A 93,806-nucleotide genomic window follows, 5' to 3' on the forward strand; every position below is an offset into this window, starting at 1 on the left:
TGGTGCACGAGGTATTTCCCCAATAGCTCTTGCGCGACCTCCAGTGTCGGCCGAGCATAAAAAGCGCGCGGCAATTTTCGCCCTTGTGGGCTCATTCCGCTCACGAACGTCGCCGCCGGGGACATCCGATCTCGATCCGGGCTCATTGTTCGAGCAATTGCAATTGATATCGTCCCTTCCCCTCCCGCCGCACGCTGTTGACGCGAATGAAATAGCGTCCCGGATGAGCGAGCGTGCAGCGAATGTGCGCGTGCCCGTGCTCGCCACTATGGCTGAGGATCTCCACGCCGTTCTCGTCCATGAGGGTCAAATATGGCTGGAATTCCTTCGAGCGAAGATGAATGACAATGCGCTGCCCGCGATGTCCTCGGAAGACATAGAGATCGTAGTACGAGCCATCGGCCATCTTGCGATCTCCCTCTTCGAGCGCTCCTTCGACGGTCTGTCCCAGACGAATCGGGGTTTGCGCTCGGCCCTCGTTCATGAAAGCCACCAGCATAAGCCCGAGCGCGATGAACGTTCGCGACCATCCCGGGCAGAAGCGTCGTTCCGACTGGAATCTTCGCCCATTCGATTTCCCATCGGGGCCCTCGCGCGTCATCGGAATGCTCTCCACGCTGATCTTCGGTTCACAACCCGCCCGACTTTCGCCCTCCTCCACCTGAGCGCTGCACTTCTCGTTCGATCCACCGCATGAGTCGCTCCGCCCGATGCCGCACCATGAGGAGCAAATCCTCATCTTGCTCCAGGTCCCGCAGCAACGGCAATAACTTCTCCGGCTCCCCGAGCCATCCATTCTTCAACTCGGATTCCAACCCACGCAATTGCTTATCGAGATCGAGCGGCCCATGCTGCCGAGCGAGGGAGATCAAGAAGACACGATATTCCTGCATGGCGATGCCTCGGAGCCGCTGCGCCAACTCCCGCATCTTCTCGTGACGCGTGAGCGTGAACCGCACACTGCGCTGGCGATCCCCGTGACGAACCCGAAGGATGACCGTTCCCAAAGACGGCATCTCGCGCTCCGCTCGATAGTCTTCCGTGCTCTCCAAAAAGCGCAGAGCTTCCAAATCCCTCTTCACCCGCTCCACCGTGCTCGCCAGGAGTTGGAGAGGCAGGACGATTGGTTCCTCGGCTTCTTGTCGCCAGAAGGAGAAAGTCCCGCGTCCGGTGTCATCGAAGTGAAGCTCGAAACGCATGGGATCGAGCTGCGGGTGCTCAAACGTATACGTGCAGGACCATGACGATCGCGACTCAGCGCTCTGTCCGAGTCCCACTGTTACACCGAGCCCCAACAGGCCACACGCTATGACCACGCGCCAACGCGCGCATTCTCTCCTCTTCCGGCCTGACCGCATCTCTGCCTCTCTCCTCCCCCGCGATGCCCCAGACGAGCCATCGGCTATTGTAATCGAACGGAGACGACCTTGGAAACACCCGGCTCTTCCATCGTCACGCCGTAGAGGACATCGGCGATCTCCATCGTCCCCTTGTTGTGCGTGATGAGGATGAATTGCGTGCGATGGCTCATTTGAACAATCTGACGCGCGAAGCGGGCGATGTTCATATCATCCAGCGGCGCGTCCACTTCATCGAGCACGCAGAAGGGGCTCGGCCGATAACGGAAGATCGCCAGGAGCAGCGCCAACGCCGTGAGCGCTTTTTCCCCTCCGGAGAGGAGCTGAAGATTCTGAAGGCGCTTGCCCGGAGGTTGGGCAAGGATGTCGATGCCGCTCTCCAACACGTTCTCCGCATCGAGCAGCAGCATCTCGGCACGTCCTCCGCCGAAGAGTTCGCGAAAGACTTCGTCGAAGTGCTCATTGATCGCCTCGAAAGCCGCAAGGAAACGGTGGCGCGCGCGCCGTCGGATCTCGCGAAGCGCCTCTTCGGTCGAGGCGATCGAGCGCTCGACATCCTCGCGTTGCGCGCGAAGGAAGGCGAGTCGTTCCTCGGCTTGCTGCAGCTCCTCCACGGCCATGAGATTAATCGGCCCCAGCTCTTCGAGTTTTCGCCGCACCTCGGCAATTCGCGCGCGCACGGCGTGCGCATCACCGGTCGGTCCCGATTCCTCTCCGATGGAGAGCACTTCGTCCAAGCTTTGCCCGAGTTCGATCTGACAGCTCTCGCTCACGTGGCGGCGCTCCGCCACGAGTTGAGCGCGCGCGATCTCCTCTTGCTGCAAGCGATCCCGCAGTCGCGATTCTTGCTCGCGCTGTTGCGCCAGGCGCGCTGCCAAAGCATCCACGGCCACGTGCGCTCCGCTCAAGTGCTCCATCGCGTGGCGCACTTCCGCCTCCGCCCGTTCTCGGGCTTCCTCCAGCTCCCGTTCACGCTGCGTGAGCGCGCGCTGTCGCTCTGTGCATTGTTCCTGTTCGTGGCGAAGGCTCGCGCGTTCCAGACGTAATTCTTCGAGGCGTCGAAGCAAATGGTGACGTTCTTGCTCCAAGCGCCGCACCTGACCATGTATGGCCTGACGCCGCTCCCCCTTCGCCGCCAGCTGGACGCGCAGCGCTGCCATTCGCTCGGCCAGAGCTTCGTTCTGCCGACGCTGCTCGGCCAACGCCGCTTGGCGAGCGCGGTGCTCCGCTTCGAGGGCGCGAAGGCGCTCTTCGGCCCGCTCTCGCTCAGCGAGCGCATGCGCATATTCCTGCCGCACGCGTTCTCGTTCTCGTTCGGCCTCCGCGTGCTCGAATTCGATCACTGCCAGATGTTGGCGCGCGCGCGCCAGGTCACGCTCCACTTCCGAAAGGTGTTGCTCGTGCTCGCGAAGGACGCGCTCGCACTCCTCGAGCGCCGTCTTCCGCTGCGCGCTTTCCTGGAGCCAATATTGAACAGCGCCCTCCAACTCTTGTTGCTCCCGTCGGACTTCATCAAGTCGCTCGGCCAGCTCCTCGCGGCGGGTGTGGAGGTCGCGAATCTCCCGCTTCACGGCGAGAATGCCCACCGGCTGCTCCCCTCCTCGGCCGCCAACCAAGAGCGTTCCCCCGCGCACCCATGTCCCTTCTCGCGTCAGGAAGATGCGATTCGGATCCTCTGCGGATCGCCGAATGGCCGTTTCGAGATCCTGCGCGATCTCAACCCGTTCGCACTCCGGGAAGGCTCGCACGAGTGCGCGCGCCAGAGCTGGCGTCGCCCCCAAAGCTCGGAAGAAGCCATTGAGCTCCGGAATTTCCTCCATCTCCCCCCGACCATCGGCTGCCTCTCCCTCTTCGAGCACCAGAAAATGCGCCCGTCCAGCTTGAGCAGACTCCAAGATGGTGAGCGCTGCTTGCGCATCGTCGAGCGAAGGAACGAGGATCGCCTGCAACCGTTCGCCCAAAAATCCTTCGACCATGCGTTCGTCCTCTGGGGCAACGCGAAGGATATCGGCTAGCGTTCCCAACAGGCGCACGTGACCGTTCTGCCGATGGAACTCGAAAAGGTATTGCACCGCGCGAGAGGCGTAGGCGAATCGTTCGTCCAATTCAAGGAGCGAGGCCAAGCGATTCTCGACGGCGATCGCTGCCTTCTCAGCCTCGGCTCGTGCCGCGCGCACCTGCTCTTCTTGTTGGCGAACGTTCTCCAAATGATGCTGCGCTTCCTCGTAGGCCGCTCGAAGCATCTCACCTTCGCGACGCTGCGATTCGAGCGCGCGAAGCAGAGACTCTCGATCCGTGAGAAGCTGCGCCTCTCGCGCGGCGGCGCGCTCCCGTTCCGTCTCCAGGCGACGAAGCTGCGCCTCCAAACGTCGCGAGGTCTCCAAAAGCTGCTGGCCGACGTTGTGCCAATGCGCAGCCGTTGCGATGGCCTGCACATGGTGGGCGCGCATTTGCTCTAGCTCTCGCTCGTGCTCGGCCACAAACGCTAAGGCGCGTTCGTACTGCGCCTGCTCGCCGCGCATCTCCTCCTCATGCGTGGCGATCTCGCGAATGACCTTCTCCATCTCCTCCGTGAGCCGGGCGATCTCAGCGACAACGATCCCCAGACGCTGCTGGACCTCTTCCTCTTCGCGTTCCAAGGCGCGCTCGCGCACGCGAAGGTCTTCCAACTGCGTCTCGCACTGCGCCGCTTGTCCCCTCACGCGCTCCAACTCAACCTCGATTTGCGCCAAGCGCTCGCGGGTGGAAGCGATCCGCGCTTCGCGAGCGCGCTCTTCCTGAACGAGCCGTTGCTGCTCGGCTTCCAAGGTCGCGATCTCCGCCATCACGTCCGCCCGCGCGCGCTCGAGCGCTGCGATCCGCTCATCCGCAGCGGCCAGATCCGCGTCCAGGCGCTGCGCCTCGAATCGAAAGAGCTGCCGCAAGAGCGCCCGCAGCTCCTCGCGGAGCCGCCGATACCGACGTGCGCGCGCTGCTTGTCGCTTCAAGGTCCCCACCTGACGTTCGACCTCCGCGATGAGATCGTTCAAGCGCACCAGGTTCTGTCGCGCCGATTCCAACCGCAGCTCGGTCGTGCGCTCTCGCAACTTGAGTCGCGTGATTCCTGCCGCTTCTTCGATTACTGCCCGACGCTCTGAAGGCTTGGCTTGGATAAGTGCCGTCACCCGATCCTGACCGATCAACGCATAATGTCCAGGCCCTAGTCCCGTTCCAGCGAACAGATCGTAGATATCGCGCAAACGGACCGGTTGACCATCAATCAAGTATTCGCTCTCGCCGGAACGATACAGGCGTCGGCTGATCGTCACCACCGTGCCCGCCGGAATGATCGCTACTGGCCAGGACCGGCGTGACGCCTGTGGCGCTTTGTCCTCCGAGGCTTCTTCCCCCGCCTCCTCTTCCCGAAGCCGGACTTCCTCCGTCGCCACGAGCGTGAGGGTGACCTCCGCCATCCCCAGAGGAGGGCGTGCGCGCGTGCCTTGAAAAATCACGTCCTCCATGCGCGTCCCGCGGAGAGATCGCGCGCTCTGCTCCCCGAGTACCCACGCGATGGCATCGGCGATGTTACTCTTGCCGCATCCGTTTGGTCCCACGATCGCCGTGATCGCGTTCGGGAAGGTCAGCTCCGTCAAATCGCAGAAGGACTTGAACCCATGCAGTTCGATCCGTTCCAATCTCCACATCGTCCCGGCCAGATGCACAAGATGTGCGATACCATCTCCTGCGAGCCACAATATAGTGGAGTCAAAGGGGATTGTCAAAAGGTTCTCCCGATCGAGCGACCAAGGACTCTCCAGGCGATGGGGAGGAATCCGGCCGCCAGGAGGATCTTCAGCAGATCGCCGAGCAGAAAGGGCCAAACTCCAAGCGCCAAAGCGCGCTCCGGAGACGCGAATCGGAGGAGCCCCAAAAGTCCGGTGAGATAAATGACCATTTGCCCGATCGCCATCGCGGCTACCGCCGTCGCCCATCGGCGATCCCAGCCGCGTTCAGCTAGGGCACCCGTCACATAGGCGGCGAGGACGAATCCCAAGAGATACCCTCCCGTCGGTCCCATGAGGTGAGCCAGGCCGCCGCGTCCTCCGGCGAAAACGGGCCACCCCATAGCCCCCTCTCCCAGATAGAGGAGTATCGCCAACGCGCCCAGACGACGTCCGAGCACCATCCCCCCTAACAGGACGATCGCCGTCTGCGCCGTGATCGGCACGGGCGTGAACGGCAGCGGAATCGCCCATTGCGCCGAGAGCGCGACCAAGAAGCTGAAGCCCACGACGGCGAGAATCCGGCTGAGCCAAGCGCTTTCGGCCACGAGATATTCCAACAACGTCCGTCTCTGGACGAGCGCTTTCATCGTCATTCTCCCCCTCCTTCATTCCATCGCGAATCGGACAACCGCTCGCTGAGCGCGCGCAGTTGCATAATGATAAGGACAGCGATCGGCGGAAGCAAGATCAGATTGATGAGCCCATAGCTCAGCAGCAACCGTCCGTTGACTTGCACGAGAGCGTATCGGATGAGTGATCCGAGCACCAGCGCCAGAAGATACCCCCCGGCGAGGAACGCCAGTGCTGCCGTGCGCGAGAACGGCTTCCCCCGCGTCTCTTCCTCGATGCGCCAAAACGACGGCGTCATATCGTCCGGATAGGTGTAGTAGTCTAAACACACCATGACGTCGCGCACCAATTCCCACATTCCCATGCCAAACAGGCCAAGACAGATTGCCTTTCCCACCGGGCCGAGCATCTCGAAGATCGGCGGTCGGAACAGGGCCACGAGAAATGCGGAAGCGAAAAGGGAGACGACGAGCATCACCGCCGTCTGACGAACCGCCGTCTCCTCGTGTTCGCGTCGAAGCAGCTCCTCAACGATGACCTTCAAGCGCTCGTGCAGGACAGCCGCACGCTCTCGCTGACGCAAATATTCCTCGTAATCTGCGAGCAATCCCCGATCGTAGAGGTCGCGCAGCCGCCGATTGCTCAAGACCTTGTACGCTTCCGTGATCCGCGCGAAATCTTCCGCCGCCGTCGGCGAGGGGTTCACATCCGGGTGATAGCGCTTGGCCAAGCGACGGTACGCGGCCTTGATCTCCCGTTCGCTCGCTTGACGCGAGACGCCCAAGATCTCATAGAGATCGGCCATCGGTTTAACTCCGCGACATTACGCCGCGCGGATCGCTTCCACCAACTCATGAGGCGAGAAGCGACTGCTCGGAACGGATTCGCCACCGGCGTCCTGACGTTCGTCAAATACGCATGCATGGCCCTGCCCCCCTCACTCATACGGCTGTCATCCGTCGCCAACGTTCGATAAGCTGCAGCTCTTCGGCCCGATGAAAATAATTCTCTGGTGGCGGTCCCTGATACTCGCGCTCAAACCATTCGATGCTCGCGCGCATCCACTCGCGCCACGGGGTGGACCGCCACCCCAGCTCCCATTGCGCTTTCGAGATGTCCAGGATCCACGAGCGGGAAGCCGAATACGGAGAGAACGCGGGAGCGATCCCCTGCGCGCGCAGCCATTGGAGAGGAATGTCTACCGTCTCGACCCTGGTCTCCAAAATCTCGGCCGAGAGTTTGACGAACTCGCGCACCGAGACGATCTCCTCCTGAGCGAAGTTATACACGTGTCCGATGCTCCGCTCCTCCTCCAGGAGTCGAAGGAATGCCCGCACGACGTCTCCCGAAAAGATGAAGCGACAATCCGTGCGCCCGCCATCGGGAAGGATGAGCGGCGCGTGATCCTTCAGGCGCACCCAGTAGCTGTACGCTCGCAACGTATGATCGCGAGGGCCGATGACAACGGGCAGGCGGAGGATCGTGACGGGGAATCCCTGCTCTCGATACGCCCGCTGCAGGACCCGCTCGGCCTCCAATTTCCCGAATCCATAGGCCAATCGCGGATCCCCGCGAGCTTGTGCTCGCTCGGGAAGCCGCTCCGTATCGTCCTCGCGATAGGGATTCATTACCCCCTCGAGACAGGAATATACGGCCGCCGTACTCGTGAAGAGGAAGCGCCTTGTCCGCCCAGCGAAGACTTCGATGGCGAGACGACTGTCTTCGGCCGTGAAGCCGATGTTATCTATGACGACATCCCAGGTCCTCGTGCCTACGGCCTCTCGGAGCGCAGTGGCCTGTTGCCGATCTCCCGCGAGTCGCTCGACCGAAGGCGGCAATGACGCTGGCGTGCGCCCGCGCGTCAATATCGTCACCTGATGGCCTTCCTCCACCAGCCGATGAACCAGTTGCAGACCGAAAAATCGCGTTCCGCCGAGGACCAAAATTCGCATGGACCTTCCCTCACGAGAGCATTCTTCGGAGGCGCGACGAGACCACTTCCTCAGGCGCTCAGCTCTTCTTCGCCGCTTTCAACCGCTTGATCCGCTCAGCCGCTTTCGGATCGGCGTAGATGAGGATGGCTCGAAACTGGCTGTTGGTGATCGGTCCAAGGGCATAATAGATGCCTGCCTTCCCATACTGCTTCATGAATTCCTCGACCATGGCATGGGGATTCTGCCCATTTCGGAAGCGCAAGCGCGCGACGAGCACCTTCCCCTCGCGCTGTTCCGGAGAGACGAGCAAGCGCCCGCTGGCCAGCCGCTCGCGACGACGCTGTCGCCATCGCCGCTTCTGCTCTTGATACTTCTCTGGATTCGCTCGAATCCACGCCTTCTTCATCTCGCGCCTCGTTTTCGCCACCGTCGCCATACCTCCTCTCCTCCCACGCTCCTAATTATTGCCCAAGGGAACCCGTTCGTCACGAACGCTCGGACGACTCCCTCTCGGCCTCTTGGCAGACGAAGTGCGCGAGCGTCCGCACGCCCATGCCCGTCGGTCCGCTCGCCAAATAGGGCTTGTTCTCCTCAAGCCACGCCGTTCCCGCAATATCCAAGTGCGCCCACGGCGTTTCCTCGGCGAACTCCTTCAAGAAATACGCCGCCGTGATGGCCCCGGCCTTGCGCCCGCCGACGTTCTTGATATCGGCGATCTGGCTCTTGAGCTGTTCCCGATATTCGGGATCCAGTGGCAGAGGCCAGAGTTTCTCGCCCGCCTCGCGTCCGGCCGCGATCACCCGATCGACGAGCGACTGATCGTTGCCAAAGATAGCCGCGTAGACGGAGCCCAGAGCGACGATGCACGCGCCCGTGAGCGTCGCCAGATCAACGATCGTCTGCGCGCCGAGCTGACGCGCGTAAGTAATGGCGTCGGCTAAGATGAGCCGCCCCTCCGCATCGGTGTCGATCACCTCGACCGTCTTGCCGCTCATCGTGCGAACGACGTCGCCCGGCTTCTGCGCGCGTCCGCTGGGCATGTTCTCGGTAGCGGGCACAAGTCCCAGCACTTTGATCTTCGGCCGCAATTGCGCGATCGCTCGCAACGCGCCGAGCACGGCCGCGCCGCCGGCCATATCGTATTTCATCTGCTCCATCCCGGCGGCTGGTTTGAGCGAGATGCCTCCGGAATCGAACGTGATCCCCTTGCCGAGCAGAGCGATCGTCGGCAAGCGACTCAAGAACGCCTCATCCCCCTCAGGGATGTAGCGCAGCACGATCAAGCGCGCCGGTTCATCGCTCCCCCGCGCGACGCCCAGGAACGCTCCCATGCCCAGCTCTTTTATCCGCGCTTCATCGAGCACTTCAATATCCAATCCGTACCGCGCGGCCATATCTTCGGCCCGGCGCGCCATCTCCACGGGAGTGAGGACACTCGCTGGCTCATTGACGAGATTCCGCGCGAAATTCGTCGCTTTGGCCAGGATCATGCCGCGCTCGATCCCGCGTTGGATCTCGATCTCCGATTCTCCCTCGGCCACCAGACGCACTTCCTCGATCGTTCGCTCCTCCTTCTCCTGCGTCTTGTAAGTGCCCGGATCGAAGAGGCCCAACAGGACGCCTTCGACGGCCGCCTGCGCGCTCTTACTCAGATCGAGCGTGGATCGGCGCAGCAGCGCCATGGAGCGTATACCCCGCTGGCGCAAGAAACGGGCGGCTGTGCCGGCCACCTGGCGAATCGTATCGAAGGTGAACTCGGAACGTTTCCCTGCGCCGACGAAGAGGACGCGCGAGGCCGCCAGTGCACCCATCGTCGGCACGTAGAGCGTCTCGCCGAATTTCCCCTTCACTTCGCCAGCGGTCAAAGCGGCGGCGAGTACACCGCGTAATCGTTGATCCAGCTCGCGAAGGAGCGCCTCTTCAAGACCTTCTCCCTCAAAGAGGCTGATGCACAATGCCTCTACGTCCACCTCGTGGAATTTCCGAAAGTCCGGCTTGATGCGCATATCACCTCCTGAACGCTTTCAAAATCACCTCCGTCTCGCGCTCAATGGCCTTACGACGTGCGGCTTCGCGCTTATCGTGCAGTTTGCGCCCGCGCGCCAACGCGATCTCGAACTTCACCCGTCCATTCTTCAGGTAACAGCGCGTCGGGATGAGCGTGAGCCCTTTCTCCTGCACCTTCCCCATCAAGCGCAAGATCTCCGACTTATGCAAAAGCAGCTTGCGCGTGCGCGTCGGCTCATGGTTGAGCCGTCCGCCGTGTGGATACGGACTGATGTGCGCATTCACCAGCCACGCTTCGCCATTGCGGATTATAGCATAGGCGTCCTTCAGGTTGATCCGCCCCTCGCGAATGGATTTCACCTCCGTGCCAGTGAGCACGACACCGCACTCGTAGGTCTCCAAGAGATCGTAGTTGTGATAGGCCTGACGATTCGTCGCGATGGTCTTCTCCATGACTCCTCTCTCAGATCTCCCGCTTGAGGGGGCGCTCCATGAGCGCAGCAGCGACGTCGCGGGGATCGCGCCCCTCATAGAGCAGGGCGTAAATGCTCGCCGTGATGGGCATCTCCACGCCGAGCCGTTGACTGAGGCGATAGACGGCGCGCGTCGTTCGCACGCCTTCGGCCACTTGTCGCATGTTCGCGAGAATGTCCGACAATTTCCGTCCACGTCCCAATTCGATGCCGACCTGCCGATTCCGCGAGAGCTGTCCTGTACACGTGAGCACCAAATCGCCTACACCCGCCAGGCCAGCCATCGTCTCGGCGCGCCCGCCGAGCGCCACAACCAAGCGCGTCATCTCCGCTAACCCCCGCGTGATGAGAGCCGCAATGCTATTGTTTCCCCATCCCAAGCCCGCGACCACACCGGCGCCGATCGCGATGACGTTCTTCACAGCACCCCCGATTTCCACCCCGACGACATCGGGGCTCGCGTAGATTCGAAACGACGGTCCCGAGAGCAATCGCTGCACCAATTGACTGTACTCCAACGGATAGGAAGCGGCGACGACAGCCGTCGGATCGCCGCGCGCGACCTCTTGTGCGAAGCTCGGACCGGAGAGCACTACCACACGCGGCTCGAACTGATCGCGCAAGACTTCGCGCAGGACCTCCGACATCCGCATTTGCGTCTCCACTTCGAGCCCCTTGGTCGCACTCACGAAGATGAGCTGCGGATGCAACCACGGACGCATGCGCTCATAGATCGAGCGACACACGTGCGAAGGAATAGCGGAGATCACCACGTCCGCGCTCTCCAGCGCCTCTTCCAGCGACGTCGTCACCCGCACCTGCGAGGGGACGAGCGCTCCCGGCAAATACACCGGATTCTCCCGCCGTTCGCGGATCGCCGCAGCAACTTCCGGTTCGTGGCTCCAGAGCGTGACAATGTGCCCCCGCCTCGCCGCTAAGATCGAGAGGGCCGTCCCCCAACTTCCGGCGCCGATGATCGCCACGCGGTGAACGGTTTCGTTCATGACACGCGGGCTCCAAGCTTACGCTCCGTGCCGGCCAGCAGCCGCCGAATGTTCTCCCGATGCCGGAAGATGATCAATGCTCCGGTTAAGGCGGCGGTCACGACCAGGGGTTGAATCTCTTGCTGCGGATGGCGCAAGACCTTCTCCCCCCAAAACCAGATCCAAAAGGGGATCGAGGCCGTCGCGAAGATGGAGCCGAGCGAGACGTATCGCTTCGCATACACGATCACCGCCCAGAGCACGAGCCCCGAGAGCACGGCCAGTGGAGAGAGGAGCAGATACCCCCCTGCTCCCGTCGCTACGCCCTTTCCCCCTCGAAACCCGATCCACACCGGAAAGATATGCCCGGTGACGGCCAACACCACCGCCATCCCCATCCACCAGGGATCGTTCGCCGTCAGCTTCCCCGCGAACACAACAGCCGCCATCCCCTTCCCAATGTCCAGCAGTCCCGTAAGGATCCCCCCTTTCGCTCCTGCGATCCGACTCACGTTCGTCGCCCCGATGCTCCGACTCCCGATCGTCCGCACGTCAACGCGATCCGTGAAGACGTACTTGACCAGCAAATATCCGAAGGGGATCGAGCCGAGAAGATACGCGCCAATCATGCCGAACATGGAACGCATGAGCATCGCTTCCCCCCCTTTCCGCGAAAGCAGAATCATAGCGAATCCTCCTCGCGCTGATCAAGAAGCTGCGAATGCTCCTTGATCGCCAGGGAGTGCGTGCGCCATACTTCCTCAGCGCATGAAGGTACGGCCGTATCTCTCCATCGTCATCCCGGCCTTCGACGAGGCCCGTCGGATCGAGCGCTCGCTGCAGGAGATCGTGCAGTATTTGGAGCAGCGACCATTCCCGAGCGAGGTCATCGTCGTAGACGACGGCTCGCGCGATGCCACGGCGGCAATCGTCCGCGCGTTCGCCGACACCTGGTCGAGCGAGCACGTGTGCGTGCGTCTGCTGCGCAACGAGCGAAATTTCGGGAAAGGCTATAGCGTCCGCCGCGGTTTTCTACACGCGCGCGGCGAGATCGTCCTTTTCACCGATGCCGATCTCTCGACACCGATCGCGGAAGCCGAACGCCTTCTTCGGATAATCGAGACCGAGGGCGCAGATGTCGCGTTCGGCTCGCGCGGTCTCGATCAGCGATTCATCCTGAAGCCACAATCGCTCCTGCGACGATGGGCCGGACGAATCTTCAACCTTCTAATGCGCGCGCTCACTGGGCTCCCCTTCAAGGACACGCAGTGCGGCTTCAAGGCCTACCGGCGCGAATCCATGCTTCCGATCTTCCGAAGCCAACGAATCTTCGGATTCGGGTTCGACGTCGAGATCCTCTACCTGGCACGAAAACGCGGCCTGCGTCTTCGAGAGACACCTGTGCTCTGGGCCAACGCCGAAGGGACGAAAGTTCGCCTGGGACGCGATGCCTGGCGCACGGCGTTCGATCTCCTTCGCATTCGGATGAACGATTGGCGGGGACGATATGCCTCGCTGGAGGCTGAGAGGGGAATGACTCGGAAGGGATCTGAGACGCTCCCCCCTTCGACCCCCTCCGTTGACGGAGCGTCCTGATGTGCCATAGTATGAATCGTTCCTCATCCACGAGGAGAACGAGATGGCTGAGACCGAACGCATTCGATTGACGCAATTCAGCCACGGAGCCGGTTGAGCGTGTAAGTTGAGTCAGAAGGACCTGGTCGAGGTCCTGAGCGCATGGGCTCCGATGGAGGATCCGCGCGTGCTCATCGGCGCCAAGGACGCCGATGATGCGGGCGTTTACTTGCTCGATGAGCAAACGGCCCTCGTCTTCACAACAGACTTCTTCACGCCCGTCGTGGACGATCCGTATGCCTTCGGACAGATCGCCGTTGCCAATGCACTCAGCGATCTCTACGCTAAGGGTGTTGATCCGCTCCTGGCGCTTAATCTCGTGGGATTCCCGGCGAAGAAGCTGCCTCTTCATCTCTTGAGCGAGATCCTGCGCGGGGGTGCCGATAAGGCTCGCGAGGCTGGCGTCGTGATCCTGGGCGGACATACCGTGGATGACCTCGAACCGAAATACGGTTTGGCCGTGCTCGGATTCGCCCGTCCGGAAGAGATCATCCCGAATTCAAGCGCGCGTCCGGGCGATCGTCTGATCTTGACGAAACCGCTCGGCCTGGGAATCATCACAACGGGGATCAAGCGCGAGCGGGTCTCTCCCGAAATCGAAGCCGAAGCCGTCCGCGTCATGACGACGCTCAATCGCGCTGCCGCGCACGCCATGCGTCGAATCGGCGTGCGCGCCGCCACCGATGTCACCGGATATGGATTGCTCGGTCACTTGCGCACCATGCTCGCGGCCAGCGGCGTGAGCGCGACGATCTGGCTCTCGCGCGTTCCCGTGCTCGCAGCCGCGTGGGAACTCGTCGCCGAGCGCATCGTGCCCGGAGGCACGCTCGCCAATCACGCGTATCTCGCCCAATTTGTGGACTGGGACCCGGAGATCTCCGAAGAGGCGCAACTGGTCCTCTGCGATGCGCAAACGTCCGGTGGGATCTTGATCGCTGTCCCTCCGGAGAAAGTGGAAGCACTCTGCGCAGCGCTGGAGGAGAGTCACACGCTCGCTGCCGCCATTGGAGAAGTCACTACCGGAGCTGCCGGGCGAATCCGCGTTCTCCCCTGAGTCACGCCTCCATCAATCCCGCCTTCACCAATTCCTCATCCGGCACTCGCACGAGCAGGACAGGACATTTCGCGTGATCGAGGACCTTGCGACTGACGCTCCCCATCAGGAATCGAAAGATCCCCGTTCGCCCGCGCGCGCCCATGACGATCAAGTCCGCCTGGATCTGATCGGCGAGCTTGAGAATTTCTTCGGCAGGATCGCCCAACACCATCAATTGGCGGTGAGAGATCAACCCCTGTCGCGCTAACTCAGCATTGGCCTCGGCGAAGATGCGCTCGGCTTCCAACTGGTGCGCAGCCCGCCATTCAGCCTCTCTCTCCGGACTGACATACGTGCTGCGTTCGACTCGAGAGAGCGGAGCGACATACAGCAGGGTGATCTCCGCTCGCGCAGCGTCAAGCAACTGACTCACCCGTTGGACGGCCAAGCGAGCATTGGGCGATCCATCCACGGGAATGAGGATGCGTCGTGGCCGCGGCAAACGCTCCGGTTGCTCCCGCTCGCTCAACGCCACGACCGCCGGCAGCGGCATCCCCGCCAAGTACTTCAGCGCCGATTCTCCTCCAGTGCTCAAATGACGGATCCGCTCGATCGGAAGACCGAACTGCCGAAGGGCTTGCGTCAGACTATCGCCGCAGATGATGACGTCCTTCCGCTCGGCCGGAACGCGCCCGGTCACATACTCCGCCATCGCCCGCGTCCCCTCAGCGAAGGGAGCCCATTCCCATCGCCCGAGCGGGCCATTCCAAAAGACCGTGCGCGCCCAATCGAACAATTCCACGAGATGGCTGATCGTCATCGGCCCGATGTCCACGGCCACCGCATAAGCCGGGATCTCCGAGGCCACAACGACATGACGCGGAAGAGCCGCGATCTTCTCCGGATCGCCGTGCGCGTGCTCCAGCGCTTCCGCTTCGACGACGACGAAATCCGAAGGAAAGACGAGTCCCGTCGGATAGATCTCCCCTCGGCTCCCGAGCGCCTGCTCCGCCCGCTTGAGGAAATCTTCAGCGAGCTTAAGAAAGGCCGTGTTCACTGGAGACCGGCCGACTTCATACCCCTGCGCCTTGAGGAAGGTGAAACAAAGCGCCCCCCCGATGAAGAGCCGATCCACGCGGGGCAAGAGATTCTCCAAAACGGGCAACTTTTCTTCCAGGCGCGAGCCAGCGACAACAGCCAGAAATGGCTTCTGCGGATTCTTCAAGACGGCCTCCAACATCAACAGCTCGCGTTCCATGAGCAAGCCCGCGGCTGCCGGCGTCACGTAGCGCGTGATGCCGACCGTAGAGGCCTGTCCGCGATGGGCCAGTCCAAACGCATCATTGCAATACACGTCGGCCAGATCGGCCAACTGACGCGCGAAGGCCGCGTCATCCAAGTCCTCCTCCGCATAGAAGCGCAGATTCTCCACCATCAGGATATCGCCCGGCTTCAACTCGTCCACGAGACGTTCGACGTCCCGCCCCACGCAATCGTTCGCCTTGCGAACAGATCGCCCCAAGAGCTGGCTCAAGCGCTCGGCGAGCGCGTCCACGCGCCATTCCTCGACCACGCTCCCGCCCGGCTGCCCCCAATGCGTACCGATCACCACACGGGCCCCTGCCTGAATCAGGAATTGAAGCGTCGGCACCACTTGCTGGAGTTTGAAATCATCCGCGATCTCTCCAGTCCCCTCTCGTCGAGGGACATCACCATCTATTCGGACGAAGACCCGCTGCCCCGAAAGCTTCTCGCGAAGGTGACCGATCGTCAATTTCTCCATAGGTGTCCCTCCCGACCGCGCCCCTCCCTCTCAGCACACTCAGCTTGACGTCTGAGCTTTTGCCGCCAACCGATTGACCACGATCGTCAGACGCGATTTATATCGAGCGGCGGCGTTGCGATGAATGACGCCCTTCTGGATGGATTTGTCAATGATGGAGATCGTCTGCGGTAGAAGCTCTTGCGCCGCGCGCGCATCGCCCGCTTCGATGGCGCGACGCAATTTCTTGATGTACGTGCGCAGGCGCGAGAGATTTCGCCGATTGATCTCGCGCCGCTTCAAGTTCTTCCGCAATTGTTTCATCGCCGACTTCGTGCGCGGCATATCCTCCCTTCTCCCATGATGCTTTCGACAGAATTCCCGTCACCCCTCCAAAAGGAAGTCAAGTATAGGGACCCCTCCGGTGCCTGTCAATCGCGGGGCTTCTCCCCTCCCCGATGCGAAGGCGCCGAGGATTTCACGACTTCGAACTCGAAGAGGATCTCTTTCCCCCGAATGACGAAGCTCAAATAGTGCTCCCAGAAACGGCGCAGAAAGCGCAATGCCGGCCATCGCTCGTCCAAATTGATGAGCCATTCCCATCCCAGGTACTTCCACAATCGGAGCACCGTCACATGGATGCGTCGCGGCTTGAGCCGCACGTCCGTATAAAAGGGGAAGAGCGGCTCCTCATCCGTGAAGCAGCGGAAGGAGAAGCTGTTCAGGTGGATGCGATGCGTGGGATCGGTCGGCCAATCCGGGTTCGTGTAATGCGGAGCGAGCAGGCGAATGATTCCTCCTGGCCGCGTGATCCGATGCAGTTCCGCCATGACGCCGAGCACGTTCTCGACATGCTCGATCACGTGACGCCCGACCACCTCGTCGAAGGCGTCGCTCACAAAGGGATACGGGACGCGGTTCAAATCGTAGAGCACATCGGCGGCCGTACGGGGATTCACGTCCATGCCGATTGCGCCCTCGATCTTGTGGAGCCCGCAGCCGATGTCAAGGATGCGCGGCACGGCGAATCCCACTCACATGGGCGAAGGCCTCCCAACCGGGATAGCGAGCGCTCTCTCCCAACTCTTCCTCGATGCGGAGGAGCTGATTGTACTTCGCCACGCGATCGGTGCGACTGAGCGAGCCCGTCTTGATCTGCCCGAGATTGGCCGCCACGGCAAGATCAGCGATGAATGTGTCCTCGGTCTCTCCCGAACGATGCGAGATGATCCCCCCGTAGCCGTGTCGGCGCGCCAGTTCGATCGCCTCCCACGTCTCCGTGAGCGTGCCGATTTGATTCACCTTGAGGAGAATCGCATTGGCGACCCCTTCTTCGATCCCCCGGCGCAAAAACGCCACGTTGGTGACGAAGAGATCATCGCCGACGAGCTGCACGCGCTCGCCGAGTGCCTCGGTCAATGCCCGCCATCCCGCCCAATCATTCTCGGCCAAACCATCCTCGAGAGAGAGGATGGGGTACTGGCGAACGAGATCCTCATAAAGCCGAATCATCTGCTCCGACGTGCGGCGCGAACCATCCGATTTTTTGAAGACGTAGACGCCCTCTTCGTACAATTCGCTGGCGGCCACATCCAAGGCGAGGGCGATGTGCGTTCGCGGCTCGTAGCCCGCCCGCACAATCGCCTCCAGGATCAGCTCGATCGCCTCCTCCGTGGATCGCGCGTTCGGAGCGAATCCCCCCTCGTCGCCGACCGCCGTGCTGTAACCACGCGCTCGCAAAACGGCTTTGAGCGCATGAAAGACTTCAGCTCCCCATCGCAAGGCCTCGGCGAACGTTGGCGCGCCGACGGGGACGATCATGAACTCCTGAATATCCAAGTTGTTGTCCGCATGCACGCCGCCATTGAGGATGTTCATCAACGGCACGGGCAACGTACGAGCGCCGATGCCCCCAAGATACCGATAGAGCGGAAGCCCGAGCGCCATCGCCGCCGCACGCGCCGTCGCCAGGGAGACGGCCAAGATCGCGTTCGCGCCTAATTGACTCTTATTCGGCGTCCCGTCCAACTGCTGCATCGCTCGATCCACAGCGGCTTGGTCGAGCGCGTCCATGTTGAGCAGCGTCCGCGCGATCGGCCCGTTGATGTTCGCCACGGCCTTGAGCACCCCTTTGCCCTGATACCGCGCCCGATCGCCGTCGCGCAATTCAAGCGCTTCGTGCTCGCCGGTCGAGGCTCCCGAAGGAACGGCAGCGACGCCCACGGCGCCCCCCGCCAATCCGACTTCCGCTTCCACCGTCGGATTTCCTCGCGAATCCAGGATCTCGCGCCCGCGCACATGCACGATCGTGGTCACATCGCTCACGGCTTCCTCCTATGCTCAAATGCTCGCCGAGCAATTGTGACCGATCTCCATCGAGCGCGCAAGCAAGGATTCGCCCGCCATTGCGTTTGAATGCGAAGCCAACCTACACTCTCGCTCTTGCTGAGCAATAGAGATCGCATCGAGGAGAGAACAATGTCACGAGAATGGGGGATCAACACGATCGCTGTTCACGCCGGACGCGAGGTGAATCCCACGCGCGCGGTCGCACCGCCGATCTTTCAAACGGCCGTGTTCGAACTGGAGGACGCGGCTGCCGGGGCTCGCTTCGCGCAAGAGATCGCACCGACGGAGTACTACACGCGTTGGGGCAATCCCACGACGCGACAAGCTGAAACTCTCATCGCCGCTTTGGAGGGAGGTGAGCGCGCGCTCGCCCTCTCCTCGGGAATGGCGGCCGTCGCGACAGCCGTCTTCGCATGCGTCACAAGCGGCGAGCATATCGTGGCCGGACGCTCGCTCTATGCCGCGACGATGGAGCTTTTCCGAAACATGCTCCCGCGACTGGGCATCGAGGTCACGTTCGTCCCGCCAACCGATCCGGAGAATTTCCGCCGCGCGATTCGCCCGAACACGAAGCTCATCTACGTGGAGACACCTTCGAATCCTCGATTGGATGTGACGGATCTGAGCGCGGTCGCCCATCTGGCGCGCGAACATGGGATCTTCACCATCGCCGACAATACGTTCGCGACACCTTATAATCAGCGCCCATTGCAACTGGGTATTGACGCGGTCGTCCATAGCGCGACGAAGTACCTCGGCGGCCATCACGATCTGACGGCGGGCGCGATCGTCGGCTCCGCGGTGTTCATCGAGCGCTGCTGGCAGCATGCTAAGCTCTTCGGTCCCACCCTCAGTCCCTTCGAGGCCTGGCTACTCATCCGCGGGATGAAGACCTTCGGCTTGCGCTTGGAGCGGCAGAATGCCAACGCACAGCGGATCGCGGAGTTCTTGGAGACGCATCCGCAGATCGAGCGCGTCTTCTACCCGGGATTGCCCTCGCACCCGCAGCACGATGTGGCCCGGCGACAGATGCGCGGCTTCGGCGGCATGGTCGCCTTCGAGGTGAAGGGAGGACGAGAAGCCGGACGACGATTGGTCGAATCCGTGCGCGTGATCACGCTTGCTGTCAGCCTCGGCGGCGTCACCTCACTCATCCAGCATCCGGCCTCGATGTCCCACGGGCCCATCCCGGAAGAAGAGCGTCGGGCGACGGGCATCACCGAAGGCCTCATTCGCCTCTCGGTCGGGATCGAGGACGTGGAGGATTTGATCGCCGATCTAGATCAAGCTCTGGCGCGCCTCGCCTGAAGGAGCGTTCACGCCGATGGCTCGCGCACCGTCAGGACCGGACAGCGCGCCAAGCGCACGATCTTCTCGGCGATGGAGCCGAAGACCAGATGCCGCCATCCCGTGCGCCCGTGCGTCGCGATGACGATCAGGTCCACGTTTTTCTCGTCCGCCGTTCGCAGGATCTGCTCGGCCACATCGCCATGCGCGATGATCGGATGGACGGCGACGCGCGTCTGCAGATCGTTCACGAGTGCGGTCATCTGTCGCTCAGCATCTTCATGGAGCAGCCGCTCGTATTCGGGCACGTCGAAGTGATACGTCGGCCGCGGCTCCAGATACGGGATCGCGGGAACGACATGAACGATGTATAACTCGGCATTGAACGCCTCGGCTAACGGAATGGCCAGATCGAAAGCTCGTCGAGCGGCTTCGCTGAAGTCCGTTGGACACAGGATGCGTTTGAATTGCAACATGCGTCCCTCCATTTGGGGATCTCCCACACGATCCACCGCAGATCGCGTGAGGCATAAAGCGTCTCGCCCTGAGCGCCTCTTCACAAGAGGCTCGGCTCTGTCGCTCCAGGACGAAAGCCCACACCTTCGACAGAGATCATCCCCGGCTTCCCCACTTCTCCCTGCACTTCGAACTTCACGGGCAAGAATTGCTCGATGACCCACACATTGGTCAACAGGTGATGGGTGAGCTCAGAGACGGTGATCGTCGAACGCCCCTCGGCCAAAGCCATGTAGAGGACGAGTTGATCGGCCAGATGCCGATCCACCACTTTCCCAGAACGGTGATGTGCCATCAGCGCACGGTGCACTTCATCGGCGACCATCTCAGCGCGCTTCCCGATCTCGCCCAGCGCTCCGAATCCCGCGACGACCTCTCCATAGTGAGCGAAGACGAAGAGGCCCGTCCCTCTTCCGAGAGCTGGAGCTTGCACCAGCTCCACCTCGGCCACAAGCTCATATTGAGCCAGCCGTTGAATCAATCGCCGACCAAGACGTTCGGCGATCGAGAGGGGAAGATTGGAGACGACCGCCAAGCCTTCGATTTTGATCAACTCTTCCCGCTTGATCAGCTCAATCGCCGAGAGCCGTTCCACCGGCTCGATGTCCGCTTCGACGATTCCTCCGCCCTGAGGATACCATCCCCAGCGAATCGTCCTCGCGCTCGCGCGTCCTCCCATGCGCTGGAGCGCAGGCAAAAAGACCTTCTCCACATACGTCGTGGGGGGACTGAAGGGCACGTGCGTGCCGCCTTTGAGGACCAAATGCGTGGGACGCGGCGCAAAGAGTAAGGCAGGCAGAACAGCTTGGAAGATCAGGCTCACGGATCCAGCGCTCGCCCGAATCTTGCTCACATCGAATTCGTAGACGCCTCCCTCGCACTTCCCCGGCATGAAGATAAGTAGCTCCGAGCCCAATTCGTCCCCGAGCACACGCCCCCGCGTGATGTCTCGGATCGCGCGCACGGCCGTCAGGTGCTGCGGTTGTAGCCCCGGAACCTTCCGCCCGCGACGGATGTTGACGATCTCCACCTCGCGCGCGAGCAAGGCCGCGAGCGCCAAGCTCGTCCGCAGGATTTGCCCTCCTCCCTCGCCAACCGATCCGTCTATGCGCACGACCATGGCCCGACTCCCCGAAAAACGTCACAAGCGACGAGGACGAGATGCCCCGCCTTCGCCACTTGCGCTCACACGGGCGCCAACCACCATTTATTTTAGCGGGCGCGCGGCAGGGCCTCCAACGGCGCTGGTCGAGCGAATCGAAAGCTCCGCTCACCAGTGAGGAAAATCATCTTTGCGTTCGCGATTCACATCGCATGCGCATCTTCGATTGGATTCGCCTGCGCCTGAACGGCCGTGATCGCAATAGCTCCGATGTCCTCCATCCTACGCTGTGCGAGAGATCGTCCGTTGGTTTCCGTCGCAGAATGGAACCGATGGTCCTAGCTCCGGCTAATCGTTCGGTCGGCTTACAGGCGATGCTGTCAACGCGCGCTCACCGTCCCCTCGGAGGCTGCTTCAAATGCAGATGTTCGGGGGGACGCCGATTCCTCGCAAGCGGAGAGACAGCCTAGGTGGAGAACGAGCGCCCCTTGCCAATTGCTGTGGATCGCTCTGGTAGGGGACGAGAGTTCTTCCGAGACCGGATGGTAAAAATCCAGCCGCCGGCGAGGAGCCATCCTAGTTGGGGGCGAGAATTCTTCCGAGGCCCACCTCGAGGGCTTGAGAGCAAATTCATCCCCGCCACGCCTCAGAAGCGGAGGCCCAGGCCGAGAGAGAATTGAAAGTTATGGCCAATGAAGCGCTCGGACTGAATCGGCCCGGATGTCGATAGGCTCGTTCGACTCCCGAACCGAACGATATGGTCGCCAAACTCGAAGCGAACGACCACGCGACTCCTGTGCGGGGGATAAATCTCGAAGACCCCTCCCACGTCCGCAGCGAAATTTCCCTGCGCCAGCCGCGCGACCACGGGCATGGCCCCATCCGGGCTGATGAGGAAATCCTTGTCAAGATTGAGAGCCCCTATCCTGGCCTTCGTAAACAATCCCACTCTCGTGAAGCGTCGCCCCACCTTCGCTCCCCATAACCATTGGGTTTTCCAGCCATCAGCGATCTTCGGATCTGGAGAAAGGACGTTCACAACCATCTCAAGCGTGACCTGATCGTTCAGGTCATACCCGATGCGTCCCCCAATGCCGATCAGAGTTCTCCTTGGTTGCCCCTTGATGCTGCGCATATGGCCGATCGCCGGCGTTTGCACGCCCACCTCAAATCGAGATTGCGCGAGCGTCATCCGATTTGGGGAAGAGCACGATCCATATACCGAGCACCAACGGGAACGCTTTGATAGGCCTCACAGCTCCCCTCCTATCGGCCTTTGTCAACCACAATGGGCACACCCAACGCCCACTCCGCCAATCGGCGCCAATTATCAGCGAACCGCGAAGGGCTCATCAAGCCTCAACATCTCCGAGCACTCGGGAATGAACATCGCGTCCGCGGTCTCGCGCGTCACGACGAGGGCGTCCCCTTACCAATCCCCGTAGCCCGGACGTGCGAGGTCAAGTATTGGGCCTCCTTTGCCAAAGGAGGCAGGAATAGGATCTCTCTTACAGCGAATGAGCGTAGGCGGTGGGATCAGCGAGACCAGCTTGCGCGAAGGCTTGTTGGCGCTCAGCGCATTTGCTGCAGCGGCCACAATGCTGTTGGCCAACGGGAGCGAGGCAAGAGAACGTCAGCTCCAGCGGCAGATGGCGGCCGCGTTGGATGATCTCCGACTTCGAAAGTCCGCGATACGGTGCCAAGATCGTGAGCTGATGGGCTAACCCCTGGCTCAACGTTCGCTCCATGAGCGAGAGGAAGGCAGGCGTCGCATCTGGAAAGGGATTCCCTTCGAGCAAACCGAGGGCGATCGTCGAAACTCCGCGCAGCGCACAGAAGATGGCCGCTTTCGCCACCAAGATGATGTTGCGTCCAGGCAGATAGACCGAGTCCCACGCCGCCTCATATTCGGGGACTCCATCCCCAGTCACGCTCCAATGCCCTCCATAGACATCGTCCACGGGAAGCTGCATCACAGTGAGCGGATGAAGGCGCTCATCGCGCAGCCGATCTAAGAATTGCCGCAGCCAATACAACTCGACGTCCTCCCACCGAAGTCCGCTTCGGATGTAGACCGGAAAGACGCGCGCGTATTGCGGCAGCACCTCGGCCGTGAGGACAGCACTATCTAACCCTCCGCTCGTGAGAACACAAATGGCCGATGAAGATTCATTCACCGACGACCTCCCTTCCTCTCCATCCGCTGCGGGAGAAGATCACCGCTTGGTGAAGAGCCTTCGACCGGTTCACCCTTTTGGCCCCTCAAATATCGAGATTTCTCACATCGAGGGCATGCTCCTCGATGAACCGGCGTCGCGGCTCAACGGCATCACCCATAAGGATGGTGAAGATCTCGTCCGTCTCGACGGCATCCTCAATGCGCACCTGCACGAGCGTTCGGCGTTCGGGATCCATCGTCGTCTCCCACAGCTGTTCGGGGTTCATCTCCCCCAGTCCCTTGTAGCGCTGGATGGTCAAATCCTTCTTGGCGATGGCGAGCACGCGATCGAGTAATTCCTCTCGCGAAGCGACTTCCACACGGGCCCCGTTCTCGATGATCTCATAGGGGGGCGTCATGAGATCGCCCAACTCGCGATAGAGGTTGAGAGCCTTTTGGAACTCCACATGCGTGGCGAGCTCCCAATCGAGGACAACGCGCCCATTCGGTCCCTCGCCGACCTTCAGGCGGAAGAGTCCGTGCTCTTCATCCTCGGCAAGATCGGTCCAATACCCAGCCTCTTGGAGGCGCGCTTCGACCTCAGCGAGCCGATCTTCGTCGGCGAAGAGATCATGCAGACTCATCCCCGGACGAAGCACGCCGCGCCTGCCGACGAGCGCCATGAGGATTGCTTCGACGAGCTTTCGATCGTGCAACCGACGTTCGAGTTTCTCGAAATACGTCTTGAACTCGATGAGCCGTTCCAACGTGCGGGCCAGCTCGCGCCCTTCGATCTTTCGCTTCCGTCCGACGACGAGCACGATCTCCTCAGCGGCCTTGCGCATGAGATAGCTCATCATCTCCCGCTCATCCCGCACGTACTGCTCGCTCTTGCCCCGCTTGACCTTATAGAGCGGCGGCTGGGCGATGTAGAGATGCCCGCGCTCGATCAGCTCCGGCATTTGACGATAGAAGAACGTCAGCAACAGCGTTCGAATATGACTCCCATCGACATCGGCGTCGGTCATGATGATGACCCGATGGTAGCGAAGCTTCGAGATGTCAAAATCATCTTTGCCGATGCCCGTGCCGAGAGCCGTGATGAGGGCGCGGATCTCACCGTGATTGATCATCTTGTCGAAACGCGCTTTCTCCACGTTGAGGATTTTCCCTTTGATCGGCAAGATGGCTTGGAATCGGCGGTCCCGGCCCATCTTGGCCGATCCTCCGGCGCTGTCCCCTTCGACGATGAACAATTCGCAGAGGGCCGGATCCTTCTCCTGGCAGTCGGCCAATTTCCCCGGCAATCCGCTCTGCGCATCGAGCGCGCTCTTGCGACGGGTGAGGTCGCGAGCGCGCCGCGCCGCTTGCCGAGCGCGAGCTGCCTCCACGGCTTTGGTCAAGATCGCTTTGGCGACTTTCGGATTCCGCTCGAAATAAAGGCTGAGTTGCTCGGAGACGAACGATTGCACGACGCCTGAGATGGGATTGAGCAATTCCCGCTTCTCATTTCCCTTGAACTGCGGCTGTGGGATCTTCACGCTGATGACGGCCACGAGCCCTTCGCGCACGTCCTCGCCGGTCAAATTCTCCCCGAGATCTTTCAACAATCCCATCGCCTGCGCGTACTGATTGAGCGTGCGCGTCAAGGCCGTCCGAAAGCCCGTCAGGTGCGTCCCGCCATCCACCGTATTGATGTTGTTGGCGAAGGAGAAGACCGTCTCCGCGTATGTGTCGTTGTACTGCAGGGCCACCTCGATCGTGAGGTCATCTTTCTGAGTTTGGAAGGCGATGACATCGGGATGGAGGACGTTCTTGTTCTTGTTGAGATGGCGGACGAATTCCGCGATCCCGCCTTCGTAGCGGAATTCGCTGCGCCGCTCGGGCGTCACGCGCTCATCAGTCAACGTGATGAGAACGCCGCTGTTGAGGAATGCTTTCTCGCGGAGCCGCTGGGCGAGCAGCTCGAAGCTGAACTCAGTCGTCTCGAAGATCTCCGGATCGGGCTTGAACGTGATCTTCGTCCCGCGCCGACGTGTGACCCCTGTCTTGCGCAAAGGTCCCTTGGGCACACCGCGCTCGTACTCTTGTTCGTAGACGCCGCCATCGCGCCAGATCTCCAACCGCAGCCATTCCGAGAGGAAGTTCACGCAACTGACACCGACGCCGTGAACGCCGCCGGAGACCTTATAGGCATTGGCATCGAACTTGCCACCGGCATGCAGCTCGGTCATGACGACTTCGGCGGCCGAGCGCCCTTTCTTGTCCGTCGGATGCTTATCCACAGGGATGCCACGCCCGTTGTCAATCACTGTGATCGAGTTGTCCATGTGGATGATGACGTCCACACGATCGCAGTAGCCGACTAACGCTTCATCAATCGAGTTGTCCACGACCTCGAAGACGAGGTGATGAAGCCCAATCTCGTTGGTCGGACCAATATACATGTGGGGCCGCTTACGGACGGCCTCCCGTCCTTCGAGCATCGTGATCGAACGGGCTGTGTACTCGGACCCGTCCGACGCCGAAGGAGGGCCCGCGCCATCGGTCACTTCACGCGCTCGCTCCGTCACTACTTTCGATTTTGGCTCTTTAGTCACGGGTTTCGCCTTCGCCATAGTCTCTGCCTCCTCAACACGAGGTCTCACACTGACTCTCGGCTCGTTCAGTTGATCGGTTCACTTCATCCCCCTGCGCATGAGGTGGAATCGGGATGAGATGTCCGGCCTCGACGCGAAAGCGCATCGTTTGGGGATAGCTCGCTGCGGCGATGTCCGGCTTTGAGGTCGTGAGGAAGCATTGCGCGCGACCCTGCAAGTACTCCAACACCCGCGCAATGCGTCGCCGATCCAGCTCCGCATCCACATCATCCAAGAGAAACACGGCCTCTTCTTCAAAGGCAAAATTATAGACGGAGACTTGCGCTAAATCAAGCACAATCAGGGCGCTACGTTGCTGACCGAGGCTCCCATAGTGGCGCAATTCCCGCCCCTCGAAGGTGATCGCCAGTTCATCTCGATGCGGTCCCACCAACGCGTGTCCAAGGGCCAACTCTGCTGTCAAGCGCACGCGCAATCGTTCGGCCAGCAGCTTCTCGTATTCACTCACATCTCCATGAGCAGCGAGCGAGGAGACATAGCGGATGGCGATTTGCTCCGAGCCAAATAAATCCGCTGGCAGATGACGCTGCAGCAGCTCCACATATCGGGTGCGGGCTCGATGGATGAGCGCCCCATAATGGACCAATTGCTCGTTCCACACTTCGATCTCTTCGAGGAAGCGACGGGGATCATCGCTCTCGGCGGCCAATTTCAGCAACCGATTCTTCTGCTTGAGGACCCGCTGATATTGTTCCAACGTATGCGCGTACTTGGGATCGAGGCTGAGGAGGCCTTCATCCAGGAAACGGCGGCGATGCTCGGGTTCTCCCCGAATGACGTCCATGCGCTCAAGGGAGCAAACGAACACGACGAGATGGCCGAGATACTCCGAAAGCGTCCTCCGCTTTCCGTTGACGAAGAGGGCGCGAGTGCGCGGATTGAGTTGAACGGCTAGCTCCACGCGCGTCCCGCGACGCTCGACAATCCCCCGCACGAAGGCCTGAGGTTGCCCATGCCGGATGACCTCTAGAAGACGCGGCGTGCGAAACGAGCGCGCGTGGCCGAGCACGTAAAGAGCCTCCAGCAGGCTTGTCTTCCCCTGCGCGTTCTCCCCGTAGAGGAAATTCAACCCGGGCCCGGGTTCCCATCGCTCCTCCGCGATGTTTCGGAAGTCCACGACTTCCAGGCGGACGATGCGCATATCTCTGGCCGATCCCTCCGCCGCTCCCCGTTCTCCCCACTCTTCGCTCCAGCCGAGAGGAGGAGGAATCGCCGCGAGGGATCGGAAAGACACTTCTTTACAGATCTCGCGCCATTCGATGTTCTCGTCGAATCGGCGATGCTGCGATCCGGAGGCGTCTTCTCCCCGAACTCGCTCCGTTCAATTGATGATCGAAATACGCTCGCTCAAAGCCGAGCTGCTCCGCCCCGCGCGATCAATCGCCGTGACGCGGAATCGTCCGGTACGCGTGAAGACCGTTCTCGGCACAGCCCACGTGAACTGCCGAGCATCGCCTGGGATATTGTCTCCGACGATATTCCCTTGAGCATCGCGCAGGGGCTCGAACGTGCGCCCATCGTCGAAGGAGAACTCGATCCGATGACGCGCGATCCCGACATCATCGGAAGCCTGCCAAGCGATCGTCAGCGGTCGCCCCGCGACGAAGAAGCGCCCCGGAGTGCCCACGTCGAAGACGACCACTGAACCGATGTCCGGCGGCGCTCCGTCTACGGCGAAATCGCCATCACTGCGATCCTCGCCGATGTTCCCTGCCAAGTCGCGGCAGCGCACGAGCACGCGCCCGCGCGTCGTGGAGAGACCCTCGGGGATGTTCCATGTGAACGAGCGCACATCCGCCGGGATCCGCGCAGCCAGAGGCGTGAAATTCGCGCCCCCATCCGTGGAGACCGAGAGATCGCAATTCGCCACGCTCACGTTATCGCTCGCTTCCCACGTGATCTCAAACGGCTCTCCTGCGCGCGCGACCTCGCCGCCATTGGGACGGATGACGCGCACGACGGGCTCCTCGCGATCGCTGCGCCCGATTTGGAAGTCTCCATCGCTCACATCGGTCGCCGCATTATCGAAGAAGTCGCGCGCGGTGACGCACACCCGCGCTGTGGAAGATAGCAAGCCCTCGGGGACCTCCCACACGAACGACCGTTTATCACCCCCCACGCGCCCAAGCAAGATCGAGCACGTGCGCCCGCTGTCAAGCGAGAGCGCGATCTCATGCAGGAAGATGCCCACATTGTCCGAGGATTCCCATGCGATCGGCAACAAAGTCCCCGCTAAGACGAATTCGCCGCCGTTGGGACTGATCACGCGCACGCTTGGCGGCGTCACGTCCGCCGGAGGCGCAAGGCGAGAGAACTCCGAGGTATTTCCGGCCTCGTCGGTCGTCGTCAGCGTCACCGGGTCTCGTATCGAAATCCCGGCGAGCAAGATTTCGAACGTTCCGTCCGGATTCGGCGTGATCCCCTGCACCAGGCATCGCTTTCCTTCTCCGAACCCCGTCGGATCGGGATCCGCCACGTAGACATCTATTCGCGCAGCCGCCGGGTTGACTGTATCTATTCGTCCTCGAAGGAGGACGCCTGCCGAAACCTCCCACAGCTCGCGGATGACGGGGAAATTCACCAGCGCGTTCGGCCCATCATCGGCGTCGCCCACGTCATTGGGCGTCACGCCATCGCCGCCCAGATCAATGCCTAAACCGCCGTTGGCGAAGAAGGCATTACATCCGATCCGATTCCCACGGCTCGGCGCCTCCTCGCCATCAACGATCATGATGCCTGCGCGAGCGTTATAGGCGATGGTATTGGCCGCGGCGAGCGTCGTCCCCCCGATGGCCGTATTCTGCGCGCCGAGGATGGCGATACCGTGTCCACCATTCGGCAGCCGAGATCTGCCCTCCCGATCCGTCGTGCCAATGAAGTTCCCGACAATCTGATTGCTGTTCGCCCCGCGCGCCAGCGTGATCCCATCCCCCGAATTCCCCGCAATGATGTTACCGCTTGAGGGCTCGAGTCCTCCGATGAGATTCTCGCGCGCGCCAGCCGTCACCAAGATCCCGCTTCCACCATTGGGGATGACGCGTGCCAGCGTTGGATCGAGACCAATGACATTCCCAGCGATTTGGTTGGAAAAGGCATCGGCCATGCGAACACCATTTTGCGCATTGCCGGAGATGACGTTGCGCGCGACTTCCGCGCTTCCCCCGATGAGGTTACTATGTGCTCCGCCGATGAGCGTGACGCCATCCCCTCCATTGGGAAGAGCTCGTCGCCCAGTCGCATCCACGCCGATCCAATTTCCTTGCACCTGATTCCCAAAGACGCCAACGATTTGAACACCGCTCCCCGAATTCCCGGAGATGAGATTCCCAGCCCCCGGCTCGCGCCCTCCGATCACGTTATCCCGCGCTCCACTGATGAAGATCCCCGCCCCGCCGTTAGGCAATGCGCTCAATCCATCGGCCGTCGTCCCGATGTAATTTCCCAAAATGAGGTTCCCGAAAGTCGGGAAGTCCAACTCGATCCCATTGCTGCGATTGCCTGAGATGACGTTCCGATCGGTCGGAGCTGTCCCTCCGATGAGGTTCGCCTGCGTGCGATTTCGCGTGATCAAAACGCCGTAGAGCCCGTTCCCGATGCTTCGCCGTCCGGTCGGATCCGTCCCGATATAGCAGCCGCGCACGATGTTCCCCGTCGCAGCGCCAGACTCCGGTGGATCCACGATGATCTTCACGCCATTGCCCTCAAACCCATTGATCACCAATCCGGCAATGACGTTGAGCGATGATGTGATCACGAGCCCATCGGCCAGACCAGCTCGCCGACCATTCAACACGATGATCGGTGCCCCTCTCCATCCCGGTTGCGTCGTCCCATCAATCGTCGTTCCTCCATCCGCCAATCGCGGCAGAGGTCCTAACACGCCGTCCACTTCGATCGTGAAGACGCCGTCTCGGCGTTCCGACTCCGGAATATTGAACGCGATCACTTCGGGGGCTTTCGATTGCCCTACGACGTCGCGATTGGGCGGCATGCCATTGGCCGCGAGAATGGCCTCTCGCAGTGAGACGCGACCATCTTCGCGAATCGTATCGGCCGTCGTCGTCACGACGATGCGAGAGGCCTCGGTCACGGCGATGAGCCATCCCCCCTGACGCCGCTCCGCGATGAGCAGATCATCCAGAGCGTCGCGATTCACCCGCGCTGCCAGAATCGCCGCCACCGGATCGCTCGTCTCCATATCGAACGCCTCTCCGAATCCCCCTCCTTGATCTCCCATCAACAACACGATCCGATTTCGATGGGCGAGCACGACAGCGACATCCCGATATCCATCGGCATCGAAATGGCCGGCCGCGAGCGCCGATGTGGACCCTCCCACGAACCATTTTCCTCTCTTGGAGAATCCCCCACGCGCCGTTCCGAGGAAGAGCTGCACGTTCCCAGTTCTGTCGCTCAGCGCGATGTCGGCCCGTCCGTCCAAATCGAAATCCTCGAGCACGAGGTCCGTCGGCTCGGAATCCACTGAGAGGGACGTCGGCGTCAGAAACCCTGTCGTCGTCCCATGGGCCCACACGACCCCTTGACGATGAGCGAGGACGAGATCCCCATGCCCGTCTCGATCGAGATCAGCGATCCGAAGAGCAATCGGATCGGCCACTTCCCAGAGCGGGAGGAGGCCCGCGCGCTCGAAACGTCCGTCGCCGCGCCCGACTAGAAGAATCACTCGCGTCGGCGCGGCGAAGGCGAGGACGATGTCCATACGCCCATCGCCAGTGATGTCACCAACGGCGATAGCCTGCGCCGGTTCCTCCAGCATGACTTCCCGCCGATCGGCTACCCCTCCTCGTCCGTCTCCGAGCAAAAGCGCCAAGAGTGGTGCTTCAGTGAACGCCACGACAATATCCGCGCGCCCGTCCTGCGTGACATCTGCCACGACGCCTTCGACGATCTCTCCCGATCCGAGATCGAAGGTGAGGCCCGAGCAGAAGCGACCGTCCGCCCGCCGGGTTTTCACCGTCAGCGTGGCGTGTCCACCCTCGTCGCCGAAGAGCAAAAGATCAGCCAGGCCGTCTCCATTGAAATCCTCGAACGCGAGCTTCTGCGGCCAGGCGCGACGCTCCCCATCAATCCACGCGGCCGCACTAAGAAGCCCAGTCCCCGTGGAGCACTCCACACCCTGGGCGAAAATGGCTTCATCTCCGAGTACACGGAAATTCACCCGAGGCCGAGCGCGAGGATCAAGCCGCACGAGCGATGGGTTCGACGAACTCGAGGACGACACGACATCTGGTCCCATCCAGCTCCCCCGCGAGACGAACACCACAGCGACCCCAACGACGAACGCTCCGGCAGCGACAAACCGCAAGTGCCTCATAGCTCCTCCTGTTCACAGTTCCCACGTAATCCCAAGGATCGCGCGGGACGCCAATGAGCTGAAACCGCTTCGACTTCTTCTCAGCCACGCCGCGTGTTCCTCCATCCCGTGAGTCGCACGGCGAGCGCTCTTCGCACGATGGGGCTATGGTATATCCGAGACCCAACTCTGTCAACGGCAGAGACGATGGCCTCCATACGCGCGGGGTCTCCCAATGTCGCCGAACTGCGCGACGGGCGGCTTTCCGTCTCACCGAGGAGCTGGTAAAATTGCCCCTTTCGATAATCCGAAAATCAAGGAGGAGGAGCGATGACAATCGAACGACCCGGTGCCGTCACACTTCGAGGGAATCCGCTCACGCTCGTGGGACCGGAAATCAAAGTCGGGGACAAGGCGCCTGACTTCACGGTCCTCACGACGGATCTCACCCCGTTCCAGTTCAGCTCGACGCGGGGGAAGGTGCGGATCATCAGCTCGGTGCCGTCGCTTGATACGCCCGTCTGCGATGCGCAGACCCGTCGCTTCAACGAAGAAGCGGCCAAATTGCCGGGCGTCGAGATCCTCACCATCAGTATGGACTTGCCGTTCGCGCAGAAGCGATGGTGCGGCGCTGCCGGTATTGATCGCGTCGCGTGCTATTCCGATTATCGCGATGCGTCGTTCGGCCTCGCCTATGGGACGCTGATCAAGGAGTTGCGCCTGGATACGCGCGCTGTCTTCGTCGTAGACGCCGACGATACAGTGCGCTATGTCGAATACGTCCCGGAGATCGCCAACCACCCCAATTACGAGGCCGTCCTAGAAGCGGCACGAAAGCTCATCGGAAGTTGAAGGGCCTCGTGGGCGAAGCCCGATCGTCGTTGTCGGCCTTTGGGCTTCGCCTCTCCCCAGGGGAACGCGCCGCCGCATCTTCAACGATGATGCGCGCACCGATTTTCTCCTCTGAACCAACGATCTCGATCGGCCTTCTGACCGACGTCGAGCAGGTCCGCTTCACGATCGCGGAAGAGTTCCGGACATCCGATGGGATGCCCATTCCTCCAGGTCGATATCGGGCAACCCCGCATCTTCATGCTTCCGGCATCGAACTCCGAGATGCTCAGGAACGCCTCGTGGGGATTGCGGCGACATTCTCCCTCATTCCGGTGGCCCCCAAGAAGGCGAAATTCATACTCGAGGACGTCCCAGTTGGAACGGGCTTCCATTGGGAGCAAAAGCAGTCGCAAAGCTACGCGGGAACCCTGATGATTCGCATCGCCCCTTCGGCTCCAGAAGCTCCCCCGCGGCTGATGGTCATCAATGAGATTCCCGCCGAGGCATACTTGGAGAGCGTCATCTCTTCGGAGATGAGCGCCCGCGCTCCCGTGGAATTCCTCAAGGCCCACGCCATCATCTCCCGAAGTTGGCTCCTGGCCAGTCTCGCGCATCGCGCCGATGAGGGGGAATCTCCCTCGCCGTCCTCCGAACGCGAACTCTCCAAGACGTCGGATCTGGAGATCCGACGGTGGACGAGTCGGACGGCCCATCGCGCCTTCGACGTTTGCGCCGATGACCATTGCCAACGGTATTATGGCCTTGCTCCTGTAACGAGCGATGTCGTCTCCGCTGCCGTCGCAGCGACGCGAGGACGAGTCCTGACCTTCAACGGGCACATCTGCGATGCTCGTTTCTCCAAATGCTGCGGCGGAGCGACGGAAGCCTATCGAAGCGCGTGGGAAGATCGCGATGTCCCGTACTTGCAGGGAGGACGATTCGATGGGGTGGAATGGCCTGCGAGCTTCCCGCGCCCGCTTACCCTTGAAGCTCATGCCGTCGCATGGATCACGGGATTTCCTCCGGCATATTGTCACACAACGGATCCGCGCGTGCTCGAGGACATTCTCCCAGAGATTGATCGTCCGACGCGCGACTTCTTCCGATGGGAGCGCACGCTCGAACAAGAGGAGTTGCAGGCGTTGGTTGAGGCGCGGCTCGGACTGGAGCTGGGCGCGATTCGACGCTTAGAGCCGCTGGAGCGCGGGGCCTCGAGCCGTATCGTGCGCCTGCGCATTGTCGGAGAACGAGGGAGCGTGATCGTGGGCAAGGAGCTGGAGATCCGGCGTGTGCTCTCGTGGACGCATCTTTACAGCTCCGCCTTCATCGTCCTCCCCGAAGAGGTGCGCCAAGGCATCCCTCGACGTTTTCGGCTGCGCGGCGCCGGATGGGGACACGGCGTCGGCCTTTGCCAAATTGGAGCGGCTGTCATGGCGCGGCAAGGACGAACTCATTGGGAGATCTTGGCCCACTACTATGCCCCGGCTGAAATCGCGCTCGCGTACGAGTGAGCCGTTACGGCTCGCTCGTCGCCGCTTCTTCGAGGATGAGTCTTGCCCGATAGCCGTCCAACGTCGCACAAATACCGAAGGGCAGGACTTGATTCCGGTAATCGCTGTGACCCGAACGCACACCGAAGAGGATCGGGACGTTCAGATCGGCGAGGCGATCTTGGATGACGTCTACGATGGTGTAATCCTGATTCGGATGCTGCACGCACTCCGTCATCTCGCCGAAGACGAAGCCGCGCACGGCCCGAAGTTTCCCAGCATCTCGAAGCTGCGTGAGCATGCGATCGACCTGATAGGGCTTCGAGGCATAATCTTCGAGGAAGAGGATCGCATCAGTGGCGTCGAATTCGTAGGGCGTGCCGAGCGTGCTCACCAGAAGTGGCAAACATCCACCCGTCAGTCGGCCTGTCGCAATTCCGGGTGAGAGGACGGCAACGCCCGAGGTGTCAATCTCTCCGATTGGCTCTGCCCGCATGAGCGTGCGCCGCAATAAGTCTTCGTCATAGTGCTCCGGTCCATCGGCGAACTCCCGCGTGACCATCGGTCCGTGAAAGACGACCCATTGGAATCGCTGCTGAAAATAGACGAGCAGCGTCGTGATGTCGCTATACCCCATGAAGATCTTCGGATGCGCGCGCAATGCCTCCTCATCGAGATATGGCAAGAGACGAACCGAGCCGTATCCTCCGCGCGCGGCGAAAATCGCCCTCACCTCGGGATCGTTGAACATCGCCATCAACTCTTCGGCGCGCCTCCGATCGGAACCGGCCAGATACATCTCCCGCGCGAAGATCGAGGGCGAGAACTTGACGCGAAATCCGAGGCGCTCCAACTCGCGCGCGCCGGCCATGAGCCGCTCCGGTTTGATGTCGCTGGCGGGAGCGACGATCCCGATCACGTCGCCCGGACGCAAGGCCGGAGGTTTAATCACGTGCGCCCCCTTCGCCATGGGATCGCGCGAGCCATCTCTTCGCCTCGCCGACCAGATAGAGCGAACCGGTCACGCAGATCATTCCACTCGGAGGGGTCCGCTCCCGTGCCCGATCGAACGCCACCTCCACAGGCTCCACAGCCTCTGTTGGCCGGCCGAGCTGACATCGCAGATCGGCCGTCTGTTCCAACAGCAGCTCCAAAGGCGCCGCCCGCTCGTCCGGAACGCGCGTCAGGATGAGGAGATCCGCCAAGGGAAACAGTGCGGCGGCCATCTCGGCGATTCGTTTATCGCGCATCGTCCCGAAGACGAGCGTGAGCGGTCGGCGTCCGAACTCCTCCAAATACGCACGCACGACTCGCGCCCCGGCCGTATTATGCGCTCCATCCAGGACCAGCAGAGGACTCGACGGACCGACGACCTCCAATCGCCCTGGCCATTCGACTACTTCGAGCCCACGGCCGATGGCGTCGTCGGGGATCGAATATCCCATGGTGCGCAAGACCTCCGCCGCGCGAATGGCCACAAGCGCATTCTCAATCTGATGCCGCCCACGCAAGCTGAGACGAACGCTCCGGCGCGCGCCCGAAGCCGAGCGATAAGCGAATGCGAATCGTCCGTCGGGCTCGCATTCGAGGATCTCCACTGCTTCCTCTGCCCAAATCGGCGTGACCTGACACTCTTGACATCGCGCGAGCAAAACTTCGCGAGCTTCCGGATGTTGCCGCGAGAGGACCACACGCGAGCCCGGCTTGATGATCATCGCCTTCTCTCGCGCGATGGAGGCGATCGTCGAGCCCAAGTATTGCTCGTGGTCAATATCAATGCTTGTGACCAGCGAGAGGAATGGGGGGACAACGTTGGTCGCATCCAAACGTCCTCCAAGCCCAACTTCGAGGACTGCGATCTCAATTGCCTTCTCGCGAAAGTACTCGAAGCCAATGGCCGTGACGAACTCAAAATAAGTCGGGCGCGCTTCGATTTCTCCGCGCTGAAGAAGCTCCTCCGACACCGCGCGCACGCGCGTCGCAATGGCCGCGAATTCCTCGGGAGCGATCTCACGTCCGAGGACACGAATGCGTTCTTCGACGCGCACAAGATGGGGAGACGTGTAGAGCCCTGTTCGCAACCCAGCCTGTCGCAGAATGGCGTCCACCATGGCTGCCGTAGAGCCCTTTCCATTCGTCCCTGCAATGATGATTGAGGGATAGGCGGTGTGAGGGTCTCCAAGCTCGGCTAAGAGGCGACGAATCTTCTCCAACCCAAATCGGGCTCGCAGCGTCTCATGCCCGAGCCACTCTAGGTACGCGAGCGTCTCCCGGTAGTTCACTGCGATTTCTCTCGCGTCTACTGCTCGGTGCTCACCGAAAGCTGCCGCTGATCGGGCATCATGAAGGCGAGCACTTTGATCAAGAACTCCCGCAGCTGTCGTCGGTCCACAACGGCGTCGAGCATTCCATGCTCCAAGAGGAACTCCGAGCGCTGAAATCCTTCGGGCAGTTTCTGCCGAATTGTTTGTTCGATCACACGGGGTCCCGCGAATCCAATGAGCGCTCCCGGCTCGGCGATGTTTAAATCCCCCAGCATGGCGAAACTCGCAGTCACTCCTCCGGTCGTGGGATCCGTCATCACCGAGATATACGGCACGCCCGCCTCATCCAGACGCGCGAGCGCTGCCGAGATTTTCGCCATCTGCATGAGGCTCAATATCCCTTCCATCATACGCGCCCCTCCTGAAGCCGAGACGATGATGAGCGCCGCACGCGTCTCCAAGGCCCGCTCGATGGCCCGCGTGACTTTCTCCCCCACGACCGAGCCCATGCTCCCCCCGATGAAGCCATACTCCATTGCCTGAATGACCGCCGGATATCCTCCGATCGTCCCCTCCCCCGTGAGGATCGCCTCCAGCACCCCAGTCGCTTTCTGCGCTGAGGCCAGACGATCCTTATAGCTCCGCAGATCGTAGAACTGCAGTGGATCGGCAGAAACCAGATAGGCATCCAGCTCGGTGTAGACCCCGCCATCGAAAAGCAATGCCAGCCGTTGACGGGCCGAGATCTTGAAGTGATAGCCGCACCGGGGGCAGACCATCAGATTTTCCTCGACGTCCTTGCGATAAAGGACCTCTCGACACCCCTCGCACTTGAGGAAGACCCCTTCGGTCTTCACTACCCCCGCGCGCTCGGCCGGTGGCTCCAGTCCTCCTCGTTTCCGACGAAACAGTGGCATAAGCATGCGGAATTCTATGCCCTCCTCCCATAAAGCGTCAAACCTTGGCCGCGGGATTCAGGGACTCTCTAACGAGAGCTTCGCCGATCCATCCTGCCCCACTCAACGCGACGCGGAAGCCGCTCGTCTTCCAGAAGGCGCTCGGGACCTTTTGGCTCTCGACTAGCCCCAATGAAATTCCCCTCCCTCCAGAATTCGCAAGCCCCCCGCTACTGAAGCGCGGGATTCAGGGAGTTTCAGCCATCACGCCAAGGCGGCGTCCTCAATCATCCCGGTCGTCCGCCTCGCCCCGATATACCGAAGGACGCAAACGGGAGGAAAGATTCGCCTTTTAGCGAGAACTGCTCAGACTCAGGAATGCCGTTGGGCGATGGCCGCCATCAGCTCAGAGTGGCGACGATCCATCTCACGAAGATAGGTGAGCAATTCCTCATGCCGCCGTTGCCCATCCTCGTAAATGGCCCGCGTCGTCTCGTGCACGGCCTGAATATCTTGGCGGATGGACTCGATGAGCGCCCGCGTGGCCCGCCCGTTGTAAAACACCCCGTAGATCGTCAACGCTAGCCCCAAGGCCGAAGCCATCACTCCCGCTAACCCCACAAGCTCCATGGCTCGATCCACACCTCCGCCGCCATACTAAAAGGCGGTTCGCCCTGCCGTCAAGACGTCTGTCGGCCCCATGGGGCTCGATGCCCTCCGAAGCCTATTGCCCGGCTCACGACGTTTCTCGCTCTTGGGTTTGCGAAGGCGGAGAGGCGGTTCTCTCCAAGAGTTGTGTTGTCCCTTCGGACGCAGACGCTAGGGACGAAGGCTCTTCCAAGAGTTGTGTTGTCTCCTCAGTTACCGAAAAGGGCATCCCACTCGTTGGAAAGGCTGCTGCGGGAGGGACCTCGATCGCGTGGGGCTCAAGTGGTTCTTCTTCCTCTCCGCGTCGGCCTAGGTTCCGCCGCAACTTGTAAACTCCCCAGAGTAAAGGCCCCCAGCCACTCGCCCCAGCGAGAATTCCCAGACCGGCCAAAAATCTCTCGAGCTTCACCGGAAGGTCAAAAGGAAGCGCCACCAGCCCCAAGGTCGTCACCGCTAAGCACGCGATCCCCCAAAGGATCGCCCGATAGGCCGCTTGGTTCTCCGCTACAAGGCGAAGGACCTCCACCTCAGCCGGTTCTAAGGCTGTCAACGGCGCGCCGCATCGCCGACAAAATCGCGATCCCATGGGATTCTCCGAACCACATCTTCCGCAAAGAGGGGCATGCCTCCCTCGCAGGGCGATCGCAGCCACCGCTTCCGCTTCCCGCATGAGCACCGGCAGATCCCCCTTTGTGATCCATCCGAGTCCCGAGTGTTTGAGCAGATAGCTGAACGTCACCTGCGTGGTTTGTTCCCCTACGGACTTGAATCCCAACTGGAGCGATATCGGATACTTGAGGACATTCAAAGCGAAGTTCACGCCACCACGCCTTGCCTGAAGCGGATCCTCGCTCACGACATGGTAGCCCATTTTTTCAAGTGCCGTCGCGAGTCGGGGCCGCAGACTCTCGATCGTCCCCGGCAACACCACCTTCACGTCGCACTCGACCGAGTCAAAGCCAAACCGACTGCTGATCACCGTGGCCCTGAGCCTCAGATCCACCGCGCTTCCTCCGGCCGGATTATCTCACAGGTCCAAATCTCGAACAAGCCTCTTGAGGGCAGAGCGAAGAGCGAGAAGAGAGAGGCGCACCTCAGATCCGCGGCGCCCAGTAGGCGTCCGCCTTGACGTCGAAGCTGGAGAACGTTTAACGTTAAGTGTCTACCAAGGGTCATGTCGGACGCGCTGGCTGTGCTGATCGAACGGATCCGCGCGCAAGACGCCCGGGCCATCGCTCGGGCGATCTCGCTCGTGGAGAACGATGGAACTCGGGCGCTGACGCTCCTGCAACGGCTTTTCCCCTACACAGGACGAGCCGTCATCTTAGGTGTGACGGGATCGCCAGGGGTTGGCAAGAGCACGCTCGTGGATCGTCTGGCGCAGCATTATCGCGCTCGCGGAGAGACCGTCGGGATCATCGCGGTGGACCCCTCTAGCCCTTTCACCGGCGGAGCGATCCTCGGCGATCGCATTCGGATGCAGACTCTGGGCACTGATCCCGGCGTCTTCATCCGCTCGATGGCCACGCGCGGGAACTTGGGCGGCCTAGCCCGCGCGACCGGCGACGCCGTCCTGATCCTCGACGCCGCGGGGTATGACAAGGTGATCGTCGAGACCGTCGGCGTCGGCCAAGATGAGGTGGACATCGTGAAGATGGCCGATGCGACGCTCGTCGTCTTGGTGCCAGGTCTCGGCGATGACGTTCAAACGATTAAGGCGGGCTTGATGGAAATCGGCGACATCTTCGTCATCAACAAAGCGGATCGGGAAGGGGTCTCGCGCATCGAGAGCGAGTTGAACGCTATGCTCGCGATCGCCGAACGACGGGACGGATGGCGTCCTCTGATCGTCAAGACCATCGCCACCGAAGGCCAGGGGATCGAAGATCTCAGCCACGCCATCGCGCGCTTCCTCGACTTTCGTCAGCACAGTCCTCAAGCGGACGCGCGACGTCAGGAGATGGCTGAGCAACGATTGCGCGCGCTCCTCAAAGAACGGCTCTTCGATGTCGCTCTTCGCACGCTCACGACGAGCGAAGAGCTTCGTCAGTGGGCCGTAGCGATCGCCCGCCGCGAGCGCGATCCGTACTCCATCGTGGAGGAGATCCTGACGCGCTGGAAAGATCATCGGCCTACCTGAAGGAGGAAACATGAGACTCGATCACATCGCCATCGCCGTGCGTTCGCTCGATGAAGCCCTTCCCTTTTATACGGACGCGCTCGGTTTGAGCTGTACGGGACGAGAGACGATTGCCGAGCAGGGCGTTCACCTGGCCATGCTCCCTATCGGGGAAGGTCGCCTTGAATTGCTCGAACCGCTCAGCGAGGACTCGCCCGTTGGGCGATTCTTGGCGCGGCGCGGTGAGGGATTGCACCACATTTGTTTCCAGGTGGCGGACATCGAAGGGACGCTCGCACGTCTGCGGGCACAGGGCGTGCGCCTCATTGACGAAGAGCCTCGCTGTGGAGCGGAAGGCCGAAAGATCGCCTTCCTGCATCCGACGAGCGCGCATGGCGTGCTCATTGAGCTGGTCGAAGTCCCGAAGCAGGAGAGTGGACCGTGAAGCTCCCGACGCGAATCCTTTGGTTCATTGCCTTGGTCGTGGGGATTGGCGCCACGGCTATCTTCGTCCAACGTCGCCTTGTGGATCGTCCCCCGCTGACTCATCTCTCAGCGGCCGATCTGGAGACCCTGCTTGAAGGAATGCCGGAATCGCGGCGCGCCTTCTTCTCCACTCCGGAGGGTCGGCGGCAACTCGCCGATCAAATTCGGCAGGCGCTCGCCATGGCGCAAGAAGCTCGACGGCTTGGGCTACTGGGCCGAACCGAAATCGCCGCTCAAGTGGAGATCCAGAAAATCTCCATCTTGGCTTCGGCTTATCGCGACCGCCATCCCGACGCAGAGGTCTCCGAGGAGGAGATCGAACGTTTCTTCCGCACGAATCCGATGGCCCTCGACTACGTGCTCGCCGCTAATCCTCAGCTCTCTCGCGGCGCCCTCAATGAGCAGGTGCGCCACCAGTATGGCGAACTGGTTCTGCTCGCCGAACGCGCGCGCAAAGAAGGGCTGGATCGAGACCCGCGGATCGCGCTGCAACTCCGCATCTTCCCCGAGTTCATCCTGCAGAGCTATTTGCTCCGCGAGCTGCAACAACGTACTGTCGTGAGTGACGATGAGATTCGCCGCTATTACGAAGCGCACAAGAATGAGTTCGAGCAAGTCCGAGCCCGACACATCCTCTTCAGTACGCGCCCGATCCCGCGGGATGGGAATCCTCCCCCCGACAAAGAGACCGTGCGCCGGAAAGCACAAGAGGTGCTACGCCGAGTGCGCGCGGGAGAAGATTTCGCGACTTTAGCGCGCGAATTCTCCGACGATCCGGGCTCGAAGGACAAGGGCGGCGATCTCGATTTCTTCGGCCGAGGCCGCATGGTGCGCGAGTTCGAGGAAGCGGCCTTCGCCCTGCAGCCGGGACAGATCAGCGATCTCGTCGAGACGAGCTACGGCTTCCACATCATCAAGGTGGAGGCCCGGCGAATCGCCCCACTGGATGAAGAGACGCGCTTGCAAATCGAGCAAACGCTCAGACAGAAGAAGATTCAGGAGCGCATCAATCGCATCCTCACACGGTATCCGATCGTGGTCGAAGGAGCGAGCGCGAAAACGTCCGAGCCATGAAGGAGGCGAATGCCGTGACCGGTCCGATTCCTCTTGGGAAGATGACGTTGGAGGTCGTGAGCGATGGAACGTGGCGGTTAGATGGCGGCATGATGTTTGGCATCGTCCCCAAGGTGCTCTGGGAGCGCGTGGCTCCGGCCGATGAGAGGAATCGCATCCTCATGGGCTTGAATTGCCTGCTCGTGCGCACGGGACGACACACCATCCTCGTGGACACGGGCTTGGGCGATGTGTGGGACGAGAAGTTCCATCAGATTTACGCCCCGGATCGTCCGCGTCCCCTCCTTCAGCAACTCGCCGATCGTGGCCTCAACCCCGAGGACATCGACATCGTCATCAACACGCATCTGCATTTCGATCACTCCGGAAATAACACGCGGCGTCACGGAGAGCAGCTTGTCCCCACAGTCCCTCGCGCTCGCTACATCGTCCAGCGCGGCGAATACGAGCACGCGAATGCTCCGAATGAACGGGATCGCGCCAGCTATCGCCCCGTCACCTGGGAACCTCTTCGAGAGAGCGGACAGCTCGAGTTGATCGAGGGCGATCAGGAGATCGTCCCTGGCGTGCACGTGGTGCGCGTGCGCGGCCACAACCGCGATCTCCAAATCGTCTTCCTCCATTCGGAGGATCGCACGGCGGTCTTCTGGAGTGACCTCATCCCCATGACGCCGCACGTTCAGAAGCCGTGGATCGCGGCGTTGGATCACTATCCCTTGGAGACGCTCGAGCAGAAGAATCGTTTGCTCCCTCAAGCCGTGCGTGAAGGATGGCTCTGCGTCTTCTATCACGATCCGCAGATCCCTATTGGACGCATCGTCGAAGCCGAGGGACGATTTCGAGTCGTCCCTGTCGAGGGAGGATGAGATGGCGGAGGCGAAAATCGGCATCATCGGCGGAAGTGGATTTTATGCGATGGAGGGATTGAGCGACGTCGAGGAGGTCATCGTAGATACCCCCTTCGGCAAACCCTCGGAGGCGTTCCTCCTCGGCACGCTCGAAGGCGTGCGCGTCGCATTCTTGGCGCGGCACGGACGCGGGCACCGCTTGTTGCCGACCGAGCTACCCTTCCGGGCGAACATCTACGCCATGAAGCTGCTCGGCGTCGAGCGGATCATCTCGGTGAGCGCCGTCGGCTCCTTGCAGGAACGATACGCTCCGCTCGATATCGTCATTCCCGATCAGTTCTTCGATCGGACGCGCCAACGCCCCTCCACGTTCTTCGGGGATGGGATCGTCGCGCACATCTCGTTCGCCGATCCCGTCTGTCCGGTCGTCGGCGACGCCCTCGAACGCGCTGCTCGACAAATCGAAGGCCTACGCGTGCATCGCGGGGGGACATATGTCTGCATCGAAGGGCCGGCGTTCTCAACCCGAGCCGAATCGCACGTCTACCGAGCCTGGGGCATGGACGTCATCGGGATGACGAACCTGCAGGAAGCCAAGCTCGCGCGTGAGGCGGAGATCTGTTACGCGACGCTAGCCCTAGTGACGGATTATGACTGCTGGCATCCCGATCACGCTTCGGTCACCGTCGAGATGGTGCTCGATTATCTCAACCGTAATACGGCCAATGCTAAACGCATCGTCCGAGCTGCCGTCGGATTGCTCAAAGAGGCGACCGGCACATGCCGATGCCAATCGGCTTTGCGACACGCCATTCAAACCGATCGCGCGGCGATCCCACCGGAGACCGTCCGGCGACTCTCGGCGATCTTGAGCAAATACTTCCCCATCCAGGAGTGAATCGCCCTATGTGGGGCCGAACACCGACAGACGAACGCCAGATGGCGGACAAATGGCGCTCGCGGAAGCGTTCCTTCAAATGGATAGCGCTGCTTCTGGGCGTAGGACTCGTCGGGCTCTCTCCTCTTCTGACGATGCGGGCCACACCCCAAGGGAATGTCTCGCGCGGCCCGCTGTTCGATCCGCGCAACCCGGAACTGGAGCGCGCGGCGCGACACGATCTGGAAGTCGCGCGCTTCTACATCAAGCGAAAGAAATGGAAGGCTGCCGAAGGTCGTTTGCAAGCCATCGTGCGCGATCATCCGGCCTTCTCGCGCATCGCGGAGGTTTATTTCCTGCTCGGAGAGGTCTATCGCCAGACGGGCCGACGCGATCTCGCCATCGAACTCTACTCTCGCGTGATCGAGGAATTTCCCATGCACGAGCTCGCCGAACAAGCCCGAGAGCGCCTTCGCTCAATGGGCGCTTCTCCTTCCAAGGGAGGATGAGCTTGACGTCGGACAGCGCCTAGAGACCGAGCACAGGACCGAGATCCTCAAGGCGCGCGATGACGTAATCGGGATCAACGACGTCCTCCGGCACCTCGTCCCCGCGCCGATTCAGCCATGCAACATCCATGCCAATGCTCTTAGCTCCGAGGACATCTGCCTCGAAGGTATCCCCGACAAAGAGCGCGTCGCGCGGAGAGACGTCCAGTCGAGCGAGCGCATGAAGGAAGATCTCCCGATGGGGCTTCCGCCAGGAAACCTCCGCCGAGATGACGATCACCGTGAACACATCGTGGATGCCGAAGTCGCGTAGGATCCGATGCGCCGTCGGTGGATGGTCGAAATTCGAGACCAATCCGAGCGGGAAACGCTCGCTCGCGCGGACGAGAAGCTGACGATTCGCCTCCGGCAGCTCGGCGCCGCGCGACCATGTCTCCATGTGCGCGCGCACGAGGCGTTCGACGACGTCCTCCGAGAGCGCCTCCAGGTGAAGCAATTCGAGAAGCCGCCGGAAGCGGACCTGAGAGGGATATTCCCGTAACTCTGCCTTCCGACGCTCCTCCACCTGGCGCCACGACTCGCGAAAGGCTTCGTAAAACGTCTCGAACTCGAGCTGCGGCGCATACTCCCGAAGAACCTCGTATACGGCGCCGCTTGTCGAGAAGAGCGTCTGTTCGCCGAGGCGGATCTGCGGCAACCGATCAACATGAAAGTCCACGACCGTATCGAAGAGATCGAAGAGGACGGCGCGATAGGTCTTCATATTGGCTCCGAGCAGATCATCGTCCGCGTCCTTGAGCGAGCGACTCGAAAGCGAGGGCGACGGCCTCCTCTGGCGTCTCCGCCGTGCGCACGAAGCCTTCGTCGTCTCCGAACGGCGACTCGAATCGCCACGAATGGAGGAGGACGACGGGTTTCCCCACCTTCAGCGCGAGGGCGATCTCCGAGAGCGTACCATATCCTCCGGCGATCGCGATGATGGCTTCCGCAGAGCGGACGTTGATGACGTTTCGAGCTTCGGAGAGTCCCGTGAAGATCGCGATGTGAATGTACGGATTGGGTGGGGATTCGCGCTCGCTTCCTCCGGGGAGGATACCAACGGTGAGTCCTCCCGCTTCAAACGCGCCACGCGCTGCCGCTTCCATCACGCCTCCCAATCCTCCGCAGAGCAAAACCGCTCCACGTTCGGCGATGAGCCGTCCGACCGCGCGCGCTTGCTCGTAAATCGTCGGATCGCACTGGGAACTCCCCATGACGCCGATGATCGGCCGACGTGCGAACGCCATCGTCATACGCAAAGGCTTGATTTTAGCAATGCGTCTACGACTTGGGCAATCGTGCACCATGACGCGCTCGTGACTTCGCGCTATTATAGTTGGCTCAGGAGGGGATGACGCTCGGCGCCCGATGCGGAATCGCATGGGCGCTGGCAATAAGGTCTCGGAGGTTCTCGATGCCGAAGAAGCGCAAACGAGACGTCGAGAAGGAATATCCGAAGCAGCTCTTCATCGCGAAGCTGCGTCGTCTGGCCGACGCTTTGGAAAAGGGGCGCGCTTTTCACATTCGCGTGGCGGGCGAACGCGTGCGCGTTCCTGCGCGGGCCACGATCAGCATCGAGCACGAGCGAGGACGAACGGAGGAGGAGCTGGAGTTTCAACTGAAATGGGTGCCTGCTTCGGCTCGTTCGTCCTCGCGAAAACGATGAACGGATGAGCGCACCCTCGCGCGAGACGCTCGTGAGAGCCTCTTGAACAATTCGGCGAACCTCGCCACAATCTTAGAGCACATGAGGAGGCCGGGCATGACGCGATGGGCGCGAATCAGGTGGGCGATCCTGAGTATGGTCGTGGGCGCGTGCGTCCTTGGCGAAGGGCGTGCGGATATGCGAAGCGGATCCTCGCCAATTTCCAGTCGGGCCATTACCGCACGACTGCTCACGCCATCGGGGATGGACGCGCGATTCCCCGACGCTTACTACGACTATCTCCTCAACGGTCTGCAGGTCATCATCCTGGAGCGCCCTGATGCTTCTGAGGCCTTGCTGAGCCTCATGATCAAAAGTGGAGCGGCCTTCGATCGGGCGGGGAAATCGGGCACGGCGGCACTGACGGCGCGCGCGATCTGGTTGGGCGCCGAGGATCTGAGCGAGGCGACCTTGCGGCAACGTCTCGCGGCGCTTGAAGCCACGATTCGGACGGAAGTCACGTGGGATGCGACGACGATCAGCGTGGAGGCTCCGGCGCGGAGTTTGCCGGAACTCATTCGGCTCATGGCGCGCGTCGTCTCCCGACCGACGTTCCCACCCGAGGCGCTGGCCGCTTTGAAAGCGCGCTTCCTCGATGAGGTGAGAGCCAAGCGGCGCGATCCTTCTGAGATCGCGAACGAAGAATGGTATCGGGCGCTCTACCATCCACATCCCTACGCCCGTCCGGCCGAGGGCGTGCCGGAGGAGATCGAGGCGATCACGCCTATAGACATCGCGCGCCACCACGCTCGCTTCTTCATCGCCAACAATGCGACGCTCATTGTCCTCAGCCCATTCTCCCCGGCTACGCTGATGCCCATCATCCGCCCGAATTTCGGCGCCATGCTCAAGGGGAAGATCGTTCCGCCTACGTTCGTCGCCCCCGCGCCGGCTCAAGGGGTGCGCATCATCCTGCGTGATTTTCCGGACACCGCGCTCGCCCATATTCGCATTGGTTCGTTCGGCCTGGAGCGCTTCTCCGAAGAGTATATCTCGGCCTTGGTGCTCGCCGAGGCGATCTGCCTCCGATACGAGCGAGAGTCCTCAAAGGCGGGCGCTTCTCCGGCGACCGCGCGTTGCCAATTTGACCTGCGCACGCATCGTGGCCCGTTTCTGCTCTCACTCGTAGCTCCGAACGAACAGGTCATGCCGGCGATCGAACGCGCTCTGGAGATCCTGAAGGCGATGCGCGCCGAGGGCCCGACGGCCGAGGAATTCGCCGAGGCACAGCGGCGGTGGGCGGAACGCTTTGCCCCGAGCGCGCTCGCGCCGCGGCAATCGGTCGAGATGCTGCACTTCGTCGAATTGTATGGGTTAGGGCGAGACTACGTATTGCGATTCCCCGCTCGCGTGCAGCGCGCGACGCGCGAAGAGGTCATGCGCGTGGCCGAGAAATATCTCTCCCCGAATGACCTCCTCATCGTCATCGTCGGACGCGCCCAAGGCCTCGCGGAGGCGTTGAAGCCTTTGGGGACCGTGGAAGTGAAGACCGGAGGATGATCCCCCTCCGACTCACGCCTCGTATGCCGCTAAGGCCGCGGAGACGCCCGATCCGCATGGGAAGCCCTCACGACGCAATGCGCTCTCCAAAGCGCTCAGGAAGAGCAAGACATTGCTGCGCGTGCTGCCCGCGCCCATCAGCCCTACGCGCCAGATTTTCCCGCGCAATGGTCCTAAGCCGCCCCCGATCTCGATGTTGAACTCTTCGAGCAATCGGGTGCGCACCCGCGCATCGTCTACACCATCGGGGACACAAATCGTCGTGAGGGTCCAAAGCCGGTATTCGCGCGGGACGAGAAGTCGCAGCCCCATGGCTTCCAATCCCGCCCACAGTGCTCGGGCATTCCGCTCATGTCGCTGCCAACGAGCCTCCAATCCCTCTTCGGCGATGATGCGTAGAGCTTCGCGCAAGGCGTAATTCATGTTGATCGGCGCCGTGTGATGATAAGTGCGCTCGCTCCCCCAATAGCGCTCGATGAGCGAGACATCGAGATACCAGCTCGGCACCGCCGTCTTGCGCCGGCGCACTTTCTCCAAAGCGGTCTCGGAGAACGTGATCGGCGCCAATCCCGGAGGACAACTGAGCGCCTTCTGCGATCCCGAGTAACATACGCCGATGCCCAAGCGATCCACGCCCACAGGATGTCCTCCGAGGCTCGTCACGGCATCCACGATGAGGATCCCCTCGCGCTCGGCGACAAGCTCGGCGATGGGTTCCAGCGGCTGCCGCACGCCGGTCGAGGTCTCCGCATGCACCACGCAGACGACGCGCGCCCGCGAACGATCGAGCGCCGCCCGGATCTCTCGCTCATCGAGCGGACGCCCCCACTCTGCCTCCACGCGGATCGGGCGCGCCCCCAAGCGCGTGGCCATCTCATACATGCGCTCGCCGAAAAATCCATGAATGCCGATGATGACCTCCTCGTCCGGCTCCAAAAGATTTGCCAGCGCCGCCTCCATCCCCGCACTGCCCGTCCCGGAGACCGGGAACGTGACCCGATTCTGCGTCTCGAAGACGTAGCGCAGCAGATGCTGCACATCGTTCATGCACGAGAGGAAGACTGGGTCCAGATGCCCGAGCACAGGGGCACCCATGGCATGCAAGACCCGATCCTCGACGGGACTAGGACCGGGACCAAGCAAGAGGCGATGAGGAGGATGAAACTCGCCAATCATCATGGCACCTCCTTGAGCAGTTGCAAGAGAAAGCGGCTCGGCGTCCCGAGCCCGATCGCGCGAGCGCTCGGATCAATCGGTTCTCCGCGCTCGCCCAATCGCGCCGTCAGGATGCCGATGACTTTCCCCTCGCGATTGAAGATGGGACTACCGCTATAGCCTTGAATCACCGGTGCATCCAATTGCAATAGGGTCGGACTCACCTTGCTGATCGTGCTGCGCGTGAGCGTCGTCGTCGCGCGCTCCTGACCGGTCGTCTGCAGCAAGGCCGAACCGAGCGGAAATCCAATGATCGCGACCTCGTCTCCCTGCCGCACGCGCGAGAGATCCGGTTCGAAGCCCTCGACGATGGGAAGCGGGATCGGCGCGTCCACTTTCAAGAGTGCGATGTCCAGCTCCGGCGAACCACGCACCAGACGCGCCTCCAGAGCCTCATCGGGAGCACGATCGGCGAAGATCACCTTGAGCGATTGCGAGACCGGCGTCGTGGCCTGACCGGCGAAACGCGCGTCGAATTCCCACGGACGCACTAAATGGTAATTGGTGGCGATCACCCCCCGAGGGTCTATGGCGAAGCCTGATCCCTCGCTCACAGCCGTGCTCACCTCCCGCCCCCGAGCATCGAGGATCCGAAAATGATGTTGAATCAGGACGACGGCCGCTTGATTGCGCATCGCAACGCGCACGAGCGGACTCATCCCCTCCACGGATGCGGATCGCTCACGCTCGTCGCGCCAGAGGATCCCGAGGACGATCCCGAGAGCGACGATCGCTCCCGCGGCGACTCCTATCACCCATCGGCGCCAGACGCGCGCGGAGCGACGCATCGCGTGCTCGATCATCAATTGCACGGTCGTGCGCCCGACGCGCCACGCGACCGAAGACGTCGCCGACTCGACGAGCGTCGGAGGGGTCACCGTCGCTGACTGCGGCTCCTCCGCCGGGACGAGGATCTCGACCATCACGCTCGGTCCTCGCCGACCGAACTGCAGGACGTCGCCACTTTGAATTCGAGTCCGATGGACGCGCACGCCGTTCACATACGTGCCATTGGTGCTGTTCAAATCCTCGACGATCACTCCCTCGTCCGAGGCGAACAAGACAGCGTGATGCGCTGAGGCCCGTACGTCCTGTGGATGCAATCGCACGTCATTGTCGGCGGAGCGCCCAAACGTGATGCGGTCCTTCGAAAGGACTTCTTGTCGTCCGGCGTATCCCCCACCGATGTGCGTGAGGCGAATCTCCATCATCGGATCGGACGATCCCCATTCCCCGGTTGTTTCGCGGGATCGGACACAGGGGTCCCTGGTTCCTCCTCGATCAGCTGCACCTGCACCGTTCCGAATCCCCCGCGCACCCGCGCCAGAAGCGGCACGCGGCGCCCGTCTGCACTCAGCCAGATGAACATCTCGCCCTCTCGGCGAATCAAGCGACCAGGGCCGAACACCAAGGGCTCGATCTTGATGGCCGGGACGCGACCCCGTGGCATCTCCACCTCCTCGACCTCGTGCACGCGAATCTCCACGTCGTACGTTTCCCCCTCGTCGCTGATAGGAAAGCGCAAGACGTCTCCTGGTGCGAGCGATTGCGTGCGCACGTAGTAGATGCCAGAGAGAATATCCTGCACCCATGGACGCGCGGTATTCTCCTTCACCTTCGGTGGTTCAGCCGGTCGCGTGAGATCGCGCACGATATAGGTGACCGATGCGCGCTCCCGATCGAAGAGGGCGAGATGAAAACTCCGCTTCGCTCCTTCCGCCAACTGCTTTCGCGTCCGCAGCACGCCGAAATCCTGCGGGTCCACGAAGGACTCGAAGACGTTCTCCACGCGAATCCCCAGCAGCGCCACGAGCGCTCCTTCGGAGACGGCCTCCGCCCGCAGATAGTAGGCATTGAGCAAGGGGCGCTCTTGCGAACGCCCGAAAGTGAACGTGAGCCGCCCGACGACGGCCGAGAGAATGAGCCTCGAATAGCGAGCTTGATACACGAGCCGCTCTCCTTCAGCGAAGGGAAACGTGGGAGCACTCGACGATGCCTCTTGCGTGGGAGCTACCGGGAGACTCCAGTTCACGCGCACCGAGACTGGAGCGAAAAGGAGCCCGCCAATCACAAGCGCGCTCCAGGCCCGCATGAAAGGCGCGCGAAGATCACAGCGCCTTAGCCCACAGAATCGCCAGGACCACCCCATATCCGACCAGCACGCGATATTCTCGGTTCGCCATGTAAAGCGCCCACGCTCCCCGCGCCCCCTCCGTCGCGGTGAAGCGCCGTCCGGGCCTTGGGAAGAAAAGAGGGACTTGCTGCTCATAGGTCTCAAACGCCGCGCCAAATAACCTCCGCAGATGCTCTGCCTCCAAGATCATCGTCGGCACGTACACGATTGCGAAAAAGATGAGGAACCATACCAAAAGCCACCCGCTTCGACAAGCAAGCACGAGCGCCAACCCAAGGAGGAACGAGCCGAGATAGAGCGGATTGCGGGTATAGGCATAGGGCCCCGTCGTCGTGAGGGCGCGATCCTTCCGCAGATGTCGCGAAGCCCACGCACGAAGCCCAAGTCCAGGAAGAGCGAGCGCCGCTCCGCCGAGAACCGACGCCGGCGTGGGCTGCGCTTCGATCAGGAAGAGGATGAACAAGACCGCGCTCGCGGGAATGCGCACTCGACGCACGGCCCGCAGCAATCCGAGATGCGCCAGAAGCCATGCTCTCCATTTCGAGTGCGCCACGGTTCGTTCAGGAATCACCGGAAGTCCTCCTTCCAGCCGGCGCATGCGCTTTCTCCGCCAAAGCGACGCGCCGCTCGATCGCCGCGATGACCTCCTCGACAGGGATGTCCAGGAATCCGACATCGCGCTGCCGTCGGCTATAGTAGCGATAGCCAGAAGCCGGCGTTCGCTCGATGACTTGATCGTCAGGATGAAACGGACCATTGCGTCGCGCCGAGGTCGGCCCATACAGGGCGACAATCGGCGTCCCTCGCGCCGCCGCCAGATGCAACGGTCCCGTGTCTCCCCCAAGGAATAGGCGCGCGCGATCGGCGAGCACCGCCAATTGTGGGAGCGTGCAGGGAAACGGCACCGCTTTTTTCCACCGCGAAGCGCGCGCGACCGCTTGCGCTAATGCTTCCTCAGATGGTCCGAAGGACACCAGTGAGATCCACCCGTAACGTTCCCACAGGAAATCCGCGACCGCCCCATATCGCTCCGGCGGCCAGCGCTTCGCGGCCCATCCCGCTCCCGGATTCAAGAGCGCGAAATCGCGAAGGCCCAATGCCTCCAAGTGTTCCTCGACCGTGCGGCGATCTCGCTCCGAGATCCAAAGGGGAAATTCGTAAGAACTTCGATCGTCGCTTCCCCCAGCCACATATCGTACGAGCGTGAGATTCTGCTCGATCACATGCGCGTCAGTGGGAACAGCGACCTGCTCCGTCAGAAACAAGCGACTCGCCCTCTCTTTGAGCGCCGCCGACTCGAATCCGATGCGTCGTTCAGCTCCGGAGAGCCAGAGCACCAACCCGGATTTCATCAGGCCCTGGAAATCGAAGCCGAGGTCATAGCGATGTCGCCGCAGATGAGTGAGAGCGTCTCTCAACTCCCCCCATGTGGCGCGAGCGAGCCAGTGCTTTCGCCACTTCCGCGTATCCACTTCGATCACGCCCTCGAGCATCGGATGATCTCGCAGCAACTGGGCCATCGTTCGCTCGACGACCCAAAAGATCCGCGCCTGCGGGAAAGCGCGCCGAAGTCGAGCGAGCGCCGGGAGCGTGTGGATGATGTCGCCGAGAGCGCTCAGCTTGACAATGAGGATGTTCATCGCGCGTCCGCCTGGCGAATTCTCGCGATCAGATCACGACTGGAATGGCACTTCTCATCGCCGACGATGGCCACTTGCCCTCCGTAACGGAGGACGACCTCCCGCTCCGGAACCGTCTCCGGCGTATAATCCGTCCCCTTGGCGTGCACATCGGGGCGCAGCGCTTCCAGCAAAGGCACGACCGTCACGTCATCGAAGATGACGACGTAGTCCACGCAGGCCAAAGCCGCGATGATCTCCGCACGCTCGGCGGCCGAGAGCACAGGCCGGCCTTCACCTTTCAATACTCGAACGGCAGCATCGGAATTCACGCCGACGATGAGGAGATCGCCCAATCGCCGCGCGGCCTGCAGGTAGCGGATATGTCCGACGTGCAGGAGGTCGAAGCATCCGTTGGCGAGCACGATGCGCTGACCGCGCGCTCGCGCCGCCGCGACGTCGCGCCGCAGCTCATCGAGAGAACGAATCTTGGCCGCGCTCATCGCGAGACTCCCAAGAGAGAATGGAAGCCCGCAGTTCGGCCTCGCTCACGGTCGCCGTCCCGCGCTTCATGACGACGATCCCGCCGGCGTGATTGGCCAAATGCGCAGCTTCCAGGAAACTGGCTCCTGCCGCGAGCGCGAGCGTATAGGTGGCGATCACCGTATCCCCCGCCCCCGTCACGTCCACGGGCTCGCGACTGCCTACGACGGGCAGGTGGACGACTGGCCGCCCATCCTGGAACAGAGACATGCCCTCTTTCCCGCGCGTGATCAACAGAGCCTGGAGCTGCAAGCGACGGCGCAATTGACGCCCTGCCCTCTCCAAAGCGGAGAGATCATCCAGATGTCGCCCATAGATCTCCTCGACCTCCGATTGATTCGGCGTCGCCGACGTGAACCCGCCTAACTCCCGAAGCCGATGTCGGGAATCCACCGTGACGAGTAGGCCCTGCCGCGCCAAGCGTCGAATCGCCTCCACCAAAAGGGGGTGGACGAGACCGTAATGGTAGTCGGAGAGAATGACCCCATCGGCCGAGGCGGCCAGCTCGCGCACGCGAGGAACGAGGGCGCGAAGGACGGCTTCAGGCGGAGACGACTCGGGCTCTCGATCAATGCGAATCACTTGCTGGCGCGTCGAGTGAACGGATCCGGCGAGGATGCGCGTCTTGGTGGGCGTACGATACTGAGGCACGAGGCTCACAGCCGAGACGTCCACGCCGCGCTGTCGGAGAGCGCGAACGACAGCGCGCCCCTCGATATCTCGGCCCACGAGGCTGACGACGGACACATCGGCACCAAGGGCCGCGAGATTCGCCGCTGCATTTCCGCATCCCCCGGGTTGCGTCTCCTGGTGCTCGAATCGAAGGATCATCACCGGCGCTTCCCGCGAGATGCGCGAGATCTCGCCATAGATGAACTCATCGGCGATGAGATCGCCCACGACCACAATCCGACGGCCGCGGAATCGCGCGATCACGTCAAGGAGCCGCGCTGCGCTCGGCTTCGTCCCCATGGTGCAACACCCATCGAACGGCTTCCCACAAATTCTCGGCCACATGATCGGGAGGACGCCATCCCTCTTTCTGGACGCGCTCCCATTGCTCTCGCCCGTGTCCGGTCAAGACTAAGATCCCGCGCGCACCGACCCGATGCGCGAGCAGGATGTCGGTGTACTTGTCGCCGATGAAGAGGCATCGCCTGAGGTCAAGGGCGAACTCTCGCGCCGCGCGCTCGACGAGCCCTGTCGCCGGTTTCCGACATGCGCACACTTGGCGATAGATGGGCACGCTCCCCTCGGGATGATGCGGACAATAGTAGATGGCATCCCACTGAGCCCCATGCTCTCGCAACTCTCGCTCAAACCGACGATGCACTTCGTGCACCAACGCCTCGGGGAAATATCCTCGCGCGACGCCCGATTGATTCGTGAGGACGATCACCCGATACCCGCTTTGTCGAAGAGCGCGCAGCGCCGGAATCGTCCACGGGAAGAGTCGGTACTGCGCGGCCTCGCGCGCATACCCGACGTCTTCGCTGAGCGTGCCATCGCGATCGAGGAAGACAGCGCGCGCGCGCTCAGAGCCCGATGCTCTCTCGTCGCACTGCGAGTGGAGCTGAGGCGTTCCCTCCATTTGCGCACTCATGCTACAGGCTCCCCCTCGCCTCCATTCGGCACGAGCGTAGGCGAAGTGACGCGCCTCGCGCTTCCCTCCTCCAACAGGCGCAGGGCTGGACGCACCACGTCCTCGACGGTGATCTCGGTCATGCAACGGTGATCAATCGGACACTCGCGCCGCATGCAAGGAGCGCAAGCCACGGGCTTGCGAATCACAAGGGCTCGATCCGAGAAAGGACGCGTAGCGAAATCCTCCGTCGGACCGAAGAGTACGATCACCGGCGTACCGACGGCTGGGGCCACATGCGCGGCCCCCGTGTCATTGGAGATGACCAGGTGCGCGCAACTCACGATGGCCACCATCAATGCCACGTCCGTCTCGCCGGTCACGATCACGGGCGCGCGACGCATATGTCGGCGTACAGCCTCAGAAGTCGCTCGCTCCGCTGGCGTGCCGATGAGCACGACCGACGTGTCGCCGCGCTCCAGCAATGCATCGCCAACAGCCGCGAAGCGTTCGGGCAACCATTGCTTCGCGCGACTATTCACCGCCCCCGGATTCACGACGACGATCTTTCGACTCACATCCACACCGCGCTCGGCCAAGAAGGCCAAGGCTTCGCGCTTTCGCTCCTCCGAGACGGTCAATCGAGGAGATAGATCCGCGAAAGCGCTGTCTTCCGTTCCCAAGAACCGGCGTTCCAGTTCGGTGACAAGATGCAGGTAGAAATAGACCTGGTGCTGCCGTCTCCACCCCGGCGCCAAAGGGATGCGGTGCGTGAGCAGCCAACCGCGTCCATCGGTCGGATAGCCCACGCGAATCGGAATTCTGGCGGCATAGGTCAAGAGCGCCGCCCCAAAGGCATTCGGTAGAAGGACCGCCATCTCGTATCGCCGAGCGCGCAACGCAGCCGCTGCTCGCCAATACTCTCGCACTGAGCGCAGTTCTAACGGGAGCACTTCGTCCACGAAGTCCGCCTCGCGAAAGAGACCGACGAGCGATGGGCGTATCAGCAGCGTCAGATGCGCGCGCGGAAAAATGCGTCGCAACTGACGCAACGCCGGGATCGTCATGACCGAGTCGCCGACCCAGTTCACCCCACGAATCAGGATTCGCTCGATGGCTTCTCCCCGATTCATGGTCATCGCATCCGGCCTTCGCTGTCAGATCGCTTGCTCACTCCGGGACGACGATGAGGCGCGGTTCCGATTTCGGATAGGGTTGAAAGAGAGCGGCGACCCGGAGATACGCTTGAGTCTCGCGCTCATCTTTCATCAAGCGAACCGATTCGGCCAAAACGCGCAGGCAGGCCAATTCATCGCTCTTTCGGATTCGCGTCCCGCGCTTAGCCAAATCGTCCTCCACGCGCTCCAATGCCTTCAAGAGCGATTCCGTCACCGCCTGAACGCGCGGCGATTCGGAACGATACTCGTAGATGATCCCTCGCTCCAGCGTCTCATACGTTCGGATGGCGTTCTCCAATCCCGCGAGGACCTCCTCATCGGCGAGGTCCGGAAAGCGCTGACGCTGCACGTCAACGATGGCTTTCTCCAAAAACGCCAAGAGCGGGCTCATGTGCGCCAGAACTTCCACCAATGATCCCTTCCCCGTCGCAGAGAGATGTGCGAGCAGTTGTCCCAGGCGCCGTTCTCCGATCGTGCGGCGAGCATCCTGAAGATACGGGCATGGCTCCGGACACGCCAGGACGAGCATGCGGAGTTGAGCGCAACACAACGGACAGATGCGCTCACCCAGCGCCGGGCAATCGCGTCGCGCCGCTTGCTTAGAACATTTCGCGCATTTCGCCATTCACTCCTCCTCATCGAATGCGGAACCGTCGTCTCTCCCCCGGGGACATTAAGAACGAGCGCGCCCTCCTCTTCGACCGAGCAGCTCCTTGAAGCGCTCGAAGAGGTTCTTATCCCCAATCTCCTTCTCCTCCAACCGCGCCAGTTCTTCAAAGAGGCGCCGCATCTCGCGGCCCAATCGCGTAGGCGTGACGACGCGGACTTCGACCAGAAGATCCCCTCGACCAGGCCGATCCACACGCGGCATCCCAAGCCCGCGCAACCGGAAGACCTCTCCTGATTGCGTTCCCGGTGGGATTTCTAGCGATTCCTCCCCATCCAAAAGCGTCGGGATTTTCAACTCAGCACCGAGCGCCGCCTGAGAGAACGTGATCGGCACCGTGCAATAGAGGTCATCTCCTTGACGCGTGAAGAACTCGTGGGGGCGGATGTGAATGATGACGTAGAGATCTCCGGGCGGTCCTCCAGCGACTCCTCCTTCCCCTTCTCCTGCCAAACGCAGCCGCGCCCCTTCATCCACACCCGGAGGGATGCGCACGTCCAGAACGCGCTCCCGCTCGACGCGCCCTCGGCCGCGACATTCTTCGCACGGATGCCGAATGATCGTCCCCACCCCCTGACAATGAGCGCACGTGCGCGAGATCGTGAAAAATCCTTGCTGATACCGGACCTGACCACTCCCCCCACAGGTCGGGCATCGCACGGGCGACGTGCCCGGAGCCGTCCCCGCGCCTCGACATATGGGACACACCTCCAATCGAGGGAGACGAATCTGCTTCTCACCCCCTCGAGCCGCCTCCTCCAGCGTGATCTCCACATCATACCGAAGATCGGCGCCGCGCCGCGCTCGCGATCGCCGTCGCGTCGTCGTTCCAAAGAGATCGCTGAACCCGAAGAACTCATCCAGAAGGTCCTCGAATGTCGCGAAGGGATCAAAACCAGCTCCGTAGCCAGCCGCTGCAGCCGAAGAGCTGACGCCGGCATGCCCGTAGCGATCGTAAAGGGCGCGCTTCTCCGGATCCGAGAGGACACTGTAAGCTTCGACGATCTCCTTGAATTTCTCCTCTGCCTCCTTGTCACCCGGATTTCGATCCGGATGGTACTTCAGAGCAAGCTTCCGATAGGCGGATTTGATCTCCTGCTCGCTCGCCGTGCGGCTGACGCCCAGGATCTCGTAATAATCCCGCTTGTTCTCCAAGGCTGCTCGCTCCCCCCACACGAACTCAGTGAGGCGCTCAGCGCCTGTTCATTCCCTGACGGAAAATTTAATTTTGTCCCGGCCATGGGGAATTTGCAACCATTGGCTCACCCCAAGCCCCCTCGTTCACAAGCACGATCCCAAAGGAGAGAGCGTGAGCGTGAACGTGCGCTCCCCAGGTGAAGCCGTTTGCTCGATCTCGAGGTGGATGGGGACGATGGGATTGAGGTCTTCGACGGGCATCGGACGGACCATCGCCGTCACGCCAGTCCCAGAGAAGCGAACGGCATGAGTCCGGATGAGGCCGACGCCGAAGATCACCGCCGTACCAGCCGAAGCAGGAGCGACCTCATTCCCAAGAGAGGACCCAGTGCCGAAAAATGGCACTGCCTGCGAAGCTGCGTCGAGGGATCGAAATCTCTGACGAAGGCTAGCTCGCTCCCCAGAGGCGAGAGCTAATGGAAAACGCTTTGAGACAGTGAGTCGCTCCCGTGAGGCGAGAAAGAGAGGGAGCGTCTCTTCCACACTGAGGCCCACGATCCGCGGTGTGGAGACGACGAAGACAACGGCCTCGCTTGGGACCTCTCCGCGTGGCGTCCGCAGGGAGAACGAGCGAGGTCCGATCACCGCATCGGCGTCAATCGCCAACCACACGCGCAACGGCTCGTTCAAGAGCGGCGCGCTCGAAGTCGTCGGCCTGACGGTCCCGCGAATCCCCCCAGGTACGGAGAACGTGATGTGCGTCGCTTCACGCAACCCCACACCCCGCACTTCTACTTCGCCACAAGCACCAGCGATCGCTTCATTGAACCCACGCCGATCGGCAATGCCATCAATGCGCGGTTCGACGACCGTGAAGGTGACTCCCGTCTCATGACTCTCCACTCGACCTGGCGCCCGTGGAATCGTCACCCGGATTGTTCGCCCTCCCAAGGGAGCATCCGGAGCGATCCGCACATGAACCGTGAGAACCGGATTTAACTCCCGTTGCTGTTCTGGAAATCCGGGCATAAGCCGCGCCTCAATCCCCGAGCCAGAGAAGGTCACCTCCGTTGCCCCTCCCAGCCCGATACCGAAGACGAGCACATGACCGAAGGAATCCCGAGCCCCCTCACCACTCAAACGGAAGCCTTGATCAGGATGGAAATTGTGCCCCTCCCAAATTCCCTCGATACGCGGAGTAACCACTCGAAACCGAACCCGCTCGCTCCTCACGCGCGCGTGTGCTGTCTCCACGAGGAACGAACGCTCCCCTAAGGACGCGTTTTCAGCGATTCGAAGGTCAACCTCCACGATGGGATTCAAAAACTCGAACCCAATCCCCGAAGGGACAATGGTTCCGCTGACGCCGCTTCCCTCGAATTCGATCGCCCGCGCGCGATCGAGTCCAATGCCAAAGACCTCGATCCGCCCGCTCGATCCCGGTGCGCCTTCCCCATCTATGACGGCGAGAATGCGAGGAGGAGTGACAATGAACGCTACCCCTTCACTGCGCACCGGCCCCCGTGGCGTCAACAGCGTGAACGCGCGCGGTCCGAGTTCAGCCGTCGGCTCAATCGTGACGCGAACAAGGATGGAGGGGTTCAGCTCCGCGGACGTCCCCGCGCTCACGATCTCCCCGCGCACTCCGCTTCCATCGAACTCGATACCCGTCGCTCCCGCCAAGCCGATTCCTGAGATGACGATGAGACCGCTGCCCCCAGGCCGTCCGTACCCGTTGGGATCTTCGATCCCTTCGCCGAGGAAAAGCCGACTGCCGTCTTGGATCGAAAGGATTCGCGGCTCGCTGATCCGGAGCACGACATCGCCACTCTCCACGTCGCTCAGGGAGCGCGCCCCAACCCCCGATCCCGAAGGAGCCATCCCCACTCCAAGAAGCAGCGCTACGATCCCGACGCGCCACCCTCGATCTGATCGTCGCCACATTCGTCTCATGAGCCTCCGCCTCCGCGCGAGTTTCGCAAAAAGCCGGACCTAATCTATCGAGCGGATCGCCTTTGGTCAATGCGAAAGGTGCTGGAAGAAGTTTAGAGGACCTTCGGCTGCAGGCTAGTAGCTCACATCGAGCCGGTGCAGGAGCATGACCAACTGTGTGCTCACCGGCTGCTGTCCGGCTCGCTTCGCGGGTTCAAAGCGAACGTCGGAGAATGAAGTCTCCACCTCCGTCAGGTTCACGGGTCGCGAGGGCGCGACAAGATCCACAAACGACGCTCGCCCATCTGGGTGAACAAATGTCACGACCATGAGCTGATCGCTCGCGGCCGCATGAAACAATCTCTCCAAATGCCCTGGAGAACGAAGACGCGGGAACGTGTAGGATCCCGCCCAGTCCTCAATCCTACCGTTAAGCAGGCCGTACTGTTGAGCATCCAGAGCAATCGGCGTGTGATGGTAGGTCAGAGGAATCTCCGGGACAGGTCGAAGCACCGAGAGTAAGGCACCTAGCAGGGGTAGAGTGATGATGAGACTCATCAGGGCCGAAGCCACCTTCGGATGAGCGAACACCTGATGCTTGATCAACCGAAGGAATCCGTGCCCGGCGTAGGCCCTTTGGTGCTCCCCCTCAAGAGCAGTGAGGATTTGATCCGCCAGATCCCGGGGAACCGCCGGACGCGGCAGTCGCCTCAAGCCGTGGGCTAATACCTTCAACTCCTCCAGATGACGCGCACAAGCTGAGCAGGCCGTCAGGTGCCGTTCTAGGATGCGCTCTTGCTTCGGCGAAAGCTCTCCATCCAAATACGGGGAGAGTTCCCGTCGAATGTGGGCACACTCCCTCATGCTTGGCTCCTTCAAACGCATCGGCATGTTCCGTGCCGCTCCTTACCCCGAACGTGACTCACCAGCTCCGGTTCGATGTCTTGGTGCTGGCCTGAGTGTCAAACAGCTCGCCTCGACCCATCGGCGAATCTGTCTCGAACCGGAGCTGGTCAATCCGTCCGCGCTCGCGGCTCCATGCCCTGGGCACGCCATCCCCCATGCCGGTCCTGAAGGCGATGGAGCTGTTGTCGCAATGCCTCACGTCCACGGGCGATCCGCGACTTCACGGTGCCCACGGAGACCTGAAGCATCGCGGCGATCTCCTCGTAACTGAGCCCCTCGACATCTCGCAGCAGTACCGCCGTCCGAAAGATGGGCTTGATCCGCCCGAGCGCTTCCACGAGCAATCGTTCTTCCTCTCGCGCGATAGCCTGTTGCTCCGGATCCGCTCGAGGATCCGCCAGCGTCTCGCTCAGTGGAAGCTCCATGCCCTCTCTCAAAGACTCCATCGAAACTAGCCGATCCCCATTGCGCCGCCACCACCGATGGCGATTGGTCGCATGATTGATCGCGATGCGGTAGATCCACGTCTTCAATTCGCATTCGCCACGAAAGCGGCCGATATGGCGGTAGACCTTCAGGAAGGTCTCCTGCGTCGCATCGCGCGCTTCTTCGGAATCTCCCAGAAGTCGATGGAGCAATCCGTAAACATCCGCCTGAAAGCGCATGACGAGCTGCTCAAAGGCCTCTCGCTCGCCCGCGCGCAGCCGCTCCACAAATGAGTCTCCAACCGTCTCGAGCTGCTCCGCGTCGGCGCACTCGATCAGAAGCGCATACCTTTCCATGGCCTCCGCGCGAGCCATTCCCTCCATCTCCCCTTTCATAGACACCAAAATGCGCCCTCGGTTCCCGATGAAGTTTTCCGAAAAGAAGGCACGGCGAGATGACGATGGGCTTCTCCTCGCCTACTTCACACGACCCGTCCCTAATGACACGCGAAGATCACCAAGGGATGTAGGGATCAAAGCAGGTTGAACTCCACATTGATCGTCGCGCGCACGCTCGCCGGACGTCCATCGGGTCCTCGCGCCGGGATGAATTTGATCTGCTTGGCCGCCTCGATAGCCTTCTCGTCAAGCCCGTACCCGAGTCCTCGGATCACTCGAATATTGCGGACGACTCCATCAGCTCCAAACGTCGCGCTGAGGACGACGACACCCTGAATGCGATTACGCCGGGCTTCTTCGGTCCATTCCGGACGCGGCTTATAAGTGATGATCGGCCGGCCATAGCCTCCGCGTCCCGCAATCCCTTCGCCCACACTCTCTCCGGAAGCATCCCCCAGGCCCCGTCCTTCTCCCGCTCCATTACCACCGCCCGTCCCTCCAGCTCCCGGAGGAGCCTCCACAGGTCCGAAGCTGAATGGGGAAGTGATTTGTAGCCGCGTATCGAGCGAAGGCAATTGCGCTTGCTCTGGGGGCGGTGGCGCCTTAAAGGGAACTGGAATGGGTACCGGCGCAGGCTCGGAACGTAGCGGAAGTTTCTGCGGCACTGGTTCCGGAGGTCGGGAATATTCCCGATTCCCCCCTCCCCCGGCGACTTCCATCTCCGGAAATTCAAACTGAATGGCCACGAGTTGCTCTGGCGGCTCCGGCTCCGGAAGCGGACGGCTCGGAAAGATGTTCTCCAAGTGCAGCAAGAAGAGGACCACATGAAAGAGGATCGCCACACCCGTGGCCCAGAGCAATCGGCGCCGCTCGCGCGCATCTTCAGCGACGAATTGATCCAAGACCCCAGCGACCGGCTCCGGCGTCATGATCTGGTTCGATCCCTGCGACATCCTTTCCTCCTCATGGGGGCGATCACACTTTCAAACACCGCATCCTCGATCGGCCCCTTTCCTTGACAGAGCCAGATCCGAGCTGCTACTACATTATAGCACCTGGGGCAGAAAGGACAAAATGAGATTTTGAACAAGATGGAGGGGCGCGGACTTGGCGAAAGCGGCGATCAAAGTCAGGAAGAAGAAGGCCAAGATCACGGCCCGAGAGCTCAAACATGATGCGTTCCGAGACCGCTATCAGCGATTGGCCGCGTGGGCCAAGCACCATCGGCGCCAGATCCTCCGCACAGCTATGGGCATCGGTGCTTTGTTGGTGTTGGTCCTTGGCACCGTACTCTTCACGGCGTATCGGCGTGAGGGTGCAGAAAAGGCATGGGCCGAAGCATACGAGATCTTCACAGCCGAAGTGACCTCGACTCCTTCGGACTCGCTCCGTCGAACATATGCGAGCGAGGAGCAGAAATACCGCGAAGCCCTCGACGCGTTCACCCGCCTTGCTCAAAAGCATCCGAGTTATCGCGCGCTGGCCGAGTACTATGCGGCCTTATGCAAACTGCATCTGCGGCAACCTGAGGGCAAAGCTGATTTGGAGCGATTAGCCGAAGGAAAGGGACAAACGGCACGACTCGCTCGACTTGCCCTAGCTGAGCACCTTCTGGCGACGGGCGATCCCGCCGGTGCCGAGAAGCACTATCGTCGGCTCCTTGAGGACCCTGGGGAATTGCCCGAGGCGGTTCTGAAACTTGACCTCGCGCGATCGCTGGAGCTTCAGGGGAAGACCTCTGAGGCTGTAGATCTCTATGTGAAGATCGCCACTGATTACCGCACGGAAGAAGTCGGACGCACGGCTCGCGAACGTCTCGCTACACTCGATCCGATTGCCTTAGAACGCGTCCCGCAGGAGGAGACGACCAGCTCTTGAATTCCGCGTCAGAAATTCCCACCGAATATCGCGTGCAAGCGCCACGCTCTTTCCCGCACGTGGATGAGACGATTGCCCTCCCCTCGCAGCTATTGGTCCAAACGCGTCGGATTCAGTGCGAGGACCATCCGAAGCGGTTGCTTGAGGATCGGCGCGCGAAGGCACTATTCGAAGCTCATGGACGTCCGAACAGGCGGGTCGACCTTCAACTCCGCCAATGACGATTCGTCCCGAACGGGAGCGCTTGCGCGACCGGGCCACGGTCGTCCCAAGAGTTCGAAAAAGAGCGCCTCGTATTGATCGGTGATCCGCTCCCAATCGTAGCACGCGCGCACCCGCTCCATCGCGCGCTGCCGCAATCGCGCCACGCGCTCCGGATGGGCGATCACCTCGCGCAAGAGCTCGCGCAATTCCTCGACTGTGCGATAGTAGAGGCCGACGTCTCCGGCGACCTCCCGATTCTCCGGCGTATCGAGAACGAGCACGCAATTGCCAAACCCCATGGCTTCGACGAGTGCCGGATGCGTGCCTCCGACTTCCGTCGCGTGCACGTAGCAGTAGGCGTTCTGCTGAAGGCGGCGGTAATTCTCCCCGTAGACGAAGCCCGCGAAGATGATCCGTGGATCGCGCGTGCGCTTCAGCCGTTGCACATAGGCACGGGCGTAGGGGGCGTCTCCCACGATCAATAGCCTCATGTCCGTCTCCACCCCCTCGAAAGCTTCAATCACTAAGTGCGCATTGTTCTCGGGCTCCAGGCGACTCACATAGAGGATGTATCGTTCGGGCTCAACGCCGAAAGCACGAATGCCCTCAGGATCCGCGCATCGCCCCACGTCCGCCCCGTACGCGATCATGCGCGTCTCCAGCCCGTAGCGCTCCCGATAATAAGCGCGAATCACATCGGCATCCGTGATGACCGCATGCGGCAACTTCGTCACGAGTCGCTCCGAGATTCGGTAATACGTCCGTCCCAGCCAATTCCACTTCTTCCGCTTCCATTCAAGCCCATCCACATTGATCGCCACCCGCTTGCCCAAGAGGCGCGCCAGCCCCGCTGCCAGAGCATTGGCCGCATTGCAGAAGAGGATCACGTCGTAGGGACGCCGCCAAGCGTGCAGCACACAGAGGAACGTGTGCACGACCGTGTCGAAATACTTATGCCGGATGGTGGGAAGGACGACGAGTCGAACGCCACGATACTCGCGCTCGGGAATCGTGACGTAATGACTGCGCCCGTAAACGGTCACCTCATGGCCACGCGCCACGAGCCGCGTCGCCAATTGCTCGGCGAAGGTCTCGAAGCCACCGTAGTTGGCAGGGATGCCGCGAATCCCCATGATGGCGATTTTCACCGCCTGCTCCCTCCCTCGGCGCGCCCTTTATCGCGAGAGGCTCATGGCCCGCGCCGACGTGGCGCGCTCCGACCTCGGAAGCGAACGCACGACCTCTTCATACGCGCGCAAGGTCAATTCGGCCGTGCGCTTCCAGGAGAACTGCTGGGCGCGCCGAAGCCCTCGTTGGGATAACTCGCGCCGCAGCTCCGCATTCCAGATGACCTGCCGGAGTGCGACCTCGATCGCCCGCTCATCGTAGGGATTCACCAAGATGGCCGCCTCGCCCACGACCTCCGGCAGCGAGGAGCTGTTGCTCGTGATGACTGGAACCCCACAGGCCATTGCTTCCAACACGGGAAGGCCGAAGCCCTCGAAGATCGAGGGATAAACGAAGACCGTCGCCCCGCTGTAGAGGGCTGGCAAGTCTTCTTCGGGAACATAGCCCGTGAAGATGATGTCCTTGACGAACGGCGATTGCTGGGCCGCTCGGAAGATGTCCTGATACAGCCATCCCTTCTTTCCCACGATCACGAGCTGATGGTCGAATTCGTCATCCCGATGACGCAAGTTGACGTAGGCGTGGATCAGCCGGACGAGGTTCTTCCGCGGCTGCAAGCTGCCGACGCTCAAGATGTACTCGCGCGAGATGCCGTAGCGCTGGCGAACGGCTTGCAGGCGCGCCAAATCTCGAACGGGAGCAAAGAGCGCGCTCACCCCCTCGGGCGTCACCACGACGCGCTCCGGCGGAACGCGATACGTCGCCAGAATATCGCGCGCCGAATATTCGGAGACCGTTAGGATTCGCGCCGCACGGCGCGCCGTGTAGCCGATGGCGAGCTTGAAGAGCCATCGCTCGCGTGGCGTATACATCTGCGGCAAATGCTCGAACGAGAGATCGTGAATCGTCACAACGATGGGCCGCGGACAAAGCGGCGGCGCCACATATTGAACGTGCAGGAGATCCACACCCGCTCGCCACGCCGCTAGCGGTAAGCTGAAGGGGATGCGAACATATCGCGTGTGCGGCCGCACCAAGCAGACGCGGAAATTCCGAAATCGCCCCCGCCACGCCTCTGCCACTTCCGGACGCGTGAAGAACAGGACGTACTCGTTCTCCGCATCAATAGCGGCGAGCGCTTCGATCAGGTTCTTGATGTAGGTCTCGTTCCCCGCCGTTTGGCTCCCAATGGCGTGCGCATCAATGCCGATTCGCATAGGCGTATCCGAAGGGCCGACCGCCTCGCCTTACGAAAGGGTGGAGGATCCGGCGCGCAAGTGCCGATATATCGCCTCCACCTGCGCGCGCGTTTGCTCCAAAGGCCCCGATGTGTCGATCTCGAAATCGGCGTATCGTCGCTTCTCGCTCGAGGGGAGTTGCGCCCGGATGCGCGCCAAGGCCTCCTCACGGCTGATCCCCTCGCGTCGCCTCAAACGAGCGATTTGCTCCTCCTCGTCGCAATAGACGACGATCGTCCGATCGAACCGCCGATGGGCTCCCGCCTCGATGACGAGCGCGGCGGCCACAATGAGGATTCCCGATGGATCCTTCCGCTCCAATTCCGCTATTCGCCGCTCGATCTCTTCAAGTACGTGAGGATGCACCAAGCGATTCAATTGCTCCCGCCGAGCCGAATCGCGAAAGACGATGGCTCCTAGCCGACCTCGATGGATCGTCCCATCCTCGGCGAGAATCTCCGGCCCGAAGGCGCGAACGACGTCGTGATACGCCGGCCGACAGGGCTGCATCACCTCATGGGCGATCTCATCGGCCTCCATCGTGTGACACCCCAGCTCGCGGAACAAAGCTAAGACCGTGCTTTTGCCGACGGCGATACTGCCAGTGAGGGCGACCTTCATCATCACGACTTGATGCGATAGGCCCGCTCTTCATTGTTGAAGATCCATCCGACGACCTCGCCGATGTTGATCTTCTCCGACGTGTACGAGGCACGAGTGATGGCCGCCGACCCCTGATCCACCATCGCGCCGATGTTCTGCGCCATGATGCGAAACCGCTGCTGCCACACCCGCATGTTCTCCGTCCGCAAATCCACCCATCCCTTTCGCGCCCACCGATCCACCTCTGCTCGCGTAATCCGCACGCGCGATTCCCCCTTGAGCTCCGGAATGCGAATGAGCGGTCCGCGAAAGAGCCGTCGTCCATCAGGCGCCAGAATCGGCACGCCGATGGAGGTGATCACATCCCGAATTTTGCTGTGACAGATGAGACGATACAGGCTCTCAGCCATCTCCTGAGGGTCGGCTTCGATCACCGCGGTGAGCGTCTTATAGCGCATCTTCAAGAGATGCGCCTCGTATAAGAGCTTGGTCAGCTCCGGCGGTCCCAATTGTCCGATGGCGATGCTATAAGTGCCGGTCTCTCGCTCCAACTGCTTCAACCGTTCAATCACCAATCCCCGCAAATATCCCGCGCGATAGCTGGGAGGCATGACGGCTCCATCAATGGCAGCGATCACATCCACGCCCGTGTTGCTCCCTTTGATCTCCAACACGGCCGCTTGCGCGATCTCTTCGGGCGTCACTGCCTCCATTTGATGGAGGCTGGTGATCGTCTCGAACTCCCCGCGCGCGAAGAAGCCGTTCTCCCCCGTATCTACGCCCACGACTTTCAGCTCCTCCAGTCGCTCGAAGTCCTCTGGCGGCAGCGCCAATTCCAAGACGTCATCCAAAGGCACCACCTTACTCGCATAGACGTACACGGGTTCGCCCCCACGCCGTACCGTTTGGAAGGCGATTCGCCGATAGCTCACCAACGCTGCCGGTTTGATCTCTTTGACGATCGGCCCACCGGCTGTGCGCGCCATCAGAAAAAGCAGCCCCGTATGCGCGAAGGCAATAGCCGATTTCGAGATGAGCAACGCACTCGGCCGGTCTTCGCTATGCGTGTAAGGAATGTTCAACCCCATCCCTCCAGTCCCCGTCGTCCCGATCTTCAGATAGAGCCGCGTCCCCACCTCCACCATCGCGCGATAGAGCAAGAGCGTATGTCGCACCAATTCCGGGATGCCTTGCGAGACGATCAACGCCTCGATCTTTCGCGAGACTTCCCCGCGCATCGCGGCGAGCGCCGCCAGATCCCCCGCTTCGATGGCGCGCACGAGTCGCCTCAGGACTTCGTGCGCCTCGATCGAGTTCGTGTAGACGTCCTGATAGCTGATGGCCGTGGCCGTGTTGATCGAATCCACGATGATCTCGGGCTTGAACCGACGGATGATGGCGACCAGCCACGACTTCTCATAGGCGCGATCGAGATCGCCGAAGAGGTCCTGAAAGAGCGCCTCCCGCCGAGCGGGATCCTCAATGAGCTGCCGCCGCGTGAGCCCACGATCCTCTTTGCGGAGGAAGATGTCCCCCCATACTCCCTCCAGCTTCAGATGCGGGAACTCCGCGCGCAACGCAGCGAGCGCTTCCTCGACCTCGCGCTCGAAGAGCCCGCCGATGATGAGCAGGTGGGGTTCGATCTCGCGCGCGACGGCTCGGGCGATCTCAAAGCCGATGAGCCCGGCTCCCCCCAAGATGAGCACGGATCTCGGCGTGCGCATACCAGGGTAACCTTAGCACACGCGGAGGCCCTAGGCAACCGAGCCCATCTTCGTCAAGACGCAACTTCGCCACGCCCCGCCGCTTCTACTTCCTCCAATCGCTCGAAGGCGCGCCGCAGGTGCGGGATCGTGATCGAGCCGCCGACGACCAAGGCGATATTGAATGCCTCCAAGAATTCCTCGCGTGTGACCCCTTCCTCGTGACAGCGAATGATATGATAGGTGATGCAATCGTCGCAGCGGAGCACGAGCGAGGCGACCAGTCCCAACAGCTCTTTCACCTTCGGCGAGAGCGCTCCGGCCTCATACGCCTGATGATCGAGCGCGAAAAAGCGCTTGATCCCCAGATGACCGCTTCCCAAGATCTTCTCGTTCATCCGTTGGCGATACTCTTGCCACTCCTTGAGCGTCATCGCTCTGCCTCCTTTCGCGAAATACGCAAGAGCATAGCGCTCTGGCCCTCGCCATGGGAAGAGCGAGGTCAACATTGACGTCGAAAACAGCAGCCGCGTACTATCTGCATCAGGCACATCGACGGAGGAAGACGATGAGGACCATTCGCATCGCCAATGGTCAAGGCTTTTGGGGCGACAGCTTGGAAGCCCCCGTCGAACAGGTCACGCTCGGCCCAGTGGACTACCTCTCGCTCGACTATCTGGCCGAAGTGACAATGTCCATCCTCCAAAAGCAAAAGGCGCGCGATCCACGTCTTGGATACGCTCGGGACTTCGTCCCCCTCATGGAGCGCATCCTGCCGATCTGCCTGGAGAGGAACATCAAGGTGATCGCGAATGCCGGAGGCGTGAACCCATGGGCCTGTCGCGATGCTGTCGTCGCCGTCGCCCGGAAGCTCGGCCTCTCGGGCGTGCGCATTGGAGTCGTCGCCGGCGACGACATCCTCGACCGACTCGACGATCTGATGGCTCGCGGGCATGAGTTGCGAAACCTCGATACGGGTCGCCCCCTGAGTGATGTCCGCCCGCAGGTGCAAAGTGCTAACGTATATTTCGGGGCCTTCCCGATCGTGGACGCCCTTAGGCAAGGCGCGCAGGTCGTCATCACCGGACGTACGACGGACGCCGGGCTTACGCTCGCCCCGATGATCTACGAATTCGGCTGGCGCGAGGATGAGTACGATAAGTTGGCCGCTGGCATTGTGGCTGGCCACATCATCGAATGCGGCGCCCAATGCACGGGCGGGAACTCCCAGATCGCTTGGAGGACTCTCCTCGATCTCGACCGCGTCGGTTATCCGATCGTCGAGGCTCATGAGGATGGCACGTTCGTCGTCACCAAACATGAGGGGACAGGGGGACGGATCACCATAGAGATCCTCAAGGAGCAACTCGTGTACGAGATCGGCGATCCCCGTCGGTACATCGTCCCCGAATGTATCGCCGACTTCACGACGATTCGCCTGGAAGAGATCGGGCCCGATCGAGTGAAAGTGTGGGGGATCAAGGGCGCGCCCCCGACCGAATTCTACAAAGTCTCGATCAGTTATTTTGCCGGATACAAAGCCGTCGGCACGCTCGTCTATAGCTGGCCCGATGCGTATGAGAAGGCGAAGCGAGCGGACGAAATCCTGAGGAAGCGACTGGAGCGGCTCGGCTTACACTTCGAGGAGATCCTCACCGAATTTCTCGGCGTCAATGCCTGCCACGGTCCGTTGGCTCCGAATCCCTCGCCCGACCTCGCCGAAGTCCAACTTCGCATCGCCGTGCGCAGCTACAATCAGCAGGCCGTCGAACGCTTCACGCGCGAGATCTCCCCATTGATCCTCAACGGCCCACCGACGGCGACGGGGTTCGCCGGCGGTCGTCCCCGCGTGGAGGAGATCATCGCCTACTGGCCGGCCTTGCTGCCGAAATCTGAAGTCACGCCCATCGTGGAGGTCGTCGAAGTGTGATGCCGATGGGCCGTCATCAACCTGTAAGAGCCCGCATGGTCCAAGAGGGGACGATCCTTCAACGTCGGGCAACAGGGCGGCTCGGATAATACCCGCGACGCGCAAGGATGACCAGCTCTCCCTTCGCCTTCTTCACTTGCTCGCTCACCGAGACTTTGATCTCGCGGAAGCGCCTATCAGGAGTCGAATTCAGAGGAGCGTAGCCGAGCGTATACCGCGTGCGCAAAAGTTCCATGACTCCAACGAGGATCGTCCCCACTTCTTCAGGATTCCCCTTCACGGCGACTCCCCCAGTGCGCTCGGCATAGAACTTAGCACTACCGGTAACCCCCGAGGCGCGCCGAAGAAGTCGTAAGGCGATCAAGAGGGCTCCAGCAGCCGGATTCAGGACAGTGATTGCCGCCGTTGTGCCATAATCGGCCGCCTTCATGGCTGTCCGCGCATACCCTACGAGGATTCCACAGAGCGCCGTCCCACCCTCATATAGCTCTCGCAAGACGACATCGCGTGGCGGACCGCTGCGGAACCAACTGGTGTCGACGTCGTCGGTGATCATCACGATGGCGCGCCGTTCGGTCGGCTCGGTCTTCTTCCGTAAGTAACGCGCTGCCTCATAGATGCCCAAGTTGATGAACGTCGCGAATCCCACATCGCTCGTCTCGCTCCAGATGTTCTCCAACTTCTCGACGATCACTGCGCGATCCGACGTCAGTTCGACCAGAAGTTTTGCCTTGGTCGCGAAAATCATCAACGCCACCTTATCTTGCGGCTTCAGCTTGGAGAGCGCGTCGAGCGCCGTGCGTTGGACCTCATCAATGATGGGATGCATGCTGCCGCTGACGTCCAAGAGCAAAACGACGGAGAGGGGCAGCTCTTCTCGACTGAAGTGCGCGATCTCTTGCTTCTTCCCGTCCTCCCAGAGGAGGAAATCCTCGCGCTTGAGATCGCCGACGATCGTGTTCGTCTTCTTGCTGAGGACAATGGCGTCCACCAAAACGAGCGGGGATTCAAGCGTGACCGTCGTCTCTTGTCCCCAACCCGGCTGCACTATCGCGAGAAGCAGCAGCCAAGATGTGGCGACTTTCGTCCTCCAATTCCATCGCATACGGGCGCTCCTCAAGGAAGATATTGGGGCCTCGACGAAAGCATAATCCCACAAAAAGGAAAACTCCTTCCGACTTCTTCGCGCGCCGAGTGCCATCTGCCGGGTTCACCCCTTCATTCGGCACGCGCTCCGCGCACACCTCTCTTCCCCGGACCTACTTGCGGGCGAAGCGAGCGCCCAGGAACGCACCGATGGCCAATCCCGATCCCAATGCCAATCCGAGCACGCGATACGGATGCCGTCGGATGTAGAGGGCCGCCTCATCGGCCCAATCTTCGACCTTCCACAAGCCGCGTTGCACACCTCGCTTGACCAAGCGCATGTTTCCGCTCCAAAGATCCTCGGCCAAGCGTGCAAGCGTTCCCAGACGCTTGCTCACTACGGTGGTCACATTCTCTTGGGTGTGCGGCGATTGCTCCATCACTTTCTCCTTCATCGCTCTCCCTCCCGGCGAAGGTCTCGCACCGGGAATAATTTTACCTCATCGTTTCGCGATCTGCCGAGACGGAGAACGCTCCCCGGCACCCGTTCAAAGGCCCCTCAGGTGAGGAACGCGCTGCTCGTCACTCCACACGGCGTTCGGTCGGGACAAGAAACCGATAGAGCCCATAGCCCAAGAGAGCGATGAGCCCCACGATGATCGCCAGCTTCACCAAGTTCATGACGATCCCGATTAACGTGAAGAGAAATCCGAGCAATTGCACCGCGAGCCAGAACGCGATGAAGACAGCGATGACCCCTCCAATGAATCGAAGCACGCTCCTCATAGCCCCCTCCTCTCCACAGCTTTCACCATCTCGGCCCTTTGGCCGGTGGTTTGGGTTCGTCGCTTGACTCCGTCTCGACCAATGATCCGGTCAACGGCCCCGTCTTCCAGAACAGCGGCGGGGGGGGACGATGCCGATCGAACGATCGGCGTCCCGATGATGCGCGTAGGCGCGCAGACCGATAGAGCAGATAGGCTCCCAATGCGATCAACACGAGCGGCCAGAGGTGACGCCCCGCGAGCGAAATACGCAACGCCTCGATAACGTCCGACACCAGAATGAACCCTCCAAGGAGAATGAGCCCCAGCGCCACCCACGCCAAGTGCTCGCGCAATAGCTGTCGCAGGCGATCATCTTCTTCGACCGGATCCATCCCCCGAGCGATCGCCTCCGCCGTGCGATAGGCATCCAAGATCGAGAAGAGGTAGAACACCGCTCCCCCAAATCCGAAGAGGGCGAGGTCCGTCACATCGGCCAACTCGAAGAAGCCGACGATCAAGAGGAAATGCACGAAGGCCTTGACGTTCTGCCGATTGTACACAGCCCCCAAGCCCGGCACTAAAGCACACAGAGCAGCCAGACGCGGCGAAGGAGGACGACGCGGGGCCTCCGCGGAGGTCCACCGAGTCGAACGTCGCAGAAGTTCGACGCCCCGCACGATGCACTCCTGGCAATAGGGGAATCCCTTGATGCGATGGTCACAGGCCGGACAAAGCGGCCGATGACAGGCCGAGCATCGTACCAATGCTCGATGCGTCGGATGATAAGCGCAGAAGATGAACTGTGACGGCATGACGTCCCTTCTCCTTCGATTCCACCTCAGGGCGAAGGCCTTCTTTGCTCCAGCGCGTCCTTCGATCGCTCGCCATCCGACCGAAACGCTCGAAGGAACGCATTCACCTGCGCGCGCCACCGTTCCAGGTGCTCGACCATTCGCTCCCCTTCCACTCTCACCTCCGTCGCGCGATCGAAAAGACGCGCGATCGAAGGACGGACCGAACCTTCACCGCTTTCCCCCAAGAGGTTCAGGGACACAAATCCAAACGTCGCCGCACAGAGGATCAACGCCATCGCCCACTGCGGCAGCGGCAACGAGAGCGGCGGCACACGCCATCCCAAGCGCCACGCGGCCCACCATCGGCGTAGCTGCCAGAGCTGGCTTCGCCTCAAATCACGATCCATCGTGCGCACGGCGTGGAGAAGGCGCTCGTCCAATCCCTCCGGGAGGGCGACGGCGCCGACGTCGTGTAGGAGCCGCATGACCGCCGTCACCTGCTCCAAGGTCTGACGGCAGGTCGAACAAACGCGCACATGCGCCTCGAAGAGATGATACTCGTCGGCCGTGAGCACCCCATCGAAGTAATTGGGGATCAACTCGCCGAAGGCGTCGCAACTCATGGCCGCGCCCCGCAGGACATGGCGAAGACGCTCGTCGAGATCGGGCGAAGGCTCGACTTCTTCGACGCTCCGACACAACTCGAGCGCCGCTCGGACATCATCCAGCGACGCGCGACATGCCGCGCACGAGAAGAGATGCGCGACGAACGCCTCCGCCCGCCCTTCGGGAAGCGTCCCGTCCAGATATTCGCTGATCTGTTGTTCGAATTGCTGACAGTTCATCATATCACCCGCATGCGGCGCAGGACGCGAGCCAGTTCCAACCGCCCGCGATTGATCCTCGACTTCACCGTCCCTTCGGGGATCTGTAGAAGCTCAGCGATCTCCTGATACGAGAGCCCTTCCAAATCGCGGAGGATGACGCACGTGCGCAGCTCAGGCGAGAGCTTCGCCAAAGCGGCATGGATCAACTCGCTCAGCTCACGCCGTTCGATCTGAACCTGCGGATCGCCCCGTTCATCGGCGCGCAAATGGTGTTCGTGATCCGCCAAGTCCTCTCCCTCTTCTGTCGGCGTGCGCGCGCGCCGACGATAATCGTCAATGATCAAGTTGCGCGCGACCCGCATGAGCCAGTTCGCCAGGTCTCCTTCGCGCGGATCGTATTGCTCGAGCGCACGGTAGAGGCGGAGGAAAACTTCCTGCGTCAGATCCTCTGCCGCCGCGCGATTGCCCGTGAAGCGGTAGGCCAAGCTATAGATGCGGCGGGAATATTGCCTCACGATCTCCTCCCACGCCGCTTCTTCTCCGGCCAAGCACCGACGAACCAATTGCACGTCGCTGCTCACCAAGGCCGTCCTTGCCCCCACATCGCTCTCCCTCAATTATCGCTCTGCCAAAATCCATCCAGCAAAACGAAGACTATGGGGAAAAGGTTCCGCGCGGGTTGTTCGGCCGCCGCTCAGGACACCGCGCGATAAATTGTGCGGAGGCTCAGCACGAGGATCAGGACACCGACTAATCCCATCAAAACGCGCGCCGGCAACCGACGACACATATAAGCCGCCAGCGGCGCCGCCAATACCCCTCCGATCAACAGGCCAATCGCCACCGGCCAATGTACCCATCGAAGCACGACGAGGAAGGTCACCGCTTGGGCCAGGGTGACGAAGAACTCCGTCAGGCTGACCGAACCGATGGCTAGGCGCGGCGTCTGTCCCTGCGCGACGAGCGTGGAGGTGACGATCGGTCCCCATCCCCCTCCTCCAACGGAATCCAGAAAGCCTCCCGCGAATCCCAAAGGGATGAGACGCGGCCGCCCCGCCCCCGATACACGCCGACCGAGCGCTCGGCACAAGATCAGCACTCCTGTCGCGAACAAATAGACAGCGACTACCAGTCGGATCTTCTCTCCGGGCACTTGAGTGAGGACGTAGGCCCCTAAAATCCCCCCGAGGACACCCGGGATGATCAATCGCAGCACGAGCCGACGCTCAACATTCCCATTGCCCAGATGAGCGAGCCCGGAAGCGCCGGTGACGAATACTTCGGCCGTATGCACGCTGGCGCTCGCGATGGCGGGTGGAACACCCAGGCTCAAGAGGAAGCTCGTCGAGATGACCCCATAGCCCATGCCCAGAGCTCCATCTACGACCTGCGCGAGGAATCCGATGAGGATGAAAGGCACGATGCTCAATTCCATGGGCATGACTGACCTCTCCTATTCGCGGCCCCGTGCACATGTATCACCACATCAGCGAGCGCTTGATGTGTCCTCTGAAAAGTGCGAGAGCCCGCGGCTCTCGGGTGACCGCGGGCTCTTCCTCCCACTTCGTCCTCTCGACGACTCCTAACGAGCCCCCATCCTCCTTCTTCGCTCACGGAGAAGATGGCGCGTACGGATTGCTCCTCCGCTCGCTCCTTACTTCCTCCGCTGAGCGACCTGCACATTCCAGGCCCGATAGTATCTCCAGAATGGCCGATTTTGTCAAGAGAAATTCGCGCTCGACTCGTAACGCTCGCCCGCCACTCGCGCGATGAGAGCCGACTTGTCCGCGCGCTCGCGCCTGTGCTATAAGAGCGAAGGCATGGGGCAGTCCACGCCAGCAGAAGAGGCAACCGATGAAGAAGATCGTCGAATGCATCCCGAATTTCAGCGAGGGACGGCGACTTGAAGTCGTCGATGAGATCGTACGCGCGATCGAGTCCGTTCCCGGCGTTCTCGTGCTCGATCGCGAGATGGACCGCGATCACAATCGCTCAGTCATCACCTTCGTCGCCGAACCGGAAGCGGCGGTCGAGGCCGCCGTGCGCGCCACGCGCCGCGCCGCTGAACTCATTGACCTCAACGAACATCGAGGAGAGCACCCTCGGATCGGTGCGACCGATGTCATTCCCTTCGTTCCCATCCGCAACGTCACGATGGAGGAATGCGTCGCATTGGCGCGAGAGACGGGTCGCCGAATTGCTGAAGAGTTGAACATCCCCGTCTATCTCTACGAGCGCGCGGCCACGCGTCCGGATCGCGTCGACCTGGCGAACATCCGCAAGGGCGAGTTCGAGGGTTTGCGCGAAGCGATCGCTCGCGATCCCGATCGCGCGCCGGATTTCGGTCCACCGCGTGTACATCCGACGGCCGGCGCGACCGTCGTCGGCGCGCGTCCTCCGCTCATCGCCTATAACGTGAATCTTAACACGAACGATATCGAGATCGCGCGCAAGATCGCGCGAGCCGTTCGCGGACGCGATGGCGGATTGCGATATGTGAAGGCTCTCGGATTCGAGCTGAGAGATCGCGGGATCGTCCAGGTCTCGATGAACCTCGTGGATTACGAACAGACCCCGATCTTTCGCGCCTTCGAGATGGTCAAACGGGAAGCCGAACGCTACGGCGTGAGCGTGCGGGGCAGCGAGATCGTCGGTCTCGTTCCGCAAGCCGCCCTCGATGCGTGCGCCGAGTGGTACCTGCAGCTGGAGAACTTCAGTCGAGAGCAAATCCTAGAGAATCGCTTGGCGGCTGCATTGGCCCAAGCTGAAGCGGCAGCTTCCTCGGCGGCTCCAACCTTCGGCGTCCAACCGTTTCTGGATGCGGTCGCCGCAGCGACGCCAGCGCCTGGCGGAGGGAGTGCTGCCGCCCTCTCTGGCGCTCTAGCGGCCGCTCTCGGCGAGATGATGAGTCGTCTGACGTTACAGAAGCCGCGGTTCGAGAACGTGCACGAGCGCCTGCGCGCGGTGCTCGCGCAGCTTGAGGACCTGCGTCGCACGCTCTCCGCCGCGATCGAAGCCGATGCGGAGAGCTTTCGTCGCGTTATGGCTGCCTATCGGCTGCCGAAGGAGACCGAAGAGCAGCAACGCCTTCGCCACCAGGAGATTCAAGAGGCACTCAAGGCCGCCGTCATCGTCCCCGCGCGCACTGCCGAAGCGGCTCACGCTGTGCTGCGCGCGCTCCTGGAGCTGGCCCAGATTGGTTCGCCGAACGCCCTCTCCGATGTCGCCGTCGGCGCGCAATTGGCCCTTGCAGCCATCAAAGGTGCGTACTACAACGTCCTGGCCAATCTCACCGCCATCACCGATCAAGCCTTCAACAACGAATACCACAACCGCGTGCTCGCGCTCTTGGAAGAAGCGGAGGACTGGGCGACGCACGTGGAGACGCAGTTGCTCAATCAGTTTGCTTCGGCAAGCGAATGAGGAGAACCGAAGTACGCCTCAGGCCGTTGCCGGCGTATCGCCGGGCACAGGGGGCAAAAGAGGCTTCAGCACACGCGGTTCTCGTTCCTTATCTTGCTCCCTCTCCGACTCACTCGCAGGAGGAGGTGGTGCAGAGGCCGCTGTCCTGTCGGCGCATCCTTCGACGATCTGGCGAATCTCCTGAGCATCGAGCGTCTCCTTCTCTAAAAGCGCTTGGACGAGCCGTTCGACAGCTTCCCGATTCTCCAGGATGATCTGTCGCGCGCGCTCATATTGCTCCATGATGATGCGATTGACCTCCTGGTCGATCTTGACGGCCGTATCTTCGCTATAGTTCTGGTGGCGGACCAGCTCCTTCCCCAGGAAGATGGCCTCATCGCTGCGTCCGAATGTGAGTGGTCCCAATCGCGACATGCCGAATTCACACACCATCTTGCGCGCGATCTCGGTCGCTCGCTCCAAGTCGTTGCTCGCGCCAGTGGTCATGCTTCCCAGGAAGATCTCTTCGGCCACGCGCCCGCCCATCATGATGGCGATCTGACTCTCCAAGTACTCGCGCGTGTGCATGTAACGATCGGATTCGGGCAACTGCTGCGTCACTCCAAGCGCCATGCCGCGCGGGATGATCGTCACCTTGTGGATGGGATCGGCATGCGGGACCTTGAGGGCGACGATCGTATGTCCGGCTTCGTGATAGGCCGTGTTCCGCTTCTCCACTTCGGAGATGACGATCGAGCGGCGCTCGGTGCCCATGAGGACCTTATCCTTCGCCGCCTCGAAATCCTGCATGGTGACGGCCTTGCGATTGTGCCGCGCGGCGATCAGAGCGGCCTCGTTGACGAGATTCGCCAAATCGGCGCCGGTGAAGCCCGGCGTGCCGCGCGCGATCACTGAGAGGTCTACATCCTCCCCCAACTGCACCTTCCGCGTGTGCACGCGCAGGATCTCCTCGCGCCCGCGCACATCAGGCCGATTCACCACGATGCGCCGATCGAAGCGGCCGGGCCGCAACAGCGCCGGATCGAGCACATCGGGACGATTGGTCGCTGCCATGAGAATAATCCCGTCGTTCGACTCGAAGCCGTCCATTTCGACGAGCAATTGATTGAGCGTCTGCTCCCGCTCATCGTGACCGCCGCCCAGTCCCGCCCCGCGATGTCGGCCAACGGCGTCAATTTCATCAATGAAGACGACGCACGGCGCATGCTTCTTCGCCTGCTCGAAGAGATCGCGCACGCGGCTCGCGCCCACGCCGACGAACATCTCGACGAATTCCGATCCCGAGATCGAGAAGAACGGCACGCCCGCTTCGCCCGCGACCGCGCGCGCCAAGAGCGTCTTCCCCGTCCCGGGCGGTCCCATCAAGAGAACCCCCTTCGGGATGCGCCCGCCGAGCTTCTGGAACTTCTGCGGGTCTTTGAGGAAATCAATGATCTCCTTCAGCTCTTCCTTCGCCTCATCCACGCCGGCCACGTCTTTGAACGTCACTCGCTTTTGCTGTCCCGAGAACATACGGGCGCGACTTTTGCCGAAGCTGAGCGCTTTGTTACCGCTGGCCTGCATCTGCCGCAGCATGAAGACCCAGAAGGCCCCGAAGAGGAGAATGGGGAGAACCCACGTGAGGAACATCATCCAGTACGTGTCCCCTCCTCCGCGAAAGACGACGCGGGGACGCACATCCGCCTCCGATCCGACATCGGTGAGCATCTCGGCCACACGTGCGGCGACCTCTTGATTCGCCAATTCGGTCCGAAAGCGCCGTCCGTCGCGCAGCGTTCCCGTCACTCGATCATCTTCGATGACGGCTTCGACGACCTGCCGCTGTCGAATCGCCAAGACCAAATCCGAGAACGGCAGTTCCGTCACCGCTCGCGTGGTGGACGTTTGGAAGAAGTTATAGAGCAGCAGGGCGCCGCCCACCATCATGATCCAGAAGATCAATTGTCGCGCTCTCGAGTCCAACTCTCGTCCCTCCTCTCCCGACGGCTCGCGGGCGCGATAGCCCGGCTGTCGAATGTCCGATGTAAGTGTATCACAGCGCGCTCACTCTCGGCCACGCTCGAAGCGAATCACGGCCAGGCGCTGCGTCTCGGAGTGAACGGCGAATTCCGCCGCCACGGGAAGCGCCGGCGCGCACACGATGCGATCTTCATCAGCGGTGACGACCAGCGGCCAGCGATCGCGCTCCGAGACCGGAATGCGATGCGCCCACATGAGCGTCTTGAGCTTGAGCGGTCGCCGCCGCCCGACCGGAACGTATCGATCCCCAGGTCGACGCGAGCGTACGGCCAGACGTTCGGGCACACGCTCATCGTCGAGCACCACGATCCGATCAGAAGATGGCGGTGCCTCCGTCCGCCCCCGCTCCCATCGAATCACGAAGCCCGCGACCTCAATCGGTTCGCTCGGGCGCAACTCCCTCCAATAAGGCTGCGGCCGCTGCGGCCGACGCATGAATGTGAGCGCGTCGAATTCGCGCCAAGCGATCACCGCGGCGGGCAGGAGGACGCGACGCCCGCTCTTCCCCGGTTCCAATAATTGGTCCAATGCCTCCACATGCTGACTCGTCACCCGCCGCGTGTGCCCGCACAATTGCCGGATGGCCTCGCGCAACGCCCGTGCGCGAAGCGCCGGATGGAGTGCTCGCAACTTCTCCACTGAGAGGCGAATCATGTCGCGCTCATATGAGATGACTGCGTCGGGGAACACGTTGCCGAGAATCTCATCGAAATAGGTCTCGTCCACGCGCAGTCGTTCGGCCGCGCGCCCGATGGCTTCCAAAGCCCGAGGATTCAACGCCAAGAGCCGAGGCAGAAGCTCCTGCCGCACCCGATTGCGCCATCGCTCCAGCTCCAGATTCGAACGATCCACGCGATAGGGGATCCCCAACGCCTCGCAATAAGCGCGCGTCTCCTCGCGCCGCACAGCCAGAAGCGGACGAATGATGAGATCATCCACGATGGGATGAATGCCGCTCAATCCTTCGATGCCGGCTCCCCGCAGCAAGCGCATGAGGAACGTCTCCGCCTGATCCGTGAGCGTATGACCAGTGGCGATGCGGCGCGCTCCCACCTCGGCGGCCACGCGGCGCAGGAAAGCGTATCTGACTTCGCGCGCCACTTCTTCCAAGTTCCGCCCCTCTGCTTGCGCGAGCGCCCGCACATCCTGACGCTCACTTGTGAATGGGAGATCGAGTCGCTCGGCCAATTGCTGCACGAAGGCTTCATCGGCATCCGCCTCTTCGCCCCGCAACTGATGATTGAGATGCGCGACATGCAAGCGCAGATGAGGATAGGCCGAATCTCGAAGCTCATTCAACAGATGGAGCAAGGCGACCGAGTCGGGTCCGCCGGAGACAGCGACGACAATTAAGTCCCCATCCTCCAGCATCCCATATCGCGTGATCGTCGCCCGAACTTTCGCTAAGAGCGCCGCGCGATCCAGCGCCATTCCTCCTTCGATCGGTGCGAGGCCGCCCTTCGTCGGCGCGCGTCACTTCTTAGGTTCCCACGGTGGGAGCGTGCACCGCAAGGGCTTATCGGTGCGGAATCCCAAAAGGTAATCCGCCTGAATGAGCTTGTGAATCTCGCGCGTCCCCTCGTAGATGACCGCGCCTTTGCAATTGCGATAGAACCGCTCGACCGGATAGTCGTTCGAATACCCGTAGGCTCCGTAAATCTGCACGGCATTGGAGGCCGCTCGCTCGCTGGCGACGGTCGCGATCCATTTGGCCAGCGATGTCTCCCGCGTGTTGCGCAGCCCCATGTTCTTCATCCATCCGGCGCGCAGCCACAGCAGTCGGCAAATTTGATAATCGGCCTCCATCTCGGCGAGCATCTCCTTGACTAATTGGTGCTCGCCGATGAGCTTGCCGAACGTTCGCCGCTCCAACGCATATCGTACCGACGCGTCGCGACACGCGCGGATGAGTCCGGTCGCTCCCGCAGCTACCGTGTATCGTCCCTGGTCCAACGCGAACATCGCAATCTTGAAGCCCTCGCCTTCGTATCCGAGCAGATTCTCCTTCGGCACGCGCACGTCTTGCATGGATATCCACCCGGTATTGCCCGCTCGAATGCCGAGCTTGCCATGAATGGTGCCCGTCGTCAGACCGGGCATTCCTCGCTCCACGATGAATGCGGAGACGCCCGAATGGTCGCGAACCTTCTTCTTCTCCAAATCCGTCCACGCGAAGACCAGAAAATGATCGGCGATGTCCGCCAGGCTGATCCACACCTTCTCCCCGTTGAGGATGTACGAGTCGCCATCCCGAATGGCCGTCGCCTGCATCCCGACGACATCGGAACCCGCATTGGGCTCGGTCAGGGCATAGGTCGCTATCTTCTCTCCCTTCGCCTGAGGGACAAGGTACCGTCGCTTCTGCTCTTCAGTCCCCCACGTGAGGAGCGTCAAGCAATTCAACCCCACATGGACGGACATCGGGACACGAAACGCCGTGTCTACGTATTCCAATTCCTCGCAGGCCAGGCCCAGCGCGATGTAATCAAAGCCCGCTCCGCCGTACTCCTCCGGAATGCAGATGCCCAGCAGGCCCAGCTCGCCCATCTTGCGCAGGATGGACGGATCAGTCTCTCCCTTCTCGTCCAGCTCTTTAATACGCGGCGCGATCTCGCGAGCAGCGAACTCACGCACCATCTTCTCCACCGCCAGATGATCTTCCGTCAATCGGAAATCAATCATAGCTCTCCCCCTGCAAAAATGGATTCGTGCGACGCTCCCGCCCCAGCGTCGTCATCGGACCATGACCGCTGTAGACGCGAACGTGATCGCCAAGCGGCAGGAGCTTCTCCCGAATGGAGCGCATGAGCGTTGGCCAAGAACCACCGGGGAGATCCGTTCGGCCCACCGATCCGGCAAACAACGTATCGCCCGAAAAGAGCATGTCGTCCAGAAGGAATGACATCCCTCCCGGCGTGTGCCCAGGAGTATGAAGAGCCCGAATCCGATGCGCTCCGAAGCGCAGCTCCTCCCCATCCGAGAGCCAATGATCGGGCGTCGGTCCGGGTCTGACGCGCATGCCAAAGAGCGCTCCCCATTCGACCATGCGCTCGTAGAGGAAGAGGTCCTCCGGATGCAGACACACCGGCGCTCCCGTCGCCGCTTTCACCTCGGCTACCGCCCCCACATGATCCACATGCCCGTGCGTACAGAGGATGTATCTCGGCACCAGTTGATGCCGCGCGATGAACCCAAGGATGACCTCGGGTTCATCCCCCGGATCAATGATGATCGCCTCGCGTGTCCGCGCGCACCCGATGACATAGGTGTTCATCCAAAACGGGCCGACCGGCTGCGTCTCAAGGATCAGGCCCCGATCTTCATGAACGCTCATGATGACTCCCTCGATGATCGCTCGTACATTGTGACTGATGTCGGAGAGCACTGGCAAGAGAGAACGCGGCACTCCGGTGACGACGAATCGTCTTCGGTGCGAGCTTCCCGCCTGGTCTCCATCACGAGGAAATGCTATCATAAGGCGGGCTATCCGAAGAGAGCGTGCGTGGAGGCAGGGTATGAGCAAACCGCCAGAGCGATCGCCCCGTGCCCGGTTGGTCAAAAAAGGCACCGCATCCGATGGACGCCCCGAAGATCGCGCCCGCTCTCCCGTCCACGCGACAGAAGCGCTCTTCCCTGAGGAACTCCCCCGCGAGCAGAAGAAAGTCGCCGCTGGACCTCGCGAGGGACGAACCCCAACGGCCTCACGCTCCTCTTCGACGAGCAAGCGCTCGCTCCGCCGCCCCGCTATCTCGGGTCCGGACCAATGGGGAATCCTCCCGGATCGCCCCCTCTTCCCCTCCGCGCAACGGACTGCGAAACGTCAGCCCTTCAAGAGGGGCGAACAGAAACTCCCGCGTCGTGCTGCTTCTCGAAAAAAACGCGCTCGTCCGAAAGCCGCGCCCTCCCTTCCGAAGAAGCTCACCCCAGAGCAGCGCCGACGGGTAGAAGAACGCTATCGCGCGATGGTCGCTTCCGGCGAGCGTCCTCCCGAAGGACGCCGCAAGACGATCGCGCGAGAGTTGGGATTGCCGTATGCCCTCGTCTCCGAGGTTGTGAAGAACTATCTCCATCGCGAGCGCCTGCGTCGAACGAACTTCGAGATCGAGAAGATCTACTGGCGCGAGGTCCTCGCCGGACAAGATGATGCCCGCGCGATCGTCGAACGCGCGGCCGCGGAGTTGAAGCTCGATCCCGGTCGCATCTGGTGGTGGCTCGAAAAGCTCCATGAATGGCGCAAGACGCTCGATGCCGAACCGGAGGTGAGCGAGACTCAACGCGCGGCCATCCTCTCGTTCTACCAGGAATACCTGAAGCGGGAGACGCCTCCGGAGAAAGGCCTTCATCTCTTGATCAGCGAGACCCTCGGGAACGTCACACCTCGTCAGGTGCACAAGGTCCTCCTCCAACACCGGCTGAGCTTCTGGACGCGATTGAAGAACAACGCGCGGCCGGACGGCACGAGAGCGTGATTCGAGTTGCCGAAAGCTCTTGCGACCCCGTACAATGACTCGCTGACGCGAGATGACGAAATGGCATTCAAGGAGGCCGATCCTGCGGAGCGCGTGCCCCCTTTTGGTATTTCTCCTTCTGCTCACTCCTCTCCTCGCACAATCGCCCTCTTCATCAGCTCCTCTTGTGCCTGAGCTTCAGCGAGCTGAAGCGTATTGGGAACAAGCGAGCGCCGCGCTTCGCGCGGCCGAGGAGGAGGCGCGAAAGGCGGAGGAGAAGGTCGAACGCTGGCGCGCTCTCTACGCTCGCGGGCTCGTCGCCCGACGCGAAGTCGAATGGGCGGAACTTGAAGCCCAAACGGCGCGCATGCGATTGGTGGCCGCTCAAGAAGTTGAGCGCTTGGCTCGAGAAGCTCTGGCGCGCGCCAGAGAATATGCCGATCGAGCGGCCGAACGCGAGCGCCAACAGCGATTGCTTGAACGCACCGTCGCGCGCGTGTCCCGCTCCTATGGGCGGGGTCGCTTCACCATGAGCGACCTCGCTGCGCTCATGCGCGCGTACAAGTGGCGCTTCGGAACGCCCCTGCCCATCAGTGCACTCGGGCAAACGCCGACGCACGATCGCTTGGGCCTGGACCATCGTGGACGCGTGGACGTCGCGCTGCATCCGGAAAGCGAACAAGGACGCTGGGTGATCGAGTATCTGACGCGGCGTGGGATCCCCTATGTCGCTTTCAGCGACGAAATCCCGAACTCTGCCACCGGCGCGCACATTCACATCGGCCTCCCTTCGCTCCGGAAGTGAGCCGCTCGCGTCCGGAGAGGCCTTCACGGCCCGCGTCTTGAGAGCGCTCGAATCGTGAGGACCCGAGCATGCGCACGAGCGTCTGGCACGCTCTCTCGCTCCGAACGAAGCTGACCATCTGGTACGTGAGTTTGATGGCTGCTGTCCTTATGGCTTCCACCTTGATCGCGCATTGGTACTTATCTCGAAGCTTGCGCCACGCCGTCGATGCTTCGCTCAGCGAGCAGGTGCAGCTCATCGAAGCGCGATTGCGCGCCATCGAAGGAGGGCAAGAGTTCCCAGAACCTCGAACGGAACGGTTCACCATCGCACCGGCATTCGTCGAGTTGATTACCCCCGAGGGGGAGATCGCTGATGTCGCGGCGGCTTCGGAAAATGAGCGCGTTCCCATTCGCCCGGAGACGCTCGAGCGCGTCCGAACGAGCCGCGATCCCGTCGCCGAGGAGGCGCACACTCGCGACGGTCGCGCCATGCGCGTCGTCACCTGGCGCGCGTTGGATGCGCGCGGAGAGTTGGAGTACTTCATCCGCGCCGGTTACGTCATCGAGGATATTCATCGCGCAGAGCAAAAGCTTTTGGGGACGCTCCTGGTCACGACGGCGCTCGCGCTGATCGTGGCGAGCTTGGGCGGCATGCTCTTGGCGACGCGAGCGCTCCGTCCCGTTGATCGTCTCATCCGCGCGGCGCGCACCATCACCGCGCACAAACTCAAGGAGCGCGTCGAAGTCCCCCCCTCACGGGATGAACTGGCCCGCCTGGCCGAGACGTTCAATCAAATGATCTCCCGCTTGGACGAGGCTTTCGAACGCGAGCGGCGCTTCACCGAAGACGCCTCGCATGAGTTGCGTACGCCACTCGCCATCCTTCGCTCGGAATTGGAGATCGCTCTCCGCCGCGAGCGTCCCGCCGAGGAGTATCGCCAAACGCTTCAACGGTGCTTGGACGAAGTCCTGCGATTGAGTCGCTTGACGGATGATCTGCTCTGGCTCTCCCGCTCCGAGAGCGGACATCTGGCCTTGAATTTCACCTCACTTCGGCTCGACGGGCTCTGCCGCGACGTCGTCGCGCAGATGCGTCCTATCGCCGAAGCGCGTCACCTTAATCTCACGCTCCAAGAGTCCGAAGAACCACTTCCCGTTCGCGGTGATCCCCATTGCCTTCGACGGCTTCTCCTCAACCTCCTCGACAACGCGCTCAAGTTCACGCCCTCGGACGGACGCGTCACGCTCCGAATGAACCGCATCGAGACACACGCTCGCGTGGAGGTCGAAGATACCGGATGCGGAATTCCTGCCGAGGATCTCCCGCACATCTTCGAACGTTTCTACCGCCGTCCCTTCGGAGAAAGAGCCGGAGCGGGTCTCGGTCTCGCCATCAGCCGATGGATCGTCGAGGCACACGGAGGCCGCATCTGGGCCGAGAGCGAACTCGGTCGCGGTAGCCGCTTCATCGTCGAGCTGCCTCTTGCTGGGGCTATGAGCGAGGAGGGATGAAGCCTACTATTCGCTGCCCGAAGCATTCATGCCAAACGCTCTACAAGCGGAACCACGGCTTATCGACACATCCGGCATGACACCCTGCGATGACGCAAGCGACACCGGTGGCGATTACCAGTTAATCGAGCACACCGCGCTCCGCTGATTCGGACGATCCAGCGAAACGCAACGAGATCATCCACTTCTTCCTGCCTTGAAGAGAGTTTACCGCTAAGGTGAATGCGAACGCCTTTCGGAACTTGCACTTCAAAAAAGGCGATGCCCTCGATCTCCGCAGGACAGCGCACCTCGACAATCGTCTTCTCAACGCGCACGCCAGATGACGGGAGCGGATGAATGTCGAGTTTTTCATGGTGAAAGGGATCTGCCAAATGACCTGAGGCGTATCCGGTTGAAATACTCAGCTCATCGCCTCGGCTGCGCACGGCGAACAGATCATCGAGCTTGAGCCCCTCGACGCGCACGAGGATTTCGCTCGGACGATCCCAATCAAATCTCACCCGCTTGTTCAAGATCGGGTAAAACCCGGAGAAGCGAAGAACCTCCTCCCTCGCGTCTTGCCTCGGCGACATCGAAAGGCCGTTTTTCCCCCTCCCACAGAATGAAGAGACTGACGACCAAAAGCGCAAAGGCTCCTCGTCTCATCGGCCTTCCTCCAAGAGAAAGGTCGAACAGCCAATGAACGCCACAGCGCAAATCATAGCCAATAAGCCCACACGGTCCCCCAACAGCCCCATTGTTGATGGCATGCAAAAAACGGACCGCACATAGCGTGGAAGCTGAAGTCCGCGCAATTTCCGATCGTATCCTATTCCGTAAAGCAGCAATAGCAACATCTCTCGTCACACACTTGAGCGGGTAAAGCCGATGTCGCTCTCGAAGGCGAAGGACCTGGCCAAAGGACCATCAGGATGAGGACCAGGATCATGATGAGTCGAGCGCTTTGCTTGGCTTTCCTCAACAACCGCCTCCTTGAGAGTCTTCCCCGGCGGTCCGCTATTATACTGTCTGTCAAGCCCCAATCGCTTTTAATCGTCGCCCGTGTAGCGCGGTCGGCCCGGAATACTCAAATTGGCCGTAGCTTGCCAATTTAATGACAAGGCTTCGACGGGACGAAGAGCCCTGGCCCGACTGGTAGCGAGCGCGCATGGCGGCTCGGCCGGGAATGGCCGAGGGATGGCCGCCATCTAAACCGGGTTCTCCCCACCGGCCACCCTGCCCGCACTTTCTCCTTGACACTGCGGGTCATTTCCCGTAGCATACGCGAGGTGGACTAAAGTGGACCAAAGTGGTTCGGGAATCGGGGACCTGGATGAGCAGTTAAAGCTCGACTTCAAGAGATCGCGGGAAGTGGTTGGGAATTAGGGATGTTACGCGGAAACTACACGACGCGAATCGATGAGAAAGGACGGATCAAGATCCCAGCCGCCTTCCGCGACATCATCCTGGAGAAGTACGGTTCGGAGTTCTTTGTCACGAGCTTGGATGGGGATCACGTCCGGCTCTATCCGCTGCCGGAGTGGGAGAAGATTGAGCAACGGCTCGCCCAACTGCCGGAGATGGACCCAGTGAAGGAGAAATTCCTTCGGGTGACGAACTTCTACGGTCGGCAGACAACGATGGATGGGCAGGGGCGGATTTTGATCCATCCGCCGCTTCGGGCGAAGGCCGAATTGAATGGCGAGGTCGCGGTCTTGGGATACATCACCTATCTCCAAGTGTGGAACCTGGAGAAGTTCGAGGCGCAGCTTGGAGTCTTCACCAAGGAAGATGCCGCTGCCATTGCGAAATTGGGAATCTGAGCCTGATCTTGGGCGCGCCTGGCATCGTCCGGTGCTCGTGCGCGAGGTTGTCGAGCTATTGCGCCCGTGTTTGGACGGGGTGATCGTGGACTGCACGGTAGGGACAGGAGGGCATGCCGAGGCGTTGCTCTCGGCGTCAGATCGCGTGCGCGTGATCGGGATTGATTGGGACGAAGAAGCACTGATGTGGGCACGAGAGCGGCTGCGGCCTTATGGCGATCGGTTTGTGCCCGTTCATGATGACTTCAAGCACTTGGCAGAGATCATGGCGCGGCATGGTCTTTCGATGGTGGAAGGCATTCTTGTGGATCTGGGGGTCTCGTCGCTGCAATTGGAGATGGCCGAGCGCGGGTTCAGCTTTCAACAGGAGGGGCCGCTCGACATGCGGATGGACCGGCGGCGGAGGGTGACAGCGGCGGATCTCGTGAACGCGCTGGGCGAACGCGAGCTAGCTGATCTTATCTTCCGATACGGCGAGGAACCAGCGGCGCGGCGGATTGCGCGAGCGATCGTCCGCGCGCGCGCGCACGGACCGATTCGGACGACGACCGAACTGGCGGAGATCGTGGCACGGGCTGTGGGCGGGCGACGAACGACGCGCATTCATCCGGCGACGCGTACGTTTCAAGCCCTACGGATTGCCGTCAATGATGAACTGTCGGGATTGGAGGGTTTCGTGGACGTGGCGATCGAGCGGCTCGTGCCCGGCGGACGCTTGGTCATCATCTCATTTCACTCGCTCGAGGACCGAGTGATCAAGCGCCGATTGCATTTCCATGCGGGGCGCTGCGACTGCGCGGTTCGGCGATGGGGCGTGCAGCGAGAGGACGAGCCTTGTCCGCAGTGTGGAGCGGCGCGCCGCATCGTCCTGCTCACGCGCCGAGCCGTTCGACCGAGCGCAGCGGAAGTGCGAGAGAATCCGCGGGCGCGCAGCGCGAAGCTTCGAGCGGGTGTTCGCTGTCCCCCATCGGAAGGGGACCCCGAAGGTCGGGCATCCGCTCGTGCGGCGAGTTCCCGAGCGCGATTCGCCTGTGGGAAGCGCGTGTGATGAATAATGTCGAAGCTAAGGAGGGAGAGATGCAAATGCCCTTGCGCGTGCAGAATGGACCAGTGCCTCACCGGAGGGAGCTGAAAGCCGCCTCTCGGATGATCCTGGTGCTTGGCGTGGCAGGAGCTGTGGCGTTCTCGCTGATTCTCGCGACGTGGCAACATGTCGAAGCGCTGCGGTACGGCTATCGCTTGGACCAATTGATGCGCGAGCGCGAGCGATTGGAGGCCTTGAAGCGACAGCTCGAATCGGAGCGCGCGTACTATCGGTCGCCGCAGGTGATCGAGCCGCTGGCGCGACGGTTGGGACTCATTCGTCCTGATCCGTCGCAAGTCATCGTCGTGGGTCGAGGAGGGTCTTCACCGCAGGCGAACGATCCGCGCGTGCTGCTCTCCGGCGGATTCGAGCGCGCCTCTGGAGCGCATGATCTGGCCCCCGGCACGTCGACGCCGAGATCGGGGTCGTCGGTCGAGAGCGCGCGGGCTGTTCGCCGACGTCTCCGTGCGAAACCAGTGAAACCGGTCGCTGAGATCGTCGGTGAAGAGTCGCCTTCGTCTTCGGGATCGCCCGGAGGAATGCCGATAGCTTCGGAGACGTCGGAAAATGCCAACGCCTCTTCATCGAAAGGAATAAGGTCCGATGAAGGGGCGGTGGTGGAGCGACCGAGCGACTCGACAGTAGAGAACCCGACGTCGAAACGGAGGAGACCGTCCAAACAAGGTGAGCCGTGATCAAGCGCGAGCTGTACAAGAAGACAATTCGACGACGCCTTGTTCAACTGACGGGTCTTTTGTCCGTGTGGATGCTTCTTGTCGGCGGTCGTCTTCTCTACGTGCAAGTCGCGCAGCACGAACAATGGCGCGCGCAGGCGGATCGGCAACAACGGCGGACGATTCGCGTCACGGCGCTGCGCGGGACGATTTACGATCGCGCGGGACGAGAATTGGCCAAGAGCGTGGAGGCGCCTTCGATCTTCGCCGTCCCAGCGGAGATCGAGGACGTGGATCGCGCGGCGCGGCAACTGGCGCGTGTCTTGCGCATGGATCCGGGGGCGCTGCGAGAACGACTTTCGGAACGACGAGAATTCGTCTGGGTGAAACGCAAGGTCACGCCGGAAGAGGCGACGGCCGTCAAGGCGCTCGGGCTCGCGGGGATCCATTTCGTGACCGAGAACAAACGCACGTACCCGAATGGAGAGCTGGCGGCTCATGTGCTCGGTTATGCGGGCATAGACGAAGTCGGCTTGGAGGGCATCGAGTTCGCGTACGATCGCGAGATTCGCGGTGAGGAGAGCACCGTCTTCGTCTATCGCGACGCGCGCGGGCGCACATATGAGCGGGCGCAGCGACCGGTCGCCCGCGGGCATGATCTCATCCTCACGTTGGATGCCACGATTCAATTCCACGTGGAGCGCGAATTGCGCGAAGCCGTTCGTCAGGCGCGCGCCCGAAGCGGTGTCGCCATTGTGCTCGATCCAAAGACGGGTGAGATCCTGGCGCTCGCGAACGTTCCCACGTTCGATCCCAATGCGTTCGCGAAGGCGTCGGAGGAAGCTCGGCGCAATCGGGCGATTCGCGATCTCTACGAACCGGGATCGGTCTTCAAGATCGTGACGTTCGCGGCCGCTTTGGAAGAAGGTCTACTCCGTCCGAACGAAGCGATCGAATGCTTAGGCGGGCGCATCGTCTTGGCCGGGCATACGATTCGCGACCATCGCCCCTTCTTCCGACTGACGGCGCGCGAGGTACTCGAGCAATCAAGCAATATTGGGACGATTCAGATCGCGCTGCGGGTGGGGGCTGAGCGCCTGGCGCAGTACATCGAACGGTTCGGCTTCGGCCGGCGCACGGGCGTGGAACTTCCTGGCGAGGCGCGCGGGATCGTGCGACCGGTGCGGCGATGGACGCCGGCCTCAGTCGGCGCCATCGCCATTGGTCAGGAGATTGGGGTGACGGCCATACAGATGGCCGCGGCGATGGCCGCGATCGCCAACGAGGGAGTTTGGGTACAACCCCATCTGGTGCGGGCCGTGCGCTCCCGCGATGGGACGGTGATCAAGCGCACTGAACCGGAGCGACGCCGTGTGTTGAGCCCGACATCGGCGCGCGTGCTCATGCGGATGTTAGAGGGGGTCGTCGAGCGAGGGACGGGACAGCTCGCTCAACTCTCGGGATATTCGGCTGCGGGGAAGACTGGAACGGCCCAGCAGTTCGATCCGCGCACGCGCCGCTACTCGAGGACGCGATATGTCGCCTCGTTCGCCGGGTTCGCGCCGGTCGCCGATCCGCGCGTCGTCGTTCTGGTGGCGCTCGATCATCCCCGTCCGAAGTACACGGGGGGAGAGGTGGCGGCTCCCGTCTTCAAACGAATTGCGGAAGTGGCTCTGCATGCGCTGAATGTGCCTCCGGATCGGCAACCGGGGCGTCCCATTCTCGCTCTGCGGACGAACTTCGCTTCGGAAGGGACAGAAGGGGAAGTGGGGCTGGGAGTCTCAGAAGCAGAGGAAGCTGTGCGCTTCTCTGCGCTCCCGACTCCATCGAATGAGGCGCGAAATCTCTTGATGCGAAATCTCACGCCAGCGGTCGCTCCGACTCAGAGGATTCGCGATGATCCGCCGCTTGTGCGCGTGCCGGATTTTCGGGGCCAAGGGATTCGCGCGGTGACCGAACACTGCGCGCGGATTGGTTTGCGCTTAATCGTATCTGGATCGGGACGAGCCGTGCGGCAGGAGCCGGCGGCGGGAACGCTCGTCGTGCGCGGGACGACGTGCCGCGTGGAATTTCAGTGAGCGAAGGAGAATGAGTTTGACTCTGCGACAGGCGGTCGAGGTGACAAAGGCTCGCGCATTCGGGCCGCTCGAAGAGCGCGTGACCGCCATCGCGTATGATTCGCGACGGGTCGCGCCGGGAAGCCTCTTCGTCGCGATTCGCGGCTTCCAACAGGATGGGAACGCCTTCATCCCCGAAGCCCTGGCTCGCGGAGCGGTGGCGATCGTCTCCGAGAACTCCTGCCCACCGGATTTCCCGCGCGCGTGGCTTCAGGTCGAGGACGCGCGGCGGGCGTTGGCTGAACTCGCCGCGGCTTTCTACGATCATCCTTCGCGCACCCTCACGCTCATCGGTGTGACAGGAACCAACGGGAAGACGACGACGACCTATCTCATTGATGCTGTGATTCGGGCCACGGGCGAGCGCTCTGCCCGATTAGGGACGACCACTTATAAGATTGGCGACGAAGAAATCCCGGCCGAGCGCACGACGCCTGAGGCGCCGGAGATCCAGCGTTTCCTCCGGCGTGCTGTCGAAGCCGGATGCCGATATGCTGTACTGGAAGTTTCTTCGCATGCTCTCGAACTCAAGCGCGTGCACGGATGCGAATTCACGGCGGCCGTCTTCACCAACCTCACCCCCGAGCATCTGGATTTTCACGGCACGATGGAGGCGTATTTCGCGGCCAAGCGCAAACTCTTCGACGGGACACTCGGAAAGGCTCCGGAGATCGCCATCCTCAATGGGGAAGATCCGTATGCGCGGGAGTTGGTGGCCGTTTCGCGCGGCCGCGTCCTCACCTATGGGGAGACGTCCGGTGATGTGTTCGCTCGAAGCGTCACCTTCTCGCTGGAAGGGACGCAGCTGATGGTCCGGACGCCGCAAGGGGATGTGTCGTTGCGCTCTCGGCTGCTCGGACGTCCGAACGTTCGGAACATCCTGGCAGCAGTGGCGACGGGACTGGCGCTCGGTTTCTCGCTGGAAGAGATCGCCAAAGGGATCGAGCTGTGTCCTCGAGTGCCGGGACGATTTGAGGTCGTCTCCGAGCCCACGCATCCGCTGCTCGTTCTCGTGGATTACGCGCACACAGAGGATGCGTTGCGGAATCTGCTGCAGACGGCGCACGATCTTCGACGCGCGCTCTCGATCGAAGGCCGTCTGCTCACCGTCTTCGGGTGCGGTGGTGATCGCGATCGGCGCAAGCGCGCCCCGATGGGGGAAGTCGCCGGCGCGCTCTCACATCTGGTGATCGTGACCTCGGATAATCCGCGCTCGGAGGATCCGGAGGCCATCCTGGCGGAGATCGAAACGGGACTCGCGCGCACGAACACGCCGTATTTGAAGATCGTGGATCGCGCGGAGGCCATCCGGATGGCGATCGCGTTGGCCGAGCCTGGGGACATCGTCCTGATCGCGGGCAAGGGACACGAGACCTATCAAGTGCTCAAGGATCGCATCATCCCGTTCGACGACCGCGAGGTCGCGCGCGCGGCGTTGAAGGAACGTTTCGGGAGCAAGGAGAGCGAGACGCAATGAAGATCAAGGAGATGGCCGAGATTTGGGGAGCGAGACCGCCGGCGCCGGAGATCGCCGAGCAAAAGCCGCGCGGCTTCTCAATTGATTCGCGCACGCTTCAACCGGGCGACCTCTTCTTCGCCATCAAGGGGCGCGTGCGAGACGGACATGCGTTCGTGCGGGAGGCGTTGGAGAAGGGCGCGTGCGCGGCCGTGGTCTCGGAGATTCCAATCGGTGCGCCGCCGGAGCGATTGATTCACGTTCGGGATACGCTCTGGGCCCTGCAGGAGCTGGCGCGCGTCGTGCGCTTGCGATGGGGGCGACCGGTCATCGGCATCACAGGGAGCTCGGGGAAGACGATGACCAAGGAGCTGGTGGCGCGGTTGTTGGAAGCTGGAGGGTATCGAGTGATCAAGACCATCGGCAATTACAACAATGCCTATGGACTGCCGCTCTCGCTGCTGGGTCTGATCGCCGAAGGCGCATCGCCCGAACAGTTTCATTATGCCGTTCTGGAGATGGGCATGAGCGCGCCCGGGGAGATCGCGCATCTTAGCACGATCGCGCGTCCGACGATCGGCATCGTGACGACGGTGAGCGCCGTGCATCTGGAGTTCTTCCCCTCGGTGGAAGCCATCGCTGAGGCGAAGGCGGAGCTTGTGGATGCGCTTCCCGAGGATGGCCTCGCTATACTGAATGTGGACAACCCCCTTGTCGCCCGCATGCGAGAGCGACGGACGATCGCCGTGCGAACATTCGGGATCGAGAACGAAGCCGACGTGCGTGCTCGAGACATTCGCATGCTGGGCTTTGAGGGAATGCAATTCACGCTGCAGACCCCTTCGGGGGAAGTGCTCGTGCGAACGCCGCTTCTCGGGCGCCATCAAGTCATGAACATTCTGGCGGCGGCCGCGGCGGTTGAAGTTTGCGGCGTCTCCCTGCCGATCCTCGCTGAGGCCTTAGCGAAGATCGCGCCTTACACGCGGCGCGGGGAGATCGTGCGTTTCCCGCAGGGATTCGTCGTGATTGACGACTCGTACAATTCGAATCCACGCTCGCTCCTGGAGATGGCGCGCACGCTCCGGGAGATCGAAGCGGCGCAGCGGCGCATCATCGCTGCTGGGGAGATGTTGGAGCTGGGCGAGCGCGCCGCAATCTTCCATCGAGAGTGCGGACAGGAAATCGCTCGCCTCGGGATTGATGTCCTGATCGGCGTGCGCGGTCTGGCGCGCGAGCTGATCGAAGGGGCGCGCGAAGCGGGAATGGAGATGGCGCTCTTTTTGGAGACGCCGGAAGAGGCGGGACGTTGGCTCTCGGCTCACGTGCGCGCGGGCGATGTGATTCTCGTCAAGGGATCGCGCGCCGTCGGGATGGAGCGCGCTATCGAGGTGCTTCGGCGAGCGTTCAATTTCACGGAGTGAGGAGATGAGGTGAGGCGGCATGCTCCGCTATCTGTTGTACGAGGTCTTGTACACGCGGTATCACGAGCAGTTCCATCCCTGGCTCGATCCCCTGAACGTCTTTCGGTACATCACCTTTCGCACAGCCTATGCGGCTATCACGGCGTTGCTCCTCAGCCTGCTGCTTGGCGGGTGGTTCATCCGCAAGTTGCGCGAGTATCAGATCGGGCAGCCGATTCGCGAAGAGGGGCCAGCGTTACATCAGGTCAAGCGCGGGACGCCGACCATGGGCGGAGGGCTCATCATTCTCTCGGTGCTCGGAGGGACGTTCCTGTGGGGGAACTTGCGAAATGGCTATGTATGGCTAGCGCTAGCGGCCCTCGTCCTCTTCGGCGCGATCGGATTTTGGGACGACTATCTGAAGATCGTGCGGCGGCGCTCGCTCGGATTGACGGGTCGGCAAAAGCTCCTGGCGCAGAGCGCCATCAGCGTGGCGATCGGTCTGACGCTCATCTACGGGCTCGATTACTCGTTGGTCCTCAGCGTCCCCTTCTTCAAACGCTTTCGGCCCGAACTGCCCGTGGCACTCTATCTGACGTTCATGCTGTTGGTGATCGTGGGCTCGTCCAACGCTGTGAATCTGACCGACGGGTTGGACGGATTGGCCATCAGTATCGCCTTCATCACGACGGCGGCACTGACGGGCTTCACCTACGTGACCGGGCATGCCGAGTTCGCGCGGTATTTGAACATCGAGTACATGCCGGAGGTGGGAGAGTTGACGGTCTTCTGCGGTGCCCTTGCGGGAGCTTGTCTGGGATTCCTCTGGTTCAACGCGCCACCGGCCGAAGTCTTCATGGGGGATGTGGGCAGCCGCGCGCGCGGCGGGTCAAATAGAAAGGTCGCCGTGATGGTCAAGCAAGAAAACAAGCACCTGCAGATCGGGGGGAGTTTTGTGTTGTAAGCGCTCTCGGTGATGTGGCAGGTGTT

87 protein-coding genes and 1 pseudogene (1 of these 88 cut by a window edge) are annotated in these 93,806 nt (G+C 61.6%); 26 read left to right on the forward strand and 62 right to left on the reverse strand.

Annotated features, from left to right (window positions below):
- From NZ746_01075 to plsY, 12 genes and pseudogenes are all read right to left on the reverse strand, one after another.
- On the reverse strand, nt 1-125 hold the beginning of the coding sequence (locus tag NZ746_01075; protein MCS6815949.1) for a DNA-3-methyladenine glycosylase. Its footprint begins 508 nt before the window's first position; only the first 125 of its 633 coding nucleotides appear in the window; it begins with the start codon at nt 123-125; its stop codon lies off the left edge, out of view.
- Between the two features lie 17 nt (nt 126-142).
- Complete coding sequence (locus NZ746_01080) at nt 143-601, reverse strand: hypothetical protein (protein MCS6815950.1); 459 nt, start codon at nt 599-601, stop codon at nt 143-145.
- A gap of 28 nt (nt 602-629) precedes the next feature.
- Complete coding sequence (locus NZ746_01085; protein ID MCS6815951.1) at nt 630-1,358, reverse strand: hypothetical protein; 729 nt, start codon at nt 1,356-1,358, stop codon at nt 630-632.
- 44 nt (nt 1,359-1,402) lie between these two features.
- The gene (smc, locus tag NZ746_01090; GenBank protein ID MCS6815952.1) at nt 1,403-5,041 is read right to left on the reverse strand and encodes a chromosome segregation protein SMC; all 3,639 of its coding nucleotides are present in this window, start codon (nt 5,039-5,041) and stop codon (nt 1,403-1,405) included.
- Nucleotides 5,042-5,115: 74 nt separating this feature from the next.
- A complete protein-coding gene (locus tag NZ746_01095) occupies nt 5,116-5,715 on the reverse strand; it encodes a biotin transporter BioY (GenBank protein ID MCS6815953.1) in 600 nt (199 codons plus the stop codon).
- A 590-nt stretch (nt 5,716-6,305) separates the two neighbouring features.
- Nucleotides 6,306-6,497: pseudogene (locus tag NZ746_01100) on the reverse strand (DnaJ domain-containing protein).
- Nucleotides 6,498-6,633: 136 nt separating this feature from the next.
- On the reverse strand, nt 6,634-7,644 hold the full coding sequence (locus tag NZ746_01105; GenBank protein ID MCS6815954.1) for an NAD-dependent epimerase/dehydratase family protein: 1,011 nt from the start codon (nt 7,642-7,644) through the stop codon (nt 6,634-6,636).
- Between the two features lie 58 nt (nt 7,645-7,702).
- The gene (locus NZ746_01110) at nt 7,703-8,032 is read right to left on the reverse strand and encodes a hypothetical protein (GenBank protein ID MCS6815955.1); all 330 of its coding nucleotides are present in this window, start codon (nt 8,030-8,032) and stop codon (nt 7,703-7,705) included.
- A 79-nt stretch (nt 8,033-8,111) separates the two neighbouring features.
- Nucleotides 8,112-9,632 carry a leucyl aminopeptidase gene (locus tag NZ746_01115; protein MCS6815956.1) on the reverse strand — a complete coding sequence of 507 codons (1,521 nt, stop codon included), beginning with the start codon at nt 9,630-9,632 and terminating at the stop codon, nt 8,112-8,114.
- 1 nt (nt 9,633) lies between these two features.
- Entirely contained in the window at nt 9,634-10,086 is a 453-nt protein-coding gene (smpB, locus tag NZ746_01120; protein MCS6815957.1) for an SsrA-binding protein SmpB, read from the reverse strand.
- Nucleotides 10,087-10,096: 10 nt separating this feature from the next.
- Nucleotides 10,097-11,110 carry an NAD(P)-dependent glycerol-3-phosphate dehydrogenase gene (locus NZ746_01125; protein ID MCS6815958.1) on the reverse strand — a complete coding sequence of 338 codons (1,014 nt, stop codon included), beginning with the start codon at nt 11,108-11,110 and terminating at the stop codon, nt 10,097-10,099.
- On the reverse strand, nt 11,107-11,775 hold the full coding sequence (gene plsY / locus NZ746_01130; GenBank protein ID MCS6815959.1) for a glycerol-3-phosphate 1-O-acyltransferase PlsY: 669 nt from the start codon (nt 11,773-11,775) through the stop codon (nt 11,107-11,109). The genes NZ746_01125 and plsY overlap by 4 nt, the downstream gene beginning before the upstream one ends.
- Before the next feature lie 82 nt (nt 11,776-11,857).
- On the opposite strand from plsY, the gene NZ746_01135 reads away from it, so the two are divergent.
- Nucleotides 11,858-12,685 (forward strand): glycosyltransferase family 2 protein, encoded by an 828-nt coding sequence (locus NZ746_01135; GenBank protein MCS6815960.1) that lies wholly within the window; start codon nt 11,858-11,860, stop codon nt 12,683-12,685.
- Between the two features lie 43 nt (nt 12,686-12,728).
- On the forward strand, nt 12,729-13,778 hold the full coding sequence (selD, locus tag NZ746_01140) for a selenide, water dikinase SelD (GenBank protein ID MCS6815961.1): 1,050 nt from the start codon (nt 12,729-12,731) through the stop codon (nt 13,776-13,778).
- A 1-nt stretch (nt 13,779) separates the two neighbouring features.
- Here selD and pgk read toward each other — a convergent pair whose 3' ends face one another.
- From pgk to eno, 4 genes are all read right to left on the reverse strand, one after another.
- Nucleotides 13,780-15,543, reverse strand: a complete 1,764-nt coding sequence (gene pgk, locus NZ746_01145) for a phosphoglycerate kinase (protein MCS6815962.1) — start codon at nt 15,541-15,543, stop codon at nt 13,780-13,782.
- Between the two features lie 39 nt (nt 15,544-15,582).
- Nucleotides 15,583-15,867 (reverse strand): 30S ribosomal protein S20, encoded by a 285-nt coding sequence (gene rpsT / locus NZ746_01150; protein ID MCS6815963.1) that lies wholly within the window; start codon nt 15,865-15,867, stop codon nt 15,583-15,585.
- A gap of 86 nt (nt 15,868-15,953) precedes the next feature.
- Entirely contained in the window at nt 15,954-16,544 is a 591-nt protein-coding gene (locus tag NZ746_01155; GenBank protein ID MCS6815964.1) for a methyltransferase domain-containing protein, read from the reverse strand.
- Nucleotides 16,528-17,838, reverse strand: coding sequence for a phosphopyruvate hydratase (gene eno / locus NZ746_01160; GenBank protein ID MCS6815965.1), 1,311 nt, complete (start codon nt 17,836-17,838; stop codon nt 16,528-16,530). The genes NZ746_01155 and eno overlap by 17 nt, the downstream gene beginning before the upstream one ends.
- A 162-nt stretch (nt 17,839-18,000) precedes the next feature.
- On the opposite strand from eno, the gene NZ746_01165 reads away from it, so the two are divergent.
- Nucleotides 18,001-19,179, forward strand: a complete 1,179-nt coding sequence (locus NZ746_01165; GenBank protein MCS6815966.1) for an aminotransferase class I/II-fold pyridoxal phosphate-dependent enzyme — start codon at nt 18,001-18,003, stop codon at nt 19,177-19,179.
- Between the two features lie 8 nt (nt 19,180-19,187).
- On the opposite strand, the gene NZ746_01170 is transcribed toward NZ746_01165, so the two are convergent.
- From NZ746_01170 to NZ746_01200, 7 genes are all read right to left on the reverse strand, one after another.
- Nucleotides 19,188-19,646, reverse strand: a complete 459-nt coding sequence (locus tag NZ746_01170; protein MCS6815967.1) for a universal stress protein — start codon at nt 19,644-19,646, stop codon at nt 19,188-19,190.
- A 68-nt stretch (nt 19,647-19,714) separates the two neighbouring features.
- The gene (gene rtcA, locus NZ746_01175; protein ID MCS6815968.1) at nt 19,715-20,794 is read right to left on the reverse strand and encodes an RNA 3'-terminal phosphate cyclase; all 1,080 of its coding nucleotides are present in this window, start codon (nt 20,792-20,794) and stop codon (nt 19,715-19,717) included.
- A gap of 628 nt (nt 20,795-21,422) precedes the next feature.
- Nucleotides 21,423-21,911, reverse strand: a complete 489-nt coding sequence (locus NZ746_01180) for a hypothetical protein (protein ID MCS6815969.1) — start codon at nt 21,909-21,911, stop codon at nt 21,423-21,425.
- 373 nt (nt 21,912-22,284) lie between these two features.
- Entirely contained in the window at nt 22,285-22,953 is a 669-nt protein-coding gene (locus NZ746_01185; protein ID MCS6815970.1) for a 7-cyano-7-deazaguanine synthase, read from the reverse strand.
- Nucleotides 22,954-23,038: 85 nt separating this feature from the next.
- Complete coding sequence (gyrB, locus tag NZ746_01190; protein ID MCS6815971.1) at nt 23,039-25,552, reverse strand: DNA topoisomerase (ATP-hydrolyzing) subunit B; 2,514 nt, start codon at nt 25,550-25,552, stop codon at nt 23,039-23,041.
- A gap of 13 nt (nt 25,553-25,565) precedes the next feature.
- Complete coding sequence (locus NZ746_01195; GenBank protein ID MCS6815972.1) at nt 25,566-26,735, reverse strand: DNA replication/repair protein RecF; 1,170 nt, start codon at nt 26,733-26,735, stop codon at nt 25,566-25,568.
- A 180-nt stretch (nt 26,736-26,915) separates the two neighbouring features.
- Nucleotides 26,916-30,929, reverse strand: coding sequence for an FG-GAP-like repeat-containing protein (locus tag NZ746_01200; GenBank protein ID MCS6815973.1), 4,014 nt, complete (start codon nt 30,927-30,929; stop codon nt 26,916-26,918).
- Between the two features lie 309 nt (nt 30,930-31,238).
- Between NZ746_01200 and tpx the strand changes: the two genes are divergently transcribed.
- Together tpx and NZ746_01210 are read left to right on the forward strand one after the other, a co-directional pair.
- A complete protein-coding gene (tpx, locus tag NZ746_01205) occupies nt 31,239-31,760 on the forward strand; it encodes a thiol peroxidase (GenBank protein MCS6815974.1) in 522 nt (173 codons plus the stop codon).
- An 89-nt stretch (nt 31,761-31,849) separates the two neighbouring features.
- On the forward strand, nt 31,850-33,253 hold the full coding sequence (locus NZ746_01210; protein ID MCS6815975.1) for a SpoIID/LytB domain-containing protein: 1,404 nt from the start codon (nt 31,850-31,852) through the stop codon (nt 33,251-33,253).
- A gap of 4 nt (nt 33,254-33,257) precedes the next feature.
- Here NZ746_01210 and NZ746_01215 read toward each other — a convergent pair whose 3' ends face one another.
- The 5 genes from NZ746_01215 to NZ746_01235 form a co-directional block, all read right to left on the reverse strand.
- The gene (locus NZ746_01215; protein ID MCS6815976.1) at nt 33,258-34,184 is read right to left on the reverse strand and encodes an LD-carboxypeptidase; all 927 of its coding nucleotides are present in this window, start codon (nt 34,182-34,184) and stop codon (nt 33,258-33,260) included.
- A complete protein-coding gene (locus tag NZ746_01220) occupies nt 34,177-35,514 on the reverse strand; it encodes a bifunctional folylpolyglutamate synthase/dihydrofolate synthase (GenBank protein ID MCS6815977.1) in 1,338 nt (445 codons plus the stop codon). The genes NZ746_01215 and NZ746_01220 overlap by 8 nt, the downstream gene beginning before the upstream one ends.
- Before the next feature lie 17 nt (nt 35,515-35,531).
- A complete protein-coding gene (gene accD / locus NZ746_01225) occupies nt 35,532-36,413 on the reverse strand; it encodes an acetyl-CoA carboxylase, carboxyltransferase subunit beta (protein MCS6815978.1) in 882 nt (293 codons plus the stop codon).
- A gap of 351 nt (nt 36,414-36,764) precedes the next feature.
- On the reverse strand, nt 36,765-37,034 hold the full coding sequence (locus tag NZ746_01230) for a hypothetical protein (protein ID MCS6815979.1): 270 nt from the start codon (nt 37,032-37,034) through the stop codon (nt 36,765-36,767).
- Nucleotides 37,035-37,128: 94 nt separating this feature from the next.
- Nucleotides 37,129-38,043, reverse strand: coding sequence for a zinc ribbon domain-containing protein (locus NZ746_01235; protein ID MCS6815980.1), 915 nt, complete (start codon nt 38,041-38,043; stop codon nt 37,129-37,131).
- A 171-nt stretch (nt 38,044-38,214) separates the two neighbouring features.
- Between NZ746_01235 and meaB the strand changes: the two genes are divergently transcribed.
- The 6 genes from meaB to bamD are packed head-to-tail and all read left to right on the forward strand — an operon-like array spanning nt 38,215 to nt 42,953.
- Nucleotides 38,215-39,180, forward strand: coding sequence for a methylmalonyl Co-A mutase-associated GTPase MeaB (gene meaB / locus NZ746_01240; protein ID MCS6815981.1), 966 nt, complete (start codon nt 38,215-38,217; stop codon nt 39,178-39,180).
- Nucleotides 39,181-39,190: 10 nt separating this feature from the next.
- A complete protein-coding gene (mce, locus tag NZ746_01245) occupies nt 39,191-39,604 on the forward strand; it encodes a methylmalonyl-CoA epimerase (protein MCS6815982.1) in 414 nt (137 codons plus the stop codon).
- Nucleotides 39,601-40,719, forward strand: a complete 1,119-nt coding sequence (locus tag NZ746_01250; GenBank protein MCS6815983.1) for a peptidylprolyl isomerase — start codon at nt 39,601-39,603, stop codon at nt 40,717-40,719. The genes mce and NZ746_01250 overlap by 4 nt, the downstream gene beginning before the upstream one ends.
- A 14-nt stretch (nt 40,720-40,733) precedes the next feature.
- Nucleotides 40,734-41,585: an MBL fold metallo-hydrolase gene (locus NZ746_01255; protein ID MCS6815984.1), complete on the forward strand. Its 852-nt coding sequence runs from the start codon at nt 40,734-40,736 to the stop codon at nt 41,583-41,585.
- 1 nt (nt 41,586) lies between these two features.
- On the forward strand, nt 41,587-42,465 hold the full coding sequence (locus tag NZ746_01260; protein MCS6815985.1) for an S-methyl-5'-thioadenosine phosphorylase: 879 nt from the start codon (nt 41,587-41,589) through the stop codon (nt 42,463-42,465).
- Between the two features lie 8 nt (nt 42,466-42,473).
- A complete protein-coding gene (bamD, locus tag NZ746_01265) occupies nt 42,474-42,953 on the forward strand; it encodes an outer membrane protein assembly factor BamD (protein ID MCS6815986.1) in 480 nt (159 codons plus the stop codon).
- A 19-nt stretch (nt 42,954-42,972) separates the two neighbouring features.
- Here the strand turns inward: bamD and NZ746_01270 are convergent, their stop codons facing one another.
- The gene (locus NZ746_01270; protein MCS6815987.1) at nt 42,973-43,716 is read right to left on the reverse strand and encodes an HAD family hydrolase; all 744 of its coding nucleotides are present in this window, start codon (nt 43,714-43,716) and stop codon (nt 42,973-42,975) included.
- 16 nt (nt 43,717-43,732) lie between these two features.
- Nucleotides 43,733-44,245: a TIGR00725 family protein gene (locus tag NZ746_01275; protein ID MCS6815988.1), complete on the reverse strand. Its 513-nt coding sequence runs from the start codon at nt 44,243-44,245 to the stop codon at nt 43,733-43,735.
- Nucleotides 44,246-44,406: 161 nt separating this feature from the next.
- Between NZ746_01275 and NZ746_01280 the strand changes: the two genes are divergently transcribed.
- Together NZ746_01280 and NZ746_01285 are read left to right on the forward strand one after the other, a co-directional pair.
- Nucleotides 44,407-44,658, forward strand: a complete 252-nt coding sequence (locus tag NZ746_01280; protein ID MCS6815989.1) for an amphi-Trp domain-containing protein — start codon at nt 44,407-44,409, stop codon at nt 44,656-44,658.
- 96 nt (nt 44,659-44,754) lie between these two features.
- Entirely contained in the window at nt 44,755-46,197 is a 1,443-nt protein-coding gene (locus tag NZ746_01285) for an insulinase family protein (GenBank protein ID MCS6815990.1), read from the forward strand.
- Nucleotides 46,198-46,209: 12 nt separating this feature from the next.
- Here NZ746_01285 and NZ746_01290 read toward each other — a convergent pair whose 3' ends face one another.
- From NZ746_01290 to NZ746_01360, 15 genes are all read right to left on the reverse strand, one after another.
- Entirely contained in the window at nt 46,210-47,373 is a 1,164-nt protein-coding gene (locus NZ746_01290) for an alanine--glyoxylate aminotransferase family protein (protein ID MCS6815991.1), read from the reverse strand.
- Nucleotides 47,373-48,623, reverse strand: coding sequence for a trypsin-like peptidase domain-containing protein (locus NZ746_01295; GenBank protein MCS6815992.1), 1,251 nt, complete (start codon nt 48,621-48,623; stop codon nt 47,373-47,375). Before NZ746_01295 ends, NZ746_01290 begins: the two co-directional genes overlap by 1 nt.
- Nucleotides 48,620-49,483, reverse strand: a complete 864-nt coding sequence (locus NZ746_01300) for a DUF3108 domain-containing protein (GenBank protein ID MCS6815993.1) — start codon at nt 49,481-49,483, stop codon at nt 48,620-48,622. Before NZ746_01300 ends, NZ746_01295 begins: the two co-directional genes overlap by 4 nt.
- 37 nt (nt 49,484-49,520) lie before the next feature.
- The gene (locus NZ746_01305; GenBank protein ID MCS6815994.1) at nt 49,521-50,117 is read right to left on the reverse strand and encodes an isoprenylcysteine carboxylmethyltransferase family protein; all 597 of its coding nucleotides are present in this window, start codon (nt 50,115-50,117) and stop codon (nt 49,521-49,523) included.
- A complete protein-coding gene (gene waaC, locus NZ746_01310; protein ID MCS6815995.1) occupies nt 50,107-51,186 on the reverse strand; it encodes a lipopolysaccharide heptosyltransferase I in 1,080 nt (359 codons plus the stop codon). The genes NZ746_01305 and waaC overlap by 11 nt, the downstream gene beginning before the upstream one ends.
- Complete coding sequence (gene rfaE2, locus NZ746_01315; protein ID MCS6815996.1) at nt 51,183-51,668, reverse strand: D-glycero-beta-D-manno-heptose 1-phosphate adenylyltransferase; 486 nt, start codon at nt 51,666-51,668, stop codon at nt 51,183-51,185. The genes waaC and rfaE2 overlap by 4 nt, the downstream gene beginning before the upstream one ends.
- Nucleotides 51,637-52,680 carry a bifunctional ADP-heptose synthase gene (locus NZ746_01320; GenBank protein ID MCS6815997.1) on the reverse strand — a complete coding sequence of 348 codons (1,044 nt, stop codon included), beginning with the start codon at nt 52,678-52,680 and terminating at the stop codon, nt 51,637-51,639. Before NZ746_01320 ends, rfaE2 begins: the two co-directional genes overlap by 32 nt.
- Nucleotides 52,646-53,311, reverse strand: a complete 666-nt coding sequence (locus NZ746_01325) for an HAD family hydrolase (GenBank protein ID MCS6815998.1) — start codon at nt 53,309-53,311, stop codon at nt 52,646-52,648. Before NZ746_01325 ends, NZ746_01320 begins: the two co-directional genes overlap by 35 nt.
- A complete protein-coding gene (gene waaF, locus NZ746_01330) occupies nt 53,308-54,429 on the reverse strand; it encodes a lipopolysaccharide heptosyltransferase II (GenBank protein ID MCS6815999.1) in 1,122 nt (373 codons plus the stop codon). The genes NZ746_01325 and waaF overlap by 4 nt, the downstream gene beginning before the upstream one ends.
- A 31-nt stretch (nt 54,430-54,460) precedes the next feature.
- Entirely contained in the window at nt 54,461-55,093 is a 633-nt protein-coding gene (locus NZ746_01335) for a hypothetical protein (GenBank protein ID MCS6816000.1), read from the reverse strand.
- A 48-nt stretch (nt 55,094-55,141) separates the two neighbouring features.
- Nucleotides 55,142-56,290: a molecular chaperone DnaJ gene (dnaJ, locus tag NZ746_01340; protein MCS6816001.1), complete on the reverse strand. Its 1,149-nt coding sequence runs from the start codon at nt 56,288-56,290 to the stop codon at nt 55,142-55,144.
- Nucleotides 56,291-56,416: 126 nt separating this feature from the next.
- Complete coding sequence (locus tag NZ746_01345; protein ID MCS6816002.1) at nt 56,417-58,225, reverse strand: hypothetical protein; 1,809 nt, start codon at nt 58,223-58,225, stop codon at nt 56,417-56,419.
- 114 nt (nt 58,226-58,339) lie between these two features.
- Complete coding sequence (locus tag NZ746_01350) at nt 58,340-59,068, reverse strand: zf-HC2 domain-containing protein (GenBank protein ID MCS6816003.1); 729 nt, start codon at nt 59,066-59,068, stop codon at nt 58,340-58,342.
- A gap of 149 nt (nt 59,069-59,217) precedes the next feature.
- A complete protein-coding gene (locus NZ746_01355) occupies nt 59,218-59,892 on the reverse strand; it encodes a sigma-70 family RNA polymerase sigma factor (GenBank protein ID MCS6816004.1) in 675 nt (224 codons plus the stop codon).
- A gap of 176 nt (nt 59,893-60,068) precedes the next feature.
- Nucleotides 60,069-60,326, reverse strand: a complete 258-nt coding sequence (locus NZ746_01360; protein MCS6816005.1) for an energy transducer TonB — start codon at nt 60,324-60,326, stop codon at nt 60,069-60,071.
- A gap of 715 nt (nt 60,327-61,041) precedes the next feature.
- Here NZ746_01360 and NZ746_01365 point away from each other — a divergent pair.
- Nucleotides 61,042-61,812 carry a hypothetical protein gene (locus NZ746_01365; protein MCS6816006.1) on the forward strand — a complete coding sequence of 257 codons (771 nt, stop codon included), beginning with the start codon at nt 61,042-61,044 and terminating at the stop codon, nt 61,810-61,812.
- A gap of 164 nt (nt 61,813-61,976) precedes the next feature.
- On the opposite strand, the gene NZ746_01370 is transcribed toward NZ746_01365, so the two are convergent.
- Genes NZ746_01370 through NZ746_01390 form a run of 5 tightly spaced genes read right to left on the reverse strand, consistent with a single transcriptional unit; the run spans nt 61,977 to nt 67,122 of the window.
- Nucleotides 61,977-63,164 (reverse strand): DUF1972 domain-containing protein, encoded by a 1,188-nt coding sequence (locus NZ746_01370; GenBank protein ID MCS6816007.1) that lies wholly within the window; start codon nt 63,162-63,164, stop codon nt 61,977-61,979.
- A 27-nt stretch (nt 63,165-63,191) separates the two neighbouring features.
- Entirely contained in the window at nt 63,192-64,361 is a 1,170-nt protein-coding gene (locus NZ746_01375) for a glycosyltransferase family 4 protein (GenBank protein MCS6816008.1), read from the reverse strand.
- A 30-nt stretch (nt 64,362-64,391) separates the two neighbouring features.
- Nucleotides 64,392-65,006 carry a dephospho-CoA kinase gene (coaE, locus tag NZ746_01380; GenBank protein ID MCS6816009.1) on the reverse strand — a complete coding sequence of 205 codons (615 nt, stop codon included), beginning with the start codon at nt 65,004-65,006 and terminating at the stop codon, nt 64,392-64,394.
- A complete protein-coding gene (locus NZ746_01385; protein MCS6816010.1) occupies nt 65,006-66,709 on the reverse strand; it encodes a hypothetical protein in 1,704 nt (567 codons plus the stop codon). Before NZ746_01385 ends, coaE begins: the two co-directional genes overlap by 1 nt.
- Before the next feature lie 53 nt (nt 66,710-66,762).
- Nucleotides 66,763-67,122, reverse strand: coding sequence for a carboxymuconolactone decarboxylase family protein (locus NZ746_01390; GenBank protein ID MCS6816011.1), 360 nt, complete (start codon nt 67,120-67,122; stop codon nt 66,763-66,765).
- Between the two features lie 134 nt (nt 67,123-67,256).
- Here NZ746_01390 and NZ746_01395 point away from each other — a divergent pair, with 134 nt between their 5' ends.
- Nucleotides 67,257-68,618 carry a DUF1446 domain-containing protein gene (locus NZ746_01395; protein ID MCS6816012.1) on the forward strand — a complete coding sequence of 454 codons (1,362 nt, stop codon included), beginning with the start codon at nt 67,257-67,259 and terminating at the stop codon, nt 68,616-68,618.
- Nucleotides 68,619-68,676: 58 nt separating this feature from the next.
- Here the strand turns inward: NZ746_01395 and NZ746_01400 are convergent, their stop codons facing one another.
- The 7 genes from NZ746_01400 to NZ746_01430 all read right to left on the reverse strand — a co-directional run bounded on the left by NZ746_01400 (nt 68,677) and on the right by NZ746_01430 (nt 73,527).
- A complete protein-coding gene (locus NZ746_01400) occupies nt 68,677-69,723 on the reverse strand; it encodes a VWA domain-containing protein (protein ID MCS6816013.1) in 1,047 nt (348 codons plus the stop codon).
- 154 nt (nt 69,724-69,877) lie between these two features.
- Nucleotides 69,878-70,159, reverse strand: coding sequence for a hypothetical protein (locus tag NZ746_01405; GenBank protein ID MCS6816014.1), 282 nt, complete (start codon nt 70,157-70,159; stop codon nt 69,878-69,880).
- A 127-nt stretch (nt 70,160-70,286) separates the two neighbouring features.
- Nucleotides 70,287-70,490, reverse strand: coding sequence for a hypothetical protein (locus NZ746_01410; protein MCS6816015.1), 204 nt, complete (start codon nt 70,488-70,490; stop codon nt 70,287-70,289).
- Between the two features lie 22 nt (nt 70,491-70,512).
- On the reverse strand, nt 70,513-71,283 hold the full coding sequence (locus NZ746_01415; GenBank protein MCS6816016.1) for a hypothetical protein: 771 nt from the start codon (nt 71,281-71,283) through the stop codon (nt 70,513-70,515).
- Nucleotides 71,284-71,309: 26 nt separating this feature from the next.
- A complete protein-coding gene (locus NZ746_01420; GenBank protein ID MCS6816017.1) occupies nt 71,310-72,113 on the reverse strand; it encodes a zf-HC2 domain-containing protein in 804 nt (267 codons plus the stop codon).
- The gene (locus NZ746_01425) at nt 72,110-72,694 is read right to left on the reverse strand and encodes a sigma-70 family RNA polymerase sigma factor (protein ID MCS6816018.1); all 585 of its coding nucleotides are present in this window, start codon (nt 72,692-72,694) and stop codon (nt 72,110-72,112) included. The genes NZ746_01420 and NZ746_01425 overlap by 4 nt, the downstream gene beginning before the upstream one ends.
- 92 nt (nt 72,695-72,786) lie before the next feature.
- Nucleotides 72,787-73,527 carry a sulfite exporter TauE/SafE family protein gene (locus NZ746_01430; protein MCS6816019.1) on the reverse strand — a complete coding sequence of 247 codons (741 nt, stop codon included), beginning with the start codon at nt 73,525-73,527 and terminating at the stop codon, nt 72,787-72,789.
- 419 nt (nt 73,528-73,946) lie between these two features.
- Between NZ746_01430 and ftcD the strand changes: the two genes are divergently transcribed.
- Entirely contained in the window at nt 73,947-75,515 is a 1,569-nt protein-coding gene (gene ftcD / locus NZ746_01435) for a glutamate formimidoyltransferase (protein MCS6816020.1), read from the forward strand.
- Nucleotides 75,516-75,533: 18 nt separating this feature from the next.
- On the opposite strand, the gene ftsH is transcribed toward ftcD, so the two are convergent.
- The 4 genes from ftsH to NZ746_01455 form a co-directional block, all read right to left on the reverse strand.
- Nucleotides 75,534-77,438 (reverse strand): ATP-dependent zinc metalloprotease FtsH, encoded by a 1,905-nt coding sequence (gene ftsH / locus NZ746_01440; protein MCS6816021.1) that lies wholly within the window; start codon nt 77,436-77,438, stop codon nt 75,534-75,536.
- 120 nt (nt 77,439-77,558) lie between these two features.
- On the reverse strand, nt 77,559-78,965 hold the full coding sequence (tilS, locus tag NZ746_01445) for a tRNA lysidine(34) synthetase TilS (GenBank protein ID MCS6816022.1): 1,407 nt from the start codon (nt 78,963-78,965) through the stop codon (nt 77,559-77,561).
- 42 nt (nt 78,966-79,007) lie between these two features.
- Nucleotides 79,008-80,216 carry an acyl-CoA dehydrogenase family protein gene (locus tag NZ746_01450; GenBank protein ID MCS6816023.1) on the reverse strand — a complete coding sequence of 403 codons (1,209 nt, stop codon included), beginning with the start codon at nt 80,214-80,216 and terminating at the stop codon, nt 79,008-79,010.
- Nucleotides 80,209-80,868 carry an MBL fold metallo-hydrolase gene (locus NZ746_01455; GenBank protein ID MCS6816024.1) on the reverse strand — a complete coding sequence of 220 codons (660 nt, stop codon included), beginning with the start codon at nt 80,866-80,868 and terminating at the stop codon, nt 80,209-80,211. Before NZ746_01455 ends, NZ746_01450 begins: the two co-directional genes overlap by 8 nt.
- A gap of 181 nt (nt 80,869-81,049) precedes the next feature.
- On the opposite strand from NZ746_01455, the gene NZ746_01460 reads away from it, so the two are divergent.
- From NZ746_01460 to NZ746_01470, 3 genes are all read left to right on the forward strand, one after another.
- Nucleotides 81,050-82,003 (forward strand): hypothetical protein, encoded by a 954-nt coding sequence (locus tag NZ746_01460; GenBank protein ID MCS6816025.1) that lies wholly within the window; start codon nt 81,050-81,052, stop codon nt 82,001-82,003.
- A 166-nt stretch (nt 82,004-82,169) separates the two neighbouring features.
- Nucleotides 82,170-82,787 carry a hypothetical protein gene (locus NZ746_01465; protein ID MCS6816026.1) on the forward strand — a complete coding sequence of 206 codons (618 nt, stop codon included), beginning with the start codon at nt 82,170-82,172 and terminating at the stop codon, nt 82,785-82,787.
- Nucleotides 82,788-82,855: 68 nt separating this feature from the next.
- A complete protein-coding gene (locus NZ746_01470) occupies nt 82,856-84,280 on the forward strand; it encodes a heavy metal sensor histidine kinase (GenBank protein MCS6816027.1) in 1,425 nt (474 codons plus the stop codon).
- 59 nt (nt 84,281-84,339) lie between these two features.
- On the opposite strand, the gene NZ746_01475 is transcribed toward NZ746_01470, so the two are convergent.
- Nucleotides 84,340-84,855 carry a hypothetical protein gene (locus tag NZ746_01475; GenBank protein MCS6816028.1) on the reverse strand — a complete coding sequence of 172 codons (516 nt, stop codon included), beginning with the start codon at nt 84,853-84,855 and terminating at the stop codon, nt 84,340-84,342.
- A 795-nt stretch (nt 84,856-85,650) separates the two neighbouring features.
- Here NZ746_01475 and NZ746_01480 point away from each other — a divergent pair.
- Genes NZ746_01480 through mraY form a run of 7 tightly spaced genes read left to right on the forward strand, consistent with a single transcriptional unit; the run spans nt 85,651 to nt 93,780 of the window.
- A complete protein-coding gene (locus NZ746_01480; GenBank protein ID MCS6816029.1) occupies nt 85,651-86,085 on the forward strand; it encodes a division/cell wall cluster transcriptional repressor MraZ in 435 nt (144 codons plus the stop codon).
- A complete protein-coding gene (gene rsmH, locus NZ746_01485) occupies nt 86,054-87,133 on the forward strand; it encodes a 16S rRNA (cytosine(1402)-N(4))-methyltransferase RsmH (GenBank protein ID MCS6816030.1) in 1,080 nt (359 codons plus the stop codon). Before NZ746_01480 ends, rsmH begins: the two co-directional genes overlap by 32 nt.
- Nucleotides 87,134-87,162: 29 nt before the next feature.
- Entirely contained in the window at nt 87,163-87,864 is a 702-nt protein-coding gene (locus NZ746_01490) for a cell division protein FtsL (protein ID MCS6816031.1), read from the forward strand.
- Entirely contained in the window at nt 87,861-89,921 is a 2,061-nt protein-coding gene (locus NZ746_01495) for a transpeptidase family protein (protein MCS6816032.1), read from the forward strand. Before NZ746_01490 ends, NZ746_01495 begins: the two co-directional genes overlap by 4 nt.
- Before the next feature lie 16 nt (nt 89,922-89,937).
- Nucleotides 89,938-91,437, forward strand: coding sequence for a UDP-N-acetylmuramoyl-L-alanyl-D-glutamate--2,6-diaminopimelate ligase (locus NZ746_01500; GenBank protein MCS6816033.1), 1,500 nt, complete (start codon nt 89,938-89,940; stop codon nt 91,435-91,437).
- On the forward strand, nt 91,434-92,837 hold the full coding sequence (locus NZ746_01505) for a UDP-N-acetylmuramoyl-tripeptide--D-alanyl-D-alanine ligase (protein ID MCS6816034.1): 1,404 nt from the start codon (nt 91,434-91,436) through the stop codon (nt 92,835-92,837). Before NZ746_01500 ends, NZ746_01505 begins: the two co-directional genes overlap by 4 nt.
- A gap of 19 nt (nt 92,838-92,856) precedes the next feature.
- On the forward strand, nt 92,857-93,780 hold the full coding sequence (gene mraY, locus NZ746_01510) for a phospho-N-acetylmuramoyl-pentapeptide-transferase (protein ID MCS6816035.1): 924 nt from the start codon (nt 92,857-92,859) through the stop codon (nt 93,778-93,780).
- The last annotated feature ends 26 nt before the right edge of the window (nt 93,781-93,806 follow it).

The organism is Blastocatellia bacterium (assembly GCA_025055075.1).
In the GTDB taxonomy this organism is placed as follows: domain Bacteria; phylum Acidobacteriota; class Blastocatellia; order HR10; family HR10; genus HR10.

Coding starts and splice junctions, on each gene's coding strand:
- gyrB (MCS6815971.1), bottom strand. CDS start 25,552: ATGGCGAAGGCGAAACCCGTGACTAAAGAGCCAAAATCGAAAGTAGTG.
- NZ746_01430 (MCS6816019.1), bottom strand. CDS start 73,527: ATGGAATTGAGCATCGTGCCTTTCATCCTCATCGGATTCCTCGCGCAG.
- NZ746_01295 (MCS6815992.1), bottom strand. CDS start 48,623: ATGATGGAGATTCGCCTCACGCACATCGGTGGGGGATACGCCGGACGA.
- NZ746_01415 (MCS6816016.1), bottom strand. CDS start 71,283: ATGCCGTCACAGTTCATCTTCTGCGCTTATCATCCGACGCATCGAGCA.
- NZ746_01455 (MCS6816024.1), bottom strand. CDS start 80,868: ATGAGCGTTCATGAAGATCGGGGCCTGATCCTTGAGACGCAGCCGGTC.
- NZ746_01165 (MCS6815966.1), top strand. CDS start 18,001: ATGTCACGAGAATGGGGGATCAACACGATCGCTGTTCACGCCGGACGC.
- NZ746_01325 (MCS6815998.1), bottom strand. CDS start 53,311: ATGAGTGCGCAAATGGAGGGAACGCCTCAGCTCCACTCGCAGTGCGAC.
- waaF (MCS6815999.1), bottom strand. CDS start 54,429: ATGACCATGAATCGGGGAGAAGCCATCGAGCGAATCCTGATTCGTGGG.
- mce (MCS6815982.1), top strand. CDS start 39,191: ATGAGACTCGATCACATCGCCATCGCCGTGCGTTCGCTCGATGAAGCC.
- NZ746_01290 (MCS6815991.1), bottom strand. CDS start 47,373: ATGATTGGCGAGTTTCATCCTCCTCATCGCCTCTTGCTTGGTCCCGGT.
- NZ746_01375 (MCS6816008.1), bottom strand. CDS start 64,361: ATGCGAATCGGCATTGATGCGCACGCCATTGGGAGCCAAACGGCGGGG.
- smc (MCS6815952.1), bottom strand. CDS start 5,041: ATGTGGAGATTGGAACGGATCGAACTGCATGGGTTCAAGTCCTTCTGC.
- NZ746_01475 (MCS6816028.1), bottom strand. CDS start 84,855: ATGTCGCCGAGGCAAGACGCGAGGGAGGAGGTTCTTCGCTTCTCCGGG.
- mraY (MCS6816035.1), top strand. CDS start 92,857: ATGCTCCGCTATCTGTTGTACGAGGTCTTGTACACGCGGTATCACGAG.
- rsmH (MCS6816030.1), top strand. CDS start 86,054: ATGCCGCTGCCATTGCGAAATTGGGAATCTGAGCCTGATCTTGGGCGC.
- NZ746_01270 (MCS6815987.1), bottom strand. CDS start 43,716: ATGAAGACCTATCGCGCCGTCCTCTTCGATCTCTTCGATACGGTCGTG.
- coaE (MCS6816009.1), bottom strand. CDS start 65,006: ATGATGAAGGTCGCCCTCACTGGCAGTATCGCCGTCGGCAAAAGCACG.
- NZ746_01350 (MCS6816003.1), bottom strand. CDS start 59,068: ATGAGGGAGTGTGCCCACATTCGACGGGAACTCTCCCCGTATTTGGAT.
- NZ746_01085 (MCS6815951.1), bottom strand. CDS start 1,358: ATGCGGTCAGGCCGGAAGAGGAGAGAATGCGCGCGTTGGCGCGTGGTC.
- NZ746_01480 (MCS6816029.1), top strand. CDS start 85,651: ATGTTACGCGGAAACTACACGACGCGAATCGATGAGAAAGGACGGATC.
- NZ746_01105 (MCS6815954.1), bottom strand. CDS start 7,644: ATGCGAATTTTGGTCCTCGGCGGAACGCGATTTTTCGGTCTGCAACTG.
- NZ746_01110 (MCS6815955.1), bottom strand. CDS start 8,032: ATGAAGAAGGCGTGGATTCGAGCGAATCCAGAGAAGTATCAAGAGCAG.
- NZ746_01210 (MCS6815975.1), top strand. CDS start 31,850: ATGCGCGCACCGATTTTCTCCTCTGAACCAACGATCTCGATCGGCCTT.
- NZ746_01450 (MCS6816023.1), bottom strand. CDS start 80,216: ATGATTGATTTCCGATTGACGGAAGATCATCTGGCGGTGGAGAAGATG.
- NZ746_01320 (MCS6815997.1), bottom strand. CDS start 52,680: ATGGGGACGAAGCCGAGCGCAGCGCGGCTCCTTGACGTGATCGCGCGA.
- ftcD (MCS6816020.1), top strand. CDS start 73,947: ATGAAGAAGATCGTCGAATGCATCCCGAATTTCAGCGAGGGACGGCGA.
- NZ746_01260 (MCS6815985.1), top strand. CDS start 41,587: ATGGCGGAGGCGAAAATCGGCATCATCGGCGGAAGTGGATTTTATGCG.
- smpB (MCS6815957.1), bottom strand. CDS start 10,086: ATGGAGAAGACCATCGCGACGAATCGTCAGGCCTATCACAACTACGAT.
- NZ746_01115 (MCS6815956.1), bottom strand. CDS start 9,632: ATGCGCATCAAGCCGGACTTTCGGAAATTCCACGAGGTGGACGTAGAG.
- NZ746_01505 (MCS6816034.1), top strand. CDS start 91,434: ATGAAGATCAAGGAGATGGCCGAGATTTGGGGAGCGAGACCGCCGGCG.
- NZ746_01275 (MCS6815988.1), bottom strand. CDS start 44,245: ATGACGATGGCGTTCGCACGTCGGCCGATCATCGGCGTCATGGGGAGT.
- NZ746_01395 (MCS6816012.1), top strand. CDS start 67,257: ATGAGGACCATTCGCATCGCCAATGGTCAAGGCTTTTGGGGCGACAGC.
- NZ746_01125 (MCS6815958.1), bottom strand. CDS start 11,110: ATGAACGAAACCGTTCACCGCGTGGCGATCATCGGCGCCGGAAGTTGG.
- meaB (MCS6815981.1), top strand. CDS start 38,215: ATGTCGGACGCGCTGGCTGTGCTGATCGAACGGATCCGCGCGCAAGAC.
- rtcA (MCS6815968.1), bottom strand. CDS start 20,794: ATGGTCGTGCGCATAGACGGATCGGTTGGCGAGGGAGGAGGGCAAATC.
- tilS (MCS6816022.1), bottom strand. CDS start 78,965: ATGGCGCTGGATCGCGCGGCGCTCTTAGCGAAAGTTCGGGCGACGATC.
- NZ746_01385 (MCS6816010.1), bottom strand. CDS start 66,709: ATGCGCACGCCGAGATCCGTGCTCATCTTGGGGGGAGCCGGGCTCATC.
- NZ746_01355 (MCS6816004.1), bottom strand. CDS start 59,892: ATGGAAAGGTATGCGCTTCTGATCGAGTGCGCCGACGCGGAGCAGCTC.
- NZ746_01195 (MCS6815972.1), bottom strand. CDS start 26,735: ATGCGCATCGTCCGCCTGGAAGTCGTGGACTTCCGAAACATCGCGGAG.
- NZ746_01280 (MCS6815989.1), top strand. CDS start 44,407: ATGCCGAAGAAGCGCAAACGAGACGTCGAGAAGGAATATCCGAAGCAG.
- plsY (MCS6815959.1), bottom strand. CDS start 11,775: ATGATTCTGCTTTCGCGGAAAGGGGGGGAAGCGATGCTCATGCGTTCC.
- NZ746_01410 (MCS6816015.1), bottom strand. CDS start 70,490: ATGAGGAGCGTGCTTCGATTCATTGGAGGGGTCATCGCTGTCTTCATC.
- NZ746_01285 (MCS6815990.1), top strand. CDS start 44,755: ATGACGCGATGGGCGCGAATCAGGTGGGCGATCCTGAGTATGGTCGTG.
- NZ746_01420 (MCS6816017.1), bottom strand. CDS start 72,113: ATGATGAACTGTCAGCAATTCGAACAACAGATCAGCGAATATCTGGAC.
- accD (MCS6815978.1), bottom strand. CDS start 36,413: ATGCCACTGTTTCGTCGGAAACGAGGAGGACTGGAGCCACCGGCCGAG.
- NZ746_01135 (MCS6815960.1), top strand. CDS start 11,858: ATGAAGGTACGGCCGTATCTCTCCATCGTCATCCCGGCCTTCGACGAG.
- NZ746_01095 (MCS6815953.1), bottom strand. CDS start 5,715: ATGACGATGAAAGCGCTCGTCCAGAGACGGACGTTGTTGGAATATCTC.
- rfaE2 (MCS6815996.1), bottom strand. CDS start 51,668: ATGAGCGCGGCCAAGATTCGTTCTCTCGATGAGCTGCGGCGCGACGTC.
- NZ746_01335 (MCS6816000.1), bottom strand. CDS start 55,093: ATGGCGAAATGCGCGAAATGTTCTAAGCAAGCGGCGCGACGCGATTGC.
- NZ746_01345 (MCS6816002.1), bottom strand. CDS start 58,225: ATGAGACGAATGTGGCGACGATCAGATCGAGGGTGGCGCGTCGGGATC.
- NZ746_01200 (MCS6815973.1), bottom strand. CDS start 30,929: ATGAGGCACTTGCGGTTTGTCGCTGCCGGAGCGTTCGTCGTTGGGGTC.
- tpx (MCS6815974.1), top strand. CDS start 31,239: ATGACAATCGAACGACCCGGTGCCGTCACACTTCGAGGGAATCCGCTC.
- NZ746_01470 (MCS6816027.1), top strand. CDS start 82,856: ATGCGCACGAGCGTCTGGCACGCTCTCTCGCTCCGAACGAAGCTGACC.
- NZ746_01080 (MCS6815950.1), bottom strand. CDS start 601: ATGACGCGCGAGGGCCCCGATGGGAAATCGAATGGGCGAAGATTCCAG.
- NZ746_01390 (MCS6816011.1), bottom strand. CDS start 67,122: ATGACGCTCAAGGAGTGGCAAGAGTATCGCCAACGGATGAACGAGAAG.
- pgk (MCS6815962.1), bottom strand. CDS start 15,543: ATGGAGAAATTGACGATCGGTCACCTTCGCGAGAAGCTTTCGGGGCAG.
- NZ746_01400 (MCS6816013.1), bottom strand. CDS start 69,723: ATGCGATGGAATTGGAGGACGAAAGTCGCCACATCTTGGCTGCTGCTT.
- NZ746_01180 (MCS6815969.1), bottom strand. CDS start 21,911: ATGCGCAGCATCAAGGGGCAACCAAGGAGAACTCTGATCGGCATTGGG.
- NZ746_01460 (MCS6816025.1), top strand. CDS start 81,050: ATGAGCAAACCGCCAGAGCGATCGCCCCGTGCCCGGTTGGTCAAAAAA.
- NZ746_01405 (MCS6816014.1), bottom strand. CDS start 70,159: ATGAAGGAGAAAGTGATGGAGCAATCGCCGCACACCCAAGAGAATGTG.
- NZ746_01170 (MCS6815967.1), bottom strand. CDS start 19,646: ATGGAGGGACGCATGTTGCAATTCAAACGCATCCTGTGTCCAACGGAC.
- ftsH (MCS6816021.1), bottom strand. CDS start 77,438: ATGGTGGGCGGCGCCCTGCTGCTCTATAACTTCTTCCAAACGTCCACC.
- bamD (MCS6815986.1), top strand. CDS start 42,474: ATGTGGGGCCGAACACCGACAGACGAACGCCAGATGGCGGACAAATGG.
- NZ746_01490 (MCS6816031.1), top strand. CDS start 87,163: ATGCAAATGCCCTTGCGCGTGCAGAATGGACCAGTGCCTCACCGGAGG.
- waaC (MCS6815995.1), bottom strand. CDS start 51,186: ATGAACATCCTCATTGTCAAGCTGAGCGCTCTCGGCGACATCATCCAC.
- rpsT (MCS6815963.1), bottom strand. CDS start 15,867: ATGCCGCGCACGAAGTCGGCGATGAAACAATTGCGGAAGAACTTGAAG.